Source organism: Kitasatospora sp. NPDC032757 (genome assembly GCF_055579305.1).
Map to the genome: position 1 here is coordinate 281743 of NZ_JBVINN010000004.1, position 96035 is coordinate 377777.

Sequence of the window (96035 nt, forward strand, 5' to 3'; positions counted from 1 at the left end):
GGTGAGCCGGCCGGAGACGGTGTTCAGCTTGAGCTGCCCGGCCACCGACTGGGCGTCCACGTCGCCGGTGACGGTGTTGGCGGACGTCCGGCCGGCGAGGCCGACCAGGGTGACGTCGCCGTTGGCCGTCTGCGCCGAGACGTGCTCGGCGAAGCCGGAGATGGTGGTGTCGGCCGAGACGGTCCCGACCTTGACCTCGGTGGCGGCCGGCACGGTCAGGGTGACCGCGGCGACCCGCTTGCGCTTGAACGAGGAGAAGAAGCCCTTCACCGAGTCGACCGACTTGAGCACGTCGCCGAAGTCGCTCCAGCTGCTGAGGTCCTGGTAGGTGACCGTCAGCACGCCGTCGACCAGGGTGACGTGGAGCGGCTCGCCCTTCAGCTCGGTGACCTCCAGGCGGGCCGGGCCCTCGGCGGCGACGACGTTCACCGTGCCGTCGATGATCCGTACCTGGAGCGTCCGGACCTCCTCGTCGATGGTGATCCTGTCGGGCCCCTCGACCGTCCACTGGCTCATCTCTGCCGCCTCCCGTAGTGACTCGCGATGTATCGCGTTCTCTCCTGAAGACGATATATCGCGTGACGGCGAAGTCAAGGGCGTCCTACCCGGAGGCGGACCCGGAGCCGCCCCTGACCCGCCCCCTACGGGGAGCACGCGAAGGGCCCGGGAGGCGGCTGCCTCCCGGGCCCTTCGGTGGTGCTCTACCGCGTCACTCGTCGTCCTCGTCGTCGAGCCGGGCCAGCCAGGTGGCCAGCCGCTCGACGGGGACCTCGAAGTCGGGGTTGAGGTCGACGAACTCGCGCAGGCGCTCGGCCAGCCACTCGAAGGTGACCTCCTCTTCGCCGCGCCGGTTCTGCAGCTCCTCGATGCCGCGGTCGGTGAAGTACACGGTTCGCTCCGGTCCGGTGGGGATTCGACCTGGTCAGGATAGTCCGGGGCGGGGCCCGGTCAGCTGGCGCGCCAGGTGCTCACGGTCAGCTTGACGGCGCCGGTGGTGCCGTCGGCGACCTCGACCACCGCGATGGCGATGTTGCGGGTGATCCGGTCGCGGATGCAGAGCAGGCGCCCGGGCGAGACCCGGTTGAAGGACAGGTCGGTGTCGGGCCGCGAGTCGATGGCGACGGCGCACTGGTCCGGAGTCACGCTCGACTCGGTGATCACCGCGAAGTCCGACTTGTCGTCCCCCGCGGTGACGAACGAGTTGGCCTTGCTGCTGCTGCCGGTGGCGTTCAGCCCCAGACCCCACTTGAGGTCGTTGCCGCGCGGCACGACCGTCCCGCCGTCCAGGTCGATCCGGTAGGAGTCGTAGTAGGCGTCGGTGCCGGGGATGGCCAGCGGCTTCTTGTCGAGCAGCGGGGAGTACCCGACGGGGCGGGCCGGCGCGGTCACGCCGTTGCTGGCCGAGGCCGACGGTGCGGCCGTCACCTTCCCGGTGGACTTGCTCGGCGACGGGCTGGGCGTGTCACCGGTCCCCGGGTCCGTGCTCTGGGAGGGCGCGGGCTGGGGCTGGTTGCCCGGGGTCTGCTGGGCGGTGTTGCCGGAGCTGCCCTTGTTGTCGTTCTTGTCCATCTGCTTCATCAGCACCACGCCGCCGGCGGTGCCGCCGACCGCCATCACCAGGGCGACGGTCAGCAGCACCTTCCAGGAGACGCCCTTGCGCTTCGGCTCCGGCGCGGGCGCCGGGGTGTCCGTCACCACCGGGCCGGGCGGCGGGGTGTCGTAGGACGGCGGCTCCTGGCGCAGCTGCACGGTCGGCGGCGAGGGCAGCAGCGGCCCGGTCGGCGCCTCGGTGGCGGGCTGCGGGGCGCCGTACGCGCCGAGCGGCGGCGGGGTGAACCCGGCCGGCGGGCCGGCCGGCGGCGGGGTGTTGTACGAGAGGGCGGTCGCCGGGTGGGTCGGCTGCGGGGGAGCGGTGGGAGCGGTGGGAGCGGTGGGCGGGCCGGCCGGGACCGGGGGAGCGGTGGGCACGGTGGGCGGGGCCGCCGGCAGCGGGGTGGGCGGGGTCTTCGGCAGGTCCGAGCGGCGGGTGATCTCGGTGTTGACCTGCTTGGGCAGCCAGTCCTCGGTGAACCGCAGCTGTCCGCCGACCGACGGGTGGTTGCGGGCGATCTCGATGATCTCGGCGGGCTTGGGCCGGTCCTCGGGGGACTTGGCCAGGCAGCGCAGCACCAGCTCGCGCAGGTCGGCGGGGACGGCGTCCAGCTCGGGCTGCTCGTGCACCACCCGGTACAGGACGGCGGTGTCCGGGCCGTCGCCGAACGGAGCCGTGCCGCCGGCCACGTACGCCGCCAGCGCGCCGAGCGCGAAGACGTCGGTGGCCGGGGTGACCGGGCGGCCCTGCGCCTGCTCGGGGGACATGAAGGCGGGCGAGCCGATCCGGTAGCCGGTGCCGGTCAGCGCGGTGGCGTCGGCGGCCCGGGCAATGCCGAAGTCGATCACGCGCGGGCCGTCGCCGGCCACCAGCACGTTGGCCGGCTTGAGGTCGCGGTGCACCACCTCGACGCTGTGGATCGCCTGGAGCGCCTCGGCGATGCCGCCCATCAGAAGCAGCACGGTGCGGACCGGCAGCGCGCCGTTCTCCCGCACCACCTGCTGGAGGGACGGGCCCGGCACGTACGCGGTGACCAGCCAGGGGGCGTCCGAGTCCAGGCCGCCGGAGTCGATCACCTGCGCGGTGTAGAGCCCGTGGATCCGCTGGGCGTTGCTGACCTCCTGGGCGAACCGGCGGCGGAACTCGCCGTCCTCGGCGAACTCCGGGCGGACGACCTTGAGCGCCACCGGGCGGCCGCCCGGCGTGTACGAGAGGTAGACCCGGCCCATGCCGCCGGCGCCGAGCCGGGCGAACAGCCGGTAGCCGCCGACCTCCCGCGGGTCGTCCGGGTGGAGCGGCTGGAAGACCGGCGGGAGCGGTGCAGCGGTGGCGTCCCGTGGTGCGTCGGCGGTCATGTGGTGATCCCCCTGGGAGAGCGGTGAGGTCATCGGCCGGCCGCGAGTGCGATGACGGGCGCCCGGGCGGCGGTCTGGCGAGGCATAACCTATCGAGCCGTCAGCCGGACGCGCATTTCCGTGCCGGTTTGGTTGCAGAGCTGCGACCTTGGCATGGCGGCATCGTGGAGCTCGTGACGGCAGCGGAACGGCCCCGGCCCCCGCGCGGTGTGCGCGGGGGCCGGGGCCGTGACCAGGACGCCGGGGCGTCAGATCGTGAAGATCTCCTCCAGCAGCGCCTGCTGCTCGGCGGCGTGCCGCTTGGCCGAGCCGACCGCCGGGGCCGAGGAGGCCGTGCGGGCGACGCGGCGCAGCCGCGAGCCGTTGGCACTGCGGCCGATGACGACCTGCAGGTGGTCGACCAGGTTCATCGCGATGAACGGCCAGGCACCCTGGTTGGCCGGCTCCTCCTGCGCCCAGACGAACTGGACGTTGTCGCCGTACTTGGCCAGCTCCTCCTGGAGCTCGGCCACCGGCAGCGGGTAGAGCCGCTCGACCCGGACGATCGCGGTGTCGGTGACGCCGCGCTCGGTGCGGGCCGCCTCCACGTCGTAGTAGAACTTGCCGGCGGTGATGACGACCTTGCGGACGTTCGCCGGGTCGACGGTGGTGTCACCGATGACCGGGCGGAACGAGCCGGACAGGAACTCCTCGGTCGCACTCGCCGCGGCCTTCAGACGCAGCATCGACTTCGGGGTGAAGACGATCAGCGGCTTGTGGTGCGGGTTGTGCGCCTGCCAGCGCAGCAGGTGGAAGTAGTTCGACGGCAGGGTCGGCATCGCGACCGTCATGTTGTCCTGCGCGCACATCTGCAGGAAGCGCTCCGGGCGGGCGGACGAGTGGTCCGGGCCCTGGCCCTCGTAGCCGTGCGGCAGCAGCAGGGTGACGCCGGAGTGCTGGCCCCACTTCTGCTCGGCGGAGGCGATGTACTCGTCCACCATGGTCTGCGCGCCGTTGACGAAGTCGCCGAACTGCGCCTCCCACATGACCAGCGCGTTCGGGCGGGTCAGCGAGTAGCCGTACTCGAAGCCCATCGCCGCGTACTCGGACAGCAGGCTGTCGTACACGGTGTAGCGGGCCTGGTCCTCGGTCAGGTACAGCAGCGGGGTGTAGTCCTCGCCGCTGTTGCGGTCGATCAGCACCGCGTGCCGCTGGCCGAAGGTGCCGCGGCGGCTGTCCTGGCCGGCCAGGCGGACGGGGTGGCCCTCCATCAGCAGCGAGCCGATGGCGAGGGTCTCGCCCATGGCCCAGTCGATGGTGTTGTCCTCGACCGAGGCCGCGCGGCGCTGCAGCTGTGGCAGCAGTCGCGGGTGGACGGTCAGCCAGTCCGGCAGGTTGACCTGCGAGGCGGCGATCCGCTTGACCATCTCCTGGGAGATGCCGGTCTGGATGTTGACCGGGAAGTCGGCCTGCGGCTTGCCGTTGGCGGCCGGGGCCGGGGTCTGGGCGGCGTCGCGGACCTCGGCGAAGACCTTCTCCAGCTGGCCCTGGAAGTCCTGGAGCGCCTGCTCCGCCTCTTCCATGGTGATGTCGCCGCGACCGATCAGGCCCTCGGTGTACAGCTTGCGCACCGAGCGCTTCTTGTCGATCAGGTCGTACATCAGCGGCTGGGTGAACGACGGGTTGTCGGCCTCGTTGTGACCGCGGCGGCGGTAGCAGATGAGGTCGATCACGACGTCCTTGTGGAACGCCTGGCGGAACTCGAAGGCGAGCCGCGCGACGCGGACCACGGCCTCCGGGTCGTCGCCGTTCACGTGGAAGATCGGGGCCTCGATCATCCGGGCGACGTCGGTGCAGTACATCGAGGAGCGCGAGGACGCCGGGGCGGCGGTGAAGCCGACCTGGTTGTTCACCACGACGTGCACGGTGCCGCCGGTGCGGTAGCCGCGCAGCTGCGACATGTTCAGGGTCTCCGCGACGACGCCCTGGCCGGCGAAGGCCGCGTCACCGTGGATCTGGATCGGCAGCACCGGGAAGGTCGTGCCGCCCTGGTCCAGGATGTCCTGCTTGGCGCGGGCGATGCCCTCGACGACCGGGTCCACGGCCTCCAGGTGGGAGGGGTTCGCGGCGAGCGAGACCTTGATGGTCTCGCCGTCCAGGCCGGTGAAGGTGCCCTCGGAGCCGAGGTGGTACTTCACGTCGCCGGAGCCGTGCATCGACTTCGGGTCGAGGTTGCCCTCGAACTCGCCGAAGATCTTGCCGTACGGCTTGCCGACGATGTTGGCCAGCACGTTGAGGCGGCCGCGGTGGGCCATGCCGATGACGGCCTCGTCCAGGCGGTGCTCGGCCGCCGAGTCGATGGTGGCGTCCAGCAGCGGGATGAGGGACTCGCCGCCCTCCAGCGAGAAGCGCTTCTGCCCGACGTACTTGGTCTGCAGGAAGGTCTCGAAGGCCTCGGCCGAGTTCAGCCGGCGCAGGATGCGCAGCTGCTCCTCGCGCTCCGGCTTGGTGTACGGCTTCTCCAGGCGCTCCTGCAGCCACTTGCGCTGCGTCGGGTCCTGGATGTGCATGTACTCGATGCCGACGGTGCGGCAGTACGTGTTGCGCAGCAGGCCGAGGATGTCGCGGAGCTTCATCATCTTCTGGCCGCCGAAGCCGCCGACCGCGAACTCGCGCTCCAGGTCCCACAGGGTGAGGCCGTGCGTGGTGACGTCCAGGTCGGGGTGCTTGCGCTGCTTGTACTCCAGCGGGTCGGTGTCGGCCATGAGGTGGCCGCGGACCCGGTAGGAGTGGATCAGCTCCATGACGCGCGCGGTCTTGTTGACCTCGTCGTCGTGGGTGGTGGCGACGTCGGTGGCCCAGCGGACCGGCTCGTACGGGATCCGCAGCGACTCGAAGATCTCGTCGTAGAAGCCGTTCTCGCCGAGCAGCAGACGGTGGATCTCGCGCAGGAACTCGCCGGACGCCGCGCCCTGGATGACGCGGTGGTCGTAGGTCGAGGTCAGCGTCATGATCTTGGAGACGCCCAGGCGGGAGAGGGTCTCCGGGGCGGAGCCCTGGAACTCGGCCGGGTACTCCATGGCGCCGACGCCGACGATGGTGCCCTGGTTCTGCATCAGGCGCGGCACGGAGTGCACGGTGCCGATGCCGCCGGGGTTGGTCAGCGAGACCGTGACGCCGGTGAAGTCGTCCATGGTCAGCTTGTTGGCGCGGGCCCGGCGGACGATGTCCTCGTAGGCCTGCCAGAAGCCGAAGAAGTCGAGCGTCTCGGCCTTCTTGATGGCCGCGACGACGAGCTGGCGGTCGCCGTTGGGCTTCACCAGGTCGATGGCCAGGCCCAGGTTCACGTGCTCGGGCTTGACCAGGTAGGACTTGCCGTCCTTCACCTGGTAGCTGTGGTTCATGCCCGGCGCGGCCTTGATGGCCTGGACCAGGGCGTACCCGATCAGGTGCGTGAAGGAGACCTTGCCACCGCGGGCGCGCTGCAGGTGGTTGTTGATGACAATGCGGTTGTCGATCAGCAGCTTGGCGGGCACCGCGCGGACGGACGTCGCGGTCGGCACCTCCAGCGAGGCGTCCATGTTGGTGGCGACGGCCTTGGCCGGGCCGCGGAGCTGGATCAGCTCGGGGCCGGTCCCGTCGGCGGGCGCGGCAGGCGCCGCGGCGGCCTTGGGCGCCGGGGGCGCGGCGGGGGCTGCGGCGAGCGGCGCGGCTGCCGGGGCCGCGGGAGCCGCTGGCGCGGCCGGTGCGGCGGGGGCGGGCGCGGCCGGAGCGGCAGCGGCGGGCGCGGGGGCGGCAACGGTGGTCGGCGTGGGGCCGACCTGGGTCGCGGCCTGGGTCACTGGGGTCACCTCGGTACCGGGCTTGTAGTCGGCGAAAAAGTCCCACCAGGCTCGGTCGACCGAGTTCGGGTCCTGGAGGTACTGCTGGTAGATCTCGTCGACGAGCCACTCATTGGGGCCGAAGCCTGTGGAGCTTGCCGAGCTGTTGGGGGTTTCTTGGGACTGTGGCGACACGGCGGCAACCGCCCTCTTCCGCTTCCTTTTGGGATGTTTGGACAGCGGGGATTAAGGCTACGCCCCTGACCAGTGATCGCGCAGTCCCCAGGGCTCAGGCGTCGCCCAGATCACAGTCCTGACCTGCAGTTTGGCTGAAAATGTGCGTTAGAAAGCCGGTTGGGATGGGAAGCGATCACGCCCGATCGGCCCCCATTTCGGGGCAAATACGGACATAATCGCTTCCCAAGATCCGTATACGTCTGTGTCGCTTCTGTGACATGACGGTCCGGAGCACGCTCAGCGCGGGCCGGGCAGCCGTACCTCGATCCGGCAGCCCCGGGCGGCCTCGGCCACCTCGATCCGCCCGCCGTGCAGATCCACCGCCCAGCGGGCGATGGCCAGCCCCAGGCCGGTGCCGCCGTCGGAGCCGGGCCCCTGGGCGGTGGCGGTGCCGCTGCGGCTGAACCGCTCGAAGACCCGGTTGCGGTCGGCCGGCGGGATGCCGGGACCTTCGTCCTCGACCTCCAGCAGGAGCCCGCCGGGCCCCTCCCCGGGCCGGGCGCGGACCGTGACGGTGCCGCCGGGCGGGGAGTGCTTGCAGGCGTTGTCGACCAGGTTGGCGACCACCTGGTGGAGCCGTTCGGGGTCCGCCACGCCGGTCAGGCCGGCCGGGCTGACCTCCAGCGCCAGGCGGACGTCCCCGCGCCGGGAGAACGCCCCGCCGGCCGTCGCGCCGTCCACGGTGACCCCGCGCAGCACGCCGTCCAGGAACTCGCGCACCTCGAAGGGCCGGGCGTCCAGGTCGACCACGCCGTCGTCGATCTTGGAGAGGTCGAGCAGGTGGGTGACCAGCCGGCCGAGCCGTTCGGTCTGCTCCAGTGCGGCACCCAGGGTCGCCGGGTTCGGCTGGACCACGCCGTCGACCACGTTCTCCAGGACGGCGCGCAGCGCGGCGATGGGCGTGCGCAGCTCGTGGGAGACGTTGGCGACCAGCTCGCGGCGGTGGCGGTCGGCGGCCTCCAGATCGGCCGCCATGTGGTTGAAGGTGGCCGCCAGCTCGCCGATCTCGTCGCGCGAGTTCACCTCGACCCGGCGGCTGTAGTCGCCGGAGGCCATCGCGCGGGCGGCGGCGGTCATGTCGCGCAGCGGGGCGGTCAACCCGTGTGCGAGGAACTGCATGAAGAGCAGTGACGCGATCATCGAGAAGATCATGATGATCCGGATCTGCGTCTCGGAGCGGATCGCCACGACCACCATGCCGGTGGCCAGGAAGACCGAGACGATCACCAGGAGGGCGAGTTTGCCCTTGATCGAGCGGACCGGGTCGAGCGGCCGGATGTCGGCCCAGACCCGGTGGGCGGCGCGGGCGGCCAGTGTGGGCCGCCGGGTGCCGTCGGTGTCCCCGTTGCGTTGCTGTGGAAAGGTCATTGGTCCCCTGTGATCCCCCGCGTGCTGTGATCCCTCAGGTGGCCGCAGGGCGGTTCGGGACACGGGCCCCCCGGAGGCCCGTCGCCCGAGGCGCCGCTACGAGAGCGGAGCTTCCAGCGCGTATCCGACGCCGTGGACGGTGCGGATCCAGCTGGCGCCGATCTTCCGGCGCAGCGCCTTGACATGGCTGTCGACGGTGCGGGTGCCGGACGCGTCCGTCCAGTCCCACACCTCGGCCAGCAGCTGCTCGCGGGTGAGGACCGCGCGCGGCTGGGCGGCCAGGCAGGCGAGCAGGTCGAACTCGGTCGGCGTCAGGTGGACGTCGCCCGAGGCCAGCCGGACCCGGCGCTGCACGTGGTCGATCTCCAGCTCGCCGAAGCGCAGCGAGCCGAGCGCCGGTGTGCGGGCCGCCTGCTGGGCGCGCTCGACGCGGCGCAGCAGCACGTTGACCCGGGCCGCCAGCTCGCGCATGGAGAAGGGCTTGGTCATGTAGTCGTCGGCACCGACGCCGAGGCCGACCAGGAGGTCCGTCTCGTCGTCGCGCGCGGTCAGCATCAGGACCGGTACCGGGCGTTGGGCCTGGATCCGGCGGCACACCTCGAGGCCGTCGAATCCGGGCAGCATGATGTCGAGCACGACCAGGTCGGGCTGCCAGGTGTGGAACCCGTCGACGGCACCGGGGCCGTCGTGGGCCACGGCGACCTTGAAGCCCTCCGCGCCCAGCCGGGCCGCGATCGACTCGGCGATCGTGGGCTCGTCCTCCACCACCAGCACTCTGCGCTGGCTGCTCACCGTGCCGCCGCTGTTCTGGTTGTCCTGCTGAATTTCTGTCACGGTCACGCCACCGCCCCCAGGGCTGCGGGCCGGCCACCTGTGGGGATGGCGGGGCTCCGCTCGTAGTCTTGTTCCGTCGTGGACTGTGCCGGGTCCGCCGTCCCGTTCGTGCGTGCGGGGACCGGAGGGCAGGTGTGGACTGCCCACCGTTTCCGCACACTTCGCAGCGTACGGACCGCGGGTGGTTTCCGGCAGGTGGACCGGACATTTCCGGCCCGTGGAGCGGCTGTCGGGCCGCCCTCGGACCCACTCGGGAGTGGGCACGGGCCGATACCTTACCCGGCGATTTTTCACTCTGTGACGGTACGTATGCACACTTGTTGACGCCGAGCCGCCGGTCAGAGCCGCTACTCGTGCGTAAACAGAGGGAAGGTCTGGACCAAAGTCCCGGGTTCCGGCCATCCGGCCGTTCCCCGGTCTTCACGGGGTTTTCCCAGCGGACTCCCAGAACCGCGACGTACCGTGGTCACGACAAGATTCACGGGGGTGGGATTTCCGGCGCGCGCCGGTACGTTGGGCACCGACGGGGCCGGTTGCTGCGGGTCGGAGCGGAGGCGGCATGGCGGGGCTGCGGGAGGGTGCCGGACGGGCCGGACCGCCCTACGGGATGCTGCGGTACGGGTTGCGGGCCGGAGTTGCCGGCTGGCTGCTGGCCCGGGTGCCGACGCCCCGGCGCAACCCCTTCGCGCTCGGCTATCTCGCGGTGGTCGGAGCCACCACCACCTTCGCCAAGGTCGCCGACCCGGACCTCGTGCTGCGGCTGCAGGAGGCGTCCAGCTCGGACGGCCACAACCTGATGCACCACCCGCTGCGTGCGCTGCTGTTCAGCGGTTTCTGGGTGGCCGGGACGATCTGGATGCCGTACCTCTGGGCCTTCGCCTTCACCGTCGCGCCGCTGGAACGGCGGGTCGGGCCGGGCCGGGCGGCGGCCGTCTTCGCCGTCGGGCACATCGCCGCCACGCTGCTCTCCCAGTCGGTGGTGATCGCCGCCGTGGCCGCCGGGCGGCTGGAGTCCGGGGCGCTGGACAGCCTGGACATCGGCGTCAGCTACGGCGTGCTGGCCAGCCTCGGCGCGCTGGCCGGGCTGCTGTCGCCGCGCGGGCGGCTGCTGGCGCTCGGGGTGGCGGGTGCGCTGATCGCCGAGCAGATCGCCGGTGACCGGGACCTGGTGACCGGGGTCGGCCACCCGGCGGCGCTGCTGGCCGGGGTGGCGCTCTGGCGTCTGCTGCGACGCACTCCTGACCGCCGCTCGCGCCGCCCCGAGCCGGCCGGGCCGGCCCCGGCGTCCGCCCCGCCCTCCCGCGGGGCCGCCCTGCTCGACCGGATGTGACGTCTCCCGGGCGTTTTTGACAGGCCCGCCCGATGCCTTCCCGCCGCTCCGGACCGGCGCCCTTGTTCGCTCATGGCGAACGACGGGCCGGGAACATCCGGCGCTCGCCAAACCTTAGTCAGGTCAACTCAACTTCGCTGACTGGGGAGAGATCATGGCATCGACGTCCACACCGCTCACCCTGCCCGTGCTGCCGCTCGACGACGAGGTCGTGCTCCCGGGCATGGTCGTCCCGTTGGACCTCAAGGACACCGAGGTGCGGGCCGCGGTCGAGGCCGCGCGGGCCGCGGCCACCGGCACCGGCAAGCCCCAGGTCCTCCTGGTCCCGCGGGTGGACGGCTCGTACGCGGCGGTCGGCACCCTCGCCACCGTCGAGCAGGTCGGCCGGCTGGCCGACGGCCCCGACTCCGTCGGGGGGCCGGCGGCGCTGGTGCGCGCCGTGCGCCGGGTCCGGATCGGCGTCGGCACCACCGGGCCCGGCGCCGCCCTCTGGGTGGAGACCACGCCGTTCCGGGAGTCCTCGGTCGGCACCCCGGTGGCCGGGCGCGCCGCCGAGCTGGTCAAGGAGTACAAGTCGCTCTCCACCCAGTGGCTGCGCAGGCGCGGCGCCTGGCAGATCGTCGACCGGGTGGCCCAGACCGAGGGCGTCGGCGAGCTGGCCGACAACATCGGCTACGCGTCCTTCGCCACCGCCGAGCAGAAGCTCAAGGTGCTGCTGGAGGCCGACCAGGTGGCCCGCCTGGAGTACGCGCTGACGCTGCTGCGCGACCACCTCGCCGAGGAGGAGGTCAACGACACCATCCGCAAGGACGTCGAGGAGGGCGTGGCCAAGCAGCAGAAGGAGTTCCTGCTCAGGCGGCAGCTGGAGGCCGTCCGCAAGGAACTGGCCGAGCTGAACGGCGACCCGGCCGACGAGGAGGGCGACTACCGCGCCCGGGTCGAGGCGGCCGACCTCCCCGAGAAGGTCCGCGAGGCGGCCCTCAAGGAGGTCGACAAGCTGGAGCGGGCGTCCGACCAGTCGCCCGAGGGCTCCTGGATCCGGACGTGGCTGGACACCGTCCTGGAGCTGCCCTGGAACGAGCGGACCGAGGACGCCTACGACATCGCCGGCGCCCGTGCCGTCCTGGACGCCGACCACTCCGGCCTGGCCGACGTCAAGGACCGCATCGTCGAGTACCTCGCCGTGCGCAAGCGCCGGGCCGAGCAGGGGCTCGGCCTGGTGGGAGGCCGGCGCGGAGGCGCGGTGCTGGCGCTGGTCGGCCCGCCCGGCGTCGGCAAGACCTCGCTCGGCGAGTCGGTGGCCCGCGCCATGGGCCGCAAGTTCGTCCGGGTGGCGCTCGGCGGCGTCCGGGACGAAGCGGAGATCCGCGGCCACCGGCGCACCTACGTCGGCGCGCTCCCCGGTCGGCTGGTCCGGGCCGTCAAGGAGGCCGGCTCGATGAACCCGGTCGTCCTGCTGGACGAGATCGACAAGGTCGGCTCCGACTACCGGGGCGACCCGGCGGCCGCCCTGCTGGAGGTGCTGGACCCGGCCCAGAACCACACCTTCCGCGACCACTACCTGGAGGTCGAGCTGGACCTCTCCGACGTGGTCTTCCTCGCCACCGCCAACGTGCTGGAGGCCATCCCCGAGCCGCTGCTCGACCGGATGGAGCTGGTCCGCCTGGACGGCTACACCGAGGACGAGAAGGTCGTCATCGCCCGCGACCACCTGCTCCCGCGCCAGCTGGAGAAGGCCGGCCTGAAGGGCGAGGAGGTCGCGGTCGACGAGGAGGCGCTGCGCCGGCTGGCCGGCGAGTACACCCGTGAGGCGGGCGTCCGGAACCTGGAGCGCTCGATCGCGCGGGTGCTGCGCAAGGTCGCCGCGCAGAGCGAGCTGGGCGAGCGCGAGCTGCCCGCCGCGATCGGCGCCGACGATCTGCGCGCCCTGATCGGCCGGCCGCACCACGTCCCCGAGGCGGCCCAGGAGCCGGCCGAGCGGCGCACCGCCGTCCCCGGTGTGGCGACGGGCCTCGCGGTGACGGGCGCCGGCGGCGACGTCCTCTACATCGAGGCCTCGCTCGCCGACGCCGAGACCGGCGGCACCGGGCTCACCCTGACGGGGCAGCTGGGCGACGTGATGAAGGAGTCCGCGCACATCGCGCTCTCCTTCCTCCGCTCGCGCGGCGCCGAGCTGGAGCTGCCGGTCACCTCGCTGCGGGACCGCGGCGTGCACCTGCACGTCCCCGCCGGGGCCGTCCCCAAGGACGGGCCGAGCGCCGGCATCACCATGACGACCGCGCTGGCCTCGCTGCTCTCCGGCCGCAAGGTGCGCACCGACGTGGCGATGACGGGTGAGGTGTCGCTGACCGGGCGGGTGCTGCCGATCGGCGGGGTGAAGCAGAAGCTGCTCGCCGCCGACCGGGCCGGCGTCACCACGGTGATCATCCCCAAGCGGAACGAGGCCGACCTGGACGACGTCCCGGCCGAGGTGCTGGAGCGGCTCACCGTCCACCCGGTCGCGGACGTCCGGGAGGTGCTGAAGCTGGCCCTGGAGCCGGCCGGGGTGCTGGTCGCCGCCTGACGGGCGGCCGGCTGACGGGGTGTGGGAGCCTGCGGGCCCACACCCCGTCAGGGTCTGTGCGGCCACGTCGGTGCCGGACCCCTGCCCCTCCTACCGGGCGGAGATCCACTGCGCCAAGACCGGTCCGCGCACCGGCGCCGTGGTGCGCACCCGGTACGCCGGCGCCGGCTTCCTCGTCGGCTCGCCCAGGACGGCCGGCTCGACCGCCTCCGGGCGGCGTGGTCCACCAGGACACCACCACCGGGGTGCTGCGGATCACCGCCGACGAGTAGCGGCCCACGGCTGCCGTGGTCAGACTGCGAAGATGCCGTCCCCCACGCAGCGTGTCCTGGCCAGAGTGCCGGCCGGGCTGCGCCCGTTCCTGATCAGGCACCGCCGGCTGGTGAAGTTCCTGCTGGTCGGCAGTGCCTGCTTCGGCCTGACCACGGTGCTCAACCTCGCGCTCAAGTTCACCGTGCTGGAGCACAAGCCGGTGGTGGCGCTCACCGTCGCGACCGTGGTCGGCACCGCGGTCTCGTACGTGCTCAACCGCCAGTGGTCCTTCCGGGCCGTCGGCCGCCGCCGCGAGGTGCTGTTGTTCCTGCTGGTCAGCGCGGTGGCGATCGGCGTCAACGTCCTCCCGCTGATCGTCTCGCGCTACCTGCTGGACCTGCGCGAGCCCCGGGTGACGGCCTTCGCCGAGGGGGTGGCCGACTTCGTCAGCGGGATGGTCGTGGGCACCTTCGTCGCGATGCTGTTCCGCTACTGGGCCATACAGCGCTGGGTCTTCACCCGCCTCGCCGAACCGGCCGCCACCCCGGTGGAGCAGCCGCAGCGCATCTCGTAGCCGGTCGCTCCCACGTGTCCGGCCGCCCGCCTCCGGCCCGCCGGGAGCGGGCGGCCGAACGCGGTTACGCTGCAAACGTCCGGCCCCGAAGCGGGTGTCCGGCAGCCGAGCGGGGTGAGGGCGATGCGCGAGACGGACGGCCTCCGGGCCGGACCCGCCAGCCAGCAGGGCATGCGCCGGGCCAACCTGGCGCTGGTGCTCGGCGTGATCGCGCGCGCCCCGCGCTCCCGGGCCGAGGTGGCCGCCGACACCGGGCTGACCAGGGCGGCCGTCTCCTCGCTCGCCGAGGAGCTGATCACCGCGGGGCTGGTGGTCGAGGAGGGCCCGGCCGCACCCAGCGGCAAGGTCGGCCGGCCCGGCACCGCGCTGGGCCTCAACCCCCGGGGGCCGGGCGGCCTCGGCGCCGAGATCGGGGTGGAACACCTCGGCGCCTGCGTGGTCGACCTGCGCGGTGAGGTCCGCGCCTGGCGCCGCCAGGAGATCCGCAACCGGGACCGGCGGCCCGCCGCCGTCCTGGCCGACCTGGCCGAGCTGCTGCGCGCAGCCACCGTGGAGGCGGGGCTGCGCCCGGCCGGGCTGGCGCTGGCCGTGCCGGGGCTGGTCGGCGACGGCGGCGGGGTGCTCCAGCGGGCCGCCAACCTGGGCTGGCAGGACGTGCCGGTCGCCGCCGAACTGCGGCACGCACTGCGCGCGGCCGGCGCCGAGCAGCTCGCCGAGCTGCCGATCGACGCCGACAACGAGGCCAACCTGGGCGGGCTCGCCGAACTCTGGCTGGGCGGCGCGCCCGACCACTTCCTGCACGTCTCCGCCGAGGCCGGGGTGGGCGGGGCGATCGTGGTCGGCGGCCGGCTGCTGCGCGGGGCCCGCGGCTACGCCGGCGAGCTGGGCCACGTGCCGGTCCACCCGGACGGGCCGCTCTGCGCGTGCGGGTCGCACGGCTGCCTGGAGCAGTACGCGGGGGAGACGGCCGTGCTGCGGGCCGCCGGCCTGGAGGGGATCCGCGGCGACTGGGTGGCGCTGCTCGCCGAGCGGGCCCAGGCCGGCGACGAGGAGGTCCGTACCGCGCTGGCCGGGGCCGGCTCGGCGCTGGGCATCGCCTCGGCCGGGGCGGTCAACCTGCTCGACCCGGCCGAGGTGGTGCTGGGCGGCGGCTACGCCCAGCTGGCGCCCTGGCTGATGCCGGCGATGCGGGCCGAGCTGGCGGCCCGGGTCACCGTCCGCCCATGGTCGGACGAGCGGCTGACGGTCTCCCGGCTGGGCCGCCGCGGCCCGCTGCTCGGAGCCGCGGTCGGCGTGGTCCGGGCGATCATCGCCGACCCGGGCCGGCTGGAGGGCTGACCTACGGGCGGACCAGTTCGCGGCCGCCGCGCGGCCCGCGCATGACGGCGGCGAAGGTGACCGCCACCCCGACCAGCGCCCAGACCATCAGCACCAGCAGCGGCATGCCGAGGTTGGTGGCGCCGAAGTAGGCGATCGAGCGGGTCGCCTCCGTCCCGGCGCCGTTGGGGATCCAGGCGCCGATCGCCCGCCAGAACGGCGGCATCAGCGGTGGCGGGAAGACCCCGCCCGCGCTCGGGTTGCCGAGCACCACGAAGATCAGCACCGCGAGGCCGATGCCGACGACGTCGAACAAGCTTTGCAGGGCCATGGTGAAGGCGCCGACCGCGAAGACCACCAGGGCGCCGACGCCCGAAAGACCCCAGAACGAGCCGGGCAGCGCGTCCAGGGCCGGGCCGGCGATCACCGCGCCGCCGATGCCGGCCGCGACCGAGTACAGCGCCAGCGTGCCGAGCCGGATCACCGCCCGGTTGGTGTTGGCGGGCCTGGCGCCGGCGCTGACGCCGAGGATCGAGGCGACCAGGTAGCCGCCGACGCACCAGCCGATCACCAGGTAGAACGAGGTGAGGCCGTTGGGGTCGCCCTTGGCCAGCGGCACGACGTCCTCGGTCCTCACCGTCCGGCCCTGGGACTTCTCCAGCCCGGTGACGATGGTCTCGGCGGCCCTGGCGGCGGACGGGCCGCGGGCACCGCCGACCAGCAGGGTGTCCTCGGTGCCGGCCGGGTCGTGGACCAGCGCGGCGTAGATCTTCTGGTCCTTGATCCGGGCGGCGGCGGTCGCCGCGTCCGGCGCGGTGACGGCCTTCACGGCGTCGTCCGGCACCGACTCCAGCGCCCCGACCAGCTTGGGGGAGACCTGCGGCGGGGCGACCACCGCGATCGACAGCTCGTGCGGGGTCGGGTGGTGGAGGGCGCCGACGTAGGAGGTGATGAAGCCGAGCTGGAGGAGGAGGACGGCGATCACCATCAGCGCCGTGCGCGGGGTGACCGCTTCCTTCAGTTCGGCGACGAGTCCTTGGCTCGGGACCTTCCCTGGGGCGGTCATGCACATCTCCTTGGGTATCGGCCGATAGAGGACAAACGGATACTTCATACCATCAACTAGTCGGCCCGGGGTCCCTCCCGCGCCGCGTTCCGGCCCGGCGGGCTGCGGGATACTGGCGCCGTGAGTGCGGCGAGAGACGACGAGTCCGTGATGGCGGTGGAGCGCGAGGTCTCGCTGCTCTTCCGGCGCGGCCGGGCCCGGGTGGCGGAGATGTCCCGCCGGGTGCATCCCCAGCTGGAGGGCATGGCGTACAGCATGCTCGCCTACATCGAGCAGGCCGGGCGGGTGCGGGTGACCGACGTCGGCGTGCACTTCGCGGTGGGCAAGGCCACGGTGAGCCGGCAGATCCGGGCCCTGGAGGAGCTGGGCCTGGTGGACCGGGAGGCGGACCCGCTGGACCGCCGGGCGGCCCTGGTCTCGCTGACCGAGGACGGCCGCCGGCGCTTCCTGGGGGCGCGGGACGCCCGGATGGAGCGGGTGCGCGCGCTGATGGCCGACTGGCCCGAGGAGGACGTGGTCCGCTTCGCCGAGCTGCTGCACCGCTTCAACGACGTGGTCGGGGAGGGCATGGGGGTCTGAGGCGCAAGGCCCGGAGCGGGCCGGGAGCGGATTTTACTTCGGCTTGAAGAAAGTTGCCCTAGTCAACCAATCGTCCTATGGTTGCTTAAGGCAACGATCTCCTGGCCTTCGTCTGCCGTCTCCCGCTTCCGCCTCCGCACCCCGCCGAAGGACCCAGATGACCGTCACCAACCCAGCCGCGACCGGAGCCGCCACCGCCGACGACCAGCCCATGACGCACCGGCAGGTGATGGAGGCGCTGTCCGGACTGCTGCTCGGCCTCTTCGTGGCCGTGCTCTCGTCGACGGTCGTCTCCAACGCGCTGCCCCGCATCCTCACCGACCTGCACGGCGGCCAGTCCGCCTACACCTGGGTGATCACCGCGACCCTGCTCACCCTCACCGCCTCCACCCCGATCTGGGGCAAGCTCTCCGACCTCGCCAGCAAGAAGCTGCTGCTGCAGATAGCCCTGGTCATCTACATCGCCTCCTCGGCGCTGGCCGGCCTCTCCCAGAACACCGGCCAGCTGATCGCCTGCCGCGCCCTCCAGGGCATCGGCGCGGGCGGTGTCACCGCGCTCGCCCAGATCTGCCTGGCCGCGATGGTCCCGCCGCGTGAGCGCGGCCGGTACAGCGGGTACTTCGGCGCCGTCTTCGCCCTGGCCACCATCGGCGGTCCGCTGATCGGCGGCGTCATCGTCGACACCTCGTGGCTCGGCTGGCGCTGGTGCTTCTACGTCGGCATCCCGTTCGCGCTGGCCGCGATCGCGGTGCTGCAGCGCACGCTCAAGCTGCCGGTGGTCAAGCGCAAGGTGAAGATCGACTACCTGGGCGCGCTGGTCATCACCGGCGCCGTCAGCCTGCTGATGATCTGGATCACCCTGGCCGGCAAGAACTACGCCTGGTTCTCCTGGCAGACCGTGGCCATGGTCGGCGGCGGGCTGCTGCTCGGCGCCCTCGCCGTCGTGGTCGAGAAGCGCGCCGCCGAGCCGATCATCCCGCCGGCGCTCTTCCGCCACCGCACCGTCACCCTCGCCGCGCTCGCCAGCGTCCTGGTCGGCATCGGGATGTACGGCGCGACCACCTTCCTCAGCCAGTACTTCCAGCTGGCCCGGGAGAAGTCCCCGACCATCGCCGGCCTGATGACCCTCCCGATGATCCTCGGCCTGGCCGTCTCCTCCACCGTGGCCGGCAAGCTGATCACCAAGTACGGCAAGTGGAAGGTGTACCTGGTCTCCGGCACCCTGATGCTGGCGATCGGCTTCGGCCTGCTCGGCACCGCCCGGGCCGACACCGACTACGGGCTGCTCTGCGTCTACATGGCGATCACCGGCATCGGCCTCGGCCTGACCATGCAGAACCTCGTCCTCGCGGTGCAGAACACGGTGCCGCGGAGCGAGCTCGGCGCGGCCAGCTCGGTCGTCACCTTCTTCCGCACCATGGGCGGCGCGATGGGCGTCTCCGCGCTCGGCGCCCTCATGAGCAACAAGGTCGGCCACTACCTGGCGGAGAACCTGGCCGCCGCGCACATCCCGGCCACCGGCGCCGCGGCCGGCGGCGGCATCCCGGACCTGCACAAGCTGCCCGCCCCGGTCGTCCCGCTGGTGACGGACGCCTTCGGGCACGGCGTGGGTGTGGTCTTCCTGATGGCGGCGCCGTTCGCGCTGCTGGCCTTCATCACGGTGCTGTTCATCCGCGAGACCGCGCTGCGCACCACCCAGCAGGGCTGACGGAGCACCTCGCGGGAACGCCTCGCAGGAACACCTCGCGGGAACGCCGACGGCCGGGGAGCATCGATGCTCCCCGGCCGTCGAGGTGTGCGACAGTGCCCGGTGCCCGTTCCAGCGGGGCTCGGGGCGGCACGCCAGGAGGTCCCGGCCCGGCTCGCCCGGGGCGTCCGCCTGCTCCGGCACTGCCTCGCGCATGGTCGGGAGGACGTCGGCTTCACCGGCTGAGGAGCCCCCGCAGCCGGACGGGCCACCACGGTGTCACAGCCCGGGGGCGTGGCGGCCGTCCAGGTACCAGAGCGCGGCCGTGTACCAGGTCAGCGTGATCGCGCAGACGAGCAACGCGCCCGCGACCGGCAGGGCCCAGCCCGGCAGCCGGCGGTGGCGGACCACGATGACCTTCGCCGCGAAGGCGCCGTACAGGACGCAGCCCGTGACCGAGTGCACCGCGACCCGGCTGTCGGACAACTCGACGCCGTAGGCGGTGATGCAGTGGTAGGCGATGGGCAGCGAGAGCAGGAAGGCGGCCAGCCCGACGGCCCGGTGGACGGTGCGCACCGGGCGGGGGGCGGCACCCGCACCCGGCAGACGGCGGTACATCCACAGGGCGAGCGCCACCTGCACCAGCGCCAGGCCCTCCAGGGCGCTGCCCAGCTGGGCCTTCAACCGGTTGGCGCTGTCGCCGTACTGCCCGAACAGGCCACTGGTGTAGTCGGGGGAGTGGGCACGGCCGAACCAGTACAGGCCGGCCGTGACCGCGATCGGGAGCAGGGCCCAGAGGGCTTGGGGCGGCCGCCGGCTGGGCCGCTCGGCGGGGTGCATCGAGGTGTCCTTCGTGTTCGGCGGGTCGGGGTCAGCTGGGCTCGACCTTTTCGCCGGCCGCGTTGAGCACGTACCAGCCCGCGCCGAACTGGGTGAGGTCCTGGCCCGTGGTGTCACCGGGCTTGGCGTCGCCTGCGTAGTAGTAGAGCGGGTGGCCGTTGTAGGTGACCTGGGTGGCGCCGTCCGCGCGCTTGGTGGTGCCCAGCAGGCCGGCCGTGGCACCGTCGACGGCGGTCGCTGCCCCGGTCGTGGTGAACGGCGGCCAGGCGGCCGCGCAGGCGCCGGAGCAGGTGGACTGCGACGAGGTGTCGGCCTCGAAGAGGTAGAGCGTCCTGCCCTGCCCGTCGACCAGGATGGAGCCCAGGTTGCCGCCGGTGGCGACGACCTTCACGGTGGCTGCGCCCGCGGTGGCGCTGGCCGAGGCGGAAGCGCTGGCGGATGCACTCGGCGAGGCGGACGCGGTCGCCGGGGCGGAGCTGGTGCTCGTCGAGCTCGTGCTGCTCGAGCAGCCGCTGCAGACGGCGGCGAGCAGCGCGACGGTGGCCGCGGTGGCCGCCAGGGAGGGGTGCCGCATGGGTGCTCCTTCGGGTGGGGTCCCTCCACTAGTGACCGGCCGGGACGTGTTGTCCACTGTCCGCGCTCGCGGTGTCGGCGCAGCGGGGGATGCCGTTGGCCCGGACGGCCGATCGCGGCGCCCCGACCCGCCCGGGTGTGGCGGAGTGGGCGGCGGTCGGGGTGCCGGCCGGCACGGTTCGCAAGGGCTCGACCTGCCCCCGGTCCGGCGCGGTGGCCACGGCGGGCTGCGGCGATACGAGGACCGCATCGGGTTCCTCGTCGACCCCGGCCACGAGGAACACGAACGCCTCGAGTGGCTCGGGCCTGGACACCGCCGGCCGGTTCGACCCTGCGGCCTTCGACCTGGCAGAGGTCAACACCGCACTGTCCGGCTTCGCTGTCGTCCTGATCGAGAACTGACGTTCCACCGTGTGGCAATGATCGCCCCGGCCATGACGGCCGGGGCGATCAGGATCCTCGCAGGATCAGCGCGGCCCGCTGAACTAGTGCCCGGCGATCAGCGACAGGCCGTAGAGGACGGCCGCGCCGCAGACCGCGAAGCAGGCGTACGCGCCGGCCAGGGCCAGCCGGCCGGCGGTCGCGGCGCCGGTGCCGGCCGCCGAGCGCTGCGCGGTCAGTGCGGCCTCGCGGCGGGAGAGGGCCAGGATGCCGAGCGCGAAGACGGCGACCACGGCGACGGTGATGCCGAAGCTGAAGCCGGCGGTCTGGGCCAGGGCGGTCCACTTGATGTGCATGGTGTGTGCTCCTCAGCCGGCGGCGCTCAGGCCGCGACCGTGGTCGAGGCGGGGGTGGGGGTCACCGGGGTACCGGCCGGGCCCACCTCCACCGGGGTGACGGTCTCGACCGGGGCGACGTCGTTGACGTTGTCCGCCCCGACCGGCTGGCGGCGGGAGAGGACCCACATCGCGCCGGAGCCGGCCACCAGGGCGGCGCCGACCAGGGCCACGCCCCAGCCGCCCTGCTCGGCCAGGAAGGCCGCGGCGCCGGAGACCACGGCGGCGGCGGGCAGGGTCAGGCCCCAGGTGTAGACCATGCGGCGGACCAGGCTCCAGCGCAGCTCGCCCTTCGGGCCGCCGAGGCCGGCGCCCATGATGCCGCCGGAGCAGACCTGGGTGGTGGAGAGGCCGAAGCCCATGTGCGAGGAGGTCAGGATGACGGTGGCGGCGGCCGACTCGGAGGCGAAGCCCTGCGGCGCCTGGATGTCCGCCAGGCCCTTGCCCATCGAGCGGATGATCCGCCAGCCGCCCATGTAGGTGCCGAGCGCGATCGCCGCACCGGCCGAGACGATCACCCAGGTGGGGGGCAGCGCGCCCTTCGGCAGGGCGCCGACCGAGACCAGGGTCAGGGTGATGATGCCCATCGTCTTCTGGGCGTCGTTGGTGCCGTGGGCCAGCGAGATCAGCGAGGAGGAGAACACCTGGCCGGTCTTGAAGCCCTTGGTGACGGTCTCGCCGTTGCCCTTGCGGGTGATCGCGTACGCCAGCTTGGTGGCGCCCCACGAGGCGAGGCCGGCGACCAGCGGGGAGGCGATCGCGGGGATCAGGATCTTGGTGACGACGGTGTCGAAGTTGACACCGTTGACGCCGACGCCGACCACGGTGGCGCCGATCAGGCCGCCGTAGAGCGCGTGCGAGGAGCTCGACGGCAGGCCTCTCAGCCAGGTGAGCAGGTTCCACAGGATCGCGCCGACCAGTGCGGCGAAGATGATCTCCGGGTGGATGCCGGTCTTCTCGTTGACGATGCCGCCGGAGATGGTGGTGGCGACCTTCACGGACAGGAACGCGCCCGCGAAGTTGAGGACGGCCGCGATGGTGACCGCGACCTTGGGCCGAAGGGCTCCCGTGGCGATGGAGGTGGCCATCGCGTTGGCGGTGTCGTGGAACCCGTTGGTGAAATCGAAGGCGAGCGCCGTGATGATCACAACGGCCACCAGGAACGAGATGTGTTCCATACCCAAACAATCGTCGTAGTTGTCGCACTGACGTTGGTGTCGCTCGCGACGGTAGGGATGTTCGGTGAACGGAAGGTGAACTGAGCCGGGATTCGTGGTTCCGCTGGTGGCGGACGGGTGTCCGGCACCTTTCCCCAAGGTGTCCACGGCCGTGCTGAGCTGGGCATTGGCGCAGATCATCCCGGTTCGGTCCGGTTTGCTGAGACCCGCCTCACAGCTGGAGCGGAGAATTCACCGACCCGTGCTGGTGCGGTCTGTTTCTGGCGAGTAACCCATGGCAGGATCGGCGTGGCTCCCGGAGACCCCGGAGCCGTCGGGTCGGGGAGGACACACCCATGGGCGGGGCTGCACAGCGGACGGAAACGGCCGGACTGCGACCGTGGGTGCGGGCCGCCCTGCGCTGCGGAGCCGTGCTCGCGGCCGCCGCGCTCGCACTGCCACTGGCCACCCAGGCCGCGTACGCCGCGCCCGACCCCGGCCCCGGCGTCACCGCCCCGGCCGCCGCCCGCGGTGCCGACCCGCTCGCCGACGCCAAGGCCACCCTCGGCCCGCTGCTCGACCAGCTGCACGAGCTGTACAAGGGTGCCGAGGCCGCCACCGAGCAGTACAACGCCGCCGTCGCCAAGGTGACGGAGCAGCAGGCCACGCTCGCCGACCTCAAGGACCGGCTGGAGCGCCAGCAGAAGCTGGTCGACGCCGGCACCGACATCGCCGCCCAGCTCGCCGCCGCCCAGTACCGCAACGGCGCCGCCTCCGCCTACGCCGAACTGCTGCTCTCCAAGGACCCGTACGAGGCGGTCACCGTCGCCGAGCTGCTCGCCGCCGCCAGCCGCTCGCAGTCCGAGTTCCTGGACCGGCTGAAGACCGACCGCGAGGCGCTCGGCGGGCTGCAGAAGCAGAACGAGGAGGCGCTGAAGGGCTCGCAGGCGCTGGTCGCCCAGCAGGACGCCGCCAAGGCCAAGGTCGCCACCGACCTGGCCTCCGTCGAGCAGACGGTCTCCTCGCTCACCGGCGCCCAGCGCACCGAGCTGGAGAAGCTGGAGAAGGTCAAGGCCGACGAGGCCCAGCTCGCCTTCCTCGCCTCCGGCGCGCTCGGCAAGGGCGAGCGCACCCCCTCGCTGGCCGGCCGCGCCGCCGTCGCGTACGCGCTGGCGCAGCTCGGCAAGCCGTACCTGTGGGGCGGCGCCGGTCCGGGCTCCTTCGACTGCTCCGGCCTCACCTCGCAGGCCTGGCTGCACGCCGGCAAGCCGATCCCGCGCACCAGCCAGGAGCAGTGGGCCCAGCTCCAGCACGTCGCGCTGAACCAGCTGCGCCCCGGCGACCTCGTCATCTACTTCGAGGGCGCCACGCACGTCGCGCTCTACATCGGCGGCGGGCTGGTCGTCCAGGCGCCCCGGCCGGGCGCCGTGATCAAGGTGTCGCCGATCGGCTCGATGCCGATCCTCGGCGCAGTCCGGCCCGACCCGGAGACCGCCTCGGACGAGGCCGGCGGCGCCTGGAAGGTGCCGGACCTCCCGGCCGGCTGGGACACCGTCACCCCGATCGCGCCGAGCCCGGCCAACCAGGTGCCGGAGACGCCTGCGCCGGGCACGCCTGCGCCGGGCACGCCGGCCCCGGGCACGCCCGCACCGGAGACACCGTCCACCACGCCGACGGGGACTCCCACGGGCACTCCGACCGGTACTCCCACGGGGACGCCCACCGGCACCCCCACGGGGACGCCGACCGGTACTCCCACGGGGACGCCGACGGGTACGCCCACCGGCATCCCCACGGGGACGCCGACCGGTACGCCCACCGGCACCCCCGCCGGCACGCCCACCGGTACCCCCACCGGGACGCCGACGGGCACGCCGACCTCGTCCGCCTCGGCCACCGGGACCGGCTCGGCCAGCGCCTCCGCCCCGGGTACGACCTCCGCGACGCCGCTGCCGGCCCGACAGAACTGACGCGAACGCCCGAGGGGGCCTGCGGACCGCAGCGGTCCGCAGGCCCCCTCGGCCGTTCCGGGGCTCAGCTCGCGCCGCTGTCCGGCTCGAAACGGACCACCACGGCCTTGGAGGTCGGGGTGTTGCTGATGTCGGCGGTGGAGTCCAGCGGCACCAGCACGTTGGTCTCCGGGTAGTACGCGGCCGCGCCGCCGCGCGCCACCGGGTAGTGCACCACCCGGAAGTGCGGGGCGCGGCGCTTCACGCCGTCCTTCCACTCGCTCACCAGGTCGACGTACGCCCCCTCGGCCAGGCCCAGTTCGGCGGCGTCGGCCGGGTTGACCAGGACGACCCGGCGGCCGCCGGTGATGCCGCGGTAGCGGTCGTCCAGGCCGTAGATCGTGGTGTTGTACTGGTCGTGCGAGCGGAGCGTCTGCAGCAGCAGGCGGCCGGCCGGCACCTCGGGCGCGGTGAGCGGGTTGACCGTGAAGTTGGCCTTGCCGGTCGCCGTGGGGAAGGTCCGGGAGTCGCGCGGGCCGTGCGGCAGGGTGAAGCCGCCGGGCCGGCGGACCTTCTCGTTGAAGTCCTCGAAGCCCGGCACCACCCGGGCGATCCGCTCCCGCAGGGTGTCGTAGTCGGCGGCGAACTCCTCCCACGGCACGTTGTCCTGCGGGCCGAGCGCGGCGCGGGCCAGCCGGCAGACGATCGCCACCTCGGAGAGCAGCCCCGGTGCGGGCGGGCGCAGGCCGCCGCGCGAGGAGTGCACCTGCCCCATCGAGTCCTCGACGGAGACGAACTGGGCACCCTTGGCGGTGACGTCCCGGTCGGTGCGGCCCAGGGTCGGCAGGATCAGCGCGCGGGCGCCGGTCACCACGTGCGAGCGGTTGAGCTTGGTGGAGACGTGCACGGTCAGCCGGCAGCGGCGCACGGCCGCCTCGGTGACGTCGGTGTCCGGGGTGGCCGCGACGAAGTTGCCGCCCATCGCGAAGAACACCCTGACCTTGCCGTCGCGCATCGCGCGGATGGTGTCCACCGAGTCGTAGCCGTGCGCACGCGGCGGCTCGAAGCCGAACTCGCCGCCCAGCGCGTCCAGGAAGGCGTCGGACGGGCGCTCGAAGATGCCCATCGTCCGGTCGCCCTGGACGTTGCTGTGCCCGCGCACCGGGCAGACGCCGGCGCCCGGGCGCCCCACGTTGCCGCGCAGCAGCAGGAAGTTGACCACCTCGCGGATGGTCGGCACGGCGTGCTTGTGCTGGGTGAGGCCCATCGCCCAGCAGACGATCACCTTGCGCGAGCCGAGCACCAGCCGGGCCAGCTCCTCGATCTGCTCCCAGGGCAGACCGGTGGCGGCCAGCACCTCCTCGCGGCGGGTCTGCCGGGCCTCGGCGGCGAACTCCTCGAAGCCGTGGCAGTGCTCCGCGACGAAGGCCTCGTCGACGCCGCCGTCGGCGTCCAGGACGATCTGGTTGAGCGCGCGGAACAGGGCGAGGTCGCCGCCGAGCCGGATCTGCAGGAAGAGGTCGGTCAGCTTGGTGCCGTGGCCGACCAGGCCGCGCGCGTTCTGCGGGTTCTTGAACCGCTCCAGGCCGGCCTCCGGCAGCGGGTTCACGCTGACGATGGTGGCGCCGGCGCGCTTGGCCCGCTCCAGGGCGGAGAGCATCCGCGGGTGGTTGGTGCCCGGGTTCTGGCCGGCCACGATGATCAGGTCCGCCTGGTAGAGGTCCTTCAGGCTGACGCTGCCCTTGCCGACGCCCAGCGTCTCGGTGAGCGCCGAACCGGACGACTCGTGGCACATGTTGGAGCAGTCCGGCAGGTTGTTGGTGCCCAGCCGGCGGGCGAACAGCTGGTAGGCGAAGGCGGCCTCGTTGCTGGTCCGGCCGGAGGTGTAGAACGCGGCGCCGTCCGGGGTGTCCAGCGCCCGGAGCTCCTCGGCGATCAGCGCGAAGGCCTCGTCCCAGCCGATCGGCGTGTAGTGGGTGGCGCCCTCGTCCAGCAGCATCGGCTGGGTGAGGCGGCCCTGCTGGCCGAGCCAGTAGCCGGACCGTTCGGCGAGCTCGGCCACCGGGTGGGCGGCGAAGAACTCGGCGAGGATCCGGCGCTCGGTGGCCTCCTCGGCGACGGCCTTGGCGCCGTTCTCGCAGAACTCGGCGGTGTGCGTCCTGCCCGGCTCGGGCCAGGCGCAGCCGGGGCAGTCGAAGCCGTCGGGCTGGTTCACCTTGCGCAGGGTGGCCAGGGTGCGGCGGGCGCCCATCTGCTCGGTGGCCATCCGGAGGCTGTGGCCGACCGCGGGCAGCCCGGCGGCCGCGTGCTGGGGCGCCGACACCCGGGGGGCGTCCTGCGCCGGGTCGCTCTGCGGGGCCTGCTTGGCCATGACTGCGCTCCTCGGCTCTTGCTCGTCCGGCCGCCGCGTCGTTGCGGCCGCCTGCCCCCATCCTTCCACCTGGAGCGGGGCGGGGGCAGGGCCCCCGGACGGGCCCGGCGGCGTCGGTAGAGTGTGACGGCTTCGAGAGGCGGGGGTGGGGCGGGTGACGGTCGGGGATGTCCTCGACGGCCGGTACGAGCTGCTGGAACGGCTCGGCCAGGGCGGCTTCGGCGTGGTGTGGCGGGCCTTCGACACCCGGATGCGGCGGCAGGTGGCGGTCAAGGTCATCGGCCACCACGGAGAGGACCAGCAGAAGGCCGCGCTGCGGTTCGTCCGGGAGGCCTGCGCGGCCGGGAACCTCTCGCACCCGCACATCGTCACCGTCCACGACCTCGGGGAGGGCGAGCTCGGCGGCCGGCAGGTGACCTACCTCGTGATGGAGCTGCTCACCGGCCGCACCCTGACCGCCGTGCTCCGGGCCGGCCTGCCCGATCCGGTGCAGAGCCTGCGCTGGGGGCGGCAGATCTGCTCCGCGCTGGCCGCCGCCCACGACGCCGGCATGGTGCACCGGGACATCAAGCCCGACAACATCATGGTCACCGAGGCCGGCACGCTGAAGGTGCTGGACTTCGGGATCGCCCAACTGGACGTCGGTGCGGGCGGGCTGACCACCACCGGGACGGTCATCGGCAGCCCGGCGTACATGGCGCCGGAGCGCTGGACCGGCGGCCGGGTGGACGGACGGGCGGACCTCTACGCGTTCGGCTGCGTGCTGGTCGAACTCTGCACCGGGGTAAGGCCGTTCAGTGGCGACTCGACGCCGGTGCTGATGTACCAGCACCTCAACGAGCCGCCGCCGGCGCTGGATCCGGCGCAGTTCGGGCTGCCGGGCGAGGTGGCCGCGCTGGTCACCGAACTGCTGGCCAAGGACCCGGCGGACCGCCCGGCCGATGCCCGGTCGGTGGAGCGGCGGCTCGCGGCCCTGGCACAGCGGCGCACGGCGGAGGGGGCGGCCGCGTCGCCGGCCCCTACCGCGACGGTGCTGGACCGTCCGGCGCCGCCCCCGCCGTCGATGCCGCCCCCGCCGTCGACGCCGTCGACGCTTCCCGCTCCGCCGGTAGCGTCGCCTCCCCTCCCGCCCGTGGCGCTGCCTCTCGCTCCGCCCGTGGCGCCGCCTCCCGCCCCGCCCGTCGCGCAGCCGCGGGCCGAGGTGCCGCCCGTGCTGCCGCCGCTCACCACGCCGCCGGTCACCGCCCCGCCCGCCGCGGCGAACGACACCGTCCGGGCCGCGCTGCGCGAGCGCCGGAGTGCGGCCTTCCGGGCGGCCACCGCCGGGGAGTCCGCCATCCAGCTCCAGGCGGTGGCCCGGGAGTCCGTCGTCGCGCTCGGCGCCACCGACCGGGACACGCTCTGCGCCTGGCGGGACTTCACCTGGTACCTGAGCCGGGCCGGCGACCTCGACGGGGCGATCCGGCTGCTCTCCACCGTGGTCGAGGACATGCGGCTCGCGCTGGGCCAGACCGATCCGGACACCCTGGCCGCCCGCTACCACCTGAGCTGGTGCATCGGCGAGAGCGGTGAGACGGTCACCGCGATCCGCCGGCTCTCCGAGCTGCTGCCGGACATGCACGCCATCTGGGGCGGCCACGACACCCGCGTCCTGAAGGCCCGGCACGACCTGGCGGTGTACGCGGCCAACCGGGGCGACCTGGAAGGCGCCGTGCTCCAGCTGCGCACGCTGCTGCCGGACCTCGCCCGGGGACTCGGCGAGCAGCACCCGACCACCGTCCAGGCCTGGCACGACCTCGCGGGCTACCAGCAGCGGCTGGCGCAGCCGGCCCGCCGCCCCCGCGCCTCGCGGCGGATGAAGATCAGCCCGCTCGAGGCCGTGGTGCTGATCCGGCGCCTCCTGGCCTGGGACTTCGCCTCGGACCAGGAGGCCAACGCCTGCCTGAACGCGCTGGAGCGCGGGACGGGCATCAAGGGGGTGGGGGACTGGATCCTGTCCGCTCCGGATCACGTCACGGCCGAGGACCTGGTGGAGGAGCTCTTCGGTCCGTAGCGCCCCGCGCGGTCAGCGGCAGCCGCTCACCGCCGGTTCCGCCGGCACGCCGGCCAGCGCGCGCAGCAGTGCGCGGGCGGCGGCGTCGTTCTGCCGGAACCCGGGGGAGTCGGTACGCGGCCGGGCGAAGGCCGCCGCCGCGCGGAGGCTTGTGTGCGGGCCGAGAGCGGTGCGGCGCGGGTGCGCCCCGCCGCCCAGGGCCGGATCCAGCACGCGGCTGTCGGTGGGGCGGACGGCGACCAGCCCGGTCCGGTGGGTGTGGTCGGCGTCGGTGACCACCTCCTCCACGATCCGCCCGGCGCGGTGCAGTTCGCGCAGCAGCGGGTCGCGGGTGCGGGCCGGCGCGTGCTTGGGCAGGTACGCCTCGACCAGTGCGGTGGCGGTGACGCTGTGCCCGGGCACGGTGGTGCCGGACGCCCGCCAGGTGCCGCCGGCCTCGTCCCGTTCGACCCGGATGCCGGCGCCGAGGAAGCGGACCACGCCGGCCTCGGAGAGCGCGACCAGTTGGCGCAGCCGGAAGCCGGGCGGGCCGGAGGCGAGGTGGCTGAAGTAGCCGAAGAACCACTCGTCGACGTCCTCGCCGGCCGAGCGGGCGGAGAGCCGGCCGGAGGCGAGGACGCGGGGCAGTTGGGCGAAGAGCGAGAGCAGGGCGAGGAAGGCGCCGAGGTCGGCGCTGTGGGCGGGGTCGGCGCGGCGGTCGGCGTCCCCGGTGATGTAGTCGCGCAGGTGGCGCTGGAGTTCGTCCTCGGAGCCGAGTTCGACGCCGGCCAGCGGGACGTCGAGCCGTTCGAGGTCCAGCCGGTCGGCCGGGTCGGGGACGGCCAGGGCGACCAGCCGGGCGAGTCCGGGGGAGTGCCAGTCGTACGCGTCGTAGCCGGCCAGGAACTCCTCCCAGGGCAGCGTGGTGCGCCCGGGGTGGGCGTGGAACAGCTCGTGGTAGTACCCGAAGCCGATGTCCTTGGCCATCAACGGCCAGAATTCCCGGCGCAGTTCGAGCGGTCCGGGTTGTCCGAGGACGGCGTCGACGGCGGCCGCGTCGAAGTAGCGGGGGAGCGGGGCGGGCGGCCCCTGGAGCCGGTAGCCGGTCTTGGAGTGGTACGGCACCCCGCGCCGGGAGCCGACGTGGATCACCGGCTCGCGGCCGGACGGCCGGTAGGCCAGGCCGGCGGGCGTCTCCTCGAAGCGGCCGCCGCGGCCCTCGGTGAGCAGCGCCAGCAGGTCGACGAAGGCGAGGCCGAATCCGCGCAGGACGACCTGCTCGCCGGGGGCGATGCCGGAGAGGTCGGCGTCGGCGGAGAAGGCGGGCGGCAGGTGGAAGAGGCCGTGCCGGGCGGCGAACCCGGCGTCGGCGGCGTACCGGGGGTGGGGGTCGGAGTCGAGGTGGCCGAGGGTGAGGGCGACGTGGTCGGCGGTGAGGACGCCGCCGCCGAGGTGGACGCGCTGCGGGCCGTCGGCCGGGCCCTCGATCCGGCGGGCGGTGTCCCGGTGCACGGTGACGGTGACGTGCGGTGGCAGGTCGGCGACGGCGCGGCGGAACACCCAGTCCAGGTAGGCGCTCTGGGCCCGGCGGGTGGGGAAGTCGGTGGGCGCGAGGGCGCGCAGCTCCGCCCGGACGGCCGGGTCGGGCGGCTCCCGGTAGGGGGCGAACTCCTCGCTGTGGGCGGCCCATTCGGCCAGCGAGGGGCCGGGGCGGACCGGCCCCTCGATGGTGGACCGCTCGTCGGTGAACATCGTGACGTCCTCGGCCATCGAGTTCATCCGCAGCAGGGGGGACTGCTCGTGGCGCCAGATCCGGCCCGCGCCGGGCGGGTACGGGTCGACCAGGTGGATCGCCAACGGCCGCTCGCCGGGAAGGAGTTCGGGCACGTTGGCGGCGATCCGCTCCAGCAGCCCGGTGCCGCGCGGTCCGGCGCCGACGATCACCAGGCTGGTCACGCCTTCACCGCGGGGGCGTCGGCGGCGGCGCGCAGCCGGCGGCAGGCCGCCCGGGCCTTCTGCAGCGGGGTGGGCGGCAGGCCCTCGCGGGTGGCGCCCTTGGCGTAGTGCCGTTCGACGTAGTACTGCCCGATCGACAGGATCGTGGTGATCACGATGTACCAGATGGTGGCGACCATCAGCATCGGGATGACCTGGTACGACTGCAGGTAGACCAGCTGGACCGAGTAGAGCAGGTCGGAGACGGCCAGCACGCTGACGATGCTGGTGCCCTTGAGTGCGCTGATCAGCATGTTGCCCGCGGTCGGCACGATCGAGCGCATCGCCTGCGGGACGACGATCCGGCGCAGCACCCGCCAGCGGCCCAGCCCGAGCGCGGAGGCGGCCTCCAGCTGGCCGCGGTCGACGGAGAGGATGCCGCCGCGCACCACCTCGGCGGCGTACGCGGCCTCCAGCAGGGTGAGGCCGATGACGGCGGTCAGGGTGGGGCCGACGAGGTTGACGGTCCTGACGGTGACGAACTCCGGGCCGAACGGGATGCCCAGGCCGAGGGTCGGGTAGAGCGCGCCGATGTTGAAGAAGAGCAGCAGCTGCACCAGCGCCGGGGTGGAGCGGAAGATCCAGACGTAGATCCAGCTGAGCGTGCGCAGCACCGGGTTGGTGGAGAGCCGCATGGTGGCGAGGACGGTGCCGAGGACGAAGCCGAGGGTGAGGGTGACGGCGGTCAGCCAGAGGGTGAGGGTGAGGCCGTTCAGGACGGAGGCGGCGGTGAACCAGTCGGCCACCACGTCCCACTGGAAGGCCTTGTTGCGGATCACCGAGTTGAGCGCCATCGCGAAGAGCAGCAGGGCGACGGCGGCGGAGATCCACTGGCCGGGCCGGCGGCGGGCGACGAGCCGGGCGTCGGCGTCGGCGGGGGCGGCGTCCGGTGGGGCGGGGTTGCGGCCGGCCGTCGTGAGGGCGGCGGGCACGGGAAGGACGTCCTGCGGGGTGGGCATGAGGGGGCTCCAGGCGGCGCGAGTGCGGGCGGGGGCGGGGAGGTACGGATGCGGTCACGTACGCGGCCCTCTCGCCGGTCCGCGTCCCTCAACGCGGCCGGCCCTGCACTGCACTCCGCTGTGATCGTACGCATGCGCGATCGAGGCCTGTCAAGGGTGGGGCGGTCGCCCGCCCGATGTGGTCGTACGGCGACAGACGATCGCAACAGAGCGGTAATGGAGGGTGGTTGACGCCATGCGTGCTCGGCTGCTCAACTGGTGGCCATGTACGCCGAGCAGCCCCTGGTCACCCGCGGCCACATCGACTTCGGTCGGGTGTGGTCCGCGGCGTGTCGCGGCTGACCCGGCAGCGGGCCGTCCAGCCGGCCCTGTCCTCCTAGGAGCCTCCCCGCACCGGGGCCGCTCCCCCGGAGAGCCCTCCCTCGGTGCCCCGTCGCGGGCCGGGAGAGCCGTCGCCGACTGACGGCTCATCAGGCGCACGCTGCCGCCGCCTCCCCTCCTCCCCACCACTGCGCTCCGGCAGTCTCCCCGTCCACCGTCACGTACCGTCGCCCGTCGCCCGTCGCCCGTCGCCCGCCGCGGTCCCGGCCCCGTCGCGGCCCCGGTCCCGTCACGGCCTCCTCCGGCGTGCCCGGGCTCCGGCCGGGCGGGGGTGGCCTCCGCCCGAAACCGGAGGCGGGCCCCGGCCCACCCGCGGGCCGCCGGGTATCCGAAGCCCGCCAAGCGCCCGCAGGTCGCCGACCGCCGTCCGGCCAAAGGCTCCTGGCGCCCGCCCCCGAAAGGCACCGACCCGTGAGAACCACCACCGTCCGCCGCCTGCTCGCGGTCACCGCCCTGCTGCCGCTCCTCGCGGTGGCCGCCTGCGGCTCGGACCCGAAGACCGCCCGGCCGGGCGCCGCGGGCCCGTTGGCAACCGCCGCCGGGCAGGACCTCGTCTCCGGCATCGCCAAGTCGGACGCCGCCGCCGCGCTGTTGCCCGAGGACGTCCGCACGTCCGGCACGGTGAGGTTCGGCTCGTCGTTCGGCTACCCGCCGAGCGCCTTCTACGCCGACCAGGCCACCAGGAAGCCGGCCGGAGTGGACATCGACTTCACCGACGCGGTGGCCAAGGTGCTGGGCCTGGCCGTGCAGCGCGAGGAGGCCGCCTTCGAGACCATCCTGCCCGCGCTCGGCAGCGGCAAGTACGACGTCGGCACCGGCAACTTCGGCGTCACCACGGCCCGGCTGAAGACCATCGACTTCGTCACCTACATCGACGACGGCCAGGGCTTCGCGGTGAAGAAGGACAACACCACGATCCAGCCGGTGACCGACCTGTCGCAGCTCTGCGGGCTGACCATCGGCACCGGCGCCGGCACCACGTTCGAGACCACCCTCAACGCCAGGAAGAACGTCTGCACCGACGCCGGCCGCAAGCCGTACGAGGTGAAGGCGTTCAGTGACAGCGGCGCCGTCCTCACCGGCCTCCAGCAGGGCCGGGTGGACATCACGATGTCCACCATCAACGGCCTGCGCTACCAGGCCTCCCAGGAGGCGTCCGGGACGAGGTTCCTCGGTGAGTTCCACCGGCTGGACGTCGGGTTCGCGTTCAGGAAGGGCTCGCCGCTCACCCCCGCGTTCCAGGCGGCGGTCAACCAGCTGATCAAGGACGGGACGTACGACAGGATCCTCCAGAAGTGGGGAGTCGCCGACTCGGCGATCAAGGAGTCCCTGATCAGCCCGCCCGAGCACGCGTGACCCCGCTGTCCGGGCCCGGGCCCTGGGAGGCGTCCCACCACCATGACCACCACCATGACCTTCACCGAGACCATCACCCCCCCGCCGCCCCCGCCACCGGAGGACCCCGTGACCGCCACCACCGCCGTCGCCGCAGCACCCATGGTGCAGGTCAGGGGCCTGTACAAGACCTTCGGGCGGCTCGCCGTGCTGCGCGGGGTCGACCTCGACGTGGCGGCCGGCTCGGTGACGGTGGTGCTCGGCCCGTCCGGCTCCGGCAAGTCCACCCTGCTGCGCTCGGTCAACCACCTGGAGAAGCCGGACCGGGGCTTCGTCGCGATCGACGGCGAGCTGATCGGCTACCGGCGCTCCGGCGGCAGGCTGCACGAGCTCAAGGAGCGCGAAGTCCTGCGCCAGCGCACCGACATCGGCTTCGTCTTCCAGAACTTCAACCTGTTCCCGCACCTCACCGTGGTGGAGAACGTCATCGAGGCGCCGGTCGGTGCGCTGCGCCGGCCCAGGGCCGAGGCCCGGGCGGCGGCGCTGGAGCTGCTGGAGCGGGTCGGCCTGGCCGACAAGGCGGACGCCTACCCCCGCCGGTTGTCCGGCGGCCAGCAGCAGCGGGTGGCGATCGCCCGGGCGCTGGCGCTGGAGCCGAAGGTGCTGCTCTTCGACGAGCCCACCTCGGCGCTCGATCCCGAGCTGGTCGGCGAGGTGCTGGACGTCATCAAGGACCTCGCCCGGGCCGGCACCACCATGATCGTGGTCACCCACGAGATCGGCTTCGCCCGCGAGGTCGCCGACACCATCGTCTTCATGGACGGCGGCGTGGTGGTCGAGCAGGGCCCGCCGAAGGCCGTCCTGGACGAGCCGCGGCACGAGCGCACCCGGGCCTTCCTGGCCAAGGTCCTCTGACCGTTCCCGGGGGCCGCCCGGGCCGAGCCGCAGTCCGTTCACCCTCCTGTTCTCCCCCACCGCTATCGTGGCCCCGGTCACGGTGAACACCGTTCGAATCCGGTGGACTTGGGGGTTGGGGGAGACATGAGGGCTGGGGAGGTGCTGGACGGCCGCTACCGGTTGGACCGCAAGCTCGGCGCGGGCGGCTTCGGGGTGGTCTGGACGGCGTACGACAGCAACATCGGACGGCCGGTCGCGGTCAAGGTCCTCTCCGAGGAGAAGGCGAGCGACGAGGAGGCCGTCGAGCGCTTCATCCGGGAGGCCAGGACTGCGGGCAGCCTCTCCAATCCGCACATCGTCACCCTGTACGACTACGGCCGGGTGCAGCGGGGCGCCCTCTCCACCCACTACCTGGTCATGGAGCTGGTGAACGGCCGGCCGCTCTCCGCGGTCCTCAGGGAGGGCACCCCCGACCTCGCGCTGTCGCTGAAGTGGGTCCGGCAGGTCTGCAAGGGGCTGGACGCCGCCCACCGCTCGGGCGTGGTGCACCGGGACATCAAGCCCGAGAACATCATGATCGCCGACAGCGGCGAGGCCAAGGTGCTGGACTTCGGGATCGCCCGGCTGCTGACCCAGTCCGGCGGCGGGCTCACCTCCACCGGTGTGGTCATCGGCACCCCGCCCTACCTGGCGCCCGAGTGCTGGTCCGGCGCGCCCATCGACGGCCGGGCCGACCTCTATGCGCTCGGCGTGGTGCTCTTCCAACTCTGCACCGGGCAACGGCCGTTCAACGCCGGTTCGGCGGTCACCATGATGTACCAGCACCTGAACGACCCGCCGCCGCCCGTCCACACCCCCGATCCGGCGCTCGCCGTGCTGGTCCGCCAACTGCTCGCCAAGGACCCGGCCGACCGGCCCGCCGACGCCGCCGAGGTCCGCCGCCGGCTGCGCGAGATCCGGCTCGGCCCGGAGGAGCCCAGCGCCGAGGTGCTGCGCAGGCGGGCCGACCAGGCCTGGCAGCACGGGGCGGAGGGCCGGCCGGGGGAGGCCGTCCGGATCCTCGTCCCGCTGATCCCGCAGCTCGCCCGGGTCTGCGGCCCCGACGACGTCCGCACCCTGCGCACCTGCCACGACCTGGCCCTCTGGCTGGCCCGCGACGGCAGCCCGGGTGCCGCCGTCGCGCTGCTGACCGACCTGTCCGGGGCCCTCGGTGAGCCGGACGCCCGCGCCGACGTGCTGCGCGACCTGGACCGCTGGCGGCGCGCGTGCGAGCGCGGCGGTCCGGGGCCGGACCGGCCGCTATCCCTGCGGCAGCTGCTCGACGGCTGACCGCAGCGCCGCCGAGGCTCCGTCGGTGACCGGGTCGCCGTGCCCGAAGACCGCCGTCCCCACCGGCAGCGCGGCCAGCCGGCGCAGGGCGTCGGCGGCCCGCGCCGGGTCGGTGTTGAAGACGCCGAGCATGGTCCGCCCGCCGACGTTGGCCACCGCGTCCCCCGTGAACAGCACGCCGGGCCCGGGCAGGTGCAGGGCGATGCTGCCGTCGGTGTGCCCCGGCACGTGCACCACCACCGCGCCCCCGCCGAACCCGAGCACCTCGCCGTCCTCGACCTCGCGGTCGACCGGGCACGGCGGGGCCGGGGGCAGCGGCGGCAGGCCGGCCCTGAGCTCCTGCTCGAACGGGCTCAGCACCGGCGGCACCGGCTCCTGCTCGCCGCGGATCACCGGGGCCTCCAGCCGGTGCGCCACCACCTCGGCGCCCCAGCGTTGCGCCAGCTCGGCGGCCGAGCCGGTGTGGTCCTCGTGGTGGTGGGTCAGCACGATCCTGCGCAGCGCCGCCGGGTCCGACCCGGCCCGGAGGATCGCCGCCTCGACGGCGTCGGCCGACCCGGCGATGCCGGTGTCGACCAGGGTGAGGGCCTCCCCGCCCCCGTTCTCGTCCCCGCCCCCGTTCTCGTCCCGCCAGAGGTAGGCGGTGCCGAAGTCCAGTGTGATCATGTACAACTCGGGGCGCACCCGTATCAGCTCCATGCCCACGATCCTGTGCGCCCGCCCGGCCGTCCGTGCGCCTGTTCGCCCTGGGCATGGCGCCGTTCGCCCATGGCGGAGCTCTCCCGCGGCACTCTCGCGGGCCCCGCTGCCCTCCCGCTGCCCTCCCGGGTACTCCCGGGGCCCTCGCCCGTCCCGCCACCGCCGGCCGGCCGGCCGGCCCGGACGGCTGTCAACCGTACGGGCACCTGATTCGGCACCCTCACGGCTTGTGCGAATTGATAGGAACTCGCCCATCGAGACGGTCTGGTTCGCAGGTGGGAGGCATTGATATACCTCGCATGCAAGAGTCCGGGAGCGGTGTGCGGCCGCCCCGGCCAGCTGCGAAGAAACTGGTGGTGACGCTCATATGAAGCTCCTCCGTGTCGGACCTCCGGGCGCCGAGCGTCCGGTCGTGCTGGGCCAGGACGGCACCGCGTACGACCTCTCCGGGCGCGCCCCGGACATCGACGGCGCGTTCCTCGCCGGGCTCGACCCGGACGCGCTGGCCCGCGACGTGGCCGCCGGCCTGCTGCCGGAGACCGACCTCGCCGGGCAGCGGGTGGGCGCGCCGGTCGCCCGGCCGGGCAAGGTGGTCGGGATCGGGCTCAACTACCGCGACCACGCGGCCGAGGCCGGGGCGCCGATCCCGGACGAGCCGGTGATCTTCCTCAAGCCCAGCTCCACCGTGGTCGGCCCGTACGACGAGGTGCTGGTGCCGCGCGGCGGCGAGAAGACCGACTACGAGGCCGAGCTGGCCGTCGTGATCGGCCGGACCGGCCGGTACCTGGCGGACCACGCGGAGGCCGCGCAGGTCATCGCCGGGTACACCATCGCCAACGACGTCACCGAGCGCGCCTTCCAGTTCGAGCGCGGCGGCCAGTGGGACAAGGGCAAGTCGGCGGAGACCTTCACCCCGCTCGGACCCTGGCTGGTCACCGCCGACGAGGTGGCGGACCCGCAGCGGCTGCCGCTGCGCCTCTGGGTCAACGGCGGTCTGCGGCAGGACGGCTCCACCTCGCAGATGGTCTTCCCGGTCCTGGAGATCGTCCGGTACGCCAGCCAGTTCATGGTGCTGGAGCCGGGCGACGTGATCGTCACCGGCACCCCGGCCGGCGTCACCCTGGGCCGCCCGGGCACCCCGTTCCTGATCCCCGGGGACATCGTCGAGATCGAGATCGACGGGCTCGGCCGGCAGCGGCAGGTGTTCGGCAAGGCGTAACGCCCGCCACTGGCGACCCTTGCCCCGGGCACGGGGGTCGGGGTTGCCGCGACCCGGGTGCGGTGCGCCGCTACGGCCGCCGCGCGAGCAGTTCGCGCAGCCGCTCCACCCGGGTGTCGTCCGGGCCCTCCAGCGCCAGCAGCCCCGCCAGCACGTCCGCCGTCTGCCGGTCACCCAGCGCCGTCGCCGCCGCCATCGCCACGAACTGGTCCACCAGCCAGTCCCGCACCTCGGCCACCGGCACCGCCCGGCCCTCGTCCAGCCAGGTCAGCGAGGCGCCCTCGACCACCGCGATCCACGAGCGGACCAGCAGCGTCAGCCGCGGCCCTGCCTCCCGGACGCCCAGGTGGCGCAGCGTCCGCTTGAGCGCCGCCCGCCGGACCTCGTCGACGATCGCCGACGTGCCCGCCGTCTCCACCACCGAACCGCCGCGCAGCAATGCGGCGTACCCCGCGTCGTGCTCGGCCACGAAGGCGAAGTAGCTGTCCAGCACGGCCGCCAGCTGCGCGGTCGGGGTGCCGGTCAGCGGCACCGTGAACCGGCTGGTCAGCTCCTCGGCCGCGGTGCGCAGCGCGGCCTCGTACAGCTGCTGCTTGCCGCCCGCGAAGTACCGGTACACCAGCGGCCGTGACGCCCCCGCGGCCTCCGCCACGTCGTCCAGGCCCACGTCCTCGGGCGCCCTGGCGGCGAACAGCTCCAGCGCCACCGCGATCAGCTGCTCCCGCCGCTGCTGCACCGGCAGCCGCCGGTACCCGGTGCGTCGCGGGCGTGCCTCGGGGGTGGCGGGGGCGGGGGCTGAGCTGGCGTCCATGGCGGTCAGCGTAATGGGCGTCAGGGCGTTCGGCTCCTGGCCTGCGTGGTACTTCTCGAACGGGTGTCCGCGCCGCTTCCTGCGCGTTCCCGCGGGCGGGCGGAACGAGGGCGCCTCGCCCAGGATGGAGGCGTTGCCGCCGCCGCCGCGGAAGGGGCCGCCGGATGTCGCGGACGCCGGACCGGCCGGGCCTGCTGCGCCGCCTGCCGCGGGCGGTGCGGGCGTGGATCCGCTCGGCCCCGGGGACGTACGTGTGGCTGCTGGTGCTGGCGGCCACCGGCTTCGTGGTGGCGCGGATGGACCCGGCCAACCTGGACTGGTTCCTGGCCGCCCGGTCGACCAACGTCGACAACCTGCGCTCCGACCCGGTGCACGTCCTGGTGGCCAGCGCGCTCTGGACGGAGTCGTCGGCCTTTCTCCTCTACTTCGTGCTGTTCGGCCTCTTCCACGCCAACGCCGAACGTTCCACGCCAACGCCGAACGCCGGCTGGGCACCCTGCGCTGGTTCACCGTCGCCGCCACCGCCCATGTGCTGGCCACCTTCGTCAGCGAGGGCGTGGTCGCCCGGGGCATCGCGAAGGGCCGGCTGCACGAGGACCTCGCGGGCACCGTGGACGTCGGCGTCTCGTACGCGCTGGCGGGCGTCGTCGCCGTGCTCACCTACCGCTTCGCCGGGCGCTGGCGGTGGCTGTACGGCGGCGGGGTGCTGGTCTTCTACCTGGTGCCGCTGGTCACCTCGCACACCTTCACGGACCTCGGACACTTCTGCGCCGTCCTGATCGGCCTCTGCTTCTTCCGCTTCGCGCGCGGACGGCCCACCTGGGACCCGGGCGTGGTGCTCCGGGGGTGGCGGGAGCGGCGGGCCGGAGCCTGAACTGGCAGGCCCATGCCATGGGATAGGGGCTTGCAAACGGCCCCTGCCACGAAATGATGTCCGAATGGTTGAAGAACTGATCAGCTCCGACGGCACCACCCCGCGCCGTGTCGCCGACGCCTACGTCCAGGCGCTCGCTCTGCTGGACCCGCTGACCGCGGTGTATCTGGGGCTCAACCCCGAGGACGACCGCCTCCCCGACCTCTCCCCGGCCGGGGTCGAGGCGGTCGCCGAGCTGGCCCGGCAGACCCTCGCGCGGCTCACCGAGGCGGAGGAGGCCGGGGCCGCCGAGGACGAGGCCGAGCGCCGGTGCGCCCGGCTGCTGCGCGAGCGGCTCACCGCCGAACTCGCCGTCCACACCGCGGGCGAGAGCTTCCGCGCGGTCCGCAACCTGGGCTCGCCGGTGCACAACGTCCGTGACGTCTTCACCCTGATGCCCACCGGGACCGAGCAGCAGTGGGAGGTCGTCGGCCGCCGGATGGCCCGGGTGCCCGCCGCCCTGCTGCAGTACCGCGAGACCCTCGCCGAGGGCATCCGGCGCGGCCTGCTCTCCGGCCCCCGCCAGGTCACCACCGTGGTCGAGCAGCTGGGGGAGTGGCTGGACGCGGGTGCACCGCGCAGCGGCCCGGACAACGGTGACGGCGGGCGACGCGCGGGGTGGTTCGGCGAGTTCGTCAAGGACGCCCCCGAGGGACTGCGTGCGGGCCTCGCCGAGCACGCCGTCGCCGCCGCCGAAGCGCTGGCCGAGCTGCGCGACTGGATGCGCGACGTCTACGGCCCGGCCGCCGCCGACGCCCCCGACACCACCGGGCGCGAGCGCTACGGCCGCTGGGTCCGCTACTGGACCGGCGCCGACCTCGACCTCGACGAGGCGTACGCCTGGGCCTGGGAGGAGTTCCACGACCTCCACGCCCAGATGAAGGCGGAGGCCGAGAAGGTGCTCCCCGGCGCCGGCCCGATGGCGGCGATGAAGTGGCTGGAGAGCGACGGCCCCGCCATCCAGGGCGCGGAGTCCGCCCGCGAGTACCTTCAGGGCCTGATGGACCAGGCGATCAACGACCTCCAGGGCACCCACTTCGACCTGGCGGAGCCGGTCACCCGGGTCGAGTCGATGATCGCTCCGGCCGGCGGCGCCGCCGCGCCGTACTACACCGCGCCCTCGCTGGACTTCACCCGCCCCGGGCGGACCTGGCTGCCGACCATCGGCCGGGACAGTTTCCCGGTCTGGGACCTCGTCTCCACCTGGTACCACGAGGGCGTCCCGGGCCACCACCTCCAGCTCGCGCAGTGGAACTACGTCGCCGACCGGCTCTCCACCTACCAGGTCAGCCTCGGCGGGGTCAGCGCCAACCTGGAGGGCTGGGCGCTGTACGCCGAGCGCCTGATGGACGAGCTGGGCTACCTCACCGACCCCGGCCACCGGCTCGGCTACCTCAACGCCCAGATGATGCGGGCGCTGCGGGTGATCGTCGACATCGGCATGCACGTCGGCCTGGACTTCCCCGCGGACTCCCCGTACAAGCCCGGCGAGCCGGTGCTGCCGGACGCCGCCCGGGAGTTCTTCGGCCTGTACTGCGGGCTCTCGGCGGACTTCCTGGACAGCGAGCTGGTCCGCTACCTGGGCATGCCCGGGCAGGCGATCGGCTACAAGCTGGGCGAGCGCGCCTGGCTGCGCGGCCGGGCGGCGGCGCGGGCGGCGCACGAGGCGCGGGGCGAGGAGTTCGACCTCAAGGCCTGGCACATGGCGGCGCTGTCGCAGGGTTCGCTCGGCCTGGACGACCTGGTCGCGGAGCTGGCCGCGCTCTGAGCCCCGTCGCGGTACTTCGCCGGGCCCCGGGTGTCATGGACGCCCGGGGCCCGCGTGCGTCCTCGTCCGCCGCTGCCCGGGGCCCGCGTGCGTCCTCGTCCGCCGCGCCGGCCCCGGGCCCGCCCGGTGCTCCGGGGCCTCGTCCCCTGGTCCCGGGACCCTGGTTCTTTGGTCCCGAATCGCCGTATTTGGTGAGGTTTTTCCTTGCCATTCGGCGCCCCGCGAGTTTGGCTTGAAGGCGACTGCGTGACCTCTCCGATCCCCTCCGGAAGGCTCAACCAGTGTCTGCTCACACTGCCACCGGTCATGAAGCTCATGGGGCGGCGGACAGCCGCCGCTGGTGGGCCCTGGCGGTCATCGCCATCGCCCAGCTGATGATCGTCCTCGACATCACGATCGTGAACATCGCGTTGCCGTCGGCCCAGAAGGACCTCGGCATCTCCGACGCCAACCGGCAGTGGGTGATCACCGCCTACACGCTGGCCTTCGGCGGCCTGCTGCTCCTCGGCGGCCGGCTGGGCGACCTCTTCGGCCGCAAGCGCGTCTTCACCATCGGCCTGCTCGGCTTCGCCCTCGCCTCGGCGATCGGCGGCGCGGCGGTCGGACCAGCCATGCTCTTCGGGGCCCGCGCCCTGCAGGGCGCCTTCGGTGCGATCCTCGCGCCCTCGGCGCTGGGGCTGCTGTCCACGACCTTCACCAACCCCAAGGAACGCAGTACGGCCTTCGGCATCTTCGGCGCGATCGCCGGCGGCGGTGCCGCGATCGGGTTCATCGCGGGCGGTCTGCTGACCGAGTACCTGAACTGGCGCTGGTGCCTGTTCGTCAACACCCCGATCGCCATCGCCACGGCCGTCGCCGCCTACTACGTGCTCACCCGTGACCACATCGCCAAGGGGCGCCGGGTCAGACTCGACCTGCCCGGTGCGCTGCTCGGCTGCGGCGGCCTGCTCGCCATCGTCTTCGGCACCTCCGAGGCCGTGACCCGGGGCTGGGGCGACTGGCTGGTGCTGGGCTCGCTGGGGCTCGGCGTCCTGCTGCTCGCGCTCTTCGTGCTGGTCGAGAAGAACACCCGGCACCCGCTGCTCCCGCTTCACATCGTCGGCGAACGCAACCGCGGCGGTGGCGCGCTCTCGGTGGGCCTGGCCATGGTCGGCATGTTCGGCCTGTTCCTGTTCCTCACCTACTACCTCCAGGTGATCAAGCACTTCTCGCCGGTGGTCTCCGGTGTCTCCTTCCTGCCGATGACCGCCGCCATCGTCATCAGCTCGACCGGCATCGCGGCCCGGCTGATGACCAGGGTGCCGTCCCGTAACCTGATCGCCCCCGGTCTGCTGCTCGCCGCGGCGGGCATGGCCTGGCTGACCCAGATGAAGGTGGACAGCCCGTGGGCCGCCATGGTGCTGCCCGCGGAGCTGCTGCTCGGCTTCGGCATGGGCCTGGTCTTCATGCCGTCGATGAGCCTGGCCACCCTCGGCGTCGCCCCGAACGAGGCCGGCGCGGCCTCGGCCACCATCAACTCGGCCCAGCAGGTGGGCGGCTCCTTCGGCACGGCGCTGCTGAACACCATCGCGGCCAGCGCCACCGCGTCGTACCTGGCCACCCGGGTCGCCGCCGACCCGGCGGTGCAGGCGCAAGGTGCGGTGCACGGCTACGTGACCGCGACCTGGGTGGCGATGGGGATCCTGATCGTCGCCGCGCTGGTCGCCTTCCTGATGATCACCCATCGGCCGGCGCCCGGTGAGGCGGCCGGACTCGAACCCGGAGAGGCCGTGGCCGTCGCCGGGGGCACCGCGGACGTGAGTGCCAAGGCGGGGGCGGTGACGCCGAGCGACAGACAGCGGGCATCCTGAAACTTGCCGCAAGGTCTTGCAGTCAACCTCCGGCGCCTGCTTGACTCCTGGTCGACCCCAGGGATCAAGGAGGCGCCGTCGTGTCGGAGTCCGAGTCCTCGTTCGCCCATGACCTGCTGGTGGTCGGCGGTGCCGGAGTCGACACCATCGTCCGGGTCGACCGGCTCGAAGTGCCCGACGGCGACTCGCAGTACGTGCCGCCGGTCCGCGACTACGTCGCCCACACCGGCAACGGCGTCGCCCTCGGCGCCCACCACCTCGGCCTGCGCACCGCCTTCCTCGACCACCTCGGCGACGACCCGCAGGCCGGGTTGATCCTCGCCGAGTACGCCCGCCAGGGCCTCCCGTTCGCCCACCTGGTCTCGCCGCACGGCACCCCGCGCGCGGTCAACCTGGTCGACGCGGCCGGCCGCCGCTTCTCCTTCTACGACGGCCGCCACCCCGCCGACCTCCGCCTCCCGCGCGAGTTCTACCTGCCGTACGTCGAGCGCAGCCGGCACGTCCACCTCTCCATCACCGGCCCCAACCGCGACATGTACCCGGACCTCCACCGGCTCGGCCGCACCACCTCCACCGACCTGCACGACTGGGACGGCGTCAACCCGCACCACCGCGACTACGCCCTCAACTCCGACCTGGTCTTCCTCTCGGTGGCCGGCTGCCGGGGCCGCCACGAGGAGCTGATGCGGACGATCCTCGCCGAGGGCCGGGCCAGCGCGGTGATCGCCACCGCCGGCGCCGAGGGCTGTCACCTGCTCACCCGTGACTCCCGGCCGCTGCACCTGCCCGCCGTCGACCCGGGCCGCCCGGTCGTCGACACCAACGGCGCAGGTGACGCGTTCGTGACCGGCTTCCTGCACGGCTGGCTCCGCGGCCGCCCGCTGCCGGAGTGCGCCCGCGCCGGCTCGGTGGCCGGCGCGTTCGCCTGCACCACCGCCGGGACGCACACCGCGTTCATCACCGCGGACGGGCTCGCCGACGGCCTGGCGCGCGCCCTGGCCTGCTGACCGGGCCCCGTCGTCCCGGCGCGGTTTTCTCATCGGTCTCCCAGCCGGGCGTAACGACCCTCCCAGCTCCTTCCGCCATAGTCGGACCGTCTTCGCACCGACACCCAGGGCAGGAGCAGACCAGGTATGGGCCAGCACCGCCGCCGCGCGCCCCGACGCCGCCGCCTCCTGACCCCCACCGTCCTGAGCGTGCTCGCCGCGCTCACCCTCGCCGCGGTGGTCGCGGGCACGCACGACCTGACCCCGGAGGCGACGGCGGCGGGCGGCCCGTCGGCGATGGTGGTCTCCCCGGCGGACCCGACCCCGTCGGCCACCCCGGACATCACCGCGCCGGCCACCCCGGACATCACCGCGCCGGCCACGCCGGCGGACACCGCGTCGCCGGACCCCTGGGAGGTCCAGGCCGCCCCCGCCCCGACGGCGACCGACACCCCGACGACGACCGACGCCCCCACGCCGGCCGACACCCCCACGGTCTCCCTCGGCACCACCGCCGAGGCCCCGGCCGCCCGCGCATCGGCCGCCTCCGAATCGGCCACCGTGGGCGCCCTGTTCAGCGGCGAGGTCGCGGCCGGCGACCACTTCTGCACCGCCAGCGTCCTGCACAGCCCCACCGGCAACCTGCTGCTCACCGCCGCCCACTGCCTGAACAGCACCGCCGGTGTCACCTTCGCCCCCGGCTACCGCAACGGCACCGCCCCGTACGGCACCTGGCGGGTCACCGCCATCCACACCACCACCGGCTGGTCCCGCAACGGCGACCAGGACGAGGACTTCGCCATCCTGGAGACCGCCGCCGCCGGCGGCCGCCGGATCGAGGACGTGGTCGGCGCCAACCCACTCGGCGCCGACGAACCCTTCGACGCCACCGTCCGCCTCTACGGCTACGCCGGCGGCTCCGAGACGCCCCTCCTCTGCACCAACACCACCGGCCGCCGGAGCAGCTACCAGCGCGTCATCGACTGCCCCGACTACCCCGGCGGCACCAGCGGCGGCCCCTGGATCAGCACCTCCACCGGCCACGTCATCGGCGTGATCGGCGGCTACCAGCAGGGCGGCGACACCTCCGACACCTCCTACAGCGCCTACTTCGACCACACCATCGCGGCCCTCTACGGCGAGGCGGTCGCCGAGGCCGGCTGAGCCGCCCCGCCCGGTGGGGCGGACGCGGACGCTCCCTCAACTCGCCCGCAGGAATGACAAAGGCCCAGATCCGTGGATGAACTCCACTGATCTGGGCCTGTGTTGCACTTCTTGCGAAGTGCCCCCGGCAGGATTCGAACCTGCGCACCCGCCTCCGGAGGGCGGTGCTCTATCCCCTGAGCTACGGGGGCCTGCTTGGTGTTGTCGTCGCGTTCGCTCCGACGTGGAGAACATTACCAGGCCCGGGGCGTGGTCCGTGCACGGGTTTCCGGAGCGGGGGTCCGGGGCGGGGGAGCGAGGGGAGCGGAAGTCCGGAAAGGCCGGACGGGGCGGCGGGGCCGCCGATACCCTCGGTGAGGTGTCGGGAGTGTCCGGGCGGGTCCTCGTGGTGGACGACAGCGAGGTGATCCGCCAGCTGATCAGGGTCAACCTCGAGCTGGAGGGCTTCGAGGTGGTGACCGCCGCCGACGGCGCCGAGTGCCTGGAGGTGGTCCGCCGGGTGAAGCCGGACGTCGTGACGCTGGACGTGGTGATGCCGCGGCTGGACGGGCTGCGGACGGCGGCCCGGTTGCGGGCGGCGCCGGGGACGAGCGGGCTGCCGATCGCGATCGTGAGCGCCTGCACGCCGGCCGATCTGGATCTCGGCGAGGCGGTCGGCGTGGACGGGTACCTCGGGAAGCCCTTCGACCCGGCGGATCTGGTCGCGCTGGTGTGGCGTCTGATGACGCTGGGCGGCGGCGCGGACGGATTTCGCCCTCAGCGAACAGGTGGGATCGATCGGGGCTGAGCACGGCGGCCGGGCGTCTCAACCGGTAAACCGAGTGGCGGGCGGGTGCCCCGTCTCGCCTACGCTTGGCGTCGTGACCCCCGCAGAGCTTTCCCAGGCAGTCCAGGCCGCAGTGAGCGCCGCCGTCGAGGCGGGCGAGCTGGCCGTCGCCGTGCCCGAGCACGTGACGATCGAGCGGCCCAAGAACAGGGACCACGGCGACTACGCGACCAACGTGGCCCTCCAGCTCGCGAAGCCGGCCGGTAAGCCGCCGCGAGCCGTGGCCGACCTGGTGGCCGCCCGTCTGCGCGAGCTGCCCGGGGTCGCCAAGGTCGACATCGCCGGTCCGGGCTTCCTGAACATCACCCTCGACACGGCCACCCAGGGCGCACTGGCGCGCACCATCGTCGAGGCGGGCGCCGAGTACGGCCGCAACGAGGCGCTCGAGGGCCTGAAGATCAACCTGGAGTTCGTCTCCGCCAACCCGACCGGCCCGATCCACATCGGCGGCGTCCGCTGGGCCGCCGTCGGCGACTCCCTGGCGCGCGTGCTGCGGGCCTCCGGCGCCGACGTCACCACCGAGTACTACCTCAACGACGCCGGCGTGCAGATCTCCAAGTTCGCCGGCTCGCTGAAGGCCGCCGCCAACGGGCAGCCCGTCCCGGCCGACGGCTACGTCGGCGAGTACATCGCCGACATCGCCAAGGCGATCACCGACGGCGTCCCCGGCGTGCTCGACCTGCCCGAGGACGAGCAGCTGCAGGCCTTCCGCACCGAGGGCCTCAAGCTCATGGTGGCCGAGATCCAGCGCTCGATGGAGGAGTTCGGCACCCACTTCGACGTCTGGTTCTCGGAGAAGTCGCTGCACGACTCCGGCGCCGTCGAGAAGGCCATCGACCGGCTGCGCGAGCAGGGCCACGTCTTCGACCAGGACGGCGCCATCTGGCTGCGCACCACCGACTTCGGTGACGACAAGGACCGCGTCCTGATCAAGGCCGACGGCGAGACGACGTACTTCGCCGCCGACGCCGCGTACTACCTGTCCAAGCGGGACCGCGGCTCCGAGGTCTCGGTCTACATGCTGGGCGCGGACCACCACGGCTACGTCAACCGGCTGAAGGCCATCGCGGCCTGCGCGGGCGACGACATGGACCGCAACATCGAGGTCAAGATCGGCCAGTTCGTGAAGATGCTTCGCGACGGCGAAGAGGTCCGCATGTCCAAGCGGGCCGGCAACATCATCACGATCGACGACGTGGTCGAGTGGATCGGCGTGGACGCCGCCCGCTACACGCTGGCGCGGTCCTCGACGGACTCCACCATCACGCTCGACATCAACGTGCTGACCAGCCAGACCAACGAGAACCCGGTCTTCTACGTCCAGTACGCGCACGCCCGGATGAGCTCCGTCCAGCGCAAGGCGGCCGGGCTCGGCATCACCAAGGCCCAGGACTTCAAACCGGAGCTGCTCGCCACCGAGTGGGAGTCCGACCTGCTCGGCCAGCTCGGCGAGTTCCCGCGGGTGCTGGCCAAGGCCGGCGAGCTGCGGGAGCCGCACCACGTCGCGCGGTACCTGGAGGAGGTCGCGCGCGACTACCACCGGTTCTACGACAACTGCCAGATCCTGCCCAAGGGCGACGAGGAGGTCACCGACCTCACGCACGCCCGGCTCTGGCTCGCCGACGCGACGCGCACGGTGATCGCCAACGGCCTCACGCTCCTGGGCGTGACGGCGCCCGAGCGGATGTAGCACCACCCCCCACAGCGCAGAGCGGGGGCGGCGGACGGTCAACGGGGACCGTCGCCGCCCCTCGCCATAGGTCTAGGAAGAGCTCATGAGTCGCTCCGCACACCCCGCAGGCCCCCGTCACGGCGACGTGCTGCCCGAGGGCCACTACCAGGCCCCGCCGGCCGACCTGAACGCGCTCGACCCCAAGGTCTGGTCCCGGACGGTCACCCGCGGCGCCGACGGCGTCGTCACCGTCGGCGGTCTCGACGTCAACCGGCTCGCCGCCGAGTTCGGCACCCCGGCCTACGTCATGGACGAGGCCGACTTCCGCTCCCGGGCCCGCGCCTGGCGGGACGCCTTCGGCACCGACGCGGACGTGTACTACGCGGGCAAGGCGTTCCTCTCCAAGGCGGTCGTGCGCTGGCTGCACGAGGAGGGCCTGAACGTCGACGTGTGCAGCGGCGGCGAGCTCCAGGTCGCGCTGGCCGCGGGGATGCCCGCCGAGCGGATCGCGCTGCACGGCAACAACAAGTCCGTCCACGAGCTGGAGCAGGCCGTGAAGGCGGGCGTCGGCCACATCGTGGTCGACTCCTACGAGGAGATCGAGCGCCTGGCCGCGATCGCCGGCCGGCAGGGCGTCCGGCAGCCGGTGCTGATCCGGATCACCGTCGGCGTCGAGGCGCACACCCACGAGTTCATCGCCACCGCGCACGAGGACCAGAAGTTCGGCCTCTCGCTCAATCTGGCCGCGCCCCGAAGCGGCAAGGCCGAGGGCGACGGTGGTCGACGGGAGGGCGGCGGCGCGGCGGCCGAGGCCGTGCGCCGGGTGCTCGCGCACGGCGAGAGCCTGGAGCTGCGCGGCATCCACTCGCACATCGGCTCGCAGATCTTCGACACGGCGGGCTTCGAGGTGGCCGCCCGCCGGGTGGTCGGCCTGCTGGCCGAGATCCGCGACGAGCACGGCGTCGAGCTGCCCGAGATCGACCTCGGCGGCGGCCTCGGCATCGCCTACACCAGCGAGGACGACCCGCGCGAGCCCGCCGAGATCGCCTCCGCGCTGGCCGAGATCGTGCGCCGCGAGTGCGCCGCCGCCAACCTGAGCGCCCCCCGGCTGAGCGTCGAGCCCGGCCGAGCGATCGTCGGCCCGACCACCTTCACGCTGTACGAGGTGGGCACGGTGAAGCCGCTGGAAGGGCTGCGCACCTACGTCAGCGTGGACGGCGGCATGTCCGACAACATCCGTACCGCGCTCTACGACGCCGACTACTCGGTGGCCCTGGTGTCGCGCAGCAGCGACGCCGAGCCGATGCTGGTCCGTGTGGTGGGCAAGCACTGCGAGTCCGGCGACATCGTCGTCCGGGACGCCTTCCTGCCGGCCGACCTGGCCCCGGGCGACCTGCTCGCGGTGCCCGCCACCGGCGCCTACTGCCGCTCGATGGCGAGCAACTACAACCACGCGCTCAAGCCCCCGGTGCTGGCCGTCCGGGACGGTTCGGCCCGGGTGATCGTCCGGCGCGAGACGGAGGAGGATCTCCTGCGTCTCGATATCGGATGACGAAAATCTCGTCTCAGATCATGGAACGACCGTAGATCCGTACGGAAAGTCCCGGAGACTGGTACAGACCGAAGTTCCGGCGGACCCCCGAAATCCCGCCGGAATACCGAAGCACGATGAATGCAGAGCGGAGTCGGATGATGCGTACGCGGCCGCTGAAGGTGGCGTTGCTGGGCTGTGGTGTGGTGGGCTCCGAGGTGGCGCGCATCATGACGACGGACGCCGCCGACCTCGCCGCGCGCATCGGCGCGCCGGTCGAGCTCGCCGGCATCGCGGTCCGCCGGGCCGGCCGGACCCGTCCGGGCGTGCCCGAGCACCTGGTCACCACCGACGCCGAGGCCCTGGTCAACCGGGGCGACATCGACGTGGTGATCGAGGTGGTGGGCGGCATCGAGCCGTCCAAACACCTCCTCCTGTCGGCGTTCGAGCAGGGCGCCTCGGTGGTCAGCGCCAACAAGGCGCTGCTCGCCCAGGACGGCACCGAGCTGCACGCCGCGGCCGCCGAGGCCGGGGTCGACCTCTACTACGAGGCCGCGGTGGCCGGCGCGATCCCGCTGCTGCGCCCGCTGCGCGAGTCCCTCGCCGGGGACAAGGTGAACCGGGTGCTGGGCATCGTCAACGGCACCACCAACTTCATCCTCGACAAGATGGACAGCACCGGCGCCGGCTACTCGGAGGCGCTGGAGGAGGCCACCGCGCTCGGTTACGCCGAGGCCGACCCGACGGCCGACGTCGAGGGCTTCGACGCCGCCGCCAAGGCCGCGATCCTGGCCGGGATCGCCTTCCACACCAAGGTGACCGCCGCGGACGTCTACCGCGAGGGCATCACCGAGGTGACCGCCGCCGACATCGCCTCCGCCAAGGAGATGGGCTGCGTGGTCAAGCTGCTCGCGATCTGCGAGCGCGCGGCGGACGGCGAGTCGGTCACCGCGCGGGTCCACCCGGCGATGATCCCGCTGTCGCACCCGCTGGCATCCGTCCGCGAGGCGTACAACGCGGTGTTCGTCGAGGCCGAGGCGGCCGGCCGGCTGATGTTCTACGGCCCGGGCGCGGGCGGTTCGCCGACCGCCTCCGCGGTCCTCGGCGACCTGGTCGCGGTCTGCCGCAACAAGCTCGCCGGCGCCACCGGCCCCGGTGACTCGCTGTACACCCGGCTGCCGGCCAAGCCGATGGACGAGGTCGTCACCCGGTACCACGTCAGCCTGGACGTGGACGACCGCGCGGGCGTGCTCGCCCAGGTGGCGTCCGTCTTCGCCGAGCACGGCGTCTCCATCGACACCGTGCGCCAGCAGGGCCGCGACGGCGACGCCTCGCTCGTCGTGGTCACCCACCGTGCCACCGACGCCGCCCTGTCGGCGACGGTGGACAAGCTCCGTGCGCTGGACAGCGTGCGGGACGTGGCCAGCATCATGCGGGTTGAAGGGGAGTAGGAACAGCCATGAACGCCGTGATCGCCAGAGGCGCGCACACCCACCAGTGGCGCGGCCTGATCGAGGAGTACCGCGACCGCCTGCCGGTCAGCGACTCCACTCCCGTGGTCACCCTGCTGGAGGGCGGCACGCCGCTCGTCCCCGCCCAGGTTCTCTCCGAGCGCACCGGCTGCGAGGTCTTCCTCAAGGTCGAGGGCGCCAACCCGACCGGGTCCTTCAAGGACCGCGGCATGACGATGGCCATCTCCAAGGCGAAGGAGGACGGCGCCCAGGCCGTCATCTGCGCCTCCACCGGCAACACCTCGGCCTCCGCCGCCGCCTACGCGGTGCGCGCCGGGATGGTGTCGGCGGTGCTGGTGCCGCAGGGCAAGATCGCGCTCGGCAAGATGGGCCAGGCGCTGGTCCACGGAGCCAAGATCCTGCAGGTGGACGGGAACTTCGACGACTGCCTCACTCTTGCGCGTGAACTGTCCGAGAAGTACCCGGTGGCGCTGGTCAACTCGGTGAACCCGGTCCGCATCGAGGGCCAGAAGACCGCTGCCTTCGAGATCGTGGACATGCTCGGCGACGCGCCGGACATCCACGTCCTCCCGGTCGGCAACGCGGGCAACATCACCGCGTACTGGAAGGGTTACCGCGAATACGCCGCCGACGGGCTGGCCGCCCGCACCCCGCGGATGTGGGGCTTCCAGGCGTCCGGTTCGGCTCCGATCGTGGACGGCGCCCCGGTGCTCAAGCCGCAGACCATCGCCACCGCGATCCGGATCGGCAACCCCGCGTCCTGGGACTTCGCGCTCGCCGCGCGGGACGAGTCGGGCGGCCTCATCGACAAGGTGACCGACCGTCAGATCCTGTCCGCCTACCGGCTGTTGGCCGCGCAGGAGGGCGTCTTCGTGGAGCCCGCCTCGGCCGCCTCGGTGGCCGGTCTGCTGGCCAAGGCGGAGGCCGGCCTGGTCGACCCGGGCCAGCGGATCGTCTGCACCGTGACCGGCAACGGCCTCAAGGACCCGGACTGGGCGGTGGCCGGCGCGCCGCAGCCCCAGGTGGTCCCGATCGACGCGGAGGCCGCCGCCCAGCGCCTCGGCCTGCTGGACTGAGCCCCGTCACCCCGTGACCGGTGTCCGGGCCGACCCTTTCGGGGGTCGGCCCGACGCCGTTCTCGGCTGACACTTTTGTGTCAATTCAGCCGCGCATTCCGATGCCATTCCGGCATGCATTCCGGCCAGAAACGGCAACACACCAGATCGAAGGCCTACGGGGTGTACCACTGTGGAACCTCTCTTCGATACTCTGGGTTCGGCCGTGTGGCACATGCCCCGGGTCCGGCCCGTCTGCGGGCCGCGCCGACGACTGTGACCGCCCGCCCCGGCCGGGGCCCGCGGCCCCTCCCCGCCCTCGCACCGACGCGCTTCGCGCCGCCCGATTTCCCCAGGAGAGTCCACCGCATGGCCGGTCCTGCGTTCCGTGCCGCCGCCGTCCGGGTCCGGGTTCCCGCGACCAGCGCCAACCTCGGCCCCGGCTTCGACGCCTTCGGACTCGCCCTGGGTCTGTACGACGACGTGGTCGTCCGGGTCGCCGACTCCGGGCTCTCCGTCGACATCGCCGGTGAGGGTGCCGACACGCTGGCCCGCGACGAGCGCCACCTGGTGGTCCGCTCGATGCGGGCCGCCTTCGACCGTCTCGGCGGCCAGCCGCGCGGCCTCGAGGTCGTCTGTGCCAACCGGATACCGCACGGCCGCGGCCTGGGCTCCTCGTCCGCCGCGATCTGCGCCGGCATCGTGGCCGCCCGCGCCGTCACCATCGGCGGCCCGTCCGCGCTGGACGACGACGCGCTGCTGGCCCTCGCCTCCGAGCTGGAGGGGCACCCGGACAACGTCGCGGCCTGCCTGCGCGGCAACTTCACGGTGGCCTGGACCGACGAGGAGTCGGCCAAGGCCGTCACCCTGGAGCCGTCCGCGCAGGTCGTCCCGGTGGTGTTCATCCCGGCCACCGAGGTGCTCACCGAGACCGCCCGGGGCCTGCTGCCCAGGACCGTCCCGCTGGCCGACGCCGCCGTCAACGCGGGCCGCGCCGCGCTGCTGGTGGAGGCCCTGACCCGGCGGCCCGAGCTGCTGCTCGCCGCCACCGAGGACCGGCTGCACCAGGACTACCGTGCCTCGGCGATGCCGGACAGTGCCGCGCTGGTGGGGGCGTTGCGCGCGGAGGGCATCCCCGCGGTGATCTCCGGGGCCGGCCCGACCGTGCTGGCGCTCACCGACGAGGCGGGTGCCGAGAAGGTGCTGGCCTTCGCCGACGACCACGGTCACGGCGGCCCGGTGTTCGCCGCGCACCGGCTGGAGCTCGACCGGGCCGGGGCCTCGGTGCTCCCGCTCGACGTCTGAGCACCAGGTCGGAGCGGTACGCGGAGCAGTACGACGGGCCCGCCGAGCAGGGCATCGAGCACGTCGGCAGGACATCGAGCGGGACGTCTGGCAGCCCGGACCGGCGCAGGCCGGAGCCGGGTTGTCCGGACACGATTGGCAAGCGCAAGGCTGGGGAATGTCTGAGGGGGTCGGTAGTGTTAACCTCATTGCTGCACCAGGTGCCCTCCGGGGCTCGGTGCGCCGCGTCCCGATCCCAGCGCTCCGCTCGCGCGGAGCCCCGGCGATGCACGGGGCGACGATTCTCCGGGAGCCCACCGCAGCGCGTACGCAGCCTGCCTGCGCGACTTGCGGCCGCATCCCGAAGCCGTGACGGCACCTGACTCCCACCCGCAGCCTCCACCTGAGGCCAGAACGGGCGGAGCACGGGCCACCGTCACGCGACGGGGCCCGGGATTCGCAGGCAGCGTGGGGGTACACCCCCTACCGAAGCTGGGGTGGGGGTACCTCCCGGCCGAAGGCTGGGGGGAAGGGTCGGCACGCGACCGTCCCATCGCGCCACTCAGCACCACCGTGCTTCACGCACCGCACCTCGCAGCCCTCTCCCGACTGGCGACCGCCATTCGGGGGATCACCGCCTCGGACCGACGCAGTCGAGCGTTGGTCAGGACAGCACAACCGGTCGCCGAGCCAGACAGGCCGACGTCCGCTCCAGGGAAGGACCCTTAGTGAGCGACACCACCGATCTGATGGGCGCGCGCCCGGACGCCGAGGCGTCGGACGCAGCCGCCGCCCCCGCGGCCCCGGCCCGGCGCCGTCGTACCGCTGCCGCGGGCCTGGACGGCCTCGTCCTGGCCGAGCTGCAGAAGCTCGCCTCGACGCTGGGGATCAGCGGCACGGGACGCCTGCGCAAGAGCCAGCTGATCGAGGCCATCAAGGAGAAGAGCGGCGGGGACCCGCTGCTCGCCGCCGGCGGCGCCACCACGGCCGCCCCGGCCACCAAGCGCGCCGCCGCCAAGGCGGACGCGGCGGAGCCGGCCGAGAAGCCCGCCCGCCGCACCAAGGCCGCGCAGGCCGAGGCCCCGGCCGCCGCAGAGGCGCAGGCCCAGATCGACATCCCGGTCCAGGCCGCCGCCGAGACCGCCGCGCCTGCCCGTACCGAGCGCACCCGCCGCCGGGCCACCTCGGCCGCCGGCGCCCCGACCGCCGAGGCCGCCGCCGAGGCGCCCGCCGCGGTCGCCACCGAGGCCAAGCAGGCCGAGGCCCGCCCGGCCGAGACCCGCGCCTTCGAGGGCCGCGAGGAGGGTCGTACCGAGACCCGCCGCGACCGCCGGGACCGTCGCGACCGCCGCGAGGGCGGCGAGCGCGAGGGCCGCCAGGAGGCCGGCGAGGCCCAGGACGGCGAGAGCCGCGAGTCGCGCCGCGACCGCCGCAACCGCCGGGACCGCACCGACCGCCCCGAGCGTGCCGACCGCCAGGGCGGCCAGCAGCAGGGCGGCCAGGGCGAGGGCCAGCAGAACCGCCAGAGCGGCCAGCAGGCCCAGCCGCAGGCGCAGCAGCAGGGCGGTTACGACGACGACGAGTTCGGCGACGGCCGCCGCGGCCGCCGCGGCCGCTACCGCGACCGCCGGGGCCGTGGGCGCCGCGAGGGCTTCGAGGCGGGCGTCGCCGAGCCGCAGGTCGGCGAGGACGACGTGCTGATCCCGGTCGCGGGCATCCTCGACATCCTCGACAACTACGCGTTCGTGCGCACCTCCGGCTACCTGCCGGGCCAGAACGACGTCTACGTCTCGCTCGCCCAGGTCCGCAAGAACGGCCTGCGCAAGGGTGACGCCATCACCGGTGCGGTCCGCCAGCCGCGTGACGGCGAGCGCCGCGAGAAGTTCAACGCCATGGTGCGGCTGGACTCGGTCAACGGCATGGACCCGGAGAGCGGCCGCGGCCGCCCCGAGTTCAACAAGCTGACCCCGCTCTACCCGCAGGAGCGGCTCCGCCTGGAGACCGACCCGGGCGTGCTGACCACCCGGATCATCGACCTGGTGTCGCCGATCGGCAAGGGCCAGCGCGGTCTGATCGTCGCGCCGCCGAAGACCGGTAAGACGATGGTGCTGCAGGCGGTCGCCAACGCGATCACCCACAACAACCCCGAGTGCCACCTAATGGTCGTCCTGGTCGACGAGCGTCCGGAGGAGGTCACCGACATGCAGCGGTCGGTGAAGGGCGAGGTCATCTCCTCGACCTTCGACCGGCCGGCGGAGGACCACACCACCGTCGCGGAGCTGGCCATCGAGCGCGCCAAGCGCCTGGTGGAGCTGGGCCACGACGTGGTGATCCTGCTGGACTCGATCACCCGCCTCGGCCGCGCCTACAACCTGGCGGCGCCGGCCTCCGGCCGCATCCTGTCCGGTGGTGTCGACTCGACCGCGCTGTACCCGCCGAAGAAGTTCTTCGGTGCCGCGCGCAACATCGAGAACGGCGGCTCGCTGACCATCCTGGCCACCGCGCTGGTCGAGACCGGCTCGCGCATGGACGAGGTGATCTTCGAGGAGTTCAAGGGCACCGGCAACATGGAGCTCAAGCTCGACCGGAAGCTCTCGGACAAGCGCATCTTCCCGGCCGTCGACGTCGACGCCTCCAGCACCCGCAAGGAGGAGATCCTGCTGGGCAGCGAGGAGTTGGCCATCGTCTGGAAGCTCCGCCGGGTGCTGCACGCGCTCGACTCGCAGCAGGCGATCGAGCTGCTGCTGGACAAGATGAAGCAGACCAAGTCCAACGCCGAGTTCCTGATGCAGATCGCCAAGACGACCCCCGGGTCCGGCGACTGACCGTAGACGGGTAACTCACCAGCACAGAACCCCGGTTCGCGCGAGCGGACCGGGGTTCTGCGCGTTGTTCCAGAGTTGGGACAGATTGATCCCTTTCGATCATGTTGTCCGATTTACTCTGGAACGTATGGCCGAGCACAAGAGGGTTCCGAGCCGCCGCCGCAAGGTCCTGCGCGTGGCCGCCTGCGGGTTCGCCGCGCTCGTCGTCCTCGGGGCCGGGGCGGCCGGCTACGCGTACTTCAAGCTCAACGGCAACATCAAGAGCGTCGACATCAATGCGCGGCTGGGCACCGCCCGCCCGCCGTCCGCCACCGACGGCTCGTTCAACATCCTGGTGCTGGGCTCGGATTCGCGGGCCGGCGGGAACGGCGCGCTGGCCGGCGGCGACACCGGCGACACCGCCCGTTCGGACACCGCGATGGTGGTGCACGTCGACCAGGACCACTCGCGGGCCGAGGTGGTCTCGATACCCCGCGACACCCTGGTCACCCGGCCCGACTGCACCGACAGGAGCGGCAGGAGCGTCCCCGGGGCCAAGCGCGCGATGTACAACAGCGCGTACGAGACCGGTGGTGCCGCGTGTGCGGTCAAGACCACCGAGGCGCTCACCGGGCTGCGGATGGACCACTACGTGGAGATCGACTTCGCCGGCTTCGCCCGGCTCGTGGACGCGATGGGCGGGGTCACGGTGAGCACCACGGTGCCCATCCACGACCAGGACAGCGGGCTGGACCTGGCGGCCGGCGAGCACCACCTCGACGGCAGGCAGGCCCTGGCCTTCGTCCGTACCCGGCACGGCGTCGGCGACGGCAGCGACCTCGGCCGGATCGAGCTGCAGAAGCAGATGGTGAGGTCGCTGCTCCAGCAGGCCGGCGGGATGGGGCTCTTCTCCAACCCGGTCAAGCTCTGGTCGGTCGGCGACACCCTGACCAGCTCCATCACCACCGACTCGGCGCTGGCCTCGGTGAACTCCCTGGTGGGCCTGGCCGAGGAGCTCAAGGGGATCGGCCCGGACCAGCTGTCGATGGTGACCCTGCCGGTCGTGACGGCCCCCGGCGACCCCAACCGGGTGGTCGCGCAGCAGCCGCAGGCGGACCAGCTCTGGGCGGCCCTGAAGGCCGACCAGGCGCTCCCGCAGGGCGTCGTGGCGGCCCAGCCCTCGAACCCCGCCCAGGCCACCCCCACGGCCCCCTCGAAGGCCCCCTCGAAGGCCCCGGCGACGGGCGGCCCGGCGAACGCGAAGCCCTCACCGAGGGCGACCGCGGCCCGCTGAGCCCGGCCCGGAATATCCCGGATCGCCACCCGGTTTGGGAAGAAGCGGCCGGTCCTGGCAGACTGGTCCGTCGGTCCCGGTTCACGTGCGGCGTCCCAGCCGCCGACCCGGTGCCCTCCCGAACACTAGGAGAACCCCTTGAAGTCCAACGTTCACCCCGAGTACGTGGTCACCCGTGTGACCTGCACCTGCGGCAACGAGTTCACCACCCGCTCGACCGAGACCAGCGGCGAGATCCGCGCCGAGGTCTGCTCGCAGTGCCACCCGTTCTACACCGGCAAGCAGAAGATCCTCGACACCGGTGGCCGCGTCGCCCGCTTCGAGGCCCGCTTCGGCAAGCAGCACAGCGCGAAGGCCTAGCGCTCCCTCGGCGCCGGTTTCCGGTGCCCCCGTACTCGTTCCGGGGGCGCTGGGGACCGGCGCCGTTCGCGTCCCCCGGCGCCCGAGCGCCCCGCGACCCCCATCACCGCAACCCACGGGAAGAAGGCCACCCATGTTCGAGGCAGTCGAAGAGCTCCTCGTCGAGCACGCCGACCTCGAAACGAGGCTGGCCGACCCGTCCGTCCACGCCGACCAGGCCAACGCCCGGAAGCTGGCCAAGCGGTACGCCGAGCTGACCCCGATCACCCGGGTCTACCGGGCGTGGAAGCAGGCCGGCGAGGACATCGAGGCCGCGCGCGAACTCGCCGCCGAGGAGCCGGAGTTCCTCGCCGAGGTGAAGGACTCCGAGGCCCGCCGCGAGGAGCTGACGGAGGAGCTGCGGCTGCTGCTCGTCCCGCGCGACCCGAGCGACGAGAAGGACGTCATCCTGGAGATCAAGGCGGGCGAGGGTGGCGAGGAGTCCGCGCTGTTCGCCGGCGACCTGCTCCGGATGTACCTGCGCTTCGCCGAGCGGATCGGCTGGAAGACCGAGATCATCGACTCCAACGAGTCCGACCTCGGCGGCTACAAGGACGTCTCGGTGGCCGTCAAGACCAAGGGCGCCCGGACGAACCCCGATGGCTCGCCCGCCCAGGGCGTCTGGGCCCGGCTGAAGTACGAGGGCGGCGTGCACCGCGTGCAGCGCGTCCCCGCCACCGAGTCGCAGGGCCGCATCCACACCTCCGCGGCCGGCGTGCTGGTCACCCCCGAGGCGGAGGAGGTCGAGGTAGAGATCGTCGCCAACGACCTGCGGATCGACGTCTACCGCTCGTCCGGCCCCGGCGGCCAGTCGGTCAACACCACCGACTCGGCGGTCCGGATCACCCACCTTCCGACCGGTATCGTGGCGTCCTGCCAGAACGAGAAGAGCCAGCTGCAGAACAAGGAGCAGGCGATGCGCATCCTGCGTTCGCGGCTGCTGGCCGCCGCGCAGGAGGAGGCCGAGCGGGAGGCCTCGGACGCACGCCGCAGCCAGGTCCGCACCGTGGACCGCTCCGAGCGGATCCGCACGTACAACTACCCCGAGAACCGCATCTCGGACCACCGCACGGGCTTCAAGTCGTACAACCTGGACCAGGTCCTGGACGGCGACCTGAACGCGGTGATCCAGTCCTGCGTGGACGCGGACGCGGCCGCAAAGCTCGCGGCGGCACAGCAGAACTGAGACCGGCGTCCGGGCCCCGGACGCACCAGAGAAGCCGCAGCGCAGAAACAAGAGGTCGTACGTGAACCTGCTGCTCGCCGAGGTGGCCCAGGCCACCCAGCGGTTGGCCGCGGCCGGTGTGCCGTCGCCGCGCTTCGACGCGGAGGAGCTCGCCGCACACGTCCACAACGTCAAGCGCAGCCAGCTGCACACGGTCAAGGACGCCGACTTCGACGCCCGCTACTGGGAGGCCGTCTCCCGCCGCGAGGCGCGCGAGCCGCTCCAGCACATCACCGGCCGGGCGTTCTTCCGCTACCTGGAGCTGGAGGTCGGCCCCGGGGTCTTCGTGCCCCGCCCGGAGACCGAGACGGTCGTCGAATGGGCCATAGACGCCGTCCGCGACATGGACGTCGCCGAGCCGCTGGTGGTCGACCTCTGCTCCGGCTCCGGCGCCATCGCGCTGGCCCTCGCCCAGGAGCTGCCGCGCTCCACCGTGCACGCCTTCGAGCTGGACGAGGGCGCGCTGCGGTACACCCGGCGCAACATCGAGGCCAGCTCCGACCGGGCCCGGGTCACCCTGCACGCCGGCGACGCCACCAAGGCCTTCGCCGACGACCGCTCCTGGGACGGCCGCTTCGACCTGGTCATCTCCAACCCGCCGTACATCCCGCTCACCGAGTGGGAGTACGTCGCTCCGGAGGCCCGCGACCACGACCCGCAGATGTCGCTGTTCTCCGGCGAGGACGGGCTGGACACCATCCGCGGCATCGAGCGCGTCGCCGCCCGCCTGCTGCGCCCGGGCGGCGCCGTGGTGATCGAGCACGCCGACACCCAGGGCGGCCAGGTGCCGTGGATCTTCAACGAGGAAGGCGGCTGGACGGACACCGCCGACCACCGCGACCTGAACAACCGGCCGCGTTTCACAACAGCCCGAAGGGTCTCGTTGTGACCACTGAACACAGCACGACTGCCCGGAAGGGCCTCGTTGTGACCATTCAGCGCAGCACCACCGCCCGCGGGGCGTCGCTGTGAACGCGCCCGCCCACGTGATGAGCCATCTCGGAAGGGGACCGCACCGATGAGCCGCCGCTACGACTGTGCCGACGCCGGGGACCGCGCCACCGGTCTGCGCGAGGCCGCCTCGGCCATCCGCCGGGGCGAACTCGTCGTGCTCCCCACCGACACCCTGTACGGGGTCGGTGCGGACGCCTTCTCGCCGGAGGCCGTCGCCGCCCTGCTGGCCGCCAAGGGCCGCGGCCGCAACATGCCCTCGCCGGTCCTGGTCGGCTCGCCGACCACCCTGCACGGCCTGGTCACCGACTTCTCCGAGCAGGCCTGGGAGCTCGTCGACGCGTTCTGGCCCGGCGGCCTCACCCTGGTCGCCCGGCACCAGCCGTCGCTGCGCTGGGACCTCGGCGAGACCCGGGGCACCGTCGCCGTCCGGATGCCGCTGCACCCGGTCGCGATCGAGCTGCTGAACGCCACCGGCCCGCTCGCCGTCTCCAGCGCCAACAAGACCGGCGGCCCGTCGCCGTCCACCTGCGACGAGGCCGAGCAGCAGCTCGGCGACGCCATCTCGGTCTACCTGGACGGCGGCACGGCCGACCACGCCACCGCGTCCTCCATCGTCGACGTCACGGGCAAGGTCCCGGTCCTGCTGCGGGCCGGCGCGATCAGCGCCGAGCAGCTGAGGGAGGTCGTCCCCGACCTGGAGGCCGGCAGTTGACGGCCGCCTCCCTCCATGCCGGGCCCGGCATATCGCCGTACCTGAGCGTGGGCCCCAGGCCGTTGGACCACTTCAGGATCCTCTTCGTCTGCACCGGGAACATCTGCCGCTCGCCGATCGCCGAGCGGCTCACCCGGCGTGAGCTGGACACCCGGCTCAGCCCCCGGGTCGCCGGGCGCATCCTCGTGGAGAGCGCCGGCACCTGGGGCCATGTGGGTGCGCCGATGGAGGAGCACGCCGCCACGGTGCTGGACGAGTACGGCGCCGACAGCGGCGGCTTCGCCGGGCGCGAGCTGCTGGACGAGCACGTGGTCGAGGCCGACCTGGTGCTCACCGCCACCCTGGACCACCGCGCCCAGGTGATCTCGATGGGCCACGAGGCCGGGCTGCGGACCTTCACCCTGAAGGAGTTCACCCGCCTCGTCCGGACGATAGACCCGGGCACCCTGCCCGACCCGCGTCGCGGCGCCGACGTCACCGAGCGTGCCCGCGCCCTGGTCCGGGCCGCCGCGGCGCTGCGCGGCTGGCTGCTCGCCGCCAGCCCGGAGTCGGACGAGGTGCACGACCCGTACGGCGCGCCGATCGGCATGTTCCGCAACTGCGGCGAGGAGATATTCCACGCGGTGGACCCGGTGGTCACCGCGCTCACCGGCGTCCCCGCCCGCCGCCCGGTCTGATCGACGGCACCGGCGCGCCCTCCTGCCGCTGTGCCTGATGGGCGGCTCCGGGCGCTGGTCCCGGTGCCGACGGTCGTCGCTCGGATGCCCCTCGTGCCTCGGGTCTCCTCGTTCCTCGCTTTCGGCACCGGCGCGCCCTCCTGCCGCTGTGCCTGATGGGCGGCTCCGGGCGCTGGTCCCGGTGCCGACGGTCGTCGCTCGGATGCCCCTCGTGCCTCGGGTCTCCTCGTTCCTCGCTTTCGGCACCGGCGCGCCCTCCTGCCGCCCGGCCGGGTGCACCGGCCCCGCGTCGGCAGGACGGCCGCGATCCCCGGACCTACGCTGGAGAAATCCACCCGATGCGCCCCGGGAGCTCCGCCATGACCGTCACCGATGCCGCGACCGGAACCTCCGAGACGACGGGGCGGCGGTGGGCGTCCGAGGCGCTGCGCCGTGCCGACCCGCAGCTGGCCGACCTGCTGGCCGCCGAGGCCGAGCGGCGGGCCGAGAGCGTCCAGCTGCTGGCGGGGGAGAACCTCACCAGCCCCGCCGTGCTGGCCGCCCTCACCGGCCCGCTGATCGACAAGTACGCCGAGGGCTACCCCGGCCGGCGCCACCACACGGGCTGCACGCTGGCGGACGCCGCCGAGCTGCTGGCGATCGACCGGGCCCGCGGACTCTTCGCCGCCCCGCACGCCAACGTCCAGCCCCGGTCGGCCACTTCGGCGATGCTGGCGACGTACGCGGCACTGCTGCGGCCGGGTGACGTGGTGCTGGCGATGTCGCTGGAGCACGGCGGCCACCTCAGCTGCGGCTCGCGCGCCAACTTCTCCGGCCGCTGGTTCGACTTCGTCGGCTACGGGGTGCGCCGGGAGGACGGTCTGATCGACCTCGACGAGGTCCGTGAGCTCGCGCGCAAGCACCGCCCGAAGGCCATCGTGGCCGGCTCCATCTCCTACCCGCGGCACCCGGACTGGGCCGCCTTCCGGGAGATCGCCGACGAGGTGGACGCCTATCTGATCGCCTCCGCCGCGCAGACCACCGGCCTGGTCGCGGCGGGTGTGGCGCCCTCCCCGGTGCCGTACGCGGACGTCACCGTGGCCGCCACCCACAAGCTGCTCCGCGGTCCGCGCGGCGGCCTGCTGCTCTCCACCGCCGCTCTGGCCGAGCGGATCGACCGGGCGGTCTTCCCGTTCAGCCAGGGCGGCGCGGCGATGAACGAGGTGGCCGGCAAGGCCGTCGCGTTCGCCGAGGCGGCCACCCCCGGGTACCGCGCGTACGCCCACCGCACCGTCGCGGGGGCGCGCGTCCTGGCCGCGGGGCTCGCGGCGGCCGGAATGCGCCCACTGACCGGCGGCACCGACACCCACCTGGTCACCGCCGACGTCGGCCCGCTCGGGGTCAGCGGCGCCGAGGCCGAGCGCCGCTGCGCCGTCGCCGGACTGATGCTCGGCAAGTGCGCCCTGCCGTACGACCCGGCGCCGCCCGCCGAGGCGTCCGGGATCCGGCTCGGTACCGGGACCGTCACCACGCAGGGCATGGGCGAGGCGGAGCTGGCCGAGATCGCCGGCCTGATCGGACGGCTGCTCTCCGAGGGCACGGACGTACGGATCGGTGCCCGGGTCCGGGAGCTCGCGGGGGCCTTCGCCGACCGCCGGTGAGCGGGTATCGCGGTCACCTACCCGGTAGGGCGAACCGCGATGCACGTCCCGGGCGTCCGACTCAATAAGGTGTGTGCCGTGGCGACGCACCTCGATACCCGGACAGGCACGGGAGTACCTTCGGTACCGACCCGTCGGACAGTGACGCAGGAGGCCAGTGGTGCGTGAGTATCTGCTGGTGCTGTTCTGCACCGCGGCCGTCACCTACCTGCTGACCGGCCCGGTCCGGAAGTTCGCGATCGCGGCCGGCGCGATGCCGCCGGTCCGCGCCCGTGACGTGCACCGCGAGCCCACGCCGAGGCTGGGCGGCATCGCCATGTTCGGCGGACTCTGCGCGGGCATCCTGGTCGCCTCGCAGCTGGACAACCTCTCCAAGGTCTTCTCCCAGGGCACCGACATCCGCGCGCTGCTCTCCGGCGCCGGGATCATGTGGCTGCTCGGCGTGCTCGACGACAAGTGGGGCGTGGACGCCCTGGTCAAGCTGGGCGGCCAGATGATCGCCGCCGGCGTGATGGTCTGGCAGGGGGTCACCGTGATCACCCTGCCGGTGCCCGGCGTCGGCGCGGTCGCGGTCAGCCCCACCCAGGGCATGGTCATCTCGGTCACCCTGGTCGTCGTCATGGTCAACGCGGTGAACTTCATCGACGGCCTGGACGGCCTGGCCGGCGGCATGGTCTGCATCGCCGCGATGGCCTTCTTCCTGTACTCGTACCGGCTCTGGTACGGCTACACGATCTCGGACGCCGCCCCCGCCGTGCTGTTCAGCGTGCTGCTGATCGGCATGTGCCTGGGCTTCCTGGTGCACAACCTGCACCCGGCCCGGATCTTCATGGGCGACTCCGGCTCGATGATGCTCGGCCTGATGCTGGCCGTCGCCGCGATCTCCATCACCGGCCGCGTCGACCCCGACCTCATCACCAGCGAGACCGGTTCGCAGACCGCCACCGTGCACGCCTTGGTGCCGATCTACATCCCGCTGCTGCTGCCGCTGACCGTCATCGCGCTGCCGCTCGCCGACCTGCTGCTCGCCGTGGTCCGCCGCACCTGGGCCGGGCAGTCGCCGTTCGCCGCCGACAAGCGGCACCTGCACCACCGGCTGCTCCAGGTCGGCCACTCGCACAGCCGGGCCGTCCTGATCATGTACTTCTGGGCCGCGCTGATCGCCTTCGGCACCGTCGCCTTCTCGGTCACCAACACCGGCCGCACGGTCGTGCTGACGCTGGCCGGGCTCTGCCTGGTCGGCCTGGTCGTGCTGCTCACCCCGCGGTTCCGCCCGCGGGCCCCGCGCGCGGTGCAGGGCTTCGTCCCGCCGCGCTACCGGCGCCGCAGCCCGGCCCCCAGTGCCGCGGCGGCCGTCGGGAGCGACGCCGTGCCGCCCGCCCCGACCTCGGCGCCGATGGCCGAGCTGTCCGCCAAGGACAAGGAACTGCTCGGCGAACTGCCCAAGGGCTCGTCCGCCGTCGGCGGCAACGGGAACGGCAACGGTACGAACCGTGGCCGTCAGGTGAACTGACGTATCGTCAAGATGGTTCACCCGCACGGCGGCACTGTTGGGCCATCGGTGTGACAGGTACCACACATTCATGGTAAAGCTCTCATCAAATAGTTTGTGATACCGTTCACGAGTACCGAGAACACGCCGAAAGACCTGACAGGTGGAGGACTTCCGTCCCTGGTCGGTCTCCCTCGATGGGCCCGCCGCGGAGCGGCAAGGCCTGCGGCGATTCCTCGGTCGGTGCCACCCACCACGTTCTGTGCCCGTCCCCCCGCCACATCGACATGCCGCCGGAGCTGCCGACATGCCGTCCAACGACGCGCGGATCCTCCGCGGCGCCGCGATCCCCACTGCGGTCGCCGGAGTCATCGCCATGGTGATCTCCTATGCCGTCGCGGGCGGCAAGGGAGCGCTCGGCGCCCTGTTCGGAACGCTGCTGGTGATGGCCTTCTTCAGCTTCGGCCAGGTCGCACTCGACCGGCTGACCAGGTCGAACCCGCACATCATGATGGCTGCCGGACTCCTGGTCTACACCACTCAGATCCTGCTGGTCGGTATCGTCCTCGCGGTCTTCAAGAACACCGAGCTCTTCAGCCGGCAGGCGTTCGCCTTCACGCTGCTGGGCTGCGCCCTGATCTGGACGGGCTTCCAGGTGCGCGGCGCACTCAAGGCCAAGACCTTCTACGTCGACACCGACGCCTCCGAAAACAAGGCCGACAAGCCTTCCGACTCGGGGCGTCAACAGTGACGAGGCCCGACTGTCCCCCCAACGAGGGGGGCGGTGTTTATGCGGTCCTGACGGGCTGCTATCGTCCGTCGCAACAACGGAGTACGGGAAGCGGCCAGGTCTGTCCGATCGATGGACGGATCGCCCCCCGGACCCGTGCAGTCTTCGATGGTCCCGCTGTGGCGCAGCTACCTGCCGAGCGGGCTCCGCGAGAAACCCATCAAGTTCCAGTGCCGCACCGTGGCCGCAGGCCACGCCGACACACCGAGGTTGCCGTAACCATGCGTCACGACGAAGGAGTCCGTGGTGAGTGCTGATCAGCTCACGTTCCTCGCCTCAGGCAGTTGCCACTTCGGGGACGCTGGCTGCGGCTTCCCGGCCCCGGGCCTGAACGAGTTCCAGTTCGAGCCGATCTTCTCGATCGGCAGCGTCGACTTCAACAAGCCGATGCTGCTGTCGATGATCGTCGCCTTCCTGGTGGTCGTCTTCTTCTGGGCCTCGTTCGCCAAGCCGCGCCTCGTCCCGGGCAAGCTGCAGCTGGTCGGTGAGATCGGCTACGACTTCGTCAAGCGCTCCATCGTGCTGGAGACGATCGGCAAGAAGGGCGAGAAGTACGTCCCGATGCTCGTCTCGATGTTCTTCTTCGTCTGGTTGATGAACATCATGTCGGTCATCCCGTTCGCCCAGTTCCCGGTGACGGCAGCGATCGCGTTCCCGGCCGGCCTCGCGGCCGTCGTCTGGGTCACCTACATGACGCTGACCTTCAAGAAGCACGGCTTCGTCGGCGGTCTGAAGAACCTCTGCTGGCCTTCGGGCATTCCCGGCTGGGTCATGTTCATCCTGGTGCCGATCGAGTTCTTCTCGAACATCTTCGTGCGCCCGTTCACGCTCGCGGTCCGAGCCTTCGCGAACATGTTCGCCGGCCACCTGCTGATCGTGATGTTCTCCATCGCCTCCTGGTACCTGCTCAGCCCGACCCTGGGCGCGCTCTACGGCTCGGCCTCGTTCATCGTCGCCGTCGGCCTGACCGCCTTCGAGCTGCTGGTCCAGTTCCTGCAGGCCTACATCTTCGTGATGCTGGCCAGCAGCTACATCGCCGGTGCCCTCGAAGAGGCGCACTGAGCCAGGGGCCACGGCCCTCCTGAACCACTCCCGGAACGCCCGGTGGCCAATCACCACCGGTACACCATCCCCGCAAAGGACACACTGCAATGAGCATGCTCGCTGAGGTCGGCGTCTACGGTTCCGTCGCTTCGATCGGTTACGGCCTCGCCGCGATCGGCCCCGGCATCGGTGTCGGTCTCATCTTCGGTAACGGCGTGCAGGCCATGGCCCGCCAGCCCGAGGCCGCCGGCCTCATCCGCTCCAACATGTTCATCGGCTTCGCGCTGACCGAGGCGCTCGCCCTCATCGGCATCGTCATGCCGTTCGTCTTCGGCCAGGGCCCCAAGTAATCCCCGCCGTAGACCCTTCGAGGAAGGTCCAGATATGAGCGTCGTGGCTCAGCTTGCGGAGACGGAGGAGATCATGAATCCTCTCCTGCCCGCGTGGCCCGAGATCATCATCGGCCTGCTCTGCTTCTTCATCGTCTTCGGCCTGCTCGGCAAGAAGCTCCTCCCCAGCATCGAGAAGGTGCTGTCGGAGCGCCGGGACGCCATCGAGGGCGGAATGGAGCGGGCCGAGGCCGCTCAGGCCGAGGCTCAGGCCCTGCTTGAGCAGTACCGCGCCGAGCTCGCCGAGGCGCGTCACGAGGCTGCCCGCATCGTCGAGCAGGCTCGCGAGCAGGGCGCTGCCCAGCTCACCGAGATGCGCGAGGAGGGCCAGCGTCAGCGCGAGGCCATCGTCGCCGCCGGCCACGCGCAGATCGAGGCCGACAAGAAGCAGGCGACCGCCGCCCTGCGCCAGGACGTGGGTTCGCTCGCTTCGCAGCTGGCCTCCCGCATCGTGGGTGAGTCCCTCGAGGACCACGCGCGGCAGAGCGGCGTCATCGACCGCTTCCTGGACGAGCTGGAGGCCAAGGCCGCCGTTGCTCAGGGTGCGGCCAAGTGATCGGCGCAAGCCGCGAGGCCCTCGCCGCCGGGCGGCAGAACCTCGAAGGCCTGACCGACTCCACCTCGGTGGATGCGGCCAAGCTCGCCGAGGAGCTCACCGCCGTCACGGTCCTCCTGGACCGTGAGGTGTCGCTGCGCCGCGTCCTGACCGACCCGTCCCGGTCGGGCCAGGACAAGGCCCAGCTGGTCTCCTCGCTGCTGACCGGTCAGGTCTCCGGCGAGACCCTCGACCTGGTCTCCGGCCTGGTCCGCTCCCGCTGGTCGGGTGCGCGTGACCTGGTCGACGCCGTCGAGGAGCTGGCCGCGTACGCCGAGGTCATCGCGGCCGAGAAGGCCGGTGTCCTGGACGACGTCGAGGACGAGCTGTTCCGGTTCGGCCGGGTGGTGAGCGGCTCGAACGAGCTGCGCTCCGCGCTGACCGAGCCGAAGGCCGGTGCCGCCCCCAAGGCGGCGCTGATCAAGAAGCTGCTCGGCGGCCGCGCCAACGCCGGCACCGTCCGGCTGGTCACCGCCCTGGTGAACGCTCCGCGTGGCCGTAGCCTTGAGCAGGGCCTCGAGTCCTACTCGAAGCTCGCCGCCGCCCGGCGCGGGCGCGTGGTGGCCCTGGTCACCACCGCGGTGCCGCTGTCGGACGGCCAGAAGGAGCGCCTGTCGGGCGCCCTGGGCCGGCTCTACGGCCGCCAGGTGCACCTGAACATCGACGTCGACCCCGAGGTCGTCGGCGGTGTCCGGGTCCAGATCGGCGACGAGATCATCGACGGCACCGTGTCGAGCCGCCTCGAAGGCGCTCGCCAGTCGCTCGAAGGCTGAGTACCGAAGCACATCCGACCCTCGGTCGGGAACCGGCTCCACCGGAGCCGGCAAATCGTACGGCCGGTTCGAGAGACCCGGCCGAGAGTCGAATACTTGCGGCCCTCAATGGCGGGCCGAGGATCGCAAACTAGGAGAGCAGGGAAGCCTGATGGCGGAGCTTACGATCCGTCCGGAGGAAATCCGGGACGCGCTGGCCGACTTTGTCCAGTCGTACCAGCCGGACGCCGCCTCGCGTGAAGAGGTCGGCACGGTCACTGACGCGGCGGACGGTATCGCGCATGTCGAGGGCCTGCCCTCGGTCATGGCGAACGAGCTGCTGAAGTTCGAGGACGGCACGCTCGGCCTCGCGCTGAACCTCGACACCCGCGAGATCGGTGTCGTCATCCTCGGTGAGTTCAGCGGCATCGAGGAGGGCCAGACGGTGCGCCGCACCGGCGAGGTCCTCTCCGTGCCGGTCGGCGACGGCTACCTCGGCCGCGTCGTGGACCCGCTGGGCAACCCGATCGACGGTCTGGGCGACATCGCCTCCACCGGCCGCCGCGCCCTGGAGCTGCAGGCCCCCGGCGTCATGGCCCGCAAGTCGGTCAAGCAGCCGCTGCAGACCGGCATCAAGGCCATCGACGCGATGACCCCGATCGGCCGCGGCCAGCGCCAGCTGATCATCGGTGACCGCCAGACCGGCAAGACCGCGGTGGCCGTCGACACGATCATCAACCAGCGTGACAACTGGCGCTCGGGCGACCCGGAGAAGCAGGTCCGCTGCATCTACGTCGCCGTGGGCCAGAAGGGCTCCACCATCGCGTCCGTCCGTGGCGCCCTGGAGGAGGCCGGCGCGCTGGAGTACACCACCATCGTGGCTGCTCCCGCCTCCGACCCGGCCGGCTTCAAGTACCTCGCCCCGTACACCGGCTCGGCCATCGGCCAGGAGTGGATGTACGAAGGCAAGCACGTCCTGATCATCTTCGACGACCTGTCGAAGCAGGCCGAGGCCTACCGCTCCGTCTCCCTGCTGCTGCGTCGCCCGCCGGGCCGCGAGGCCTACCCGGGTGACGTGTTCTACCTGCACTCCCGTCTGCTGGAGCGCTGCGCCAAGCTGAACGACGCCCTGGGCGGCGGCTCGATGACCGGTCTGCCGATCATCGAGACCAAGGCCAACGACGTCTCGGCGTACATCCCGACCAACGTCATCTCCATCACCGACGGCCAGTGCTTCCTGGAGTCCGACCTGTTCAACGCCGGCATCCGCCCGGCCGTGAACGTCGGTATCTCGGTCTCCCGCGTCGGTGGCTCCGCCCAGATCAAGGCCATGCGCTCGGTCGCCGGCCGTCTGCGCCTGGACCTCGCCCAGTACCGTGAGCTGGAGGCGTTCGCCGCCTTCGGTTCCGACCTGGACGCGGCCTCCAAGGCCCAGCTGGAGCGCGGTGCGCGCATGGTCGAGCTGCTGAAGCAGGGCCAGTACCAGCCGTTCCCGGTCGAGGAGCAGGTCGTCTCCATCTGGGCCGGCACCACCGGCAAGCTGGACGACGTCCCGGTGGCGGACATCCGCCGCTTCGAGCGTGAGTTCCTGGACCACGTGCGCCTGCAGCACAAGGACCTGCTGGCCGGCATCGTCGAGACCGGTCTGCTCGCCGACGGCACCGTCGACGCGCTGACCACCGCGATCGACGCCTTCAAGCAGGGCTTCACCACCGCCGACGGCAAGCTGCTCGGCGAGCAGGCCTGAGTCCGGTAGCGAGGGAAAGGACGTAACGACCCATGGGAGCACAGCTTCGGGTCTACAAGCGCCGGATCCGCTCTGTCACCGCGACGAAGAAGATCACCAAGGCGATGGAGATGATCTCCGCGTCGCGCATCGTCAAGGCGCAGCGCGCGGTGGCCGCCTCCACTCCGTACGCCGATGAGCTCACCCGGGCGGTGACGGCGGTGGCCACCCGGTCCAACGCCAAGCACCCGCTCACCACCGAGAACCCGGACGCCACCCGGGCCGCCGTCCTGCTGATCACGGCGGACCGCGGTCTGGCGGGCGGTTACTCGACCAACGCCATCAAGGCGGCGCTCACGCTCTCCGAGCGGCTCCGCGGCGAGGGCAAGGACGTGGTGACGTACATCGTCGGCCGCAAGGGCGTCTCGTACTACGGCTTCCGCGACTTCTCGGTCGCGGGCTCGTGGACGGGATTCTCGGACAAGCCGACCTACGGCGACGCCAAGGCCGTGGCGGCCGACCTGATCGAGGCCTTCACGGCCGAGACGGGCGGCGTGGACGAGCTCCACCTCGTCTCGACCGAGTTCGTGTCGATGCTGACGCAGAACGCGGTGGACGCCCGGCTGCTGCCGCTGAAGCTGGACGAGGTCCAGCTCAGCGACCAGACGCCGGCCAAGGCGGAGATCTTCCCGCTGTACGACTTCGAGCCGTCGGCGGAGGGCGTCCTCGACGCGCTGCTGCCGCGGTACGTCGAGAGCCGGATCTACAACGCGATGCTGCAGTCGGCCGCCTCCGAGCACGCCGCTCGTCGGCGTGCGATGAAGAGCGCGACGGACAATGCCGGCGAGCTCATCAAGTCGCTCACGCGGCTTGCCAACTCGGCCCGTCAGGCCGAGATCACCCAGGAAATCAGCGAGATCGTCGGCGGTGCCAACGCCCTCGCCGACGCTAGCCGCGGGAGCGAATGAGAATGACCACCACTGTTGAGCCGACCACGGCGACGGGCCGCGTCGCGCGGGTCATCGGCCCGGTCGTCGACGTGGAGTTCCCCGTCGACGCGATTCCGGACATGTACAACGCCCTGCACGTCGAGGTGGAAAACCCCGACGGCTCGGGCAAGAAGACCCTGACCCTCGAGGTCGCCCAGCACCTCGGCGACGGCATGGTCCGCGGCATCTCGATGCAGCCGACCGACGGCCTGGTCCGTGGCACGCAGGTCAGCGACACCGGCGCGGCCATCTCCGTCCCGGTCGGCCAGATCACCAAGGGCAAGGTCTTCAACGCCCTCGGTGACGTGCTGAACGTCGACAAGGACGAGTTCGAGTCGCAGGTCAAGGTCCGGTGGCCGATCCACCGCAAGGCCCCGGAGTTCAAGGACCTCGAGTCCAAGACCGAGATGTTCGAGACCGGCATCAAGGTCATCGACCTGCTCACCCCGTATGTCACGGGTGGCAAGATCGGTCTGTTCGGTGGTGCCGGTGTCGGCAAGACCGTTCTGATCCAGGAGATGATCTACCGCGTCGCCGAGAACTTCGGTGGTGTGTCGGTGTTCGCCGGCGTCGGCGAGCGCACCCGTGAGGGCAACGACCTCATCGACGAGATGGTCGACTCGGGCGTTCTGGACAAGACCGCGCTGGTCTTCGGCCAGATGGACGAGCCGCCGGGCACCCGTCTGCGCGTCGCGCTCTCCGCGCTGACCATGGCGGAGTACTTCCGTGACGTCGAGAAGCAGGACGTGCTCCTCTTCATCGACAACATCTTCCGGTTCACCCAGGCCGGTTCCGAGGTGTCGACCCTGCTCGGCCGTATGCCCTCCGCGGTGGGTTACCAGCCGAACCTGGCCGACGAGATGGGCCTCCTGCAGGAGCGCATCACCTCGACCCGCGGTCACTCGATCACCTCGATGCAGGCGATCTACGTCCCCGCGGACGACCTGACCGACCCGGCCCCGGCCACCACCTTCGCCCACCTGGACGCGACGACCGTTCTGTCGCGCCCGATCTCGGAGAAGGGCATCTACCCGGCCGTCGACCCGCTGGACTCCACGTCCCGCATCCTCGACCCGCGGTACATCGCGCAGACCCACTACGACACGGCCATCCGTATCAAGGGGATCCTGCAGAAGTACAAGGACCTCCAGGACATCATCGCGATCCTCGGTATCGACGAGCTGTCCGAGGAGGACAAGGTCACGGTCCACCGTGCCCGTCGCATCGAGCGCTTCCTCTCGCAGAACACCTACGTGGCGAAGCAGTTCACCGGTGTCGAGGGTTCGACCGTGCCGCTGTCCGAGACGATCGAGGCCTTCAACTCGATCGCGGACGGCAAGTACGACGCCGTTCCGGAGCAGGCCTTCTTCATGTGCGGTGGCATCGAGGACCTCGAGAAGAACGCCGCCGAGCTGGCGAAGAAGTAATCGCGGCCGGTAGCAGCTGAGTGACCGTGAGGGGTGGGCCCCAGCCCTGGGACCCACCCCTCGCGTCGCATCGGCTGTGATTCCGGTCAAATCCGTGCCGCCGGTTTCATGCCGGGGGCGCGGGCCCGTTATTCTTACCGAAACTCCCGAGTAATCGGGGGTTGCATGAGCCTAGGAGCCCACGTTGGCTGAGCTGCACGTCGAGCTGGTCGCAGCCGACCGCAAGGTGTGGTCCGGTGCGGCCACCATCGTCGTCGCCCGTACGGCCTCCGGTGACACCGGCATCATGCCGGGCCACACCCCGGTGCTGAGCGTGCTGGAGACCGGTCCGGTCACCATCCGCACGGTGGACGGCGGCACCGTGATCGCCGCTGTGCACGGAGGCTTCATCTCCTTCGCCGACAACAAGCTGTCTCTGCTCGCGGAGATCGCCGAGCTGGCGGACGAGATCGACGTCGCACGTGCCGAGCGTGCACTGGAGAAGGCGCAGTCGGACCTGGACGAGCACGCCGAGCGACGCGCCGAGGTGCGTCTGTTCGCGGCGCGCGGTCTCAAGGCCCACGCCTGAGTGCGCCAGACCCTCTAGCGGGGTCGACCGACGGTCCCGGGGACGCGTGAGCGTGACCCCGGGACTGTCGTCTCAGTTGGTAGGTCAACGCGGTCGCCTGATACGACCGACACGGGGAACGCGGGTAGCGAGGAGGTAGGTGAGCATGGTCCTCGCCCTTGTGGTGTGCGCGGCGGTCGTGGCCTCGGGTGTGATCGGCCTGGTCGCGTTCGCGGTACGACGCCGGGTGATCCAGCGGGTCGGCGGCACGTTCGACTGCAGCTACCGGCTCAAAATGCCCGCCGACGCCTCGACGCAGCCCGACCTCGACGAGAACGGCAAACCCACCTCGGCCCCGGTCCCCCAGACCGACGGCAAGGGGTGGGTTTTTGGTATCGGCCGCTACAGCGGTGACTCGATCGAGTGGTTCCGGGTCTTCTCGTACGCCCCTCGCCCGCGCAAGGTGCTGCCCCGCCGGGAGATCGAGGTGCTCGGCCGGCGCTACCCCGAGGGCCAGGAGGAGCTGGCGCTGCTCTCCGGCTCGGTCGTGCTGCGGTGCCTGCACAACGGCGCCCCGCTGGAGCTGGCGATGAGCGAGGACGCGCTCACCGGCTTCCTCGCCTGGCTCGAGGCCGCACCCCCCGGGCAGAGGGTGAACGTCGCGTAGCGACGAGACCCTCGGGGTGGGGGTACCTCCCGGCCGGAGGCTGGGGTGGGGGTACCTCCCGGCCGGAGGCTGGGGTGGGGGTACCTCCCGGCCGGAGGCTGGGGTGGGGGTACCTCCCGGCCGGAGGCTGGGGGAGGGTTAACGCCGCCTAACCGCTTGGCTACTCTTGGCCCCATGGTCAATCTGACGCGCATCTACACCCGTACCGGCGACGACGGCACCACCGCGCTCGGTGACATGAGCCGTACCACCAAGACCGATCCGCGCCTGGTCGCGTACGCCGACACCAACGAGGCGAACGCCGCGATCGGCGTGGCGATCGCCGCCGGCGGGCTGACGGAGGACGTCGCCGCCGTCCTCACCCGGGTGCAGAACGACCTCTTCGACGTCGGCGCCGACCTCGCCACCCCGGTGGTGGAGGACCCGAAGTACCCGCCGCTGCGGGTGCTGCAGTCCTACATCGACAAGCTGGAGGAGGACTGCGACCACTACCTGGAGTCGTTGGAGAAGCTGCGCAGCTTCATCCTCCCCGGGGGAACCGCGGGCGCCGCCTACCTGCACCTGGCCTGCACGGTGGTGCGCCGGGCCGAGCGGGCCACCTGGGCCGCCATCGAGGAGCACGGGGAGAGCGTCAACCCGCTGACCGCCAAGTACCTCAACCGGCTCTCCGACCTGCTGTTCATCCTGGCCCGGACGGCCAACAAGGAGCAGGGCGACGTGCTCTGGGTACCGGGCGAGAACCGCTGATCTCCCCTGCGGGGGTTACCTCTGCCGGGGTCTACTGCTGCTGCGGGATCTTCCAGCCGACCACGTGGCCGTCCTCGACGATCGCGTCGGCCGGGGCCTCCTTGGGCCACCGCGAGTAGCAGGCGGCCACGATCACGTTGATCACGGCGGCCAGGCCAAGCCGGATGTACCAGCCGATGAAGACGGAGAAGTGCGCGGCACCGGCGGAGAGCGGCACCAGGGCGGTGATCAGGCCCAGCGTGATGGCGGCCGAGACCACGGTGCGGCCGCAGATCTGCCACTCGTGGCGGGTCCGCTCGGGGCCGTACTTGGGGGAGGGCTTCGGCTTGGGGCCGCCGGCGAAGCGGTGCTGGAAGTGCCGGTCGGCCCAGCGGACCAGCGAGGGCCCGTACCCGATGGAGAAGCCCGCGTAGCCCGCGGCCAGCGCGTGCGTCCAGCTCGCGGCGGCGCCGCCGCGCAGGTCGAGGACGGTGAGGACGAACAGCGTGAGGTCCACCACCGGCAGGCCGACCAGCAGCACGGTGCTCGTCCTGCGCCACCGCAGGAGGTAGCGGGTGGCCAGGCCGAGCCCGAGGAGGATCCAGAAGGCGGCCTCGGCGGCGAGGATGAGGGTGACGATCATGGTGGGCTCCGCGGCTCTCGGTGACGCTGCCAGCCTTTCCGACGCGGGTGCGCGTGTCGTCGTCGCCGGAGCCGAGCCCGGTCTGCACCTTTCGATGTACGGCGGCTCCTCCCCGCACCGGAGCCGCCCACCCGGCCGGAGATGATCTGATGGGGCCGTGCGCAGACCCAACCTCACCCCGCGGCAGCAAGACCGGGCGATCGCGCTCTTCGGGCTGCTCGGGGGCCTGTTCCTGATCGCCATCGGGGTCTACGACGGCTCCGAGCACATCCCCCGCTGGATGGTCGTCCCGCCGCTGCTGCTGATGGCCTCGCTGGAGTCGTTCCGGCGCACCCGGCCGGTCCTCATCGCGACGGCCGGCGGGATCGTCTTCGCGGTCAGCATCTTCACCGGGGCGCTCCTGGCGACCACCCTGATGTACACCGACCTGCTGTACGCCGCGGTGCTCTACGGCAACCCGAAGATGTCACGGGTGCTGCACCTGACCGGTGCGGCCTCGGTGCTGGGGCTCTCGACGCTGGTGCTGATCTACAGCGACGCCCCGACCGCGGTGGCCGTCGTGGTGCTGACCACGCTGGTCTACCTGGCGCCGGTCTGGACCGGCGACATCGTGCGCAAGCACCGGCAGGAGGCGGAGACCCAGCGGCTGCGGGCCGAACAGACCGCGCTGCTCTCCGAGCTGGACCGGCGCGAGGCCGTAGTCGCCGAACGGGCGCGGATGGCAAGGGAGTTGCACGATGTGGTGGCCAACCACCTGTCGGCCATCGCGATCCACGCCACCGGGGCCCAGTCGGTGGCCCGCCGCCAGCGGCGGCCCGAGGACGACCCGTTGGTGGAGGTGCTGGCGGTGATCCGGGAGAACAGCGTCCAGGGACTGGCCGAAATGCGCCGCATGATCGGCCTGCTGCGGGACAGTGGCGGGGGAGAGGCCGACGCGTCGTACGCCGCGCCCGACCTGGAGGCCGTCGACGCGCTGCTGGCCAAGGCCCGGGCGGCCGGGCAGGACGTCGGTCTGGACTTCGAGCTCACCGAGCACGGCGACCGCGGGGAGCTGCCGGTGCCGGTCAACCTGGCGGCGTACCGGATCGTCCAGGAGTCGCTGACCAACGCGCTCAAGCACGCCGGGCCGGGGCACGTCCGGGTGCTGCTGGAGTACCGGCCGGAGGAGCTGCGGATCGCGGTGGACAGCCCGTTCCGCAGCGGCGCCGGCCGGGAGCTGCCCGGTGCCCGGGCGGGCATGGTGGGCATGCGGGAGCGGGCCGGACTGCTCGGCGGCAGGTTCACGGCCGGGCCCGAGGGGGATTTCTGGAGCGTACGCGCGGTGCTGCCGCGGGCGCTGGTGACCGAGGGCGGAGAGGGGCGGGCATGACGATCCGGGTGCTGGTGGCGGAGGACCAGGCGGCGGTCCGCGCCGCGCTGGTGATGATCCTGCGGGCCGAGCCGGACATCGAGGTGGTCGGGCAGGCCGCGGACGGCGAGGAGGCCGTCCGGCTCGCGCTGGAGCTGCGGCCCGACGTCGTCCTGATGGACGTGCAGATGCCCCGGCTGGACGGCGTCTCGGCGACCCGCCAGGTGGTGGCCGCCGGGGCCGCCCAGGTACTGGTGCTGACCACGTTCGACCTGGACGAGTACGTCTACGGCGCGCTGCGGGCCGGCGCGGCCGGGTTCCTGCTGAAGGACCTGGAGGCGGACACCCTGGTCGAGGGCATCCGCACGGTGGCGCGCGGGGACGGCATGCTGGCGCCCTCGGTGACCAGGCGGCTGATCGGCTCCTTCGCCCGCCCGGACCGGGCCGTCGGGCCGGACGTCCGGGAGGCGGTGGCCGGGCTCACGCCGCGTGAGCGGGAGGTGCTGGCCTGCCTCGGTGCCGGGCTCTCCAACGGGGAGATCGCCGGGCGGCTGGAGATGGCGGAGGCGACCACCAAGACGCACGTCAGCCGGATCCTGGCCAAGCTGCGGCTGCGCAGCCGGGTGCAGGCGGCGATCCTGGCCCAGGACCTCGGCCTGGGCATCTGAGCGCCCGGCAGATCGGTCCGGCAGATCGGTCCGGCCGGCCCGTCCGGCCGGGTCTGTCGCAGATCACACTCTCGGATGCCACCACGGGCGCGTGAAGGGTATTAGAGTCCCGCGCGTAGTGAGCGAAGCAAGTGAGCCGAAAGAGGTGCGCGCTTCGCTCGGGCGACCGCCGAGCGACAGCGAGGCGGGACAACAGAGCGATGCGGCTCTTGCGGGTGATCCCTGCCCTGAGCCGCCTTCAGGGCCCGCCCGCAGGGCGGCGACGGCATCCGGGAGACCAAGCCATGAGCAATGCGTCCAGCCAGCAGATCGCCGTGATCGGCGCCGGCCTCATGGGGGCCGGCATCGCCCAGGTCTCCGCCCAGGCCGGCCACCCGGTGGTGCTGCGGGACGTCACCGAGGAGGCGCTGCAGCGCGGGCTCGCGGGCATCCGCGCCTCGTACGACAAGTTCGTCTCCAAGGGCCGGCTGACCGCCGAGGACGCCGAGGCGGCGCTCGGCCGGATCACCACCACCACCGACCTGGGCGCGGTCGCCGAGGCCGACATCGTGGTCGAGGCGGTCTTCGAGCAGCTGGACGTCAAGGAAGGCGTCTTCCGGGAGCTCGACAAGATCGCCAAGGACGGCGCGGTGCTGGCCTCCAACACCTCCGCGATCCCGATCACCCGGATCGCGGCCGCCACCGGGCGCCCCGAGTCGGTCGTCGGCGTGCACTTCTTCTCGCCGGTGCCGCTGATGAAGCTGGTCGAGCTGGTCCGCGGCTACAAGACCAGCGACGAGACGCTGGCCACCGCCCGCGCCTTCGCCGAGGGCGTCGGCAAGGACGTCGTCGTCGTCAACCGCGACGTGGCCGGCTTCGTCACGACCCGCCTGATCACCGCGCTGGTTGTCGAGGCCGCCAAGCTCTACGAGTCGGGTGTCGCCACCGCCGAGGACATCGACACCGCCTGCCGGCTGGGTTTCGGCCACCCGATGGGCCCGCTGGAGACCGCCGACCTGACCGGCGTCGACATCCTGCTGCACGCCGCCCGGAACATCTACGCCGAGACCCAGGACGAGAAGTTCGCCGCGCCGGAGATCATGGCGCGCATGGTCACCGCCGGCGACCTGGGCCGCAAGAGCGGCCGGGGCTTCTACCCGTACCCGGGCAAGTGACCCACCAAGGCGCGTGACCAGGCGGGCCGTACGGTCGGAGCATCGTACGGCCCGTCTGCCCGTGGGCGGGTGAGTTTCCTCACGCCGGGTGCCGCAGACGGGTGATTTGGGCGGTAATCGAGCGTAGGTGTGGAGAGTTCCTGCGTATATTCCCTCGGACGAGTGAAGTTGCTTCAGATCTGGCCGGAACCAGCAACCTGCGGACCTGGTTCACCGTCAGATGAGGGGGAGCCCGGCCCGCGCCGATGGCCGCGGCCGGGTCCGGGCGCGGGGCCTCAGGCCCGCCCGGATGGACACCTGCTCCCGGGCCCGGCGCGGCCGGGGTGGGACGACCCGTACCAGTGACCCGCCAGGCGGAGGAGGAGACCATGCGCATCCAGGGCGACCACGCCGCGCTGGCCATCGAAGGCCGCCTCGACGTGCGCACCGCCGCCGACGCGCGGGTCCGGCTGCACCAGGCCGTCGACGGCGGGCTGGGCGACCTCGTCCTCGACCTCGCCCGGCTGGAGTTCTGGGACGCCACCGGCCTCGGCGTGATCATGGGCACCCACCGGCGGGCCGGCCGGATCGGCCGCCGGCTGGTGCTGCGCTCCGTCCCGGCCCAGCTCCAGCGGCTGCTGGTGGCCACCCGGCTGCACCGCATCCTCGCCGTCGAGGGCGTGGTCGCCGAGCCCCGTGGCGCCACCCTGCCCGTGCTCGGCCCGGTGCTGTAGGCCGCCGCTCCCCGGTTCAGGGTGGGTCCGCGCTTCGCGCGCGGCGGCGGGTGTGCAAGAGTCTGCCGTCAGAACACGGCCGCCGGGCCGAGGTCCGGCTCCTCCCAGCCTCCGGCCGGGTGGTACCCCTCAGCCCGGAGACGGCCGTGCGAAGTCGTCGGTCGACAGGGGCGGAGCAGATCGTGGGACAGCCATCCGGTGAGTTCCGGCAGGAGGCCGTACGCACCCGGGGCGGTGAACTGGTCTCCGGTGGCCTGCTGGTGACCGTCGGCACCCCGGACGGCTCCGAGGTACGCCCCTGCCCCGAGGAGTGGCGCCCCCGCCCCCGCCGGATCGAGCGCACCGAACCGGCCCGCGGCCCGGTCGGCGGCCCCGGCCGTGCGGTCGGACCGCTCGCCCTCGGCGCCGGGCCCGCCGACCTCCCGCTGCTCGACCGCGAGGCCGACATCGCCCAGCTGCTGGGCCTGCTCGCCGAGGGCCGTTCGATACGCCTGGTCGGCCAGGCCGGCTCCGGACGCAGCGCCCTGCTGTCGGCCGTCGCCGAAGCGGCCGGCGGCCTCGCACCCGGCGGTGTCGTCCAGCTCTGCGGCCACCGCCGCACCGCCGCCGACCTCCTCCAGGACCTCTTCGCCGCCACCCACCAGGCCCCCGGTTTCCGCCCCGACCCCGGACAGCTCGCCGAACACCTCGGCCGGGTCGGCGCGATCGTCGTGATCGACGAGGTCGAGCAGGCCGGCCCCGAGCTGGAACAGCTGCTCGCCGCCGCCTCCGACTGCGCCTTCCTGGTCTCCGTCGCCCCCGACAGCCCGCCGCTGCCCGCCGACTCCCGGCTCCGGGACCACCTCGTCGCCGGTCTCTCCCGCCCCGCCTGCCTCGCGCTCGCCGCCCGGCTGGCCGGCCGCCCGCTCGACGTGGCCGAGAAGGCGTGGGCCGTCGACCTCTGGTTCGAGTCCGAGGGGCTGCCGCTGCGCTTCGTCCAGGCCGCCGCGCTGCTGCGGCAGCGGGACGTCGCGGTGGACGCGCTGGTGGCCGCCGAGGAGGACCGCCTCGACGTCTTCGGCGTGGTCCAGGAGCCCGTCCACGACCCCGATCCGGCGGTCCGTGAGGGCGCGCTGCGCAGGACCGTCCCGCTGCCGTCCGTCGCCGAGAGCGCCTCGCCCGCCGTCCGGCTCGCCGAGGGCCTCTCCGAGCCCGCCCAGGCCGTGCTGCGGCTCTCCGTGGCGCTCGGCGGGGAATGCCCGACCGCCCCGCACCTGCCGGCGCTGATCGACGTCGGCCAGGGAGAGAGCGCCCTGCACGAACTCGCCGACGCCGGGCTCGCGGTGTCCATCGGCGGTCACCACCGGCTCACCGCGGGCGCGCTCGAACTCCTCGCGCCGCACTGGCCGGCCCGCGGCAGCATCGACGGCGCCGCCCAGCACTTCGCCTGGTGGGTCGGGCACAGCTCGGTCTCCACCGAGCAGATCGCGGCCGAGGCCGAGGTGGTGATCGGGGTCCTGCTGGCCGACCGCACCGCCGGCCGGCACGCCGCCGTCGTCCGGCTGGCCCGGGCCGCCGCCTCCGCGCTGGCGCTGGCACTGCGCTGGGGGGCCTGGGAGCGTGCCCTGATGCTCGGCCTGGAGGCCGCCCGGCAGACCGGCTCCCGGGCCGACGAGGCCTGGTTCCACCACGAGTTGGGCGTCTACGCGATCTGCGTCCGGGAGCCCGGCCGGGCGGCCGCCGAACTGGAGTCCGCGCTCACGCTGCGAGCCGCGCTCGGCGAGCCGCGCGGGGCCGCCGGCGCCCGCCGGATGCTCGACCTGCTGCGCGCCGACGGCCGGGAGCTGCCCGCCGCCGCCCAGGGCGGCCCGGTGCCCGCGCGACGGCCCGTCATCCGGGCGATCGCGCAGGTGCCGTGGCGGTTCAAGACGACCCCCGGTACGGCCGGCCGTACCCGCCGCACGGCGATCGCGGCCTCGGCGGCGGTGCTCGCGCTCGGCGTGCTCGGCACGGCGGTTGCGATGAGCGTCACCGGCCCGGAGGAGCACCGGGGCACCGACCCGCACAGCAGGACCGACGACGGCACCGGCCTGCCCGCAGGCGGGACGACGCCCCGGCCGAGCCTCAGCCCCGGCGCGACGGCCTCCGGCGGCTCGGAGAGCCCGGGCGGCTCCCCGGCGGTGGAGGAGAGCGGCCCGGAGCCGGCGGCGAGCAGCAGCGGGGCGTCGCACTCGCCGTCCGCGTCGAAGAAGCCGAGCAGGTCGCCGAGCGCCGGCGAGTCCGCCTCGCAGTCCCCGGCCCCGGGTCAGTCGCAGCCCCCGGCGGGCGGCGCGGGTGGAGCGGGCGGCGCGGGTGGAGCGGGCGGTGGCGCGGGCGCCGGCGGTGCGGGCGGGAACCCGCCGCCGCCCGGCGGTTCGGCCGGCGGCGCGGGTTCCGGCTCGGGCTCGGGCGGCGCGAACGGGGGCGCGGCGGGCGGCCCGTCCGGTGGGGGCACCAGCTCGCCGCCGACCACCACCACGCCCAGCTCGACTCCGCCGACCACCAGCGCCTCACCGAGCACGACGCCGTCGGGCTCGGTGAGCCCGACGGCGGCTCCGTCCTCGTCCTGACGGGTCAGGGAGTCCGGGTCAGAACAGCTTCAGCTTGTCGTCGTCGATGCCGCGCAGCGCGTCGTAGTCCAGCACCACGCAGCCGATACCGCGGTCGGTGGCCAGGACGCGGGCCTGGGGCTTGATCTCCTGCGCGGCGAAGATGCCCTTGACCGGGGCGAGCAGCGGGTCCCGGTTGAGCAGCTCCAGGTAGCGGGTGAGCTGTTCGACGCCGTCGATCTCGCCGCGGCGCTTGATCTCGACGGCGACCGTCGCGCCGTCGGAGTCGCGGCAGAGGATGTCGACCGGGCCGATCGCGGTCGGGTACTCGCGGCGGATCAGGGACCAGCCGGTGCCGAGCACCTCCATCCGGTCCGCCAGCAGCTCCTGGAGGTGTGCCTCGACGCCGTCCTTGATCAGGCCCGGGTCGACCCCGAGCTCGTGGGACGAGTCGTGCAGAACCTCCTCCAGTGTGATGATGAGCTTCTCGCCGGCCTTGTTCTCCACTGTCCAGACCCCGTCGGCCTCCCTGAGGACGCACGGCGGGGACATCCAGTTGAGCGGCTTGTAGGCGCGGTCGTCGGCGTGGATGCTGACGCTGCCGTCGGCCTTGACCAGGATGAGCCTGGTGGCGGAGGGCAGATGGGCGGAGAGCCGACCGGCATAGTCGACTGAGCAGCGGGCAATTACGAGACGCACGGTCGACCACGCTAGCCCACTGGGGCCAGTTGATGCGATTCCGCGACGACCGGGTGAAGAATCCGCGAACCCCGCGAACATGGAGGTTCGGCGATCCGGCGAACGCCTGTCGGCACCCTGGCGCCCATTCCCTCGGGCCGCTACGGTGTGTGACGGGGTGCTCGCAGGAGCGCTGTCAACGGGGATGGAGACTTCAGATGAACGATCCGACGTGATCCGGCCAATCTGGTGCAGCAAGGCGTATTTCCGGAGCAATCCGAAGGAATTACCGGCCTGGCCCTCCGTTGACTGCCACGCTGTTCTGGGCGGCCGGCGCCCCCGACAAGTCCCTCGACACGTCCTCGGCGCCGACGCCTCCGCACGGTGCCGGAAACAGCCGTCCGACGGCGTTCCGGACATCACGCGCGATTCGCCCACCCTCACCCTCAGCTTGGACTACGCATCACCACCCGGGCGCCGCGCGGGTGGACCGCGAGAGGAGAATCCATGTCGCTCGACGTCTCACCGGCCCTGCTCGAGAAGGCCGAGCGGGGCGAGGTCGACGAGCGGGAATTCGTCGACTGCGTCCGCGTCTCCCTGCCGTACGCCTGGGAGCTGATCAGTTCGCTGGTCGCCCAGGCGAAGGTCGACGGCACCGACTTCGCCGACAACCACGTACCGCCGCCCAGCGAGCAGGCCCGTGGCCAGCTCCTCCGGGCCCTCGCCAGCGACGCCATCCGGGGTGCGCTGCAGCGCCACTTCGGTGTCCGGCTGGCCTTCCAGAACTGTCACCGGGTGGCGGTGTTCCTGCCGTCGGACTCCAACGAGGCGCGGTTCGATCGTTTCACGTCCGTCCGGGAGCAGCTGCTCAACCAGTCCGAGGAACTCCGGGACTGCTGACCGGTCGTCGGACGCACGGCCCCGGCGCCGGCATGCCACCGGGCCGCTCCGCCCCCGCCGAGGGGGAGGGGCGGCCCGGGCCGTCCGCCGGCCCGTTGGGCTCCTCAGCCCAGCTGTGGCAGCACCTCGGAGCCGAGCCGGGCGATGTTGTGCAGGGTGGCCTCGCGGTCGCCGCTGCCCTCGGCGAGCAGCGCGAAGCGGCGGATGCCGGTGCGCTCGGCGGTGGCCAGCAGCCGGTCGGCGCACTGCTTCGGCGTGCCCACCGCGTGCAGGTCGCAGAGGAGTTCGGTGTACTGGTGCGGGTCGCGCATCTTGCGCTCCCGGCCGTCCACCGTGCGGTGCGCGCCGAGCCCGTACTCGAACCAGCCGGGCATCGCCCGCAGCAGGGTGGCCCGGGCGGCCGAGGTGCGGTCGTCGACCTGGGCCACGCCGGCCGCGACGTGCTGGCGGGTCACCCGGCGCAGCTGCTCCTCGCCGCGCCCGGCGGCCAGCCAGGCCGTCCGGTACAGCTCCAGCATCTGCAGCTTGTCCTCGTCGCCGGAGTGCATCCCGAGCAGCATCGGAAGGCCGCGTTCGGCGGCCAGCCGTACCCCGCCGGGCGAGGTGCAGGCGACCACCACCGGCGGTCCGGCCGCCGGGCGCCCCGCGGTGGTGAGTTCCTCGCCGGCGCCGTCGGCGTCCTTGCGCTGACGGGGGAAGTGCAGCAGCCCGGACTGGTCGCCGAGGCCGAGCCAGGTGCCGAGGTCGGGTGTGCGCGGCGGCTCGCTCGCGCGCGGCACCACGGCCACCTCGGGGAAGGTGAACTGCGGCCCGTCCGCGCCGACCCGGGAGCCGCGCAGCCAGCGCAGCAGCAGGTCGAGCCGCTCGGGGAAGCCCTGTTCGAAGGCGTCCACGCCGCTGCCGAACACGTCCAGGTCGATCCAGGGACCGCCGCGGCCGACCCCGAGCGTGAACCGCCCGCCCGAGATGAGGTGCAGCATCGCGGCCTGCTCGCCGAGGGCCACCGGGTGGGCGGTGGAGAGCACGCTGACCGCCGTGCCGACGCCGATCCGGCGGGTGCGGCCGAGCAGCATCGCGGCGAGGGTGGCGGCGTTCGGGCAGACCCCGTACGGGACGAAGTGGTGCTCGGCCAGCCAGACGCTGTCCAGGCCCGCCCGTTCGGCCTCGACGGCGGCCCGGACGGTCCGGTCCAGGGCCTCGCCGTGGGTCTGCCCGGGGAACTGCGCCGAGAGCAGGAAGGCGCCGACCCGGACCGGCGCGGTCTCCGGCGGGAGTGCGCCGGAGCGCTGCGGCGCGGGCAGCGGCGTGCCGGGGGCGGCGGTCACCGGGGCGGCGGCCGCCAGCACCTGGCCGGCTGCCGGGGACCGGACTCCGGCGGGCCGGCGGGTCTCGGCTCGGGCGCTGGTCTTGGTCATCCTTGGGCCTCCTCGGGTGCGCGCAGGGTCTGCGGGCCCCGCCTGTCCCCTTGTGAGTAACCGATGTCATGTGCCAATGGCACGCCGAACCACGAATTTCGCGGAAGATCGGGTGGATATCGCGGGAAACGCCGAAGTGCCGGACGGTGGCGTGATAGGGGCCCTGGGGACGAGTCGCACGCCCTAGGCTGGAACGGTTCCGAGCCCCCGCAGAGAGGTAGCCCCGACGTGTCGCCCCGCCGCAACCGGATCAAGAGCGCCGCCGATCGCGAGACGGCGGAGCCGGCCGCCCCGCTCGGCGGCTCGCTGCGCCGCACCGACAGCTACCAGGGCGACGACTGGGTCGTCCAGACGGTGGCGGGCACGCCCGGCCGGTTCTACCGCTGCCCGGGCTGCGACCAGGAGATCCCCCCGGGTGTCGGCCATGTGGTGGCCTGGCCGATGCACGGCGCCGGGGTGGACGACCGGCGGCACTGGCACCGCGCCTGCTGGGGCGCCCGCGAGCGCCGGGCCTCCAACATCCAGCGCGGCCGCGGCGCCCCCCGGTACTGAGGGACGCCGCGTGCCACCCGGCCCGGTCAGGCGTCGCGCTTCTTCAGCACCAGCGCGCCGCCGGCCAACGCGGCCAGCGTCCAGGCCAGGCAGATCGCGAACCCGGCCCAGGGGCCGTACGGCTGGCCGTGCTGCTCGTACACCAGGAGCATCCGCGAGCCCGCGTAGTCGGGGAAGTAGTGGGCCAGCGTCTTGACCTTCGGCACCGCCGAGAGGATCGGCGAGAGCAGGAAGAAGAACGGCACCAGCACGCCGAGCGCCAGCGTCTGGTTGTGGAGCATCGCGGTGACGCCGGCCGAGAACAGGCAGAGCATCGTCAGGTAGAGCGCCGCACCGAACACCGCCCGCAGCACGTGCGGTTCGGAGATGCTGGTGGAGTGGTCGCCGAGCAGTGCCTGGCCGACGAAGAACGTGATGAACGCGGTGACCAGGGAGACTGCGAAGGCGAGGGCGCCGAGCACCACCGCCTTGCCGGTCAGCAGGGTGCCCCGCTGCGGGACGGCGGCCAGGGTGACCCTGATCATCCCGCTGCTGTACTCGTTGCCGACCGCGAGCACTCCGAAGACGATGATGGCCAGTTCGCCCAGCATGATGCCGGAGAAAGCCGTCCCGGTGGCGTCGAACGGGGTGTCGTCGTTGCCGCGGAACTCGGCGAAGTTGTTGTTGGTGAGCAGGGAGAGCAGAGCGCCGACACCGAGCGTGACGACGAAGGCCAGTGCGAGCGTCCAGACCGTCGACCGGACGCTGCGGATCTTCGTCCACTCGGAGCGCAGGACCGCCGGGAAGGACGCCATCTCAGTTCTCCTCCGTGCCGCTGGCCGCCGGCTGCTTCGCCGCACCGCCCTGCCAGGTGGCGCCCCAGGTGCCGGGTGCGCCGGCCGCGTCGCGGCCTTCGCCGTCCCCGGAGTGGTACTCCACCGAGTCGGCCGTCATCTGCATGAACGCCTCTTCCAGTGAGGCCTGTTGGGGGCTCAGCTCGTGCAGCACCACGCCGTGGCCGGCGGCCAGTTCGCCGAGCTGGGCGAGGTCGCCGTCGACCACCTCGTACGAGCCGTCCGGGCCGGGTTCGTGCCGGAGCCCGGCGCCGGCCAGCGCGTCCAGCAGGCGCTCGGGGTGCGGGGTGCGCAGCCGGACGGCGGAGCGCGAGTTGCGCCGGATGAACTCGGCCATCGGCAGGTCGGCGAGGAGCCGGCCCTTGCCGATGACGACCAGGTGGTCGGCGGTGACGGCCATCTCGCTCATCAGGTGGGAGGAGACGAAGACGGTCCGGCCCTCGCCGGCGAGGCGCTTCATCAGATTGCGGATCCAGAGGATGCCCTCCGGGTCGAGCCCGTTGACCGGCTCGTCGAACATCACGATCTCGGGGTCGCCGAGCAGGGCGGAGGCGATGCCGAGCCGCTGGCCCATGCCGAGCGAGAAGCCGCGCGCGCGCTTGCGGGCGACCGGGGTGAGGCCGACCAGGCCGAGCACCTCGTCCACCCGGGAGGTGGGGATGCGGTTGCTCTGGGCGAGCCAGAGCAGGTGGTCGCGGGCGCTGCGGCCGGGGTGGACGGCCTTGGCCTCCAGCAGCGCGCCGATGTACTTGAGCGGCTCGCTGAGCTGTCCGTATCTCTTGCCGTCGATGGTGACGCGGCCGGTGGTGGGCCGGTCCAGATCGAGGATCATGCGCATCGTGGTGGACTTGCCGGCACCGTTGGGGCCGAGGAAGCCGGTGACCACGCCCTGCGGCACCTGGAAGCTCAGCCGGTCCACGGCGAGTGTCTTGCCGTAGCGTTTCGTCAGGTCGTGCAACTCGATCATTCGCGCTCCCTTACTCTCCGTCAGGCTATGACAAAGCGGACGGGGCGGCCCGCTGAAGTGGGCCCGCCGGGCGCACCGGAATACGGTGGGCGCATGACCCAGCTCCCCTCCGCAGTGTCCGTCCGCGAGAGCGGTACCGGAACACCCCTCGTGCTGTTGCACGCCTTCCCGCTCAACGCCTCGATGTGGTCCGCCCAACTGGATGCCCTGCCCGGAACCACCGGCCACGAGGCCCGGGTGCTCGCCCCCGACCAGCGCGGCTTCGGAGGCACCGAGCTGGGCACGGACGAGCCTTCGCTGGACGCGGTCGCCGACGACGTCGCCCTGTTGCTGGACGCGGCCGGGATCGAGCGGGTGGTGCTCGGCGGCCTCTCGATGGGCGGGTACGTCGCGCTGGCCTTCGCCCGCCGCCACCCGCACCGGCTGGCCGGGCTGTTGCTGGCCAACACCAAGGCGACCGCCGACACCGACGCCGCCCGGGCCAACCGGGAGCGGATCGCCGCCGCGGTGCTGGCCCGCGACAGTGTCCAGCTGCTGCTGGACGAGAACGTGGCGGCCGGCCAGCTCGGGCCGGACTCCGGGCACCTGGTCGACCGGGTGCAGGGGATGATCGCCGCGGCGCCGCCGGCGGCGGTCGCCTGGGCGCAGCGGGCGATGGCGGCCCGGCCGGAGACCCTGGACGTGCTCGCCGGGGTGCGGGTACCGGTTGCCGTGGTGGCGGGGGCGGAGGACGGCCTGATGCCGCTCTCCGAGGCCGAGCTGATGGCGCGGGCACGTCCGGACGCGGAGCTGACCGTGCTCCCGCGGGTGGGCCATCTGAGCGCCCTGGAGGCGCCGGAGCAGTTCGACGCCGTCGTCCGCCGGCTGTTGGAGCGGGTGGCCGGATGAGCGAGCGGAGTGCGGAGCCGGGCAGCTGGGACTTCTCGGCGCTGGAGGTCACCGGCCGGATGCCCGTCACCAACCGGGGCGAGGGCCTGGTCGAGCTGACGCTGGAGCCGCTCGGCGAGGACTACTGGCTGCGGCCGGGGGAGACCTTCATCGTCACCTCGTACGGGGACTACGGCCCCGGCCACCCCTTCGAGGTGCAGTACTGGCCGGACTCGGTGTCGGTCTGGTGCACCTCGTGGTTCGGCACCGTCTCGGACGACGACGGCAACCAGCTGAGCTGCGGCCACCAGCGGCCGGACGGGGCCTACCCGCGGTGAGGGCGCGCGGACCGGGAGGCCGGCGCTCCGGCCTCCCGGTCCGCCGCCGCGGCGGCCCCGCGGCCCGGCCGGACAGCACGACGGGCCCCCACCCCGGAGGGTGAGGGCCCGTCGTGCTGTGGCGTCAGCGCGACTGCTGGGCGGGCACGCCCATGGTGTCGTCGTTCGGCAGCGACGCGGCGGCCACGGCCGCGCCGGTCAGCGTCGCCAGCATCTCGCGGACGTTGGTCAGCTGGGCGTTGATGCTGTCGCGGCGGTTGGTGAGCGCCGCCAGCTCGCGCTCGGATTCGCTGCGGATCCGGTCGGCCTTGGCGTTGGCGTCCGCCACGATGTCCTCGGACTGGCGCTGGGCCGTCTCGACGGTCTGGCGGGCCCGGCGCTCGGCGTCGGTCCGCAGCTTCTCGGCCTCCAGGCGCAGCTGCTCGGCCCGGTGCTCGATCTCGGCCAGGCGCTTCTCGGCCTTGGCCTGACGGGCGGCCAGGTCGCGCTCGGACTGCTCACGGCGCTTGGCGAGGTTGGTCTCGAACTCCAGCGCGGCCTGGGCGGCCTTGGTGCGGGTCTCCTCGAAGAGGGCGTCCGCCTCCTCGCGCTTGTTCTGGGCGTCCTTGTTGGCCTCGGCGCGCAGCTGGGCGCTGTCGCTCTTGGCCTTGTCGACGATCCGCAGACCCTCGTCCTCGGCCTTGGCCTTGCGGTCCTTGGCGTAGTTCTCGGCCTCGGTGCGGACCTGCTGGGCGGCGGCCTCGGCGAGCTCGCGGTGCTGCTCGGCGGCGCGGTGCGCCTCGTCGCGCAGGTCCTTGGCCTCCTCCTCGGCCAGCCGCAGGATCTTCTCGACGCGGGCGCCGAGACCGGCGTAGGAGGGCTCCGCCTCGGTGACCGCCGCCTGGGCGGTCTGGGTCTCGAGGTGGAGCTCCTCGATGCGCTTCTCCAGCGCGCTGATCCGGGTCAAGGCACTGTCACGGTCGGCCACCAGCTTGGTGATCCGCTCGTCGACCTGGGCGCGCTCGTACCCACGGCGCACCAGGTCGAAGCCGTGAGGGGAGTGACTGTCGCTCATGGGGTTCTGGGCTTCCTGTCGTCAAACCGCTGAGGTGGTTGAGGGAATCCTGACACGGTACCGGAGTGTCTACGGCGAAACGCCGTTGTCTCGCGGACAATGTCCGCTCAATCGGGTGGTGCGCTCTTGGAGCGATTGCCACCCGACCGGGGGGCGCCGACTCCGGCACCGGCCTTGGCACCCCCGTCCTTCTTGGTGGTGCTTCCCCCGTTGGTCTGGGCGACCGGTGACGGTGCCTCGAACGCCTCCAGTGCGGACAGCACGTCCTGGACCCTGGAGATCTCGGTGTTGATGTCCTTGCGGCGGCGCACCAGTTCGTCCAGCTCGCGCCGGCCCTCGTCGGTGATCCGCTTCGCCTCGGCCCGCGCCTCGGTGAGCAGCCGCTCGGACTCCGCCTTGGCCAGCTCGATCTGCTCGTCCGCGGACTCGTCGGCGGTCCGCACCCGCTTCTCCGCCTCGGCCGACGCCGATTCGAGCCGCTGCTCGGCCTCGTCCTGGGCGGACTTCAGCTTGGCCTCGGCCTTGACGATCAGGGCCTCGGCGCGGTCGGTCGAGTCGGCGAGCTTGGTCTCGGCCTCCTTCAGCAGGCCCTCCGCCTTGCGGACGGCCGAGATCCGGACCTTGCTGGCCTCGGCGGACGCCTCCGAGGTCAGCTCGTTGGCGCGGTCCTCGGCGGCCGCGACCAGCGCCGCCGCCCGCTCCTCGGCCTCGGTGACGGCGGCCACCGCCTGCTCCTCGGCCTCGGTCAGCTGCTCCTGGGCGGCCGTCACCAGCGCGTCCACCCGCTCGCCGGCCGACTTCATGGCCTGCGCGTTCTCCTTGCGGGCGCGCTCGTGCAGGGCCTCCACCTCGGCGTCGGTGCGCTCGCGCAGCTCCTCGGCGCGCTCGCGGATCGCGGTGGCGTCCCGGCGGGCCTCGGAGAGCAGCGCGTCGGCGTCGGCCCGGCCCTTCTCGACCTCGGCCTGACCGGCGGCCTCGCCGGCGGCGACCAGCCGGTCGGCCTCCTTGCGGGCGGCCGCGACCATCGCGTCCGCCTGCTCCTCGGCGGCGGCGGTGGTGGCCAGCGCGGTGGTCTGGGCGTCCTCGCCGAGCGCCTCGGCGTCCGCGAAGGCCTTCTCCAGCACCGACTTGGCGTGCTCGCGGGTGGCCTTGTCGAACTTCTCGGCGGCTTCGCGGGTGTCGGCGTCGAAGGCGTCGGCGCGGGCGTGGGTCGCCGCGTCGTACTCGTCCGCGAGGCTGCGGGTGGCCAGCGCGTACTCCTCGGCCTCGGCCCGCAGCGAGGCGGCGAACTCCTCGGCCTCGGCGACCGTGGCGGCGGCCTGCGCGTCGGCGGCGGCCACCGTCCGGGCGGCCTGGGCCTCGGCGTCGGCGCGCTGCTGCTCGGCGACCTCCTGGGCGGTCCGCAGCTCGGCCTCGGCGTCGGCCCGCAGCTGCTCGTCGTAGGTCTGCGCCTCGGCGCGCCGGCGGCCCAGCTCGGCCTCGGCGGCCTCGCGTTCGGCGGCCAGCTCCAGCTCGGTCTGCTCGCGCAGGGCTGCGGTCTCGGCGGCGGTCCGGGCCCGCAGGTCGGCGGTCTCCCGGTCCGCGAGGGCCCGCTGCTCGGCGGTCTCGCGGTCGGCGCTCTCGTGCAGCTCGGCGACGGCGCGGTCGGTCCGCTCGCGCAGCTCGGTCGTCTCCCGCTCGGCCAGCGCCCGCAGTTCGGCGCTCTCGCGGGCGGCGGTGTCGCGCAGCTCGGCGGCCTCGGCCTCGGCGGTGGCCCGCAGCTCGGCGATCTGCTGCGAGGCGGCCTCGTGCATCCCGGCCACCGACTGGCGGACCTCGGCGGCCTCGTCCTCGGCGACGGAGACCAGCGTGGCGCCCTCGGCCTTGGCGGCGGCGACCAGCTCCTCGCCGTCGACGCGGGCCTGCTCCAGCACCTCCTGCGCCTCGGCGCGGACGGAGTCGGCGGTGGCGCGGGCCTCGGACAGCTCCCGGCCGGCCTCGGCCCGGACGGTCTCGGCCTGCTCGGAGGCCAGCGTGAGGTCGGCCTCGGCCCGCTCGCGCAGCTCCTCGGCGGCCGCCTCGGCCTCGGCCAGCCGCTGCTCGGCGGCGGTCCGGGCGCTCTCCAGCGCCTCCTCGGCCTCGGCGCGCAGGCGGGAGGTCTCCGCGGTGGTGTGCTCGGTGAGCTCGGCGGCGGTCTGCTCGGCCTCGGCCCGGACGCGGTCGGCGTGCGCCTCGGCGGCCTGCCGGAGCGCGGCCGTGTCGGCAGCGGTCCGTTCGATGAGCTCGGCGGCGGCCAGGTCGGCCTGTTCGCGGGCGGCCCGGGCGGCGGCCAGCTGCTCGGCGGTCTCCTCGCGCTCGCGGTGCAGCTCGGCGGAGGCCTCCTCGCGCTCGCGCCGGCTCTCCTCCCGCAGCGCGTCGGCGGCGGCCTCGGCCTCGGCCCGGGAGCGGGCCACCTCGGTGTCGGTCTCGGTCCGCAGCCGCTCGGCGTCGGCGACCGCGGCGTCCCGGACGGCGTCGGCCTCGGCCTGCGCGTCGGCCCGCAACGCCTCCGCGGCGGAGGTCGCCCCGGCGCGCACCTGCTGGTCGAACTCGCTTGCCTCGCGGCGCAGTTCGGCCGTCTCCCGCTCGGCTGCGGCCCGGTTCTCGGCGGCCGCGGCCTTGGCGGCGGCGAGCGCGTCCTGGCCCTGCTGCTCGGCGGCGGCGATGGTCTTCTCGGCCTCGGCGCGGGCCCGGCCCAGAGTCTGCTCGGCGCGGCCCTGGGTCTCGGCGGCCTGTTCCTTGGCGTGCTCGCGCAGCCGCTCGATCTCGGCGGCCGCGCCCCGGCGCAGCTCGTCGGCGTCGGCCTTGGCCTTGGTGAGCAGCTCCTCGGCGTTCTTCGCCGACTCCTCGATCTGGACGACGGCCTGGCGGCGGGCCTCGCCGCGGACCCGGTCGGCCTCGGCGGCGGCCTGGGCCCGCAGCTCCTCCGCCTCGGCCCGCAGCCGGGCGGCCTCGTCCTGCATCTCCCGGATCCGCTCGCGGACGGCGGCGGCGTCGTCCATGGCGGCGTTCTGGGCCTGCTCGACGGCGGCCTGGGCCTGCTCGCGCAGCCGCTGCGCCTCGGCGGCGGCCTCGGTGCGGATCCGCTCGGCCTCCGTGGACGCGCCGGTCCGGGCGGCCTCGGCGTCCTGGTTGGCCCGGGAGAGCACCTCCTCGGCCGTCTTGGCGGCCTTGGCGAGGTGGACGGTGGCGTCCTTGGCACCGGCCGCGCGGCCGGCCTCCTCGGCCTCGCTGCGCAGCTGTGCGGCGGTGGCCTCGGCCTGCGCCCGCAGTTCGGCGACGTCGCGCTCGGCCTGCGCCCGCATCTCGGCGATGGCGGCCTCGGCCTCGGCGCGCAGCTGACCGGCCACCGACTCGGCGGTGGCGCGCAGCCGCTCGCTCTCCTCGGCGGCGGCGGCCTTGGCGGCATCCGCCTCGGCCTGCTTGGTGGCGGCCTCGGCCTTGACGGCCTCGGCCTCCTTGGTGGCCTGGGCGACCATCCGGGCCACCTCGGCCCGGGCGGTCTGCGAGCGCTGCTCGCTGGCGGCCTCGCCGTCGGCGACCTTGCGCTCGGCGGCGGCCTCGGCGTCGGCCTGGAGCTGCTCGGCGGCGGCCTCGGCCTGGGCACGCAGTTCGGCGGACTCCCGCCGGGTGCGCTCGGCCTCGGCGATCGCCTCGGCACGCAGCCGCTCGATCTCGGCCTGGGCGTGGGCGAGTGCCTCCTGGGCGCGCTGCTGCTCGGCGGCGGCGTGCTCCTTGAGCCGGCCGATCTCGGCCTGCGCGGCGGCGAGCTGCTGTTCGGCGGCGACGTGCGCGGCGGCCAGCTGCTGCTGGGCCTCGCCGCGGGCGGCGTCGACGTCGGCGGCGGCCTGGGCGCCGGCCTGCTGGGCCTGCTCGGAGGCGGCGCGCAGCAGGCGCTCGGCGTCGGTCTGGGCGCGCTGGAGGGCGGCCTCGGCGGCGGCCTGGGCCTCGCCGCGGGCGGCGTCGACGTCGGCGGCGGTCTGCGCGCGGGCCTGGTCGGACAGCGCGGCGGCCTCGGCGCGGGCGCCGGCCATCAGCCGGTCGGCCTCGGCGCGGGCCTCCTGGAGGAGGCGCTGGGCCTCCTGCTCCGTGCCGGCCCGGGTCTGTTCGGCCCAGTTGACGTTCTCGTTGACGTGCTGCTCGGCGCTGCGCCGCAGCTCGGCGAGCTCGTCCTCCAGCTGGCGGCGGCGCGCGGCGAGCTCGGCCTCCAGGCGGGCGGTGCGCTCGGCGGCCTCGGCCATCAGGCGCTGGGTGGCCGCCTGGGAGTCGCGCAGGTGCCGCTCGGCGTCGGCGCGCAGCTGCTGGGCCTGCATCTCCGCGGTGCGGAGCATCTGCTCGGCCTGGCCCGAGACGGCGTCGAAGGCGCGCGGCTGGGCGAGCATGCGACGGGACTCGTGCAGCTTGGCCCGAAGCACCTCCACCTGGTAGGCGAGGTCTTCGGCATGCTCGGCCGTCTTGTCCCGCTCCTTCCGAGTCCGATCCATCTCGGCCTCGAACTGGGAGAGGTGATCGTCAGCCTCGTAGCGGTCGTAGCCCCGCACTCCGCGGTCCCATCCATCTCCTGGTCGCGTCCTCGACCCGGCCGTTCCGGGGCACCCGATGTCCGGGGCCCTGGTCCGACTGGGTCCTTGCATCCGCAGCCGGTGGACGACCCCTTGTTCAGCTGGGGGCGTCCGCCACGGTCGTCGAAGCCCTGGCCGATGGGAGCGCGGTCGTTCCGCGTTCCCCCGTCCGGGTGGACTTCTGGGCGAACTCTTGCCTGTGGAGAATGGTGACAGATCCGAACTGACTGTTCAGCCGTGCCCGCGTAATGGACTCCCCTGCGACGGGCCGACCACCGGAGGGCGGACGGGCCTGTCATCGGCCGTGCCCGTCGTCCCCGTCCCCCGGAGTCTTCGCGCACCTGGGCATTGTAGTGGGAGCACCCTGCGGGGGAATGGCCGCGTGGGGGTTTTCCGGGCAGAGGGCGACATTACTGACGGGTCACCAGTGGGTGCCGCCCGTCGGCGGCACCCGCCGGCGGCTCAGTGGGCCTCGTGATCGGCCGGCTCGGCGGAGGTGACGAGCTCGGTCAGCACGCCGCCGCAGTCCTTCGGGTGGAGGAAGGTGATCCGCGATCCCATGGAGCCGATCCGCGGCTGCTCGTAGAGGACGCGGACGCCCTTGGCGCGGATCTCCTCGGCGTCGCCGTCCACGTCGGCGGTGCCGAAGGCGATGTGGTGGACGCCCTCGCCGTTCTTCTCCAGCCACTTGGCGACGGTGGAGTCGGGCCGGGTGGGCTCCAGCAGCTGGAGGTAGGAGGCGCCGCCGTCGCCGGTGTCGTTGATCTTGAGCATGGCCTCGCGCACCCCCTGCTCCTCGTTGACCTCGCTGTGGAACACCTCGAAGCCGTAGGTGGCGCGGTAGAACTCGACCGTCTTGTCGAGGTCGCGGCAGGCGATGCCGATGTGGTCGATGCGGGTCAGCACAGTGGCCTCCGGGTCTGGACGGGCAACGGGACGGCAACAGTGCAGCGCATGCGGCCGGAGCGCGCCAGCGATGGCGGTGCGAGCCTGCTCACACGGCCGCCGCGCCCGGACGGTCACGGCGCGGTTCACCCGGACCGGGTTGACACGGTGTTGACTGGACAGTGCCAGTGCGCTCGATCACACCGTCGCTCCGGTGACGGGCGGGTTACAGGTCAGTACATTGAGCGGCATCCTCACCTGGCCACGACGTGCGAAGGGGCTCGTCCCATGACCAACACCACCTCTGTGATCGTTGCCGGTGCGCGGACCCCGATGGGTCGCCTGCTCGGTTCGCTCAAGGGATTCTCCGGCGCCGACCTCGGCGGCTTCGCGATCAAGGCCGCCGTGGAGCGGGCCGGCATCACGGGTGACCAGGTCCAGTACGTGATCATGGGCCAGGTGCTGCAGGCCGGCGCCGGCCAGATCCCGGCCCGCCAGGCCGCCGTCAAGGCCGGCATCCCGATGAACGTCCCGGCGCTCACCATCAACAAGGTGTGCCTCTCCGGCCTGGACGCCATCGCGCTGGCCGACCAGCTGATCCGCGCCGGCGAGTTCGACATCGTGGTGGCCGGCGGCCAGGAGTCCATGACCAACGCCCCGCACCTGCTGCCGAAGTCCCGCGAGGGCTACAAGTACGGCGCGGTCGAGCTGCTGGACGCGATGGCGTACGACGGTCTGACCGACGCCTACGAGAACATCCCGATGGGCGAGTCCACCGAGAAGCACAACGCCCGCCTGGGCATCCCGCGCGAGGCCCAGGACGAGATCGCCGCCGCCTCCCACCAGCGCGCCGCCAAGGCGCAGCAGAACGGCGTCTTCGAGGCCGAGATCGTCCCGGTCGAGATCCCGCAGCGCAGGGGCGAGCCGGTCGTCTTCAGCCAGGACGAGGGCATCCGCGCGGACACCACCGTCGAGGGCCTGGCCAAGCTGCGCCCGGCCTTCACCAAGGACGGCACGATCACCGCCGGCACCTCCTCGCAGATCTCCGACGGCGCCGCCGCGGTGGTCGTGATGAGCAAGGCCAAGGCCGAGGAGCTGGGCCTGACCTGGATCGCCGAGATCGGCGCGCACGGCAACGTCGCGGGCCCGGACAACTCGCTGCAGTCGCAGCCGTCCAACGCGATCAAGCACGCGCTGGCCAAGGAGGGCCTCGAGGTCGCCGACCTCGACCTGATCGAGATCAACGAGGCGTTCGCGGCCGTCGCCTACCAGTCCGGCAAGGACCTGGGCGTCTCCTCCGACATCGTCAACGTGAACGGCGGCGCGATCGCGCTCGGCCACCCGATCGGGATGTCCGGCGCCCGCGTGGTGCTGCACCTGGCGCTGGAGCTCCAGCGGCGCGGCGGCGGCGTCGGTGCGGCCGCGCTCTGCGGCGGCGGCGGCCAGGGCGACGCGCTGATCGTCAGGGTTCCGAAGGCCTGATCGTCCGACATATCTTCGGGGCTGCGGACCGCCACAAGCGGTCCGCGGCCCCGATCCACAAGGAGATCCCGATGATCGATGTCGCGACGCTGGTCGAGCAGGCCCGGCAGGGCCGTCCGCGTGCCGTCGCCCGGCTGATCTCGCTGGTCGAGAACGCCGCCCCGCAGCTGCGCGAGGCGATGGCGGCGCTCGCGCCGTACACCGGCCGGGCCTACACCGTCGGGCTGACCGGGTCCCCGGGTGTGGGCAAGTCGACCTCCACCTCCGCGCTGGTATCGGCCTACCGCCGGCTCGGCAAGCGGGTCGGCGTGCTGGCCGTCGACCCGTCCTCGCCGTTCTCCGGCGGTGCGCTGCTCGGCGACCGGGTCCGGATGCAGGACCACGCCACCGACCCGGAGGTCTTCATCCGCTCGATGGCCACCCGCGGCCACCTCGGCGGCCTCTCCTGGGCGGCCCCGCAGGCGCTGCGGGTGCTCGACGCGGCCGGCTGCGACGTGATCCTGGTCGAGACCGTCGGCGTGGGTCAGTCCGAGGTGGAGGTCGCCGCCCAGGCGGACACCACGGTGGTGCTGCTCGCCCCCGGGATGGGCGACGGCATCCAGGCCGCCAAGGCCGGGATCCTGGAGATCGGCGACGTCTTCGTGGTCAACAAGGCCGACCGGGACGGCGCCGACGCCACCGCCCGGGAGCTGAACCACATGCTCGGCCTCGGCGAGGCCCGCGAGGCTGGGGACTGGCGCCCGCCGATCGTGAAGACCGTCGCGGCCCGCGGCGAGGGCGTGGACGAGGTGGTCGAGGCGCTGGAGAAGCACCGCGCCTGGCTGGAGGAGCACGGCGAGCTGGCCGCGCGCCGCCGCCGCCGTGCCGCGGACGAGGTCGAGGCGATCGCGCTGGCCGCGCTGCGGTCCCGGATCGGCGACCTGCACGGTGACCGTCACTTGGCGACGCTGGCCGAGCGGGTGGTGGCCGGCGAGCTGGACCCGTACGGGGCCGCCGACGAGCTGGTCGCCGGGCTCACCCGGGGCTGAACGCGGGGGGGGGGGGGGGCCCCCCCCCCCCCGGGGGGGGGGCCGTTCCTGGGAGTTCGGGGAGGGTTTTGGGTACAGCTCCCCTAGGGGGAGGCTAACAAGCCCCCCAAGGGGTTG

At 72.8% G+C, this 96035-nt stretch carries 79 protein-coding genes, 1 tRNA gene and 1 pseudogene (1 of these 81 running past the window's edge); 56 read left to right on the forward strand and 25 right to left on the reverse strand.

Annotated elements, in window-relative coordinates:
• The 6 genes from ACZ5WK_RS08940 to ACZ5WK_RS08965 all read right to left on the reverse strand — a co-directional run.
• Nucleotides 1–516: the 5' portion of a DUF4097 family beta strand repeat-containing protein gene (locus tag ACZ5WK_RS08940; protein ID WP_465546370.1), read on the reverse strand. The gene continues 432 nt to the left of window position 1, outside the view; 516 of the gene's 948 nt are visible here — the first part of the coding sequence; it begins with the start codon at nt 514–516; its stop codon lies off the left edge, out of view.
• 193 nt (nt 517–709) lie between these two features.
• A complete protein-coding gene (locus ACZ5WK_RS08945) occupies nt 710–889 on the reverse strand; it encodes a DUF6104 family protein (RefSeq protein ID WP_396320798.1) in 180 nt (59 codons plus the stop codon).
• A 59-nt stretch (nt 890–948) separates the two neighbouring features.
• Nucleotides 949–2946, reverse strand: a complete 1998-nt coding sequence (locus ACZ5WK_RS08950) for a serine/threonine-protein kinase (protein WP_465546372.1) — start codon at nt 2944–2946, stop codon at nt 949–951.
• Between the two features lie 248 nt (nt 2947–3194).
• Complete coding sequence (locus ACZ5WK_RS08955; protein WP_465546374.1) at nt 3195–6941, reverse strand: multifunctional oxoglutarate decarboxylase/oxoglutarate dehydrogenase thiamine pyrophosphate-binding subunit/dihydrolipoyllysine-residue succinyltransferase subunit; 3747 nt, start codon at nt 6939–6941, stop codon at nt 3195–3197.
• 279 nt (nt 6942–7220) lie between these two features.
• Entirely contained in the window at nt 7221–8351 is a 1131-nt protein-coding gene (locus ACZ5WK_RS08960; RefSeq protein ID WP_396320801.1) for a sensor histidine kinase, read from the reverse strand.
• Nucleotides 8352–8447: 96 nt separating this feature from the next.
• Entirely contained in the window at nt 8448–9185 is a 738-nt protein-coding gene (locus tag ACZ5WK_RS08965) for a response regulator transcription factor (protein WP_209411241.1), read from the reverse strand.
• A gap of 559 nt (nt 9186–9744) precedes the next feature.
• Here ACZ5WK_RS08965 and ACZ5WK_RS08970 point away from each other — a divergent pair.
• The 4 genes from ACZ5WK_RS08970 (at nt 9745) to ACZ5WK_RS08985 (ending at nt 15242) form a co-directional block, all read left to right on the forward strand.
• Nucleotides 9745–10515 carry a rhomboid-like protein gene (locus ACZ5WK_RS08970; RefSeq protein WP_465546377.1) on the forward strand — a complete coding sequence of 257 codons (771 nt, stop codon included), beginning with the start codon at nt 9745–9747 and terminating at the stop codon, nt 10513–10515.
• Nucleotides 10516–10669: 154 nt separating this feature from the next.
• Complete coding sequence (gene lon, locus ACZ5WK_RS08975) at nt 10670–13078, forward strand: endopeptidase La (RefSeq protein WP_465546379.1); 2409 nt, start codon at nt 10670–10672, stop codon at nt 13076–13078.
• A gap of 304 nt (nt 13079–13382) precedes the next feature.
• Nucleotides 13383–13904, forward strand: a complete 522-nt coding sequence (locus ACZ5WK_RS08980) for a GtrA family protein (protein WP_465546381.1) — start codon at nt 13383–13385, stop codon at nt 13902–13904.
• Nucleotides 13905–14027: 123 nt separating this feature from the next.
• On the forward strand, nt 14028–15242 hold the full coding sequence (locus ACZ5WK_RS08985; RefSeq protein WP_465546383.1) for an ROK family protein: 1215 nt from the start codon (nt 14028–14030) through the stop codon (nt 15240–15242).
• 1 nt (nt 15243) lies between these two features.
• Here ACZ5WK_RS08985 and ACZ5WK_RS08990 read toward each other — a convergent pair whose 3' ends face one another.
• Complete coding sequence (locus ACZ5WK_RS08990; protein ID WP_465546385.1) at nt 15244–16287, reverse strand: ABC-2 transporter permease; 1044 nt, start codon at nt 16285–16287, stop codon at nt 15244–15246.
• A 120-nt stretch (nt 16288–16407) separates the two neighbouring features.
• Here ACZ5WK_RS08990 and ACZ5WK_RS08995 point away from each other — a divergent pair, with 120 nt between their 5' ends.
• Both ACZ5WK_RS08995 and ACZ5WK_RS09000 read left to right on the forward strand, forming a co-directional pair.
• Entirely contained in the window at nt 16408–16866 is a 459-nt protein-coding gene (locus ACZ5WK_RS08995) for a MarR family winged helix-turn-helix transcriptional regulator (RefSeq protein WP_465546387.1), read from the forward strand.
• Between the two features lie 211 nt (nt 16867–17077).
• Nucleotides 17078–18574 carry an MDR family MFS transporter gene (locus ACZ5WK_RS09000; protein ID WP_465546600.1) on the forward strand — a complete coding sequence of 499 codons (1497 nt, stop codon included), beginning with the start codon at nt 17078–17080 and terminating at the stop codon, nt 18572–18574.
• A 258-nt stretch (nt 18575–18832) separates the two neighbouring features.
• Here ACZ5WK_RS09000 and ACZ5WK_RS09005 read toward each other — a convergent pair whose 3' ends face one another.
• Together ACZ5WK_RS09005 and ACZ5WK_RS09010 are read right to left on the reverse strand one after the other, a co-directional pair.
• Nucleotides 18833–19393: a DUF6529 family protein gene (locus ACZ5WK_RS09005; protein ID WP_465546389.1), complete on the reverse strand. Its 561-nt coding sequence runs from the start codon at nt 19391–19393 to the stop codon at nt 18833–18835.
• 31 nt (nt 19394–19424) lie between these two features.
• Entirely contained in the window at nt 19425–19967 is a 543-nt protein-coding gene (locus tag ACZ5WK_RS09010; RefSeq protein ID WP_465546391.1) for a COG4315 family predicted lipoprotein, read from the reverse strand.
• A 137-nt stretch (nt 19968–20104) separates the two neighbouring features.
• On the opposite strand from ACZ5WK_RS09010, the gene ACZ5WK_RS09015 reads away from it, so the two are divergent.
• A complete protein-coding gene (locus ACZ5WK_RS09015) occupies nt 20105–20368 on the forward strand; it encodes a hypothetical protein (protein WP_465546393.1) in 264 nt (87 codons plus the stop codon).
• An 83-nt stretch (nt 20369–20451) separates the two neighbouring features.
• Here the strand turns inward: ACZ5WK_RS09015 and ACZ5WK_RS09020 are convergent, their stop codons facing one another.
• A complete protein-coding gene (locus ACZ5WK_RS09020) occupies nt 20452–20703 on the reverse strand; it encodes a hypothetical protein (protein ID WP_405361348.1) in 252 nt (83 codons plus the stop codon).
• 26 nt (nt 20704–20729) lie between these two features.
• Nucleotides 20730–21920: an inorganic phosphate transporter gene (locus ACZ5WK_RS09025; protein WP_465546395.1), complete on the reverse strand. Its 1191-nt coding sequence runs from the start codon at nt 21918–21920 to the stop codon at nt 20730–20732.
• 335 nt (nt 21921–22255) lie between these two features.
• Between ACZ5WK_RS09025 and ACZ5WK_RS09030 the strand changes: the two genes are divergently transcribed.
• Nucleotides 22256–23869, forward strand: coding sequence for a C40 family peptidase (locus tag ACZ5WK_RS09030; RefSeq protein WP_465546397.1), 1614 nt, complete (start codon nt 22256–22258; stop codon nt 23867–23869).
• 64 nt (nt 23870–23933) lie between these two features.
• Here ACZ5WK_RS09030 and ACZ5WK_RS09035 read toward each other — a convergent pair whose 3' ends face one another.
• The gene (locus tag ACZ5WK_RS09035) at nt 23934–26219 is read right to left on the reverse strand and encodes an FdhF/YdeP family oxidoreductase (RefSeq protein ID WP_405361352.1); all 2286 of its coding nucleotides are present in this window, start codon (nt 26217–26219) and stop codon (nt 23934–23936) included.
• A gap of 154 nt (nt 26220–26373) precedes the next feature.
• Between ACZ5WK_RS09035 and ACZ5WK_RS09040 the strand changes: the two genes are divergently transcribed.
• Nucleotides 26374–28272 carry a serine/threonine-protein kinase gene (locus tag ACZ5WK_RS09040; protein WP_465546400.1) on the forward strand — a complete coding sequence of 633 codons (1899 nt, stop codon included), beginning with the start codon at nt 26374–26376 and terminating at the stop codon, nt 28270–28272.
• 12 nt (nt 28273–28284) lie between these two features.
• On the opposite strand, the gene ACZ5WK_RS09045 is transcribed toward ACZ5WK_RS09040, so the two are convergent.
• Together ACZ5WK_RS09045 and ACZ5WK_RS09050 are read right to left on the reverse strand one after the other, a co-directional pair.
• Nucleotides 28285–30207: an FAD/NAD(P)-binding protein gene (locus ACZ5WK_RS09045; protein ID WP_465546402.1), complete on the reverse strand. Its 1923-nt coding sequence runs from the start codon at nt 30205–30207 to the stop codon at nt 28285–28287.
• Nucleotides 30204–31205, reverse strand: a complete 1002-nt coding sequence (locus ACZ5WK_RS09050; protein WP_465546404.1) for an amino acid ABC transporter permease — start codon at nt 31203–31205, stop codon at nt 30204–30206. Before ACZ5WK_RS09050 ends, ACZ5WK_RS09045 begins: the two co-directional genes overlap by 4 nt.
• Before the next feature lie 792 nt (nt 31206–31997).
• Between ACZ5WK_RS09050 and ACZ5WK_RS09055 the strand changes: the two genes are divergently transcribed.
• The 3 genes from ACZ5WK_RS09055 to ACZ5WK_RS09065 all read left to right on the forward strand — a co-directional run bounded on the left by ACZ5WK_RS09055 (nt 31998) and on the right by ACZ5WK_RS09065 (nt 35147).
• Nucleotides 31998–32942, forward strand: coding sequence for an ABC transporter substrate-binding protein (locus ACZ5WK_RS09055; RefSeq protein ID WP_465546406.1), 945 nt, complete (start codon nt 31998–32000; stop codon nt 32940–32942).
• A 141-nt stretch (nt 32943–33083) separates the two neighbouring features.
• Nucleotides 33084–33836, forward strand: coding sequence for an amino acid ABC transporter ATP-binding protein (locus ACZ5WK_RS09060; protein ID WP_465546602.1), 753 nt, complete (start codon nt 33084–33086; stop codon nt 33834–33836).
• A gap of 126 nt (nt 33837–33962) precedes the next feature.
• Nucleotides 33963–35147 carry a serine/threonine-protein kinase gene (locus tag ACZ5WK_RS09065; RefSeq protein ID WP_465546408.1) on the forward strand — a complete coding sequence of 395 codons (1185 nt, stop codon included), beginning with the start codon at nt 33963–33965 and terminating at the stop codon, nt 35145–35147.
• Here the strand turns inward: ACZ5WK_RS09065 and ACZ5WK_RS09070 are convergent.
• Nucleotides 35118–35846 carry an MBL fold metallo-hydrolase gene (locus ACZ5WK_RS09070; RefSeq protein WP_465546410.1) on the reverse strand — a complete coding sequence of 243 codons (729 nt, stop codon included), beginning with the start codon at nt 35844–35846 and terminating at the stop codon, nt 35118–35120. The two genes, ACZ5WK_RS09065 and ACZ5WK_RS09070, sit on opposite strands and share 30 nt — an antisense overlap.
• Nucleotides 35847–36213: 367 nt before the next feature.
• On the opposite strand from ACZ5WK_RS09070, the gene ACZ5WK_RS09075 reads away from it, so the two are divergent.
• Nucleotides 36214–37065, forward strand: a complete 852-nt coding sequence (locus tag ACZ5WK_RS09075) for a fumarylacetoacetate hydrolase family protein (RefSeq protein WP_465546412.1) — start codon at nt 36214–36216, stop codon at nt 37063–37065.
• Nucleotides 37066–37135: 70 nt separating this feature from the next.
• On the opposite strand, the gene ACZ5WK_RS09080 is transcribed toward ACZ5WK_RS09075, so the two are convergent.
• On the reverse strand, nt 37136–37876 hold the full coding sequence (locus ACZ5WK_RS09080; protein WP_465546414.1) for a TetR/AcrR family transcriptional regulator: 741 nt from the start codon (nt 37874–37876) through the stop codon (nt 37136–37138).
• A 164-nt stretch (nt 37877–38040) separates the two neighbouring features.
• On the opposite strand from ACZ5WK_RS09080, the pseudogene ACZ5WK_RS09085 reads away from it, so the two are divergent.
• From ACZ5WK_RS09085 to ACZ5WK_RS09110, 6 genes and pseudogenes are all read left to right on the forward strand, one after another.
• A pseudogene (locus tag ACZ5WK_RS09085) lies at nt 38041–38256 on the forward strand (rhomboid-like protein); the annotation flags it as partial.
• 116 nt (nt 38257–38372) lie between these two features.
• Nucleotides 38373–38750: a rhomboid-like protein gene (locus ACZ5WK_RS09090; protein ID WP_465546604.1), complete on the forward strand. Its 378-nt coding sequence runs from the start codon at nt 38373–38375 to the stop codon at nt 38748–38750.
• Between the two features lie 64 nt (nt 38751–38814).
• Nucleotides 38815–40557 (forward strand): DUF885 domain-containing protein, encoded by a 1743-nt coding sequence (locus ACZ5WK_RS09095; protein ID WP_465546416.1) that lies wholly within the window; start codon nt 38815–38817, stop codon nt 40555–40557.
• 281 nt (nt 40558–40838) lie between these two features.
• On the forward strand, nt 40839–42407 hold the full coding sequence (locus ACZ5WK_RS09100; RefSeq protein ID WP_465546417.1) for an MFS transporter: 1569 nt from the start codon (nt 40839–40841) through the stop codon (nt 42405–42407).
• An 80-nt stretch (nt 42408–42487) separates the two neighbouring features.
• Nucleotides 42488–43414, forward strand: coding sequence for a carbohydrate kinase family protein (locus ACZ5WK_RS09105; protein WP_465546418.1), 927 nt, complete (start codon nt 42488–42490; stop codon nt 43412–43414).
• A gap of 126 nt (nt 43415–43540) precedes the next feature.
• Nucleotides 43541–44557 (forward strand): trypsin-like peptidase domain-containing protein, encoded by a 1017-nt coding sequence (locus tag ACZ5WK_RS09110; protein WP_465546419.1) that lies wholly within the window; start codon nt 43541–43543, stop codon nt 44555–44557.
• Nucleotides 44558–44676: 119 nt separating this feature from the next.
• On the opposite strand, the gene ACZ5WK_RS09115 is transcribed toward ACZ5WK_RS09110, so the two are convergent.
• Nucleotides 44677–44748, reverse strand: a tRNA-Arg gene (locus tag ACZ5WK_RS09115).
• A 176-nt stretch (nt 44749–44924) separates the two neighbouring features.
• Between ACZ5WK_RS09115 and ACZ5WK_RS09120 the strand changes: the two genes are divergently transcribed.
• The 26 genes from ACZ5WK_RS09120 to ACZ5WK_RS09245 all read left to right on the forward strand — a co-directional run bounded on the left by ACZ5WK_RS09120 (nt 44925) and on the right by ACZ5WK_RS09245 (nt 73267).
• Complete coding sequence (locus tag ACZ5WK_RS09120) at nt 44925–45344, forward strand: response regulator (RefSeq protein ID WP_465546606.1); 420 nt, start codon at nt 44925–44927, stop codon at nt 45342–45344.
• A 73-nt stretch (nt 45345–45417) separates the two neighbouring features.
• Nucleotides 45418–47073, forward strand: a complete 1656-nt coding sequence (argS, locus tag ACZ5WK_RS09125) for an arginine--tRNA ligase (protein WP_465546420.1) — start codon at nt 45418–45420, stop codon at nt 47071–47073.
• An 85-nt stretch (nt 47074–47158) separates the two neighbouring features.
• Nucleotides 47159–48607 (forward strand): diaminopimelate decarboxylase, encoded by a 1449-nt coding sequence (gene lysA / locus ACZ5WK_RS09130; RefSeq protein WP_465546422.1) that lies wholly within the window; start codon nt 47159–47161, stop codon nt 48605–48607.
• A 137-nt stretch (nt 48608–48744) separates the two neighbouring features.
• A complete protein-coding gene (locus ACZ5WK_RS09135; protein WP_465546423.1) occupies nt 48745–50037 on the forward strand; it encodes a homoserine dehydrogenase in 1293 nt (430 codons plus the stop codon).
• 8 nt (nt 50038–50045) lie between these two features.
• On the forward strand, nt 50046–51134 hold the full coding sequence (gene thrC / locus ACZ5WK_RS09140; protein ID WP_465546425.1) for a threonine synthase: 1089 nt from the start codon (nt 50046–50048) through the stop codon (nt 51132–51134).
• Nucleotides 51135–51482: 348 nt separating this feature from the next.
• Complete coding sequence (gene thrB / locus ACZ5WK_RS09145; RefSeq protein WP_465546427.1) at nt 51483–52418, forward strand: homoserine kinase; 936 nt, start codon at nt 51483–51485, stop codon at nt 52416–52418.
• Between the two features lie 707 nt (nt 52419–53125).
• Nucleotides 53126–55222: a transcription termination factor Rho gene (rho, locus tag ACZ5WK_RS09150; RefSeq protein ID WP_465546429.1), complete on the forward strand. Its 2097-nt coding sequence runs from the start codon at nt 53126–53128 to the stop codon at nt 55220–55222.
• Nucleotides 55223–55349: 127 nt separating this feature from the next.
• The gene (locus tag ACZ5WK_RS09155) at nt 55350–56495 is read left to right on the forward strand and encodes an LCP family protein (protein WP_465546431.1); all 1146 of its coding nucleotides are present in this window, start codon (nt 55350–55352) and stop codon (nt 56493–56495) included.
• A 138-nt stretch (nt 56496–56633) separates the two neighbouring features.
• Nucleotides 56634–56855 carry a 50S ribosomal protein L31 gene (gene rpmE, locus ACZ5WK_RS09160; RefSeq protein ID WP_238865266.1) on the forward strand — a complete coding sequence of 74 codons (222 nt, stop codon included), beginning with the start codon at nt 56634–56636 and terminating at the stop codon, nt 56853–56855.
• A 133-nt stretch (nt 56856–56988) separates the two neighbouring features.
• Nucleotides 56989–58080 carry a peptide chain release factor 1 gene (prfA, locus tag ACZ5WK_RS09165; RefSeq protein ID WP_148642920.1) on the forward strand — a complete coding sequence of 364 codons (1092 nt, stop codon included), beginning with the start codon at nt 56989–56991 and terminating at the stop codon, nt 58078–58080.
• A 61-nt stretch (nt 58081–58141) separates the two neighbouring features.
• Nucleotides 58142–59008 carry a peptide chain release factor N(5)-glutamine methyltransferase gene (gene prmC, locus ACZ5WK_RS09170; RefSeq protein ID WP_465546433.1) on the forward strand — a complete coding sequence of 289 codons (867 nt, stop codon included), beginning with the start codon at nt 58142–58144 and terminating at the stop codon, nt 59006–59008.
• Nucleotides 59009–59137: 129 nt separating this feature from the next.
• Complete coding sequence (locus ACZ5WK_RS09175; protein ID WP_396320833.1) at nt 59138–59785, forward strand: L-threonylcarbamoyladenylate synthase; 648 nt, start codon at nt 59138–59140, stop codon at nt 59783–59785.
• A gap of 29 nt (nt 59786–59814) precedes the next feature.
• Entirely contained in the window at nt 59815–60462 is a 648-nt protein-coding gene (locus ACZ5WK_RS09180) for an arsenate reductase/protein-tyrosine-phosphatase family protein (RefSeq protein WP_396320960.1), read from the forward strand.
• A gap of 359 nt (nt 60463–60821) precedes the next feature.
• On the forward strand, nt 60822–62102 hold the full coding sequence (locus ACZ5WK_RS09185; RefSeq protein WP_465546435.1) for a serine hydroxymethyltransferase: 1281 nt from the start codon (nt 60822–60824) through the stop codon (nt 62100–62102).
• Between the two features lie 160 nt (nt 62103–62262).
• Nucleotides 62263–63615: an MraY family glycosyltransferase gene (locus tag ACZ5WK_RS09190; RefSeq protein WP_465546437.1), complete on the forward strand. Its 1353-nt coding sequence runs from the start codon at nt 62263–62265 to the stop codon at nt 63613–63615.
• A 286-nt stretch (nt 63616–63901) separates the two neighbouring features.
• Nucleotides 63902–64345 carry a hypothetical protein gene (locus tag ACZ5WK_RS09195; RefSeq protein ID WP_465546438.1) on the forward strand — a complete coding sequence of 148 codons (444 nt, stop codon included), beginning with the start codon at nt 63902–63904 and terminating at the stop codon, nt 64343–64345.
• Nucleotides 64346–64630: 285 nt separating this feature from the next.
• Complete coding sequence (gene atpB / locus ACZ5WK_RS09200; protein WP_396320837.1) at nt 64631–65446, forward strand: F0F1 ATP synthase subunit A; 816 nt, start codon at nt 64631–64633, stop codon at nt 65444–65446.
• Nucleotides 65447–65535: 89 nt separating this feature from the next.
• Nucleotides 65536–65778 (forward strand): ATP synthase F0 subunit C, encoded by a 243-nt coding sequence (gene atpE / locus ACZ5WK_RS09205; RefSeq protein WP_030302757.1) that lies wholly within the window; start codon nt 65536–65538, stop codon nt 65776–65778.
• Nucleotides 65779–65812: 34 nt separating this feature from the next.
• Nucleotides 65813–66373, forward strand: a complete 561-nt coding sequence (locus ACZ5WK_RS09210; RefSeq protein WP_396320838.1) for a F0F1 ATP synthase subunit B — start codon at nt 65813–65815, stop codon at nt 66371–66373.
• A complete protein-coding gene (locus tag ACZ5WK_RS09215) occupies nt 66370–67185 on the forward strand; it encodes a F0F1 ATP synthase subunit delta (RefSeq protein ID WP_465546440.1) in 816 nt (271 codons plus the stop codon). Before ACZ5WK_RS09210 ends, ACZ5WK_RS09215 begins: the two co-directional genes overlap by 4 nt.
• Nucleotides 67186–67336: 151 nt before the next feature.
• Nucleotides 67337–68911, forward strand: a complete 1575-nt coding sequence (atpA, locus tag ACZ5WK_RS09220; protein ID WP_465546442.1) for a F0F1 ATP synthase subunit alpha — start codon at nt 67337–67339, stop codon at nt 68909–68911.
• 32 nt (nt 68912–68943) lie between these two features.
• Nucleotides 68944–69858: a F0F1 ATP synthase subunit gamma gene (locus ACZ5WK_RS09225; RefSeq protein ID WP_396320843.1), complete on the forward strand. Its 915-nt coding sequence runs from the start codon at nt 68944–68946 to the stop codon at nt 69856–69858.
• Between the two features lie 2 nt (nt 69859–69860).
• The gene (gene atpD / locus ACZ5WK_RS09230) at nt 69861–71306 is read left to right on the forward strand and encodes a F0F1 ATP synthase subunit beta (RefSeq protein WP_465546444.1); all 1446 of its coding nucleotides are present in this window, start codon (nt 69861–69863) and stop codon (nt 71304–71306) included.
• A gap of 184 nt (nt 71307–71490) precedes the next feature.
• A complete protein-coding gene (locus ACZ5WK_RS09235; RefSeq protein ID WP_148642910.1) occupies nt 71491–71874 on the forward strand; it encodes a F0F1 ATP synthase subunit epsilon in 384 nt (127 codons plus the stop codon).
• 145 nt (nt 71875–72019) lie between these two features.
• On the forward strand, nt 72020–72520 hold the full coding sequence (locus ACZ5WK_RS09240) for a DUF2550 domain-containing protein (RefSeq protein WP_396320845.1): 501 nt from the start codon (nt 72020–72022) through the stop codon (nt 72518–72520).
• A 174-nt stretch (nt 72521–72694) separates the two neighbouring features.
• Nucleotides 72695–73267, forward strand: a complete 573-nt coding sequence (locus tag ACZ5WK_RS09245) for a cob(I)yrinic acid a,c-diamide adenosyltransferase (protein WP_465546447.1) — start codon at nt 72695–72697, stop codon at nt 73265–73267.
• Nucleotides 73268–73298: 31 nt separating this feature from the next.
• On the opposite strand, the gene ACZ5WK_RS09250 is transcribed toward ACZ5WK_RS09245, so the two are convergent.
• Nucleotides 73299–73889: a hypothetical protein gene (locus ACZ5WK_RS09250; RefSeq protein ID WP_465546448.1), complete on the reverse strand. Its 591-nt coding sequence runs from the start codon at nt 73887–73889 to the stop codon at nt 73299–73301.
• Between the two features lie 157 nt (nt 73890–74046).
• Here ACZ5WK_RS09250 and ACZ5WK_RS09255 point away from each other — a divergent pair, with 157 nt between their 5' ends.
• From ACZ5WK_RS09255 to ACZ5WK_RS09275, 5 genes are all read left to right on the forward strand, one after another.
• On the forward strand, nt 74047–75258 hold the full coding sequence (locus tag ACZ5WK_RS09255; protein WP_465546450.1) for a sensor histidine kinase: 1212 nt from the start codon (nt 74047–74049) through the stop codon (nt 75256–75258).
• Nucleotides 75255–75905 carry a response regulator gene (locus ACZ5WK_RS09260; RefSeq protein ID WP_465546452.1) on the forward strand — a complete coding sequence of 217 codons (651 nt, stop codon included), beginning with the start codon at nt 75255–75257 and terminating at the stop codon, nt 75903–75905. Before ACZ5WK_RS09255 ends, ACZ5WK_RS09260 begins: the two co-directional genes overlap by 4 nt.
• Nucleotides 75906–76189: 284 nt before the next feature.
• Nucleotides 76190–77059, forward strand: coding sequence for a 3-hydroxyacyl-CoA dehydrogenase family protein (locus tag ACZ5WK_RS09265; protein WP_396320851.1), 870 nt, complete (start codon nt 76190–76192; stop codon nt 77057–77059).
• A 368-nt stretch (nt 77060–77427) separates the two neighbouring features.
• Nucleotides 77428–77772: an STAS domain-containing protein gene (locus tag ACZ5WK_RS09270; protein WP_396320852.1), complete on the forward strand. Its 345-nt coding sequence runs from the start codon at nt 77428–77430 to the stop codon at nt 77770–77772.
• A 182-nt stretch (nt 77773–77954) separates the two neighbouring features.
• Complete coding sequence (locus tag ACZ5WK_RS09275) at nt 77955–80360, forward strand: ATP-binding protein (RefSeq protein ID WP_465546455.1); 2406 nt, start codon at nt 77955–77957, stop codon at nt 80358–80360.
• Nucleotides 80361–80378: 18 nt separating this feature from the next.
• Here ACZ5WK_RS09275 and nucS read toward each other — a convergent pair whose 3' ends face one another.
• Complete coding sequence (gene nucS / locus ACZ5WK_RS09280; protein WP_465546457.1) at nt 80379–81038, reverse strand: endonuclease NucS; 660 nt, start codon at nt 81036–81038, stop codon at nt 80379–80381.
• 486 nt (nt 81039–81524) lie between these two features.
• On the opposite strand from nucS, the gene ACZ5WK_RS09285 reads away from it, so the two are divergent.
• Nucleotides 81525–81917, forward strand: a complete 393-nt coding sequence (locus ACZ5WK_RS09285; RefSeq protein ID WP_329489629.1) for an SCO5389 family protein — start codon at nt 81525–81527, stop codon at nt 81915–81917.
• 104 nt (nt 81918–82021) lie between these two features.
• Here ACZ5WK_RS09285 and ACZ5WK_RS09290 read toward each other — a convergent pair whose 3' ends face one another.
• Nucleotides 82022–83332, reverse strand: a complete 1311-nt coding sequence (locus tag ACZ5WK_RS09290; protein WP_465546459.1) for an LLM class flavin-dependent oxidoreductase — start codon at nt 83330–83332, stop codon at nt 82022–82024.
• Between the two features lie 228 nt (nt 83333–83560).
• On the opposite strand from ACZ5WK_RS09290, the gene ACZ5WK_RS09295 reads away from it, so the two are divergent.
• Nucleotides 83561–83884 (forward strand): ATP/GTP-binding protein, encoded by a 324-nt coding sequence (locus ACZ5WK_RS09295; protein WP_396320856.1) that lies wholly within the window; start codon nt 83561–83563, stop codon nt 83882–83884.
• A gap of 26 nt (nt 83885–83910) precedes the next feature.
• Here the strand turns inward: ACZ5WK_RS09295 and ACZ5WK_RS09300 are convergent, their stop codons facing one another.
• Both ACZ5WK_RS09300 and ACZ5WK_RS09305 read right to left on the reverse strand, forming a co-directional pair.
• Entirely contained in the window at nt 83911–84678 is a 768-nt protein-coding gene (locus tag ACZ5WK_RS09300; protein WP_465546462.1) for an ABC transporter permease subunit, read from the reverse strand.
• 1 nt (nt 84679) lies between these two features.
• Entirely contained in the window at nt 84680–85684 is a 1005-nt protein-coding gene (locus tag ACZ5WK_RS09305) for an ABC transporter ATP-binding protein (RefSeq protein ID WP_465546464.1), read from the reverse strand.
• Between the two features lie 93 nt (nt 85685–85777).
• On the opposite strand from ACZ5WK_RS09305, the gene ACZ5WK_RS09310 reads away from it, so the two are divergent.
• Both ACZ5WK_RS09310 and ACZ5WK_RS09315 read left to right on the forward strand, forming a co-directional pair.
• Nucleotides 85778–86572, forward strand: coding sequence for an alpha/beta fold hydrolase (locus ACZ5WK_RS09310; protein WP_405361377.1), 795 nt, complete (start codon nt 85778–85780; stop codon nt 86570–86572).
• Nucleotides 86569–86889, forward strand: a complete 321-nt coding sequence (locus ACZ5WK_RS09315) for a hypothetical protein (RefSeq protein ID WP_396320862.1) — start codon at nt 86569–86571, stop codon at nt 86887–86889. The genes ACZ5WK_RS09310 and ACZ5WK_RS09315 overlap by 4 nt, the downstream gene beginning before the upstream one ends.
• Nucleotides 86890–87013: 124 nt before the next feature.
• Here ACZ5WK_RS09315 and ACZ5WK_RS09320 read toward each other — a convergent pair whose 3' ends face one another.
• The 3 genes from ACZ5WK_RS09320 to mce all read right to left on the reverse strand — a co-directional run bounded on the left by ACZ5WK_RS09320 (nt 87014) and on the right by mce (nt 93429).
• The gene (locus tag ACZ5WK_RS09320) at nt 87014–87943 is read right to left on the reverse strand and encodes a coiled-coil domain-containing protein (RefSeq protein ID WP_218201876.1); all 930 of its coding nucleotides are present in this window, start codon (nt 87941–87943) and stop codon (nt 87014–87016) included.
• Between the two features lie 107 nt (nt 87944–88050).
• Complete coding sequence (locus ACZ5WK_RS09325; RefSeq protein ID WP_465546467.1) at nt 88051–92502, reverse strand: hypothetical protein; 4452 nt, start codon at nt 92500–92502, stop codon at nt 88051–88053.
• Nucleotides 92503–92985: 483 nt separating this feature from the next.
• Complete coding sequence (mce, locus tag ACZ5WK_RS09330) at nt 92986–93429, reverse strand: methylmalonyl-CoA epimerase (protein ID WP_396320865.1); 444 nt, start codon at nt 93427–93429, stop codon at nt 92986–92988.
• Nucleotides 93430–93696: 267 nt separating this feature from the next.
• On the opposite strand from mce, the gene ACZ5WK_RS09335 reads away from it, so the two are divergent.
• Nucleotides 93697–94890 carry an acetyl-CoA C-acetyltransferase gene (locus ACZ5WK_RS09335; RefSeq protein ID WP_396320866.1) on the forward strand — a complete coding sequence of 398 codons (1194 nt, stop codon included), beginning with the start codon at nt 93697–93699 and terminating at the stop codon, nt 94888–94890.
• Between the two features lie 71 nt (nt 94891–94961).
• Entirely contained in the window at nt 94962–95918 is a 957-nt protein-coding gene (meaB, locus tag ACZ5WK_RS09340; protein WP_396320867.1) for a methylmalonyl Co-A mutase-associated GTPase MeaB, read from the forward strand.
• Nucleotides 95919–96035 lie beyond the last annotated feature (117 nt).

Excerpts from the sequence above, each read along its gene's own strand:
- ACZ5WK_RS08950 (WP_465546372.1), bottom strand. The coding sequence starts at position 2,946 with ATGACCGCCGACGCACCACGGGACGCCACCGCTGCACCGCTCCCGCCG.
- ACZ5WK_RS08960 (WP_396320801.1), bottom strand. The coding sequence starts at position 8,351 with ATGACCTTTCCACAGCAACGCAACGGGGACACCGACGGCACCCGGCGG.
- ACZ5WK_RS08970 (WP_465546377.1), top strand. The coding sequence starts at position 9,745 with ATGGCGGGGCTGCGGGAGGGTGCCGGACGGGCCGGACCGCCCTACGGG.
- lon (WP_465546379.1), top strand. The coding sequence starts at position 10,670 with ATGGCATCGACGTCCACACCGCTCACCCTGCCCGTGCTGCCGCTCGAC.
- ACZ5WK_RS08980 (WP_465546381.1), top strand. The coding sequence starts at position 13,383 with ATGCCGTCCCCCACGCAGCGTGTCCTGGCCAGAGTGCCGGCCGGGCTG.
- ACZ5WK_RS08985 (WP_465546383.1), top strand. The coding sequence starts at position 14,028 with ATGCGCGAGACGGACGGCCTCCGGGCCGGACCCGCCAGCCAGCAGGGC.
- ACZ5WK_RS08990 (WP_465546385.1), bottom strand. The coding sequence starts at position 16,287 with ATGACCGCCCCAGGGAAGGTCCCGAGCCAAGGACTCGTCGCCGAACTG.
- ACZ5WK_RS09000 (WP_465546600.1), top strand. The coding sequence starts at position 17,078 with ATGACGCACCGGCAGGTGATGGAGGCGCTGTCCGGACTGCTGCTCGGC.
- ACZ5WK_RS09005 (WP_465546389.1), bottom strand. The coding sequence starts at position 19,393 with ATGCACCCCGCCGAGCGGCCCAGCCGGCGGCCGCCCCAAGCCCTCTGG.
- ACZ5WK_RS09010 (WP_465546391.1), bottom strand. The coding sequence starts at position 19,967 with ATGCGGCACCCCTCCCTGGCGGCCACCGCGGCCACCGTCGCGCTGCTC.
- ACZ5WK_RS09020 (WP_405361348.1), bottom strand. The coding sequence starts at position 20,703 with ATGCACATCAAGTGGACCGCCCTGGCCCAGACCGCCGGCTTCAGCTTC.
- ACZ5WK_RS09025 (WP_465546395.1), bottom strand. The coding sequence starts at position 21,920 with ATGGAACACATCTCGTTCCTGGTGGCCGTTGTGATCATCACGGCGCTC.
- ACZ5WK_RS09030 (WP_465546397.1), top strand. The coding sequence starts at position 22,256 with ATGGGCGGGGCTGCACAGCGGACGGAAACGGCCGGACTGCGACCGTGG.
- ACZ5WK_RS09035 (WP_405361352.1), bottom strand. The coding sequence starts at position 26,219 with ATGGCCAAGCAGGCCCCGCAGAGCGACCCGGCGCAGGACGCCCCCCGG.
- ACZ5WK_RS09050 (WP_465546404.1), bottom strand. The coding sequence starts at position 31,205 with ATGCCCACCCCGCAGGACGTCCTTCCCGTGCCCGCCGCCCTCACGACG.
- ACZ5WK_RS09060 (WP_465546602.1), top strand. The coding sequence starts at position 33,084 with ATGGTGCAGGTCAGGGGCCTGTACAAGACCTTCGGGCGGCTCGCCGTG.
- ACZ5WK_RS09065 (WP_465546408.1), top strand. The coding sequence starts at position 33,963 with ATGAGGGCTGGGGAGGTGCTGGACGGCCGCTACCGGTTGGACCGCAAG.
- ACZ5WK_RS09070 (WP_465546410.1), bottom strand. The coding sequence starts at position 35,846 with ATGGAGCTGATACGGGTGCGCCCCGAGTTGTACATGATCACACTGGAC.
- ACZ5WK_RS09075 (WP_465546412.1), top strand. The coding sequence starts at position 36,214 with ATGAAGCTCCTCCGTGTCGGACCTCCGGGCGCCGAGCGTCCGGTCGTG.
- ACZ5WK_RS09080 (WP_465546414.1), bottom strand. The coding sequence starts at position 37,876 with ATGGACGCCAGCTCAGCCCCCGCCCCCGCCACCCCCGAGGCACGCCCG.
- ACZ5WK_RS09095 (WP_465546416.1), top strand. The coding sequence starts at position 38,815 with ATGGTTGAAGAACTGATCAGCTCCGACGGCACCACCCCGCGCCGTGTC.
- ACZ5WK_RS09110 (WP_465546419.1), top strand. The coding sequence starts at position 43,541 with ATGGGCCAGCACCGCCGCCGCGCGCCCCGACGCCGCCGCCTCCTGACC.
- lysA (WP_465546422.1), top strand. The coding sequence starts at position 47,159 with ATGAGTCGCTCCGCACACCCCGCAGGCCCCCGTCACGGCGACGTGCTG.
- ACZ5WK_RS09135 (WP_465546423.1), top strand. The coding sequence starts at position 48,745 with ATGATGCGTACGCGGCCGCTGAAGGTGGCGTTGCTGGGCTGTGGTGTG.
- thrC (WP_465546425.1), top strand. The coding sequence starts at position 50,046 with ATGAACGCCGTGATCGCCAGAGGCGCGCACACCCACCAGTGGCGCGGC.
- thrB (WP_465546427.1), top strand. The coding sequence starts at position 51,483 with ATGGCCGGTCCTGCGTTCCGTGCCGCCGCCGTCCGGGTCCGGGTTCCC.
- ACZ5WK_RS09155 (WP_465546431.1), top strand. The coding sequence starts at position 55,350 with ATGGCCGAGCACAAGAGGGTTCCGAGCCGCCGCCGCAAGGTCCTGCGC.
- prfA (WP_148642920.1), top strand. The coding sequence starts at position 56,989 with ATGTTCGAGGCAGTCGAAGAGCTCCTCGTCGAGCACGCCGACCTCGAA.
- ACZ5WK_RS09175 (WP_396320833.1), top strand. The coding sequence starts at position 59,138 with ATGAGCCGCCGCTACGACTGTGCCGACGCCGGGGACCGCGCCACCGGT.
- ACZ5WK_RS09185 (WP_465546435.1), top strand. The coding sequence starts at position 60,822 with ATGACCGTCACCGATGCCGCGACCGGAACCTCCGAGACGACGGGGCGG.
- ACZ5WK_RS09195 (WP_465546438.1), top strand. The coding sequence starts at position 63,902 with ATGCCGTCCAACGACGCGCGGATCCTCCGCGGCGCCGCGATCCCCACT.
- atpE (WP_030302757.1), top strand. The coding sequence starts at position 65,536 with ATGAGCATGCTCGCTGAGGTCGGCGTCTACGGTTCCGTCGCTTCGATC.
- ACZ5WK_RS09210 (WP_396320838.1), top strand. The coding sequence starts at position 65,813 with ATGAGCGTCGTGGCTCAGCTTGCGGAGACGGAGGAGATCATGAATCCT.
- atpA (WP_465546442.1), top strand. The coding sequence starts at position 67,337 with ATGGCGGAGCTTACGATCCGTCCGGAGGAAATCCGGGACGCGCTGGCC.
- ACZ5WK_RS09225 (WP_396320843.1), top strand. The coding sequence starts at position 68,944 with ATGGGAGCACAGCTTCGGGTCTACAAGCGCCGGATCCGCTCTGTCACC.
- atpD (WP_465546444.1), top strand. The coding sequence starts at position 69,861 with ATGACCACCACTGTTGAGCCGACCACGGCGACGGGCCGCGTCGCGCGG.
- ACZ5WK_RS09240 (WP_396320845.1), top strand. The coding sequence starts at position 72,020 with ATGGTCCTCGCCCTTGTGGTGTGCGCGGCGGTCGTGGCCTCGGGTGTG.
- ACZ5WK_RS09245 (WP_465546447.1), top strand. The coding sequence starts at position 72,695 with ATGGTCAATCTGACGCGCATCTACACCCGTACCGGCGACGACGGCACC.
- ACZ5WK_RS09250 (WP_465546448.1), bottom strand. The coding sequence starts at position 73,889 with ATGATCGTCACCCTCATCCTCGCCGCCGAGGCCGCCTTCTGGATCCTC.
- ACZ5WK_RS09260 (WP_465546452.1), top strand. The coding sequence starts at position 75,255 with ATGACGATCCGGGTGCTGGTGGCGGAGGACCAGGCGGCGGTCCGCGCC.
- ACZ5WK_RS09265 (WP_396320851.1), top strand. The coding sequence starts at position 76,190 with ATGAGCAATGCGTCCAGCCAGCAGATCGCCGTGATCGGCGCCGGCCTC.
- ACZ5WK_RS09270 (WP_396320852.1), top strand. The coding sequence starts at position 77,428 with ATGCGCATCCAGGGCGACCACGCCGCGCTGGCCATCGAAGGCCGCCTC.
- ACZ5WK_RS09285 (WP_329489629.1), top strand. The coding sequence starts at position 81,525 with ATGTCGCTCGACGTCTCACCGGCCCTGCTCGAGAAGGCCGAGCGGGGC.
- ACZ5WK_RS09290 (WP_465546459.1), bottom strand. The coding sequence starts at position 83,332 with ATGACCAAGACCAGCGCCCGAGCCGAGACCCGCCGGCCCGCCGGAGTC.
- ACZ5WK_RS09300 (WP_465546462.1), bottom strand. The coding sequence starts at position 84,678 with ATGGCGTCCTTCCCGGCGGTCCTGCGCTCCGAGTGGACGAAGATCCGC.
- ACZ5WK_RS09305 (WP_465546464.1), bottom strand. The coding sequence starts at position 85,684 with ATGATCGAGTTGCACGACCTGACGAAACGCTACGGCAAGACACTCGCC.
- ACZ5WK_RS09310 (WP_405361377.1), top strand. The coding sequence starts at position 85,778 with ATGACCCAGCTCCCCTCCGCAGTGTCCGTCCGCGAGAGCGGTACCGGA.
- ACZ5WK_RS09315 (WP_396320862.1), top strand. The coding sequence starts at position 86,569 with ATGAGCGAGCGGAGTGCGGAGCCGGGCAGCTGGGACTTCTCGGCGCTG.
- ACZ5WK_RS09320 (WP_218201876.1), bottom strand. The coding sequence starts at position 87,943 with ATGAGCGACAGTCACTCCCCTCACGGCTTCGACCTGGTGCGCCGTGGG.
- ACZ5WK_RS09335 (WP_396320866.1), top strand. The coding sequence starts at position 93,697 with ATGACCAACACCACCTCTGTGATCGTTGCCGGTGCGCGGACCCCGATG.
- meaB (WP_396320867.1), top strand. The coding sequence starts at position 94,962 with ATGATCGATGTCGCGACGCTGGTCGAGCAGGCCCGGCAGGGCCGTCCG.